Genomic DNA, 84,929 nt, shown 5'->3' with positions numbered 1-84,929 from the left:
TGATGCTGCCGCTGTCGCTGTCCTACGATCACCGCGTGATCAACGGTGCCGCAGCCGCGCGCTTCACCAAGCGCCTGTCCGACCTGCTGGCGGATATCCGCACCCTGCTGCTGTAAGCGCTGGCTAGCGGGCCGTCATGATCTGCCGGCCCGCCCCGCTCCTTAGAAAGGGAGGAGATAGCGCAAGGTCAGTTGATTACCCTCGGAGCGATTCCTTGCACCCTGCTCGACATAGTAATTGGCGAAAAAGGTCTGCTTGCCCTGGCGATACATCACACCAGGCCCCAATCCCAGCACGCGCTCCTTCGAGTCGGATTGCCGCCGCCCATCGATCCGGTCGGCACTGATCTGCTCGAGTTGGTAACCCGCCAACCCCAGCCGCCAGGCATCGTCAAGTGCATACGAGACCGAGAAATTGCTGTGGATCGCCTCCCCCGGCTGGATGCTGTCCGCTTGCAGTCGGGTCACCGGATCATCATTCCGACTGGACCAGGCATAGTGCAGGCGGCCGCTGACTTCGAGTCGATCGGTCAGCTCCCAGGTAAAGGCGTAGTGCGGGCTGACCACCCAGAGATTGCTGCCCACGTTGATGCTCGCATCACGGTCATAGTCCCCGGTCGGTGCGGTGATCACCAGATTCAGGCGCTGCCAGTAAGGTCGGCCAAGCAGCAAAACCGGCTCCCACTGCAGGAGCATGGGACTGAATATCAAATCGCCCTGGCGAGTTCGTGCACCATCCGGCCCGCCGTCGATGTCGAGATCGAGGCGCACCAGAGGTAGCAGTATCTCCGCTCCGTAGTGCACGCCCAGGATCTTGCTGGAACTGATGTAGGCGAAGTGCGGCAGCACGGTCGTGCTGCGCACCTGCTGGCGCCCCGGCACGGCGCTGCCACGGTGGTCGGTAGCATCGTCCGAGCGATAGTGCTGCACAGGCAACTCGAAGAGCATCCCGGGCCGTACGACGCCATCCATGAAACTCGTGTTGCCCAGCGGCAACGGGGGTAGGCTGACTTCGTCCGCGGCCGCACTTGCGCAACCCAGAGCGGTTGTCAGCGAAAGCAGCGCTGCAGGTATTACAGGTGGTCTCATCCGAATCTCCAATCATCCCGAACGCGCCAGGCGGCAGAAATCGGTAACCATAGATTTGCAACTTCCCCCCCACTAGACCTGCTAAATTGCCCGCACAGTTCTATTTGGTGAACGATCGTGGAAGACCTCAACGACCTCTACTACTTCGCCCAGGTAGTCGAACACGGCGGCTTTGCACCGGCCGGTCGTGCCTTGAACACCCCCAAGTCCAAGCTCAGCCGGCGGATCTCCACGCTGGAAGAGCGTCTGGGCGTGCGCCTGCTACAGCGCTCTACCCGGCATTTCTCCGTGACCGAAACGGGCCAGGAATATTACCGGCACTGCGTGGCTATGCTGGTGGAGGCCGAGGCAGCACGTCAGGTGATCGAACGGAACCGTGCCGAGCCTCAGGGCGTCGTCAGGATGAGTTGCCCCACGACCCTGCTCCACTATCGGATCGGCGACCTGGTCAGCCAGTTCATGGCCGAGAACCCGAAGGTCCAGGTGCATCTGGACGCGACCAACCGACGGGTCGATGTCATCGGCGAAGGACTGGATCTGGCATTGCGCGTGCGCTTTCCGCCCCTGGAAGACAGTGGCCTGGTCATGCGCACCCTGGCGGAGAGCCCGCAGCGCCTGGTGGCGAGTCCGGATTTCCTGAAAGGCCTCGACCTGCCGCTGGTGCCGGCCGATCTCAGCAAGCTGCCCAGCCTGGACTGGGGGCCGCCACGGGATCATCTGTGGCGCCTGGAAGGACCGAATGGCGCAAATGCCGAGGTGCGGCACACGCCCCGCTACATCACCGACGACATGACCGCATTGCGTCAAGCGGCGCTGCGTGGCGTAGGCATCGTGCAACTACCGCTGATGGTGGTCGATCAGGATCTGGAACAGGGGCGGCTGGTGGACATCATTCCGCAGTGGGTGCCCCGCAGCGGTATTGTCCATGTCGTCTTCCCGTCCCGCCGGGGCTTGCTGCCTTCGGTACGGAGGCTGATCGACTTCCTGGCAGAGCACATCAGGCAATAGCCCTCAGTGTTTGCCTCAGGGTTCCAGGCCATCGATGAAGATGGCGATGGCCTCGTCGATCAGCAACTGCCGTTCCGACCGCGATGGTGACTCGACCAACCCCAGCAGACATTGCAGCTGGAATTTCCCGGTCAGGGCATCGAGAAAGATCACGGCCCGCCGCTCGGCACTGCCAGGAGCCACCAGACCGGCGCTTTCGGCCCAGGTGAAGTACTCCGTGAGGCATCTGTAGGCGGTACCCGGGGCAGCCTCGAAGAACGACCTGGCCGCCTCGGGCGCGCGCGGAGCCTCAGCGACGATCAACCGGTGCAACGCAGTGGTGCGAGGCGCCAGCACCACATCGAGGAAGGTCTCGGCGATGGTCAGCAAGGCTTCGCGCAGGGGCTTGCGCTTGAGATCCATATGGGTGAGCGGGTTGACGATCTCTTCGCACAATCGCGCGATGATCGCCGCGAAAAGGCCGTCCTTCCCTCCGAAGTAGGCATAGAAAGTGCGTTTCGAACCGCCGATCCTCGCGATCAGGCCGTCCACACTCACGCCTGCGTAGCCATCCTCCAGGAACATCTCGGTGGCGACATCGAGAATGTGTTGCCGCTTGGCGGCCTGGCGGGGGCTTTCCAATTGGGTCATGGGCGTTTCCAAGGCTTCGGGGCGCAATAGCCTAACCCGCGACACCCAAGGCTTCCAGCGACAACCATCGACGAATAAGCATAAATATTCTCCTTCTTATTCCTCATGATTCTTGACTCCCCTCTTGACCAATTTGGGTTTCGAGATCAAATTTCGCTCAAAGGGTACGGTACCGTACCGTACCTTTCCGACTAACAAGAACAACAGAGGAACTCCCCATGCGTTTCACACAATTTCTGGAAGCGTCCCACAAGGGTATGGCTGTCGAGGTGTCCGGCAGGCTATACGGCCTCGCAGAACACGAGGAAGGTTTTCCCGGCACGTTGCACGACCTGCTCAAGGCCGGTCCGGACGCCCTCAGGGACGCCCACCGGCGCCTGAGCCAGGCCCGCGAGCTGGACCCGGCCGCCATTCGCTACCTGCCCCCCATCGAGCGTCCCGGAAAGATCGTCTGCGTAGGGCTCAACTACGCCGATCACACCAAGGAAAGCCCGTACGAACAGCCCACCTATCCCACCTTTTTCCCGCGCTTCTCCACCACCCTCGTTGGCCACGGTGAACCCATCATTCGCCCGCGTGTGTCCGAGCAGTTGGACTATGAAGGCGAGCTGGCAGTGATCATCGGTCGCGGCGGCCGCCATATCACCAAGGCCCGCGCGCTGGAGCACGTTGCTGGCTACTCGATCTTCAACGAAGCCTCGGTGCGCGATTACCAGTTCAAGTCGCCGCAATGGACCATCGGCAAGAACTTCGATGCCACGGGTGCCTTCGGCCCCACCTTCGTCTCCGCCGACGAATTGCCGCCGGGAGCACGCGGCCTCGGCCTGACCACCCGCCTGAACGGCAAGATCGAGCAGCAAGCCAACACCGCCGACCTGGTCTTCGATGTCGCCGAGTTGATCGCCACCCTCAGCGAAGCCGTGACCCTGGAGCCGGGTGACGTGATCGTTTCCGGCACCCCGGCCGGCATCGGCTGGGCCAGGCGCCCGATGCTGTTCATGAAGGCGGGCGACCTCTGCACCGTCGAGATCGAAGGCCTCGGCATGTTGAGCAATCCCATTGCCAATGAAGGCCCGCAGGCCTGACGACATGCCTCGCTGTTCGCCTGCGGAAGGCTGATTGCGAAAGCGCCTCCAGGGGCGCTGGCTGGTTCGACACACGCTGACTGCCAAAACCTTTCCGGGCTCTGCTCCAGGGCCCGTGGGCCCGGTCGTCCCCGAAAAAGCCAGCGCCCTTTCCTTCCCTACGAACGACAGATCAACGCATCCATTGCCGGATACCTGCCGCGGCGCCCGGCCAAGGAGTAGCAGCCATGCTGCGCATCAAAGACATCAACCACGTGATCTATCAGCACAAGGACCTCGACGCCATCGAGCATTTCCTGACCGACTTCGGCCTGGTCGTGGCTCATCGCACCGAGCAGCGCATCTACCTGCGCGGTACCGGCCCGCTGCCGTACCTGTACGTCGCCGAGCGGGCCGAATCGTCCGGGCTCAGCGCCATTGCCTTCGCCGTGGAAAGCCTGGACGACTTGCAGACCGCCGCGCGTTTTCCCGGGGCATCCGCCATCCGGCCCTTGGAGCATCCGGGCGGCGGGCACCGCGTGACGCTGCACGACCCGTCGGGGAGAAGGATTGACCTGGTGCACGGGATAGAAGCCGTCGGGGCGCTGCCCCAGCGCGCCGCCCTGACACTCAACTGCGCAGAGGAAAAGCGGCGCTTCGGCGACGTACAACGCCCTGGTAAAGGGCCGGCCCAAGTGATGCGCCTTGGCCATGTCGCCATCGGTGTGACCGACATGGTGAGGATGCTCCGGTGGTACCGGAGCGTGCTCGGCATGCTGCCATCGGACCTGATCGTCGAAGGGGACGACGGCAACTGCCCGGCCGCAGCATTCCTGCGGCTGAATCGCGGTGCGACATGGACCGACCACCACACGATCGCGCTGTTCCAGGCGGGCAAGGACGTCGTCCACCACGCGTCGTTCGAGGTGCAGGACTTCGACGCCCAGTGCCTCGGTCACCAATGGATGACCGAGCAGGGCTGGAGGCCGTTCTGGGGCGTCGGCCGGCATGTCCTCGGCAGCCAGATCTTCGACTACTGGAGAGACCCTTCGGGCAACCTGATCGAGCACTTCACCGACGGCGACCTGTTCAACAATGCCTCGCCGATGAACCACACCCAGGCTTGCGACTCCAGCCTCTATCAGTGGGGGCCGCCGATGTCCGTGGAGTACTTCCTCGGCGGCTGCAGCGAAAGCGAATCCATTGCCCCGCGCCCGGACTCCCTGCGCAAGCGCACCGCTCAGTAAATACGAGGACGAAGACATGAGTACCCAACGGCTTTCCGAGCAGGGACTGGACCTGCTGTTCCGCCAGGCACGCAGCCAGAACGGCTGGCGCGACCGGCCAGTGGACGACGAGACACTCGTGACGCTGTACGACCTCGTGCGCTGGGGGCCGACCAGCGTCAATAGCTGTCCGGCCCGGATCGTCTTCCTGCGCAGCACCGCCGCCAAGCAGCGTCTGCTGCCCGCGCTCAGTCCAGGCAACGTGGACAAGGTACTGGGGGCGCCGGTGACCGCCATCATCGGTTACGACGCGGCCTTCCACCATCAGTTGCCACGCCTGTTTCCGCACAACCCGGACGTCCGCGACTGGTTCGCACAACAGCCCGAGCTGATCGAACCCACGGCCCTGCGCAACAGTTCGCTGCAGGGCGGTTACTTCATCCTCGCCGCCCGCGCCCTGGGGCTGGATTGCGGTCCCATGTCCGGCTTCGACCATCGACAGGTCGACCGCGAATTCTTCGGCGATGACAGCTGCTTTCCCGGCATGCAGGTGAAAACGAACTTCCTCTGCAATCTGGGTTACGGCGATCCCGACAAGCTGTTCCCCCGCAGCCCGAGGCTCTCCTTCGAGGAATGCTGCAGCCTGCTGTGACGCGCTTCATCCGAACCACAACAACAATAACGAGGCAACACGATGCGCTACCCCACCCTGCTCTCCCGCCCCCTGCCGCGTGCGGCTCACCTTCGCCCCGCAAGACAACGCTGAAGGAGGCCCGACCATGAAAGCACTCTCGAAATGGCATGTACTGGCCGGCGGTTTCCTGGCCTACCTGTTCGACGCCATGGAAATCATCCTGCTGACCATCGCCCTGCCGGTCATCCGTCAGGACCTCGGGCTGACCATCGGCGAAGCCGGGATGCTGGCCTCGGCCACTCTGCTCGGCATCGGTTTCAGCAGCATCACCACCGGCTGGTATTCGGACAACTTCGGCAGGCGCAAGGCCCTGCTGGCGTCGCTGGTTTGCTTCGGCGCACTGACGATGCTGGTGGCAGTGACCCGAGACTGGTATCTGCTCCTGTTGCTGCGTTTTCTCTCCGGCCTCGGCCTGGGCGGCGTGTGGGGTATCGTCTCGGCCTATATCGCCGAGACCTGGCCCGCCCATCAGCGCGCTCGCGCCACCGGCTTCGTCCTCAGTTCCTTCCCCATCGGCGCCAGCATCGCCGCCCTCGCCGGCAAAGCCTTACTGCCCGATTGGGAACTGCTGTTCCTCGCAACCGGCGTCTCCACCCTTCTGCCCATCGCCTACGTCTGGCTGTTCATGCCCGAGTCCCGCGAATGGCAAGAGCAGAGAAAGCCGGACGTACTGGCCAGCAGCCCCGTCGCCAAGGTTTCCATCAGCGAAATCTTCTCGCCGGAACTGCGCAGGTTGACCCTGCTCGGCACCACTGCGGCGAGCTGTTCCGTCATCGGTTTCTGGGGCGCCAGTACCTGGCTACCCACCTTCCTGGTGCAGGAGCGTGGTCTCGACATCGCCAGGATGGCTGACTTCATGGCCATCCTGAACATCGGTGCCTTCATCGGCATCAACGCCTTCGGCGTCATCGCCGATCGCATCGGCAAGCGTGATGCAACCCTGCTGTCCCTGCTCGGCAGCGCGATCATGCTGGCCATCTATGCGTTGACCACCCGCAACGAATTGCTGTTCTGGCTCGGGCCGGTCTATGCGTTCTTCTACGCCTTTGCGAGCCTCTTCGCCTCCTACTTCAGTGCGCTCTATCCGGTGCGCGTGCGAACCATAGGCGCCGGATTCTGCTTCAACTTCGGGCGCGGGCTCGCCGCCTTCGCTCCCCTGCTGCTGAGCGGCATCGCGACAAGCCACAGCCTGTCGCTGGGACTGCTGGTGTGTGCCGGCTTCTTCGCCCTGGGCACCCTGACCATGTTCTTCATGCCCCACGCAGAGAAGCCCAGGGCCCACCTGGCACCCGATAACGCGACGAAAACACCCGCCATCTGACACCCCAGGTTTCACCCCCTCCCAGCTGGCACGCCCGACGTCGCCGGCAGGGCCCACTCATGCGGAGAAAAGCCATGACAACCCTGTTGCACCACTACATCGACGGCCAATTGGCCACGGGCAATAGTCAGCGATTCGCGGACGTACGCGACCCGGCCACGGGAGAAATCAGCGCCCGGGTTCCCCTGGCAGATGCCACCGAACTGCAGGCGGCGGTCGCGGCAGCCAAGGTGGCCTTTCCGGGCTGGTCGGCTACCCCGCCGCTGCGCCGCGCCCGAATCCTCAGCCGCTTCAAGGAGCTGCTGGAGCAGAACGGAGAAAGACTCGCGGAGATCATCACCGCAGAACACGGCAAGGTGCATTCCGACGCCATGGGCGAAGTGGTACGTGGCCTGGAAGTCGTGGAATTCGCTTGCGGCGGCCCCCACCTGCTCAAGGGTGAAGTCAGCGAAAACATCGGCAGCTCGATCGACTCCCACTCGCTACGCCAGCCGCTCGGGGTTGTCGCCGGGATTACGCCATTCAACTTCCCGGCCATGGTCGCCTTGTGGATGTTCCCGGTGGCCCTGGCCTGCGGCAATACCTTCGTGCTGAAGCCGTCCGAGCGCGATCCCTCCGCTGCGTTGTTCCTCGCCCAACTGCTGCAGGAAGCCGGACTGCCCGCCGGCGTGTTCAACGTCGTCAACGGTGACAAGGAAGTGGTGGACGCCATCCTCGCCCACACCGACATCCAGGCGGTGAGCTTCGTCGGATCGACGCCCATCGCCCGCCACATCTATGCCACCGGCGCGGCCAGCGGCAAACGCGTACAGGCTCTGGGGGGCGCCAAGAACCACATGGTAGTGATGCCCGATGCGGACCTCGACAAGACCGCCGACGCCCTCATGGGGGCCGCCTATGGCGCCGCCGGCGAGCGCTGCATGGCGATCTCCATCGCCGTGGCCGTTGGCGATGCCACTGCCGATGCGCTTATCGGGCGACTCGCTCCCCGGGTGAAGGCACTGCGGATCGGTCCCGGTACCGATCCCCAGGCGGAAATGGGGCCACTCATCACCCGTGAACACCGCGACCGCGTGCGCAGCTACGTCGACATCGGGGTCGAGGAAGGAGCGAGCCTGGTGGTCGATGGACGCGAATTCCGCATGCAACGACCAGGGTTCGAGAACGGCTTCTACCTGGGCGGCAGCCTGTTCGATCGGGTCACCCCCGAGATGCGCATCTACCAGGACGAGATCTTCGGCCCGGTGCTCGGCGTGGTGCGCGTGAAGAACTACAAGGAAGCGGTCGACCTGATCAACGCCCACCAGTACGCCAACGGTACCGCCATCTTCACCCGAGATGGCGATTCGGCACGCATGTTCGCCCACGAGATCCAGGTCGGCATGGTCGGCATCAACGTCCCCATTCCCGTGCCCATGGCCTTCCACAGCTTCGGAGGCTGGAAGAACTCGCTGTTCGGCGACCACCACATGCACGGCCCTGAAGGCGTGCGCTTCTACACCCGCCTGAAGACCGTCACTTCGCGCTGGATGAGCGGCATCCGCAACGGCGCCGACTTCGTCATGCCAACCATGAAGTAAGCAACCGGCAGCCACCCTGCCCCCTTGGCGCCCGGAAGGTCACTCCATCCGGGCACCAGCAAATTCGGAACCAGACCTCGATGAACGCACAACAACTACAAAAGAGCTTTTGCAAGGTACTGATCACTGGCGCGCTTGGCATGGCCACAGTCGCCCAGGCCATGGACTGGAGCGACACCTTCGTCGGCTTCCGCTACGGCGAGCACTTTACCGAACCGCCGGTGACGAAGAAGATCCAGAAGGAGATCTATCAGCTCGGCCATGCCAGCGGCTATTCCCATGGCCAGCACTTCTTCAATCTCGACATCCTCAAGTCCGACGGCAACGACCCGAAGAAGGACAGCGACTCGGGCGCCGTCGAGGCCTACCTCGCCTATCGCCACCAGCTATACCTGAGCAGGGTCTTCGACCGCTCCTTCGCCTTCGGCCCGGTCAAGGAAGTCGCCTTCAGCAGCGGATTCGAGCTGAACTACAAGAACACCGACTTCTCGACGCGCAAACGCCAACTGCTGCTAGGCCCGACACTGAAATTCGACGTGCCGGGCTACCTTGACCTGAGCCTCTTCTATTCAAGGGAATGGAATCACTGCGGGCTGCCCAGCTGCCAGACCGAGAACATCGAGTTCGATCCTTACTATGTGGTTCACCTGGCCTGGGGACTGCCATTCGAGATGCAGGACATACCGTTCAAGTTCCAGGGCTTCGCCAGCTACAAGACCGAAAAGGGTGAGGACTACTTCCGCCAGGACACGGGCGAGGAAAGCCTGATTCGCACCGCATTGATGGTCGATGTCGGCAAGCTGGCATTCGGCCAGAAGAACAAGTTTTGGGTCGGTCCCGGCTATGAATACTGGCGTCACAAGTACGGGGCGGTGAACAAACCGGGGGTCAACACCTACGCTCCGACATTACATGTCGAGTGGCACTTCTAAGGCGGACTTGTGCCGCTTGAGCAGAGCGATCTCGTGGGTCAGTTGTTCCTGGCGCGGTGCTGACGGCGAGGACGTGCTTTCTTGCGAACTGCTGACCAAACAGGCCGTCGGCCCAGTATCGGCCGTTCACCATCGGATGCCGGTCATCCTGGCGCCGGAGCAATTCGATCTCTGGCTATCTCCCGATACCAGAGCCAACCCGGTGAGTGGGGAGTTACGGAAGTGATTCCAAAAGATACGGAAATGATTGGTCGCCCATGGGAACAAGTTGGGAAAGCCCCAGAAACGCGAAAGCCCCGGAATCCGGGGCCTCTGGAAATCGAGAATGCGGAAATCTGTTTCCAGAGCTGAAAGCGACGAGAGAGAAAATCGACCCGAAAGACCCAATCCCGATTTTTCGGGAACCCATCTACCGCCTCACCGTGAATGTCGGCGGAGAAGAGAACACCAAGACGTTACGGCATACCTATGCCAACCGGTCGAGTGCGTTGTGGGCGGCCAGGGCGGGGCGGAAGAAGGTTCAGCGGGGGAGCGCGACGCTGAGCTTCACCCTGGCGCGGGGGCAGCCGGAGTTGAGCCCGGAGTGGCGTTACCGCGTAGAGGGAATCAAGGCGGACATCGGCGCCGTCGTGTGGCTGGGGGAACGGGCGACGCACCAGTTGCGTGATGCAGGCCTGACAACCGCCCTGGAGATGGAGCGCCGCCAGCAGAGCGAACCAAACCGGCCTGGCCAAAGTTGACAATTTAGCAACCACTCCCTAAGGTTGCTAAAACATCAACAAGGACGGACATGCACGTTTTCAAGAAAAAAGCCTTCATCGACGCATGTGAGCAGTACCCCGTGAAGGCGACGAGCATCATGGAAATCTACAAGGTCCTGGACAAGTCCATTGCCGTTTCCTCGCTGGAGCTCAAAGCGACCTTGTCATCGCTGGACAACTTCACTCACCGACGCGGCTGGTGGGTGATCGACATAGGCGGCAACGAACTGCGCCTGATCGCCGCGATCGATTTCGAGAAACAGCGGGTTTTCGTCAAACACATCTTCAGCCACGCCGAGTACGACAAGGCCAACAAGTGGTACCGAAACCCCAAGAACACAGGAGTCATGCCATGAGCGCCGTCGAAATCGACCACGCCCCGACTGCCGCCATCCACGAACTGGCAGAGCGCCTGAAGAAGTTTCAGCGCAGCCTCGAGCGTGCCGGCGGCACCATCATCCAGACCATCACCAGCGAAGCCGAGTACAACCGCGCCCTGGCCCTCCTGGACGAACTCACCGAAGAAGCCGAACAAACCCCGCAAGCTGAGCGCCTGGTGGATCAGCTCTGCCTGGCCATCAAGCGTTACGAAGACAGCGCGCCCCAGTTCGCCGAGTTCAACGCCGGCGTGGAGGCCATCACCGGCGTACAGATGCTGAAGTTCCTGATGGCGCAGAACCACCTCACCGGTTCTGACCTGCCAGAGATCGGCGACAAGACCGTGGTATCTCGTACCCTCAATGGCAAGCGCACCCTTAGCAGCACGGATATCCAGGCCCTGTCGCGGCGCTTCCATGTAGATCCCAGCGTGTTCTTTCCAGTGGCCTAGGCCCGTCAATGCTCGGCACCGGAACCGGCGCCGCGGGGCCTGTGCCAACATTTCAAGGAGCTCTGACGATGAAATGCCCGGTATGCGGCCGGCCGACCTGGTCCACGATGTTCGTGATGTGCCATACGCCTACAAGGGCGAGATAACCCCCATCCCCCAGGTAGAGGCAGATTGGTGCAACGTCTGCGGAGAGTCCCTCACTGGTCCATCGGAATCCAAGCGAGTCATGCTGGCCATGAACCTGGCCCGTCAGCAGAAAGATAGGTAATGCGCTAATTCGCGCTCGGCATCCGGCGCCCGCAGCGCCGGCCTGCGCGAAGGCATCGCCAAGAAGCGCGAACGCAGCTGGCACCAGACCACCCTCGGCAACATCCTCCGTACCCTCGCCCAGGAACACGACCTGGAGTCCGCCATCAGCCCCCAGTTCGGCCCCATCGAAATCCCGCACCTGGACCAGACCGACGAGAGCGACCTCAATGGGGGGATGACGACCGGGGTGGAGATGGAGGCAAAGACCCGGGGTGTGGAATGATTCTGGCGTGCGTTGGCACCCACCCGAAGACACCTTGGCCGCACTGTTTGACCTGCAGGCGCAGATGGAAGCTGATGCGGCGAAGCTGCTGCGCGACGCCCAATCCATCAAGACCGTGCTTAAACGGCAACCGCTGGACGCAGCGCTGCCGGACCTGCTGGCCGAGCTGCGCCGCACTTCCGACACCATCAAGACGACTGCAACGCGCTGCCGCAGCGCCCTGGTGGAGCACGCCGACGCCGAGCACGCCCAGGAAATGGCCAGCCGGCCGAAGTGGCGCGCCTCGAAACATGCCAGCCCTGGCCAGCGCGTGCGCCGTGGAATGCTGAAGCGCGGCTGCCTAGTTGGCGACTTCGACGCGCCAGGGTTCGGCCTATGAACATGCAGAAGCAACTGGCCAACACCATCGCCCTTGCGCGCCGGATTGAAGATGACTGGCGGCTGCCCGCTGATACGCGTATGCGCGGCGAGAACATCCGCAAGCTGTGCGAGTCGATGAAGGCAACAGCCTTCGCCCTGCGGGACTACGACCTGGACCCGTCCGAACCGATCCCGCCGAGGCCTGCCGAGTGATCACGAAGAAGCCGACCATGCTGGAGCGCTGCGGCGTCACCTGTAACGATGACGCCGCCCTGTGGGATGACCTGGTGCGCCAGCTGTTGGGACCTAAGCTTATAGGCTACGATCCTGAGCAGCGAAGAAATCAGGCACTTCAGCTAGCCGCCGCTGCCTTGAAAGCTGCTGAAGAGCAAAGGCAGAACTAGCTTCGGCCACTTCAATCTGAGCCCCGTTCGTCGGGGCTTTTGCCGTCAAGGAGAAACCAGAAAGATGGATCCGGAAGCGCTCTATCATCAACTCGGCCACCATATCGCGTCGATGCCAGACCTGAATGGTGACGGCTGGAATAGTCCAGAAGTTCAGCGGTGGCTTGGAAGGGCAGCTGCACTAATCGAGGCCGGCGGCGACATAGCCGATATCGCAGCCTTCAAGGTTGCATGCGGTGGTCTTGGGGGCGTGCTGCATAACGGGAACGTGCAAACGATTACCACCGTTATTTTCCGCGCCCTAGCAAGAGCTGAGCTAGCCGCGCCAGCCACCGCGCAAGGTTCATTTATTCCCGCTGGGGAACCATTTTCAGCCCTCGCAGCAGTCTCCAAGGTGCTGGGCGCCGCGACACGCTCGGTATTAATCGTGGACCCTTACGCAGATGCGAATCTGTTGACCGAATTCGCAGTGTTGGCTCCCGAGGGTGTAGGACTCTTAGTACTCGCCGATCAGGCTAGCCATAAGCCTGGATTGCGCTCGGCTGCAGCGGCTTGGATAGAGCAGCATGGGCCAAGTAGGCCATTGCAGGTGCGTCTGGCTCCGGTCAGAACTCTGCATGATCGCCTCATCATTGTGGATGAGCGCGAAGCTTGGACACTTGGTCAGTCATTCAATGCCCTAGCGACACGCGCACCAACTAGCTTGATACGCTCCAACCCCGAGACTGCGAGCTTGAAGGTTGAGGCGTACCGACAGATTTGGGATGCAGCTACTACGCTCACTTGAACAGCAACGCTTGGCGCCTTGTCGTTGCTAGGGATTCGAAGCATCAGACGGGCGGCATGTGAGGTGGCCTGTGAGGCAAGCCAAAAAACGCGAAAGCCCCGGATACCGAGGCTTTCAGCTATAAAGATGGCGGAGGCGGTGAGATTCGAACTCACGGAAGGGTCTCCCCTTCGGCGGTTTTCAAGACCGCTGCCTTAAACCACTCGGCCACACCTCCGCTTGCGCGGGGCGCCATAGTACCGGAACGCAACACGCTGTCAAACTCTTGCAATTGGCGTGTTCCGGCCCTCTGTTAATATCCGGAACTGACCAAGGTCACGGAAACCATTTTGGGAGTGTCGCGATGAACGAACAGAACTATGCCCTCAACCACACGCAGGCCGAGCAGCTGGAAGTCAGCCGCGTCCTGCGCAATACCTACGGGTTGCTGGCCCTGACCCTCGCGTTCAGCGGCTTGGTCGCCTATGTCGCCCAGCAGATGCGCGTGCCCTACCCCAGCATCTTCGTCGTACTGATCGGCTTCTACGGGCTGTTCTTCCTCACCGTGAAACTGCGTGATTCGGCCTGGGGCCTGGTATCCACCTTCGCGCTGACCGGTTTCATGGGCTACACCCTCGGCCCGATCCTCAACATGTACCTCGGCATGCCCAACGGCGGCGAGGTGGTCAGTTCGGCCTTCGCCATGACCGCCCTGGTGTTCTTCGGCCTATCCGCCTACGTGCTGACCACCCGCAAGGACATGAGCTTCCTCGGTGGCTTCATCACCGCGGGCTTCTTCGTACTGATCGGCGCCATGCTGGCCAGCTTGTTCTTCAACATCAGCGGCCTGCAGCTGGCGATCAGCGCCGGCTTCGTGGTGTTCTCCTCGGTCTGCATCCTCTACCAGACCAGCGCCATCATCCATGGCGGCGAACGCAACTACATCATGGCCACCATCAGCCTCTATGTGTCCATCTACAACCTGTTCATCAGCCTGCTGCAGCTGGTTGGTGTATTCAGCAGCGACGATTGATCGCCAACCGCCTCCTCGGACTAGCCCGCTTCGGCGGGCTTTTTTCTGTGCCGACGGACAAAAGAACCTGTCTGGCCTTATCATTCCAGCTGTTCTCCAGTTGCCCGAGCGACCATGAAATTCGCCATCGCCCTGTTCGCCCCGCCCCATGCGCCCTCCTCGCGGCGCGCCCTGCGCTTCGCCGAGGCCTGCCTGGCCGGCGGCCATGAAATAGTCCGCCTGTTCTTCTATCAGGACGGCGTGCACAGCGCTTCCGCCAATGTCGTGGCGCCCCAGGATGAACCGGACCTTTCTGCACAATGGAGTGCGTTCGTGCGCCAGCACCAGTTGGATGGCGTCGTCTGCATCGCGGCGGCACTGCGCCGCGGCGTGTTGAACGGGGAAGAAGTCCAGCGCTACCAGCGCCCCGCGGCCAACCTTGCCGAAGGCTGGGAGCTGTCCGGCCTGGGGCAACTGCATGAAGCGGCGCAGATAGCCGATCGCCTGGTCAGCTTCGGGGGCAACTGAGATGAAATCCATGCTGATCATCAGTCGCCAGCCCCCCTGGAGCGGTCCCGGCGCCCGCGAGGCGCTGGATATCGCCCTGGCCGGCGGCGCCTTCGATCTGCCCCTTGGCCTGCTGTTTCTCGATGACGGGGTGTTCCAGCTGGCGGCCGGCCAACAGCCGAAGACGCTCCAGCAGAAGGACCTGACCGCCAACCTCCAGGCCCTGCCCCTGTTCGGCGTGGAGTCGCTCTATGTCTCCGCGCGCAGCCTGCAGGAACGCGGACTGGACCCCAGCACCCTGAACCTTGCGGTGGAGGTGCTTGAAGACAGTGCCCTGACCGCCCTTATCGACCGTTACGACCAGGTGCTCACCCTCTGATGGCCACCCTGCATATCCTTTCCCACTCCCCCTTCGCCGACAGCCGCCTCGCCAGCTGCCTGCGCCTGCTGGGCAACGCGGACGGCCTGCTCCTCAGCGGCGACGCCGTCTATGCCTTGCAGCCCGGCAGTGTCGCGCGCAAAGCCCTGGAACTGATGCCCGACCCCATCGACCTCTACGCCTTGGCGGAAGACCTCGAAGCCCGGGCTCTCACCGACCTGCCGCCACGCGTGAAGAAACTGGACTATCCGGCCTTCGTCGAGCGCTGTTGCCACTTTGACAAGGTGAACAGCTGGCTATGAGCGAACTGCTGATCGATGGCCGCGCCATCCCCCTGGACAAGGAAGGCTACCTGCAGCATTTGAGCGACTGGAGCCCGGCCGTGGCCCATGCCCTGGCCCAGCGTGAAGAGCTGGAGCTGCAGCCGGACCACTGGGAGATACTCGAACTGCTGCGCGGTTTCTATGCCGAGTTCCAGCTCTCCCCGGCCAACCGGCCGCTGGTCAAGTACGTGGCGCAGAAGCTCGGCCCGGACAAAGGCAACAGCCTGCACCTCAACCGCCTGTTCAAGGGCGCCCCGGCCAAGCTTGCCGCCAAGCTCGCCGGCCTGCCGAAGCCGACCAATTGCCTATGAATCTCGTCACCCCAGCCGAACACCCCTTCGCCCAATTCGTCCGCATCCTGGGCAAGGGCAAACGCGGCGCACGCAACATGACCCGTGAGGAAGCCCGTGAAGCCATGGGCATGCTCCTCGATGGCGAGGTGGAAGACACCCAGCTCGGCGCCTTCCTCATGCTGCTGCGGCACAAGGAAGAAAACGCCGAGGAACTGGCCGGCTTCACCGAGGCCTTCCGCCAACGCAACCGGGCGCCGAAGATCGCCGTCGACCTGGACTGGCCGAGTTACGCCGGCAAGAAGCGCCACTTGCCCTGGTACCTGCTGGCCGCCAAGGCCATGGCCGACAGCGGCTTGCGCATCCTGCTGCACGGAGGTGGCGCCCACACGGCTGGGCGCCTGTATAGCGAACAACTGCTGGAGCTGCTGGACATCCCGCTCTGCCAGGACTGGGACCAGGTCACCATGGCTCTCGACGAGCGCCAACTGGCCTTCATCCCACTAGGCGCCTGGGCACCGCAACTGCAGAGGATGATCGACCTGCGTAATACCCTCGGCCTGCGCTCGCCCATCCATTCCCTGGCGCGCATCCTCAACCCGCTCGGTGCACGTTGCGGTCTGCAGAGCATCTTCCATCCCGGCTACCAGGCAGAGCATCGCGAAGCCAGTCGCCTGCTCGGCGACCACGCCATCGTGATCAAGGGCGAAGGTGGCGAGATCGAAGTCAACCCCGATGCCGCCTGCCATCTCTACGGCACCACCGATGGCGAAGCCTGGGACGAGGAATGGCCGGCGCTGTCCGCACTTCGCCATCTGAAGCCGGAAAGCCTGGATGCCGGCCAGTTGGTCGCCGTCTGGCGCGGGGAGAGCGAGGACGACTACGGCCTGCTGGCTGCCCATGCCACCATGGCCCTCGCCCTGCGGGGCCTCGGGATGGACCGTGACCAGGCGTTCGAAGAAGCCCGGCGCTTGTGGCTCGCGCGAAAAATATCGACCTGACCGATAGGTAGGACCACCAAATTACGCTTTTTCATCGATCAGCACCCGATAGACTGGTCTCCAACCCCAACTGCGGAGACTGACCATGGGCCTGCTGATCGATGGCAAGTGGCATGACAAGTGGTACGACACAGCCAAGGACGGGCGCTTCCAGCGCGAAAGCGCGCGGCGTCGCAACTGGATCACCGTCGACGGCGCGCCCGGACCATCGGGCCTGGGCGGTTTCCCCGCCGAAGCCGGCCGCTATCACCTCTATGTATCCCTGGCCTGCCCCTGGGCACACCGCACGCTGATCTTCCGCAAGCTCAAGGGTCTGGAATCCCTGATCGACGTCTCGGTGGTGAGCTGGCTGATGCTGGAACAGGGCTGGACCTTCGACCCGCGATACGGCTCCACCGGCGACAAGCTGGACGATCTCGACTACCTGCACCAGCGCTACGTCCGGGACACTCCGGACTACAGCGGCCGGGTGACGGTACCGCTGCTCTGGGACCGGAAGACCGGGCGAATCGTCAGCAATGAATCCTCCGAGATCATCCGGATGTTCAACAGCGCCTTCGACCACCTCACCGGCAATCACCTGGACTTCTATCCGGAGCCCCTGAGGGCGGAGATCGACGCGCTCAACGAGCGCATCTACCCGGCGATCAACAACGGTGTCTACCGTGCCGGTTTCGCCACCACCCAGGACGCCTACGAAGAAGCCTTCCACGCGCTGTTCGATGAACTCGATCACCTCGACGCCCTGCTGGAAACACGGCGCTACCTGACAGGCGAGCGCATCACCGAAGCGGACTGGCGGCTGTTCACCACCCTTATCCGCTTCGATGCCGTGTACCACGGCCACTTCAAGTGCAACCTGCGGCGCCTGGCGGACTATCCCAACCTTTCAGGCTGGCTGCGCGAGCTGTACCAGTGGCCGGGCGTAGCGGAGACGGTGGACTTCACCCACATCAAGCACCACTACTACGCCAGCCACCGAACCATCAACCCGACGGGAGTAGTACCGCTGGGCCCCGTGCAGGACTTCAGCCGCCCCCACGACCGCGGACATCTGAAAGCCTGGTCGGCGATACACGAGCCTCAGACGCTCGCCTGAGCGCCCTCGAACCAGGCCAGCTTGTCGCGCAGGGTCACCACTTCGCCGACTATCACCAGGGTCGGCGCATGGACCTCGTGCTCGGCCACCAGTTGCGGCAGATTGGCCAGGGTTCCGGTGAACACTCGCTGGCGGCTGGTAGTGCCTTGCTGGACCAGGGCCGCCGGCGTTCCGGCATCGCGGCCGTGCCTGATCAGCTGTTCGCAGATCACCGGCAAACCTACCAGGCCCATGTAGAACACCAGGGTCTGGCCCGGTGCGGTCAGGTCACCCCAGGGCAGATCGCAGCTGCCGTCCTTGAGGTGGCCGGTAACGAAGCGCACCGACTGTGCGTAGTCGCGGTGGGTCAGCGGAATGCCGGCATAGGCGGCACAACCCGAGGCGGCGGTGATGCCGGGCACCACCTGGAAGGGAATGCCATTGGCGGCCAGTTCCTCGATCTCCTCGCCGCCACGGCCGAAGATGAAGGGATCGCCCCCCTTCAGGCGCAGCACACGCTTGCCCAGCTTCGCCTGCTCGATCAGCAGGCGATTGATCTCGTCCTGGGGTACGGCGTGATCGGCACGACGCTTGCCGACGTAGATCCGCTCGGCGTCACGTCGGCACATTTCGATGATCGACGACGCCACCAGGCGATCGTAGAGCACCACATCGGCCTGTTGCATCAGGCGCAGGGCGCGGAAGGTCAGCAGGTCGGGATCGCCCGGCCCCGCGCCCACCAGGTAGACCTCGCCCAATGCCCTCGGCGCACCGCCGGCCACCCGCTCGGCCAGCAGGCGTTCGGCCTCGGCGCCCTGCCCGGCCAGCATGCGCTCGGCCACAGGTCCCTGGAAGACTTCCTCCCAGAACACCCGACGCTGTTGCACATCCGGGAACAGGGCCTTCACCTGGTCGCGGAATTTCTTCGCCAGGCCGGCGAGCTGGCCGTAGGCGGCGGGAATCCAGGTCTCGATCCTGGCGCGGATCAGGCGCGCCAGCACCGGTGCATCACCGGCGCTGGAAACGGCCACGATCAGCGGCGAGCGGTCGACTATGGCAGGGAAGATCACGCTGCAGAGCTTCGGCGCATCCACCACGTTGACCGGAATGCCACGCGCCTGGGCCTGGGCCGATACCTCGGCGTTAAGGGCCTGGTCATCGCTGGCGGCGATCACCAGCACGCAGGCATCCAGATCCGCATCCTGGTAACCCCGCTGCCGCGACTCGCCGCCGCTGTCCTCGACCATCTCCAGCAACTGCGTCCCGATCTCCGGCGCCACCACCCGCAGCCGCGCCCCGGCGTCAGCCAGCAGACGCGCCTTGCGCAGGGCCACCTCGCCCCCACCGACCACGAGCACCTGGCGCCCTTGAAGATTGTGGAACAGCGGGAGGAAATCCATAGCAGCGCCTTCTTGCAGTATCGATTGATGGTAAAGCTCTAACGGTCACCGCCCGCGCGCAGGCGGGCTGCGACGCGGGCGGTGAGACTTTCCATGCCCCGGCAGGGGAACGGCGATCAGCCGATGACTTCGATGCCGCCCATGTAGGGCTTGAGCACTTCGGGTACGCGGATGCTGCCATCGGCCTGCTGGTAATTCTCCAGCACCGCCACCAGGGTGCGGCCTACCGCCAGGCCGGAACCGTTCAGGGTGTGCACCAGCTCGGGCTTGCCGGTTTCCGGGTTGCGGTAGCGCGCCTGCATGCGGCGGGCCTGGAAGTCACCGCAGTTGGAGCAGGAGGAAATCTCGCGGTACTTGTCCTGGCTCGGCACCCAGACTTCCAGGTCGTAGGTCTTGGTGGCGGAAAAACCCATGTCGCCGGTGCACAGGGCCAGCACACGATAAGGCAGCTCCAGCAGTTGCAGCACGCGCTCGGCGTTTCCGGTCATGCTTTCCAGGGCCTCGAAGGACTTGGACGGCTCGACGATCTGCACCATCTCCACCTTGTCGAACTGGTGCTGGCGGATCATGCCGCGAGTGTCGCGGCCGGAGGCACCGGCCTCGCTGCGGAAGCAGGGGGTGTGGGCGACGAACTTCAGCGGCAGCTGCTTGGCCTCGAGGATCTCGCCGGACACGATATTGGTCAGAGACACCTCGGCAGTCGGGATCAGGTAGAAGTCGGCCTCGTTCTCGCGGGAGATCTTGAACAGGTCTTCCTCGAACTTCGGCAGCTGGCCGGTGCCCTGCAGGGCCGGAGCCTGCACCAGATACGGCGTGTAGGCCTCTTCGTAACCGTGGTCGGTAACGTGCAGGTTGATCATGAACTGTGCCAGGGCGCGATGCAGGCGGGCGATGGGGCCGCGCAGCAGGGCGAAACGGGCGCCGGACAGCTTGGCCGCGGTTTCGAAGTCCAGCCAGCCATGCTGCTCGCCAAGGGCCACATGGTCCTTGATCTCGAAGTCGAAGCTGCGCGGGGTGCCCCAGCGGCGCACTTCGACGTTGTGGTCTTCGTCATCGCCCAGCGGAACCGACTCGTGCGGCAGGTTGGGGATGTTCAACAGCAGGTTGTCCAGCTCGACCTGGATGCTTTCCAGCTCGCGCTTGCCCTCCTCCAGCTCGGAACCCATGCGGTCGACGTCGGCCAGCAGGGGGGCGATGTCCTCGCCGCGCTGCTTGGCCTGGCCGATGGCCTTGGAACGGGAGTTACGCTCGGCCTGCAGCTGTTCGGTGCGGGTCTGCACGGACTTGCGCTGGTTCTCCAGCGCCTCCAGGCGCGCTACGTCCAGTTCAAAGCCGCGGGTGGCGAGGCGTTCCGCGATTTCCCGGGTCTGGGTGCGGACCAGTTTGGCATCGAGCATGTCAGGTTCTCGTCTCTCAGATTTTCGTCAGTATCAGGCCGGCCCAGGTGGCGAGCAGGCCGCCCAGCACGCTCAGCGCCCCATAGCCCAGGGCCAGTGGCAGCTGGCCGCTTTCCAGCAGGCGCAGCGTGTCGAGGGAAAAGGATGAAAAAGTCGTCAGGCCGCCCAGGAATCCGACCATGAGGCCGGAACGGACTTCCACCGGTACCTCGGGGCGCAACAGGAACAGGCCGTAGAGGTAACCGATCAGCAGGCAACCGACGATATTGACCGCTAGGGTACCGGCGTAGAAGTAGCGTGGCCAGTGGCTGGCCACCAGATTTCCGGTGGCGAAGCGCAGCAGGGTACCCGCCACGCCGCCGGCGGAAACGGCGAGGATGAGTCCGATCACGGTTTTCTCCGTTGCCAGGAACTGTTGCGGTCGAGGTTCTTCAGGTGTTGCAGCTTGTCGCGGATCTTCAGTTCGAGACCTCTGGGCACCGGCTGGTAGTACTGGCGCGGCTCCAGCTGCTCGGGAAAGTAGTCCTCGCCCGCCGCATAGGCGTCCGGCTCGTCGTGGGCGTAGCGGTATTCCTCGCCATAGCCCAGCTGCTTCATCAGCTTGGTCGGCGCATTGCGCAGGTGCAGCGGGACTTCCAGGGAACCGTTGGCGGCGGCGTCCTGCATGGCGGCCTTGAACGCCATGTAGACGGCATTGCTCTTCGGTGCGCAGGCCAGGTAGGTGATGGCCTGGGCCACCGCCAGCTCGCCTTCCGGGCTGCCGAGGCGCTCCTGCACATCCCAGGCCGACAGGCACAGGCTGAGGGCCCGCGGGTCGGCATTGCCGATATCCTCGCTGGCCATGCGCACCACGCGGCGGGCGATATAGAGCGGATCGCAACCGCCATCCAGCATGCGCGCGTACCAGTAGAGCGCGGCGTCCGGGTCGGAGCCGCGCACCGATTTGTGCAGCGCGGAAATCTGGTCGTAGAAGGCCTCGCCGCCCTTGTCGAAGCGGCGGCGGCTGTCGCCCAGCAGGTTCTGCAGCAGCTCGGAGCCGATCTCGCCGCCGTCTTCGGCCAGGTCCGCGGCGTTCTCCAGCAGGTTGAGCAGACGCCGGCCATCGCCGTCGGCGGCGGCCATGAGGATGGCGAAGCTTTCGTCCGGCAGGCTCAGCCGACGCTTGCCCAGCCCCTTGTCCTCGTTCAGGGCACGGGCTACCAACTTGCGCAGGGCCGCTTCGTCCAGGCTTTTCAGCACATAGACGCGGGCGCGGGACAGCAGCGCGTTGTTGAGTTCGAAGGAGGGGTTCTCGGTGGTAGCGCCGATGAAGATCAGCGTGCCGTCTTCCACATAGGGCAGGAAGGCATCCTGCTGGGACTTGTTGAAGCGGTGAACTTCGTCGACGAAGAGGATGGTGCGCCGGCCATACTGGGCCGCCTGCTGCTTGGCCATTTCCACCGACTGGCGGATTTCCTTGACCCCGGAGAGCACGGCGGAAATGGTCTCGAAATGGGCATCGGTGACCTGGGCCAGCAACTTGGCCAGGGTGGTCTTGCCCACCCCGGGCGGCCCCCAGAAGATCATCGAGTGCAGTGCGCCCTGCTCCAGGGCTTCACGCAGCGGCTTGCCGGGCGCCAGCAGGTGCTCCTGGCCGACGTATTCGTCCAGGCTGGCGGCGCGCAGGCGTGCCGCCAGCGGCTGGGCGATGGGTTCGGAGCGGAACAGGTCCATGGGCGTTACGGCTTATTCCTGGATGACGTCGGCGCCTTCCGGGATCTTGAAGTTGAACTGCGCGGTGTCGATCGCCTGGTTCATCTTGACCCCGAGGAAGAGGATGTTGGTGCGCTGGCCGACACTGTCGATCAGCTGCATGTCGTTGATCACGCCATTGCGGAAAGACAGGCGCAGGGTATCGAACAGGGTGTCCTTGGCCTTGGGCTTGAGGATGAAGTCCACCACGTCGCCGCCTTCCTTGTGGGTGATCTCGAAGTTCTCGCTGATCTTCGAGACGTCGCCGGACAGCAGCAGCGCCGGGGTATGGGTCAGGCGCTGGTCCAGGGTCTGGATGGTCACCTGCTGCAGGTCCGGGTCGTAGAGCCAGACCTTGTCGCCATTGGAAACCAGCAGCTGCTCCATGGGCGCATCGGTGTGCCAACGGAACAATCCCGGGCGTTTCAGCGACAGCTCGCCAGAGGTTTCCTGCAGCTGGGTGCCAGAGCCATCCAGGGTCAATTGGGAAAAGCGGCCGGTAATGGTCTGGGCCTTGTTCAGCATTTCGGTCAGGCGGTTGATGGCCAGCTTGTCGTCGGCCTGGACCTGCATTGCAGCCAGGCCGAGTACGGCCACCATCAGCATGCGGATCAGTCGCATGGAAATCCTCTTCAAGAATCCGTTTCGGATCAGTCTCGCACCGGTGCCGGCGCGATCACCTCGCGCGACCCGTTGCCGTTCATGGGGCTCACCACCCCGGCCATTTCCATCGCCTCGATCATCCGTGCGGCACGGTTGTAGCCGATCTTCAGCTTGCGCTGCACGGCGGAGATCGAAGCGCGGCGGCTTTCGACGACGAAGCGCACGGCCTCGTCATAGAGCGGATCGTCTTCGCTGCCTTCGCCGCCGCCTTCACCACCCTCGCCACCGCCGGAGAAGCCACCGCCACCCTCTTCCACGCCGGCCAGGATGTCCTCGATATAGTCGGGGGCGCCGCGCAGCTTCCAGGCTTCCACCACGCGATGCACCTCATCGTCCGAGACGAAGGCGCCGTGGACGCGGATCGGCAGGCCGGTGCCGGGGGGCAGGTAGAGCATGTCACCGTGACCCAGCAGTTGCTCGGCGCCGCCCTGGTCGAGGATGGTGCGCGAGTCGATCTTGCTGGAAACCTGGAACGCCATGCGGGTCGGGATGTTGGCCTTGATCAGGCCGGTGATCACGTCCACCGAGGGGCGCTGGGTGGCGAGGATCAGGTGGATACCGGCGGCACGGGCCTTCTGCGCGATACGCGCGATCAGCTCTTCCACCTTCTTGCCGACGATCATCATCATGTCGGCGAATTCGTCGACCACCACCACGATGGTGGGCAGGGTCTTCAGCAGCGGCGCCTCGTCTTCCATGCTCTCGCGGCGGTAGAGCGGATCGGTCAGCGGAGTGCCCGCCTCCTCCGCGTCCTTCACCTTGCGGTTGAAACCCGCCAGGTTGCGCACGCCCATTGCGGCCATCAACTTGTAGCGCCGTTCCATCTCGGCGACGCTCCAGCGCAGGGCGTTGGCCGCCTCCTTCATGTCGGTGACCACCGGGCAGAGCAGGTGCGGGATGCCTTCGTAGATGGAAAGCTCCAGCATCTTCGGGTCGATCATGATCATCCGCGCCTGCTCCGGCGTGGACTTGAACAGGATCGACAGGATCATCGCGTTCACGCCCACCGATTTACCCGAGCCGGTGGTACCTGCCACCAGCAGGTGCGGCATCTTCGCCAGGTCGGTGATGATCGGCTTGCCGCCGATGTCATGGCCCAGGGCCAGGGTCACAGGCGACTTGGCCTCGTCGTATTCGGACGAGGACAGCACCTCGGAGAAGCGCACGATCTGGCGGTCCTCGTTGGGAATCTCGATGCCGACCGTGGTCTTGCCGGGGATGACTTCCACCACGCGCACGCTGATCACCGCCAGGGAGCGCGCCAGGTCCTTGGCCAGGTTGGAGATGCGGCTGACCTTCACGCCGGCGGCCGGCTGGATTTCGAAGCGGGTGATCACCGGCCCTGGATGGACCGATTCCACCAATACCTCGACGCCGAACTCCTTCAGCTTGATTTCCAGCAGGCGCGACATGGCCTCCAGGGACTCCGGAGAGAAACTCTTCTGCTTCTTCTCGGCCACATCGAGAATGGAAATCGGCGGCAGGGTGCCTTCGACCGCGGTGTCGATGAACAACGGAGCCTGCTTTTCCTTCTGCACGCGCTTGCTCGACTCGGCCGGCTTGGGCGGCGGCGGTGCTGCGATGACCGGCGCAGGACGCTTCTCGCGTTCGGTCATGTGCTTGGCGAGAGACTCCTCGCGCTCGATCAGACGCTCCTTGACCTTGGCCTGCTCGCGGCGATCGGGCACGACCGGCGCCGCCACCTCATTCACTCGCACGTCCACTTCTCGCAGTTTGGCCACCAGTTGCTTGCGCTCCAGGCGTGCGCTCCACCAGCGGTTCACCGCATTCTGGATGAGCTCGAAGAGGTCGAGGGTGATCTTGCCGGTCAGGTCCATGACCTTGAACCAGGACAGGTCGGTGAACACGGTCAGGCCGAAGAGGAAGAGCGCGAAGAACAGCAGCGTGCTGCCCTGGACGTTGAGCGCATTGACCGCCAGGTGGCTGAGGCTTTCGCCCAGGGCGCCGCCGGCCGAGGCCGGCAGGCCGGCATGGTCCTGGAAGTGGATATCGGCCAGCGCCGCACCGGACAGCACCAGGAACACCAGGCCGATCAGGCGCCAGGAGAACAGCCAACCGCTCCAGTCGATGGGCTCGTGGCGATGACGGAAGACCTGCAGGGTCTTGATCGCCAGCAGCAGCGGGAAGATGTAGGCGAAATAGCCCAGGGCCATGAACAGGATATCGGCGAACCAGGCACCCAGTCTGCCGGCGGAGTTCTGCACCTGCTCGACATTGCTGGTGTGGGTCCAGCCCGGATCGGAGGAATCGTAGGTGAGCAGCGCCATCCACAGGTAGAGGCAGACGGCGCCCAGCGCGATCAACGCACCTTCCTTGAGGCGATAATGCAATTGCTGGCGCCAGACAGGTGTCTGGGCTCTGGTCGTGGAATTCTTCAAAACGCGTCTTTTCCTGCGCCCGGGGCGCGTTCAAGAGTCGGTCGAGGGTGAAAAACCGCCAGGCAGTGTGCCATCACAGGTTCCAGCCCATTCTGAACGTTGCCCATTGTACGGATTTGACCGCGCGACGCCATGCGGGCAACGGATTGTCGCTCCAGCGTTTTGGCGACGTCTCGCGCTTCGGTGTAGCATAGCCGGCAACGATTTGCGTGATGCTCAATTGGAGCATGCATTCTCTTTCGTGACAAAGACTTATGGAGCCTTTTTATGAGCGAAGTCAAGCATTCCCGATTGATCATCCTGGGTTCCGGCCCCGCAGGTTACGCCGCCGCGGTGTACGCGGCCCGCGCCAACCTCAAGCCGACCGTCATCACCGGCATCCAGCCCGGCGGCCAGTTGACCACCACCACTGAAGTCGACAACTGGCCCGGCGACGTCGAAGGCCTCACCGGCCCGGTCCTGATGGAGCGCATGCAGAAGCACGCCGAGCGCTTCGATACCGAGATTGTCTACGACCACATCCACACCGCCGAGTTGCAGAAGCGCCCCTTCATCCTCAAGGGTGACAGCGGCACCTACAGCTGCGACGCACTGATCATCGCCACCGGCGCCTCCGCCCAGTACCTGGGCCTGCCGTCCGAGGAAGCCTTCGCCGGCAAGGGCGTTTCCGCCTGTGCCACCTGCGACGGTTTCTTCTATCGCAATCAGGTGGTCTGCGTGGTTGGCGGCGGCAATACCGCAGTCGAGGAGGCCCTCTACCTGGCCAATATCGCCAAGGAAGTCCACCTGATCCACCGCCGCGACAAGCTGCGCGCCGAGAAGATCCTCCAGGACAAGCTGTTCGAGAAGGCCGCCAACGGCAATATCCGCCTGCACTGGAACCACACCCTGGACGAAGTCCTCGGTGACAACAGTGGCGTGACCGGTGCACGCCTGGTGAACACCACCGACGGCAGCACCAAGGAACTGGCGCTGGCCGGCGTATTCATCGCCATCGGCCACAAGCCGAACACCGACCTGTTCCAGGGCCAGCTGGAAATGCGCAACGGCTACCTGCTGATCCAGGGCGGCTCGGAAGGCAATGCCACCGCCACCGCCATCGAGGGTGTTTTCGCCGCCGGCGATGTGGCCGACCACGTCTATCGCCAGGCCATCACCTCCGCGGGCGCCGGCTGCATGGCCGCGCTGGACGCCGAGAAGTTCCTCGACGACAACTGACAGGCAAGGCGGGTTTCGGCCCGCCCTCCCCTCCTCCATGCTCACCTGGCTCAAACGCGACTCCCTCGCCTTCCCCCCGTTAGGGCGCGCCCTGCGCGAACCCAACGGCCTGCTCGCCGCCGGCGGCGACCTTTCACCGGACCGCCTGATCCAGGCCTATCGCCACGGTTGCTTCCCCTGGTACCAGGAAGGCCAGCCGATCCTCTGGTGGTCCCCCGACCCGCGCACCGTTCTGCCTCCACAGGAAATCCACGTATCCCGCAGCCTGGCCAAGCTATTGCGCCAGGAACGCTTCAGCGTGACCTTCGACCGGGCCTTCCCGGCCGTCATCGAAGGATGCGCCGGCCCGCGCGGGTATACCGACGGCACCTGGATCACGACCGAAATGCAGGCGGCCTATATCGAACTGCATCGCCGCGGCGTCGCCCATTCGGTGGAGGTCTGGAAGGACGGCGAACTGGTCGGCGGCCTCTATGGACTGGCCATGGGCCAGCTCTTCTTTGGCGAATCCATGTTCAGCCGCGCCAACAACGCCTCCAAGGTCGGTTTCGCAACCCTGGCTCGACACCTGCATCAATGGGGTTTCGTCCTGATCGACTGCCAGATGCCCACCCTGCACCTGCAAAGCTTCGGCGCCCGCACCATCAGCCGGGAGAAGTTCTCCCGCTATCTGCAGCTCTACCTCGACCAGCCGAACAACGCCGACTGGATCGCCTAGGCGAGCCCCGCAGGCTGACATACACTTGCTGAAGGGTTCCTCCGGGGGTTGATCATGACCGAGCTGGCTCGCCTCAAGTTCTATGCCACTCAACCGCATCCATGCAGTTACCTGCCCGAGGAGCAGGCCACCACCCTGTTCCTCGACCCCAGCCAGCCGATGGACGTGGAGGTTTACGCCGAGCTCTCGGAAATGGGCTTCCGGCGAAGCGGCGATCACCTGTACCGCCCCCACTGCCAGCGATGCAACGCATGCGTACCCGCGCGCATTCCTGCCGACCAGTTCATTCCCAACCGCCAGCAGAAGCGCATCCTCAGGCGCAACGCCGACCTGAGCGTCACCGCGGTACACCCCTCGTTCACCGAGGAGTACTACGCACTGTACGTCCGCTACATCGAGCAGCGTCATTCCGATGGCGACATGTATCCACCCAGCCGGGACCAGTTCTCCACTTTCCTGGTGCGCGACCTGCCCTTCTCCCGCTTCTACGAATTCCGCCTCAACGGCGAGCTCAAGGCCGTGGCGGTCACCGATGTCCTGCCCAACGGCCTTTCCGCGGTCTACACCTTCTACGACCCGGACGAGGAGCGGCGCAGCCTCGGCCGTTACGCCATCCTCTGGCAGATCGGCGAAACCGCCCGCCTGGGCCTTCAGGCCGTCTATCTCGGCTACTGGATCAAGAACTGCCGGAAGATGAATTACAAGACCCAGTACCGGCCGATCGAGCTGTTCGTCAACCAGCGTTGGGTGACTCTCAGCTGAAGCCCTTGGCGAGCGGTGCAGTTTTCGGGCACAATGCACGCCGTTTTTGCCCACCGCCCCTGCGGCAGGGCTCATCTTTGAATACCGAGGGCTTTACTGCATGTCGAAAGAAGACAGCTTCGAAATGGAAGGCACTGTCATCGACACCCTGCCCAACACCATGTTCCGTGTGGAGTTGGAAAATGGGCACGTCGTCACCGCGCACATTTCCGGCAAGATGCGCAAGAACTACATCCGCATCCTCACCGGCGACAAGGTCCGCGTCGAGCTGACGCCGTACGACCTGAGCAAGGGCCGCATCACCTACCGCGCCCGCTGATCGTATAGCCAAGAAAAAGCCCGGCAATCGCCGGGCTTTTTCGTTTCCGACCCTCAGGCCATCTCCGCCGTGGTCTCGAACTCGAAGCTGAGCTCCTCATCCTTGACGTCCACGTGCACCACACCACCGTGCTCGGCCAGTTCACCGAACAGGATCTCCTCCGCCAGCGGCCGCTTGATCTTGTCCTGGATCAGCCGTGCCATGGGACGAGCCCCCATCTGCGCGTCATAACCGCGCTCGGCCAGCCAGCCACGAGCCTCGTCGCTGACCACCAGCTGCACACGCTTGTCTTCCAGCTGCGCCTGCAGTTCGGTGAGGAACTTGTCGACGACGCTCTTGATCACTTCGTGACTCAGGCGACCGAACTGGATGATGGTGTCCAGGCGGTTGCGAAACTCCGGCGTGAAGCTCTTGCGAATGACCTCCATGGCGTCCGAGGAGTGATCCTGGAGGGTGAAACCGATCGACGGACGCGCAGCAGTCTCAGCCCCCGCATTGGTGGTCATGATCAGGATCACGTTGCGGAAGTCCGCCTTGCGGCCGTTATTGTCGGTCAGGGTGCCGTGGTCCATCACCTGCAGCAGCAGGTTGAAGACTTCCGGATGGGCCTTCTCGATCTCATCCAGCAACAGGACGCAGTGCGGCATCTTGGTGATGGCCTCGGTCAGCAGGCCGCCCTGGTCGAAGCCGACATAGCCCGGAGGCGCACCAATCAGGCGCGAGACGGTATGCCGCTCCATGTACTCGGACATGTCGAAGCGCACCAGCTCGATACCCATGGCCTTGGCCAACTGGCGCGCCACCTCGGTCTTGCCGACACCGGTCGGACCCGCGAAGAGGAAGGAACCCACAGGCTTGTCCGGCGACTTCAGACCGGCGCGGGACAACTTGATCGCGGTCGACAGGGAATCGATCGCGGCGTCCTGGCCGAACACCGTCAGCTTCAGGTCGCGCTCCAGGTTACGCAGCAGCTCCTTGTCGGAACTGGTCACGTGCTTCGGCGGAATACGCGCGATCTTGGCGACTATGTCCTCGACCTGAGCCACCTCGATACGCTTGGCACGCTTTTCCTCCGGCTGCAGACGCTGGTACGCACCCGCCTCGTCGATCACGTCGATCGCCTTGTCGGGCATATGCCGGTCATTGATGTAGCGAGCCGCCAGCTCAGCCGCGGCACGCAACGCCTCGTCGCTGTACTCGATATGGTGATGCTGCTCGAAGCGCGCCTTGAGCCCCTTGAGGATGCCCACGGTGTCTTCCACCGAAGGCTCGGTGACGTCGACCTTCTGGAAGCGCCGCGCCAGGGCGCGATCCTTCTCGAAGATGCCGCGGAATTCCTGGAAGGTGGTGGAGCCGATGCAGCGGATCTCGCCGGACGACAGCAGCGGCTTGAGCAGGTTCGAGGCATCCATCACCCCGCCAGACGCCGCACCGGCGCCGATGATGGTGTGGATCTCGTCGATGAACAGGATGGCGTGCGGGCGCTTGCGCAGCTCGTTGAGCAACGCCTTGAAGCGCTTCTCGAAGTCGCCACGGTACTTGGTGCCCGCCAGCAGGGCGCCGAGATCCAGGGAATAGACCACGCTGTCGGCCAGCAGGTCAGGAACCTGGTTGTCGACTATGCGCTTGGCCAGACCCTCGGCGATGGCGGTCTTGCCGACGCCAGCCTCGCCCACCAGCAGCGGATTGTTCTTGCGGCGGCGGGCCAGGATCTGCGCGACGCGCTCCACTTCGGGCTCGCGGCCGACCAGCGGGTCGATGCGCCCCAGGCGGGCCAGTTCGTTCAGGTTGCTGGCGTAGGCGTCCAGGGGGTGGCCCGAGGCAGAGGCCTCGCCACCCTCCTCGTCCTGCATCTCCTGCTCGTGATCATGCTGCTCACCATGACCCGGCACCTTGGAAATGCCATGGGCGATGTAGTTGACCACGTCGATGCGCGCCACGCTCTGCTGCTTCAGCAGGAACACGGCCTGGCTTTCCTGCTCGCTGAAGATCGCTACCAGCACATTGGCACCGGTCACTTCACGCTTGCCGGAACTCTGCACATGGAACACCGCGCGCTGCAGGACACGCTGGAAGCCGAGCGTCGGCTGGGTTTCACGATCTTCGTCATGCTGCGGGATGAGCGGGGTGGTGGAGTCGATGAACTCCTGCAGGTCATGCCGCAGCTTGTCCATGTTCGCGCCACAGGCACGCAATACGGTGGCGGCAGCTTCGTTGTCCAGCAGGGCGAGCAGCAGGTGCTCGACCGTCATGAATTCGTGACGCTTGGCGCGGGCCTCCTTGAAAGCAAGATTGAGGGTGACTTCGAGCTCGCGGTTCAACATGGCTTCACCTCATACCCAAGCGGCGGCGTTAACCGTCCTTCTCGATTTCACAGAGCAGCGGATGCTGGCTCTCTCTCGCATATTGATTGACCTGCATGGCCTTGGTTTCGGCTATGTCGCGAGTGAACACGCCACAAACCGCCCGACCCTCCGTATGCACGGTCAGCATGATCTTGGTGGCGAGCTCCCGGTTCATACCGAAGAACGACTCGAGCACCTCGACCACGAAATCCATAGGGGTGTAGTCATCGTTAAACATCACCACCTTATACATAGGTGGCGCCTGCAAGGCCGGCTTGGCCTCCTGCACCGCCAGGCCGGTGGAGTCGTCCTCATGATGCTGCGGACCGTCCTGATTGAATGTTAGTCGAATCTGGCTGCTTGCATGCATGCTGGAAATAAAGGTCATGGATGAATGAAAAACGGCCTTTGGGAAGACTTTGATCCGTTTCTCAGGCGATGCGGGCATCGCCTTGACTAACGGCAAAACGGTGTTACAACCAGTGGATACCCGTCTTCGGGTATCAGGGGTTCCACGCGCGTGGCCAAGGTGGCCTTCAGGGCGTGGAGTCGAAGTGGATGATACTCCAGTGATGGAGTCCTTTGCAGAGGGATATCAGCATGCTTAGCGGTAAGGTCAAGTGGTTCAACAACGCCAAAGGCTATGGATTCATCCTTGCCGAAGGCCGAGATGAGGACCTGTTCGCCCACTACTCGGCCATCCAGATGGACGGCTACAAGACGCTAAAGGCTGGACAGCCGGTAAGCTTCGATATCATCCAGGGCCCGAAAGGGCTGCATGCCGTGAATATTCGCCCGGTCACGGCCACCACCGAAGCACCCGTCGCCATCAGCCAACCCCAGGGCAGCACAGTAGAAATTTGAGCCCTTGCAATATTTGGGCATGAAAAAGGCCGGTCAGATGACCGGCCTTTTTGTGTCTGCCTTCAGACTCACATGTGCGCGATGATGGCGTCACCGAACTCGGAGCAGGACAGCAGCTTGGCGCCGTCCATCAGGCGCTCGAAGTCGTAGGTCACGGTCTTCGCGGCGATGGCGCCGTTGGTGCCCTTGATGATCAGGTCGGCAGCTTCGGTCCAGCCCATATGGCGCAGCATCATCTCGGCGGAGAGGATGACCGAGCCCGGGTTCACCTTGTCCTGGCCGGCGTACTTCGGCGCGGTGCCATGGGTGGCTTCGAACATGGCGACGGTGTCGGACAGGTTGGCACCGGGGGCGATACCGATACCGCCAACCTCGGCCGCCAGGGCGTCGGAGAGGTAATCACCGTTGAGGTTCAGGGTGGCGATCACGTCGTACTCGGCCGGACGCAGCAGGATCTGCTGCAGCATGGCGTCGGCGATCACATCCTTGACCACGATGCTCTTGCCGGTCCGCGGGTTCTTGAACTGCATCCACGGGCCACCGTCCAGCAACTCGGCACCGAACTCGTCGCGGGCGACTTCGTAGCCCCACTCCTTGAAGGCACCTTCGGTGAACTTCATGATGTTGCCCTTGTGGACGATGGTCACGGAGCTGCGATCGTTGTCCACGGCGTACTGCAGGGCCTTGCGCACCAGGCGCTTGGTGCCGTCCTGGGAAACCGGCTTGATGCCGATGCCGCAGTTCTCGGTGAAGCGGATCTTCTTGACGCCCATTTCCTCGGTGAGGAACTTGATGATCTTCTCGGCCTCGGGGCTGCCGGCCTTCCACTCGACGCCGGCGTAGATGTCTTCGGAGTTCTCGCGGAAGATCACCATGTCCACGTCACCGGGCTTCTTCACCGGGCTCGGCACGCCTTCGAACCAGCGCACCGGGCGCTGGCAGACATAGAGGTCCAGCTCCTGGCGCAAGGCCACGTTCAGGGAACGGATACCGCCGCCGACCGGCGTGGTCAGGGGGCCCTTGATGGAGACGACGTAGTCGCGAACGGCTTCCAGGGTTTCTTTCGGCAGCCAGGTGTCCTGGTCATAGACCTGGGTGGCCTTCTCGCCGGCGTAGACCTCCATCCAGGAAATCTTGCGATCGCTGCCATAGGCCTTGGCGACCGCGGCATCCACCACCTTGATCATGACCGGACTGATGTCGACGCCGATGCCGTCGCCTTCGATGAAGGGGATGATCGGGTTGTTCGGTACCTTCAGGGACATATCTGCATTGACGGTGATTTTGTCACCGACTGCCGGCACCTGGATCTTTTGGTATCCCATGCTGAGCTCCGTGTTGTGGTTGAGAACGCTCTTGCAGCTCGTCAGCCTACTCCAGTTATTCGGTGATCGACCATATCTTCCTTAGTCGAAAACACAGGTCTGCGTCGCCCCACCCAAAGGAGTGGTATACTGCGCGCCGTGACTTGACAGTCATCGGGGTCGAGCAGTCTGGGACCAGACTCACTGTCCTCGCAGCGGCCGGGCCACCACCATGGTTCAGTCGTACAACGCTCTACTGGCGCTCCATTACCCCCGCGGCAATTCTCGGCTGAGCTCAACGTCGACATTGAGCGAATGCGTCTACCAGTGCGCTTCGAGAGTCTGTGCGCGCCCAGAAAAGAAGAGAGTTAAACGTTAATGTCCAACCGTCCGAAGATCACCTACACCTTCACCGACGAAGCCCCCGCGCTCGCCACCTACTCGCTCCTCCCCATCGTCAAAGCCTTCGCCGCCTCGGCGGGCATCGACGTCGAAACCCGCGACATCTCTCTTGCAGGACGCATCCTGGCCTCCTTCGCTGACAAGCTCGCAGCCGACAAACGCATCGAAGACGACCTGGCCTACCTGGCCAATCTGGCCACTTCGCCCGACGCCAACATTGTCAAGCTGCCGAACATCAGCGCCTCCGTGCCGCAGCTGAAAGGCGCCATCGCCGAACTCCAGGCCCTGGGCTACGACGTCCCGGACTTCCCGGAAGATCCGCAGACCGACGAAGAGAAAGACACCCGCGCCCGCTACGCCAAGGTCCTGGGCAGCGCCGTGAACCCGGTCCTGCGTGAAGGCAACTCCGACCGCCGCGCCCCGGCCGCCGTCAAGGCGTACGCCCGCAAGCACCCGCACTCCATGGGCAAGTGGAGCATGGCCTCCCGCTCCCACGCCGACTACATGCGCGGCGGCGACTTCTTCTCCAGCGAGCAGTCCATCACCATGGCCAAGGCCGGTGACGTGCGCATCGAGTTCGTCGGCAAGGACGGCAAGGTCGAGGTCAAGAAGCAGCTTTCCCTGCTGGACGGCGAAGTCCTGGACAGCATGTTCATGAGCTGCAACAAACTGCGCGCCTTCTTCGAGAAGACCCTGCAGGACTGCAAGGAAAGCGGCGTCATGTGGTCCCTGCACGTCAAGGCGACCATGATGAAGGTCTCCCACCCGATCGTCTTCGGCCACGCGGTCAGCGTTTACTACAAGGACGTGTTCGACAAGTACGGCGAACTGTTCAAGGAACTGGGCGTCAACCCGAACAACGGCATCAGCAGCGTCTACGACAAGATCAAGGTGCTGCCGGCGTCCCAGCAGGAAGAGATCCTCCACGACATCCACGAGGTGTACAGCCACCGCCCGGAAATGGCGATGGTCGACTCCGTGAAGGGCATCACCAACCTGCACATCCCGAGCGACGTGATCGTCGACGCCTCCATGCCGGCGATGATCCGCAACTCCGGCCAGATGTGGGGCAAGGACGGCAAGCAGAAGGACACCAAGGCGGTGATGCCGGAGAGCACCTACGCCCGCATCTACCAGGAGATGATCAACTTCTGCAAGACCAACGGCGCCTTCGACCCGACCACCATGGGCAGCGTGCCGAACGTCGGCCTGATGGCGCAAAAGGCCGAGGAATACGGCTCCCACGACAAGACCTTCGAAATGACCGCCGACGGCACCATGCGCGTGGTGGCCGCCGATGGCACCGTGCTGATGCAGCACGAAGTCGAAGCCGGCGACATCTGGCGCGCCTGCCAGACCAAGGACGCCCCGATCCGTGACTGGGTCAAGCTGGCCGTTACCCGCGCCCGCTTGTCCAACACCCCGGCCATCTTCTGGCTGGACCCGGAGCGCGCCCACGACCGCGAACTGCAGAAGAAGGTCGAACTGTACCTGCAGGACCACGACCTGACCGGCCTGGACATCAGCATCAAGGGCTACAACGAAGCCATCCGTACCAGCATGGAGCGCCAGATCCGTGGCCTGGACACCATCTCGGTGACCGGCAACGTCCTGCGCGACTACCTGACCGACCTGTTCCCCATCATGGAACTGGGCACCTCGGCCAAGATGCTCTCCATCGTTCCGCTGATGGCGGGCGGCGGCATGTACGAGACCGGCGCCGGCGGTTCGGCTCCGAAGCACGTGCAGCAGCTGGTTGAAGAGAACTACCTGCGTTGGGATTCCCTGGGCGAGTTCCTGGCCCTGGCCGTATCCCTGGAAGAAACCGGCATCAAGGCCGGCAACGCCAAGGCCAAGCTGCTGGGCAAGACCCTGGACGAAGCCACCGGCAAGCTGCTGGACAACAACAAGTCGCCGTCGCGCAAGGTTGGCGAAATCGACAACCGCGGCAGCCACTTCTACCTGGCGCTGTACTGGGCCCAGGCCCTGGCCGCCCAGGACGAAGACGCCGAACTGAAGGCCCACTTCGCTCCGCTGGCCAAGACCCTGACCGAGCAGGAAGCGACCATCGTCGCCGAACTGAACAGCGTCCAGGGCAAGGCCGCGGACATCGGCGGCTACTACCGCTCCAACCCCGAGCTGACCAGCCAGGTAATGCGCCCCAGCGCCACCCTGAACGCCGCCATCGACGGCCTGCTGGCCTGATCGGCGTAATGGACCAAGAAAACCCCGGGCTCGCCCGGGGTTTTCTTTTTTCGCCACCCACGCCTTAATGTCGCCCCTTTTCCGGAGCCTTCCCGATGACCTGGCAACCCCACATCACAGTCGCGACCGTAGTCGAAGACCAGGGCCGCTTCCTGCTGGTCGAAGAAGAAGCCGGTGGCCGCGCCGTGTTCAACCAGCCGGCCGGCCACCTCGAGGCCGACGAAACCCTGCTCCAGGCCGCCCTGCGCGAAACCCTCGAGGAAACCGGCTGGGAAGTCGAACTCACCGCCGTCACCGGCATCTACCTCTATACGGCGCCGAGCAACGGCGTGACCTACCAGCGCGTCTGCTTCGCCGCCCGCCCACTGCGCCACCATCCCGAGCGGCCACTGGACGACGGCATCATCGGTCCGCGCTGGCTGACCCGCGACGAACTGTTGGCCGAGAAGGACCGCTGGCGCAGCCACCTGGTCCTGCGCTGCATCGACGACTACCTGGCAGGCGAGCGCTTCCCCCTCAGCCTGATCCGCGTCGCCTGATCACCGCCCGGCCTGATAGAATTCCGCTTTTGCTTAACAGCCAGTGCAGATTCCCATGCGTGATCCAGCCAATACCCGCGTCATAGTCGGCATGTCCGGCGGCGTCGACTCCTCGGTTTCCGCCCTCCTGCTCCTCGAGCAGGGCTACCAGGTGGAAGGACTGTTCATGAAGAACTGGGACGAGGACGACGGCACCGAATACTGCACCGCCAAGGTGGACCTGGCCGATGCCCAGGCCGTCTGCGACCGCATCGGCATCAAGCTGCACACCGCCAACTTCGCCGCGGAGTACTGGGACCACGTGTTCGAGCACTTCCTCGCCGAATACAAGGCCGGCCGCACGCCGAACCCGGACATTCTCTGCAACCGCGAGATCAAGTTCAAAGCCTTCCTCGACTACGCCCTGTCCCTGGGCGCCGACCTGATCGCCACCGGCCACTACGTGCGCCGCCGCGACATCGAGGGCCGCACCGAGCTGCTCAAGGGCCTGGACCCGAACAAGGACCAGAGCTACTTCCTCCACGCCGTCGGCGGCGAGCAGATCGCCCGCACCCTGTTCCCGGTGGGCGAACTGGAGAAGCCGGAAGTACGCGCCATCGCCGAGAAACACGGCCTGGCCACCGCCCGCAAGAAGGACTCCACCGGCATCTGCTTCATCGGCGAACGCCGCTTCACCGACTTCCTCAAGCAGTACCTGCCCGCCCAGCCCGGCGATATCGAGACCACCGAAGGCGAAGTCATCGGCCGTCACCACGGCCTGATGTACCACACCATCGGCCAGCGCCAGGGCCTGGGCATCGGCGGCATGAAAGACGCGACCGACGACCCCTGGTACGTGCTGGCCAAGGACCTTGCGCGCAACGTGCTGATCGTCGGCCAGGGCAATGAGAACCCCTGGTTGTTCTCCCGCTCGCTGAAGGCCTCCGAGATCTATTGGGTCAACCCCATCGACCTCGCCCAGCCGCGCCGTCTCAAGGCCAAGGTGCGCTACCGCCAGAGCGACCAGCCCTGCATCCTGGAAAAGACCGCCGACGGCTATGTCGCGGTGTTCGACGAGGCGCAGCGCGCAGTCACGCCCGGCCAGTCCGTGGTGTTCTACGACGGCGAAATCTGCCTCGGCGGCGGCGTGATCGAAAGCGCCGAGCCCTGGGATGCCGGAGTGCAGCGCCCATGAACCAGACCCGCGAACAACTGGTCGCCCTCGGCGCCGTCTTCGAAGCCGCCGCCCTGGTGGACCGCATCGCCAAGACCGGGCAGATCAGCGAGCCGCCGCTGGGCTGCATGCTCGGCAGCCTGCTGGTGCGTGACCCGAAGGACACCCTGGAGGTCTACGGCGGCGACGACATCAATCTGCGCGACGGCTACAAGGCCCTGGCCAGCGCCCTGGAGCGCGAACCCTCCAGCCTGCAGCGCGAGCCCTTGCGCTACGCCCTCGCCCTGCTCACCCTGGAGCGCCAGCTGGCCAAGCGCGGCGATATGCTGGAGATCATCGGCACCCGCCTGGACCAGATCCAGCAGCAGGTGCAGCACTTCGGTCTGGTGCACGACAACGTCATCGCCGCCTGCGCCAGCCTCTACCAGGACACCCTCAGCACCTTCCGCCAGCGCATCCAGGTACACGGCGACATGCGCCACCTGCAGCAGTCGAGCAATGCCGCCAAGATCCGCGCCCTGCTCCTCACAGGCATCCGTGCCGCGCGCCTCTGGCGCCAGTTGGGCGGCAACCGCTGGCAGCTGCTGTTCAGCCGCCGCAAGCTGCTCAACGAACTCTACCCCCTCCTGCGCGGCTGACCCCATCGCGCCATGCGTCGAACGGCCATGGCGCGAAAGCGGCGAGCGAGACGAAATACGTGTATGATGTGCGCCCCTTTTCGTTGACCGATTGTCCGAGAACGCCCTCATGCAGCTTTCCTCGCTCACCGCGGTTTCCCCCGTAGACGGCCGCTACGCCGGCAAAACCAGCGCCCTGCGCCCGATCTTCAGCGAATACGGCCTGATCCGTTGCCGCGTCCAGGTAGAGGTCCGCTGGTTGCAGCGCCTTGCCGCCCACGCCGGCATCCCGGAAGTCGCGCCCTTCTCCGCCGAAGCCAATGCCCTGCTCGACAAGCTGGCCGAAGACTTCCAGCTGGAGCACGCCGAGCGCATCAAGGAAATCGAGCGCACCACCAACCACGACGTCAAGGCCGTGGAATACCTGCTCAAGGAGCAGGCCGCCAAGCTGCCGGAGCTGGCCAAGGTCAGCGAATTCATCCACTTCGCCTGCACCAGCGAGGACATCAACAACCTGTCCCACGCCCTGATGCTGCGCGAAGGCCGCGACCAGGTCGTGCTGCCGCTGATGCGCCAGCTGGCCGACGCGATCCGCGACCTGGCCGTGCGCTTCGCCGACGTGCCGATGCTGTCCCGCACCCACGGCCAGCCGGCCTCGCCCACCACCCTGGGCAAGGAAATGGCCAACGTGGTCTACCGCCTCGAGCGCCAGATCGCCCAGGTCGCGGCCGTACCGCTGCTGGGCAAGATCAACGGCGCCGTGGGCAACTACAACGCCCACCTGTCCGCCTACCCGGAAGTCGACTGGGAAGCCAACGCCCGCGAATTCATCGAAGGCGACCTGGGCCTGGCCTGGAACCCCTACACCACCCAGATCGAGCCGCACGACTACATCGCCGAGCTGTTCGACGCCATCGCCCGCTTCAACACCATCCTGATCGACTTCGACCGCGACGTCTGGGGCTACATCTCCCTCGGCTACTTCAAGCAGAAGACCATTGCCGGCGAGATCGGCTCGTCCACCATGCCGCACAAGGTCAACCCGATCGACTTCGAGAACTCCGAAGGCAACCTGGGTATCGCCAACGCGCTGTTCCAGCACCTGGCCAGCAAGCTGCCGATCTCCCGCTGGCAGCGCGACCTGACCGACTCCACCGTGCTGCGCAATCTGGGTGTCGGCTTCGCCCACAGCGTCATCGCCTACGAGGCAACCCTCAAGGGAATCAGTAAGTTGGAGCTGAATGCTCAGCGTATTGCTGAAGATCTGGACGCCTGCTGGGAAGTCCTTGCCGAGCCGATCCAGACCGTGATGCGCCGCTACGCGATCGAGAATCCGTACGAGAAGCTCAAGGAACTGACCCGCGGCAAAGGCATCAGCCCTGAAGCCCTGCAGACCTTCATCGATGGCCTGGACATCCCGGCCGAGGCCAAGGCCGAACTGCGCAAGCTCACCCCCGCCAGCTACATCGGTAATGCCGTAGCCCAGGCCAAGCGCATCTGACCGGTTTTGAACCAGTGCACGCCCGGCTGTGCCGGGCGTTTTTATTTCAAAGGCTTAGATATGAATCCTGATATTCCTCTTCAACTTCTGGGCGGCCTTACCGCGCGCGAATTCCTGCGTGATTACTGGCAGAAGAAGCCGCTCCTGATTCGCCAGGCCATCCCCGATTTCGAAAGCCCCATCTCGCCCGATGAGCTGGCGGGCCTGTCCCTGGAAGAGGAAGTCGAATCGCGCCTGGTGCTCGAACACGGCGAGCGCCCCTGGGAACTGCGTCGCGGCCCCTTCGCCGAAGACACCTACCAGAACCTGCCCGAGCGCGACTGGACCCTGCTGGTCCAGGCGGTCGACCAGTTCGTCCCGGAAGTCGCCGAACTGCTGGAGCAGTTCCGCTTCCTGCCCAGCTGGCGCATCGACGACGTGATGATCAGCTTCGCCGCGCCGGGCGGCGGCGTTGGCCCGCACTTCGACAACTACGACGTCTTCCTCCTGCAAGGCCATGGCCGCCGCCGCTGGAAGATCGGCCAGATGTGCGACGCCGAAAGCGCGCTCCTGCCCCACGCCGACCTGCGCATCCTCGCCGACTTCCAGCAGACCGACGAATGGGTCCTGGAGCCCGGCGACATGCTCTACCTGCCGCCGCGCCTGGCCCATTTCGGCATCGCCGAAGACGACTGCATGACCTACTCCGTCGGTTTCCGCGCCCCCAGCGCCGCCGAAGTGCTGACCCACTTCACCGATTTTCTCGCCCAGTTCCTGCCGGACGAGGAACGCTACAGCGACGCCGGCACCGCCCCGGCCAGCGATCCCCACGAGATCCAGCGCGACGCCCTGGACCGCCTCAAGGCGCTGCTCAATGAGCACATGAGCGATGAGCGCCTGCTGCTGACCTGGTTCGGCCAGTTCATGACCGAGCCGCGCTACCCCGAACTGGTAGCCGGCGCCGAGGTGGAAGAAGACGACTTCCTCGCCGCCATCGAGGACGGCGCCGTGCTGGTGCGCAACCCCAGCGCCCGCCTGGCCTGGTCCGAAGTGGATATCGGCCTGGTGCTCTTCGCCAGCGGCCAGAGCCGCCTGCTGCCGGGCGACCTGCGCGAGCTGCTGAAGCTGCTCTGCGCCGCCGACGCACTGCACCGGGAGAATCTCGGCCAATGGCTGGCCGATGACGAGGGGCGTAAGCTTCTCCTGGAACTGGTCAAGCAAGGGAGCCTGGAGTTTGCCGATGAGTGAGATACATGTCCGTATTGCCGACTGGCAGAAGGACAATGCCGACCTGCGACGTATCCGCGAAACCGTATTCATCGCCGAGCAGTCCGTCGCACCGGAATTGGAGTGGGACACCGAAGATGCGGACGCCGTGCACTTTCTCGCCTTCGAGCAGGACTATGCTATCGGCACCGCCCGCCTGCTGCCTGACGGCCACATCGGGCGCGTTTCGGTACTCAAGGACTGGCGTGGACTTAAGGTCGGCGACCGGCTTCTGCAGGCAGCCATCGCCGAAGCCGAGCGTCGTGGCCTGAAGCGTCAGATGCTTTCCGCCCAGGTCCATGCCACCGCGTTCTACGAGCGTCACGGCTTCAAGGTCGTCAGCAGCGAGTTCCTCGAGGCTGGCATCCCCCACGTGGACATGGTGCGCGAAAGCCAGTAGAGGCAGAGATGAACGAGAACGCCCCGGACCCCGCTGAGAACGACGTCGAACTGCCGGCAATCGAATTCCAGTCGCCGGGGCGCTTCAGCGTTCACAATCCCGGCCCCGCCCAGGGCGAAGCGCCTGGCTGGGAGCCGGCCCCCTTCATCCTGGGCAGCCACGATCACCTGGAGCGCTTCAGCACGCCGGAACAGGCCCGCGCCCACGCCCTGGCGCTGATGCAGCAGGCACGCCGCAGCCTGTGCCTGTACAGCCCCGACCTGGAGCCCTGGCTCTACCACAACAGCGCCATCCAGCAAGCCTGCACCCGGCTGCTGATCAGCGACCCGAAATGCCAGCTGCGCATCCTGGTGCGCGACCTGAGCCGTGCCGTGAAGGAAGGCCACCGCCTCTTCAACCTGAGCCGGCGCATTTCCAGCAATTTCCAGATCCGCCGGATCAACCCCGACCATCCCTCGGAAGACCTGGCCTATCTCATCGCCGACGACCGCGGCCTGCTGGTGCGCCCCGAACCCGACCAGTTCGCCGGCTACGCCCTGTACAACGACCCCGGAAGGACCCGGCTGCAGCAAACCCGCTTCGACCAGGCCTGGGACCTCAGCATCACCGACCCCGACCTGCGGAGCTTCCTGCTATGAGCCCACGCGCCCTGCTCGCCAGCTTCCTGCTGCTGCTCTGCGTACCCCTGCAAGCCGCCACGGAACTCATCCAGCTGCGCTATCGCAGCGCGGAAGAGCTGCTGCCCATGGCGCAGTCGGTGCTTGGCAACGCGGGGCGCGTCAGCGCCTATGGCAACCAGCTCATCGTCAACGCCGAACCGGCGAAGATCACCGAGTTGCGCAGCCTGCTCGACCAGCTCGACACCCGTCCGCGGCGGCTGCTGATCAGCGTCGACACCAGCGACAGCAATTTCCAGAGCGACCGCGGCTATGCGGTCAACGGTTCGGCCAGCGTCGGCGGCGTCGAAGTCGAGGCGGGCCGCGGCGAAGTGCGCGGCCGCGACCAGGTGCGCATCATCCGCCGCAGCACGGACAGCCGCGGCAGCGGCGTGCAGCAGGTGCAGACCACCGAGGGCTACCCGGCACTGATCCAGGTGGGTCAGAGCGTGCCCATCACCACTACCAGCAGCGGCCCCTACGGCGAGCTCTACAGCAACACCGAGTATCGCAACGTCACCCGCGGCTTCTATGTCACCGCCACCCTCAGCGGCGAACTGGTGCACGTCAGCATCGCCAGCAATCGCGACCGCCTGAACAGCGCCCGGCCCGGCGTGATCGACGTGCAGAGCACCGACACCAAGGTCAGTGGCCGCCTCGGCGAATGGATCACCATCGGCGCCGTGAACCAGGACAATCTGTCGGAGCAGAGCGGCTTCCTGCGCCACCGCACCACCCAGGGCCGTGAAGACATGACCCTGCGCCTCAAGGTCGACGCGGTCGACTGATCGCGTATTTTCTGACCAGCCGGTCTCCTCCTAAAGTCTTATGTAGTAGTCCAAAAAAAACACTACAAAACGTTTGACGAACACATGTTCGAAGAGCATGATGGCCTCGCTCCCGCTAGCCAGGGGCCCTGAAAAGGGCCTTCGGACCGCGCTCCCAGCCAACCAGCCGAGCCGATCCGTGTTGCGACAGCCCACAAGGCAGTGCGACGAGGTTGCGACTGGAACGAAGTTGTCCTGAGGGACGGGGAAGCGCCCGCAACAACCGCAAGATCGGAGGCAGTGCCCGGCGAATCGCCCATCGGTTACCACGAACCGGCAAGCGATCGAAGAGCGCAAAACCACCCGACGATCTCCGCGAGAGTCTGCAAATCGTCCCCCCTCTGCCCTTGGCTCCATCTCCTCCAGTCGACCCTTCGACGCGCTGCGGTGAGCAACCCGCAATAACCTTCAGAACGCAGGTTGTTGAGTGGGAAAGTCGGTGCTCAACCAATACACACTTTGAAGGATTGACCATGTCCGCTTATCAGAACGACATCAAGGCCATTGCCGCACTGAAAGAAGTGAACGGTAACAGCTGGAGCGCTATCAACCCCGAGTCGGTTGCCCGCATGCGCGCCCAGAACCGCTTCAAGACCGGTCTGGATATCGCCAAGTACACCGCGGCCATCATGCGCAAGGACATGGCCGAGTACGACGCCGACTCCTCCGTCTACACCCAGTCCCTGGGCTGCTGGCACGGCTTCATCGGTCAGCAGAAGCTGATCTCCATCAAGAAGCACCTGAAGACCACCAACAAGCGCTACCTCTACCTGTCCGGCTGGATGGTCGCTGCCCTGCGTTCCGACTTCGGCCCGCTGCCCGACCAGTCCATGCACGAGAAGACCGCCGTTTCCGGCCTGATCGAAGAGCTCTACACCTTCCTGCGCCAGGCCGACGCCCGTGAACTGGACCTGCTGTTCACCGCCCTGGACGCCGCCCGCGCCGCCGGCGACAAGGCCAAGGAAGCTGAAATCCAGGCTCAGGTCGACAACTACGAAACCCACGTAGTACCGATCATCGCCGACATCGACGCCGGTTTCGGCAACGCCGAAGCCACCTACCTGCTGGCCAAGAAGATGATCGAAGCCGGTGCCTGCTGCATCCAGATCGAGAACCAGGTATCCGACGAGAAGCAGTGCGGCCACCAGGACGGCAAAGTGACCGTTCCCCACGAAGACTTCCTCGCCAAGATCAACGCCGTTCGCTACGCCTTCCTCGAGCTGGGCGTTGACGATGGCGTGATCGTTGCCCGTACCGACTCCCTGGGCGCCGGCCTGACCAAGCAGATCGCCGTTACCCGCCAGCCGGGCGACCTGGGCGACCAGTACAACTCCTTCCTGGACTGCGAGGAAATCTCCGCCGCCGAACTGCAGAACGGCGACGTGGTGATCAACCGCGGCGGCAAGCTGCTGCGTCCCAAGCGCCTGGCTTCCAACCTGTTCCAGTTCCGCAAGGGCACCGGCGAAGACCGCTGCGTCCTGGACTGCATCACCTCGCTGCAGAACGGCGCCGACCTGCTGTGGATCGAGACCGAGAAACCCCACGTTGGCCAGATCAAGGGCATGGTTGACCGCATCCGCCAGGTCATCCCGAACGCCAAGCTGGTGTACAACAACAGCCCGTCCTTCAACTGGACCCTGAACTTCCGTCAGCAGGTGTTCGATGCGTTCGTCGCCGAAGGCAAGGACGTTTCCGCCTACGACCGCGCCAACCTGATGAGCGTGGAATACGACGAAACCGAACTGGCCCAGATCGCCGACGAGAAGATCCGCACCTTCCAGCGCGACGGCTCGGCCCAGGCCGGCATCTTCCACCACCTGATCACCCTGCCGACCTACCACACCGCCGCGCTGTCCACCGACAACCTGGCCAAAGGGTACTTCGCCGACCAGGGCATGCTGGCCTACGTGAAGGGCGTTCAGCGCCAGGAACTGCGCCAGGGCATCGCCTGCGTCAAGCACCAGAACATGGCGGGTTCCGACATCGGCGACAACCACAAGGAGTACTTCGCTGGCGAAGCCGCTCTGAAGGCCAGCGGCAAAGACAACACCATGAACCAGTTCCACTAAGAGGAACTGCCACCAGCCGACCACGCATCGGCCGGACATGGCGAGCCAGAGAACCCCGGTGCCTGCACCGGGGTTTTTCTTTGCGCGCCCTGTAGGCGCCTGATGGGTATCATCGAATTCAACCCATCCTACGCCCCTCCCCTCAGCGAGATGGAGCCGTGTAGGATGGGTTGAGCACAGCGATACCCATCGCTCCGACTTAGAATCACAAGGTAATCCCCTCCCGGAGAACCGGCCGTGCCAAGAACCCTGCTGCTGATCCTGCTGCTCATTTCCCCGACCCTGCGTGCCGGCGACCTCGAACTGCTGGTCGCCCAACCCGCCCTGGACGAGGTGCTCGGAGAACTGAAGAGCAGCCGACATCCGCACTTCGCCGTGGTCGACTACGGCCGCGCCTCCACACTGCCGCGCTTCTACCTCTTCGACAGCCGTAGCCACGCCTTGCTGGGCAGCTTCCGGGTCGCCCATGGCAAGGGCTCGGACCCGGACCATGACAGCCACGCCGACAACTTCTCCAACGCCTTCGGGAGCCGTGCCTCCTCCCTTGGCCTGTTCCGTACCTCCGAGGTGTTCGACAGCGAGGAGCCCGGTCACGGCCGCTCCATGCGCCTCGTCGGCCTCAGCCCGAGCAACAGCAATGCCGAGGAGCGCGCCATCGTCATCCATGCCAACGCCTACATGGAGGATGACTTCATCCGCCGCCACGGCGTACCCGGGCGCAGCTACGGTTGCCTGGTGCTGTCCAACGCCGACCGCAACCAGGTGATCCGGCAACTGCAAGGCGGCGCGCTGATCTTCGCCATCAGCCAGAAGGACCAGGCCCTTGCCAGCCAATGATTCACCGCCGGACGCGCGTCATTCCCCATGCAACAGCAACTACACGCCGTTGTCACGGTTCCGTCGCTTTCAATGGTTAGCGTCAGGGCTCCGTTGATTCGCCTGCGTGGAGACCCGCCTTGGACCAACACAACGACAATGCCGTGCTCTTTGGCAACGGCGACGAACTGCCCAGCAACACCACCAACAACCCGCATATCAACGACCTGGTCGGCGGCCTCAACCGCCGTCAGCTGCTGATCGGCGGCGCTGCCATGAGCACCCTCGCCTTCCTCGGTGCAGCCCTTCCCGGCGAGGCGCTGGCGGCTGATGCCGACGCCAAGGGCTTTTCCTTCAAGCCCCGCTCGCGCCTGCCCTTCGAAGCCATTCCCACCGGCCGCGCCGACACCATCACCGTCCCGCCGGGCTACAAGGCCACCCCCTTCATTCCCTGGGGCACCCCGATCACCGGGCGCTACCCGGCTTTCCTGGACGACGCCAGCAACAGCGCCCAGGACCAGGCCGAGCAGATCGGCATGCACCATGACGGCATGCACTACTTCCCCATCGATGCCCGTCGCGGTTCCGGCAAGAACTCCGAGCACGGCCTTCTGGTGCTCAACCATGAATACATCGACGCCCCGCTGCTGCATCCCAACGGCGCGACCCTGGTGGACGGCAAACGCGTCAGCGCCGAGGAAGTACGCAAGGAAATCAACGCCCACGGCGTATCGGTGGTGGAGATCCGCCGCAATGTAAGCGGCGAGTGGGAAGTGGTGCCGAGCCGCCGCAACCGCCGCATCACCGCCGCGACGCACATGGAAATCACCGGCCCGGCCCGCGGCCACAAGCTGCTGCAGACCCGCTACAGCCCACAAGGTACCGCCACCCGCGGCACCCAGAACAACTGCTCCAATGGCTTCACCCCCTGGGGCACCTACCTCACCTGCGAGGAGAACTGGGCCGGCTACTTCGCCACCCGCGATGCGGACCTGCCGCGCGAACTCAAGCGCTATGGCCTGCGCAACGCCAGCCGCTTCGGCTGGGAAACCCTCGCCGGCGACGAGTTCGAACGCTTCGATGCCACCCGCAAGGCCGCCGACGCCAAGGACGACTACCGCAACGAGCCCAACCACTTCGGCTGGATAGTCGAAATCGACCCCTTCGACCCGGACTCCACCCCGGTCAAGCACACCGCCCTCGGCCGCTTTGCCCACGAAGGCCTGATCTTCGCCCCGGTGAAACCGGGCCGCCCGGTGGTCTGCTATTCCGGCGATGACTCGCAGAACGAGTACATCTACAAGTACGTCAGCCGCGACAAGTACCGCCCCGGCCAGGCCAACGGCCGCCTGCTGGACGAAGGCACCCTCTACGTCGGGCGCTTCAATGCCGATGGCAGCGGCGACTGGCTGGCCCTGGACCTCGACGACAGAAACTTCCTCAAGGCCTGCCAGGCCGCAGGTGTCAGTTTCGCCGACCAGGGCGAGGTGCTGATCAATACCCGCCTGGCCGCCGACATCGTCGGCGCCACCCGTATGGACCGCCCTGAATGGGGCGCGGTGAACCCGGACAACGGCGAGGTCTACTTCACCCTCACCAACAACACCGCACGCACCACCGCCGACGCCGCCAACCCGCGCCCGGCCAACGCCTACGGCCACATCATCCGCTGGCGCGAAAACAGCCGCGACCATGCCGGCCAGCGTTTCGACTGGAACATCTTCCTGCTCGCCGGCCCGGAAGGCGACAGCCGCGCCCCCAACGGCCAGGCCCTCACCGCCCAGAACATCCTCGCCAGCCCCGACGGCCTCTGGTTCGACGACGAAGGCCGCCTCTGGATCCAGACCGACATGAGCGGCAACCAACTGAGCGCCGGCCCCTTCGGCAACAACCAGATGCTGGTGGCCGATCCGCGCAGCGGCGAGCTGAAGCGCTTCCTGGTCGGCCCGCTGGGCGCCGAGGTGACCGGCATCAGTGCAACGCCGGACTTCCGCACCCTGTTCGTCAACATCCAGCATCCGGGCGAAGGCTCCACGGGCACCAACCTGCTCAGCACCTGGCCGGATGGCCCGGGCAAGCGTCCGCGCTCCTCCACCGTGGTCATCACCCGCGAGGATGGCCGCCGGTTACTCTGATCCCCCCTCGAAACTTTCGGCCGGCCAGCGATGGCCGGCGTTTTTTTCACATCGGAAGAGCCCGAGCGGAAAAAAACAATAGGATTTGTCGCAAATATGAAAGTGATCCGGAGAGCAACTTAGGAGGATTAGGACGTATTTGTACAAGCAGTTTCTTAGTTCTACGGAGCAATTCCCGTGTAGTGACTAATTAACCGCCAGTCAAATGCTAATGACTCTCATTACACCACCAACAAGCACACCCAGTGCGACATAAGGCCGCAATCAGACCAAGGCCTAAGGAAATCCTGAAAGCCACGCGATACGCGGCCTGCAGAGGAGAGGGGCACCAAAAAACGGGCGCCTCGGGCAAATTTTTGGCCTGAAAAATTTACTTGCACACCCGCTCGGGCATAAAATTGTCGGAATCGATTGCCAGGGCATCATTTGATCCCTGCATTAAACCTTTTAACGCAAGTGAACGCCGTTCCTTGTCTTAAGGAGTTCCGGCATGTCGGAAGCTACTGCCATCATGTCCCACAACTGGGGTTTCGCTGTTTTCCTGCTGGGTGTCGTCGGCCTCTGCGCCTTCATGATCGGGGTCTCGAGCCTGCTCGGCAGCAAGGCCATCGGCCGCAGCAAGAACGAACCCTTCGAATCCGGCATGCTCCCCACCGGCACCGCCCGCCTGCGCCTTTCCGCCAAGTTCTATCTGGTCGCGATGCTCTTCGTGATCTTCGACGTCGAAGCCCTCTTTCTCTTCGCTTGGTCCGTTTCCGTCCGTGAAAGCGGTTGGGCCGGTTTTATCGAAGCAACCATTTTCATAGCAATTCTGTTGGCAGGTCTTGTCTACCTTTGGCGCATCGGGGCGCTCGATTGGGCTCCCGAAGGTCGTCGCAAGCGGCAGGCGAAGCTAAAACAATGAGGCTTTGGCAATGCAATACAAACTTACTCGGATCGATCCGGATGCGACTTACGAGCAGTATCCGATCGGCGAACGGGAGACCGTTTCCGACCCGCTGCTAGAAGATCAGGTGCACAAGAACATCTTCCTGGGCAAGCTCGAGGATGTTCTCAACGGCGCAGTCAACTGGGGTCGCAAGAACTCCCTGTGGCCGTACAACTTCGGCCTCTCCTGCTGCTACGTGGAGATGACCACCGCCTTCACCGCGCCGCACGACATCGCGCGCTTCGGTGCGGAGGTCATTCGTGCATCACCGCGCCAGGCGGACTTCATGGTCATCGCCGGCACCTGCTTCGTGAAGATGGCACCGGTCATCCAGCGCCTCTATGAGCAGATGCTCGAGCCCAAGTGGGTGATCTCCATGGGTTCCTGCGCGAACTCCGGCGGCATGTACGATATTTACTCGGTCGTTCAGGGCGTGGACAAGTTCCTCCCCGTGGACGTCTACATTCCCGGCTGCCCGCCCCGACCGGAGGCGTTCCTGCAAGGCCTGATGCTGCTGCAGGAATCCATCGGCCAGGAGCGCCGCCCGCTATCCTGGGTCGTGGGGGACCAAGGCATCTATCGTGCCGACATGCCCTCCGAGCGGGAAAAGCGCCGCGAACAGCGTATTCAGGTCACCAACCTGCGCAGCCCCGACGAAGTCTGAGCCTGTTCTTCCCCGGAAGACTTGAGGCTCATTCTTTACGTTGACGAATAGCGACCGAGACCATGACTGCAGACACCGTTCTGTCCATTCCGCCTTACAAGGCAGACGACCAAGACGTCGTCGTAGAACTGAATTCCCGCTTCGGCGCCGAAAGCTTCACCCTCCAGTCGACCCGCACCGGCATGCCGGTGATCTGGGTTGGCCGTGACAAGCTGATCGACGTCCTCAAATTCCTGCGCAACCTGCCGCGCCCCTACGTCATGCTGTACGACCTGCATGGCGTCGACGAGCGCCTGCGTACCCAGCGCCGCGGCCTGCCGGGCGCCGACTTCACGGTGTTCTACCACCTGATGTCGCTGGAACGTAATAGTGACGTGATGATCAAGGTCGCCTTGTCCGAGAGCGACCTCAACCTGCCCACCGCCACCGGCATCTGGCCCAACGCCAACTGGTACGAGCGGGAAGTCTGGGACATGTACGGCATCACCTTCGCCGGCCATCCGCACCTGTCGCGGATCATGATGCCCAACACCTGGGAAGGTCACCCGCTGCGCAAGGACTACCCGGCGCGCGCCACCGAATTCGACCCCTTCAGCCTGACCCAGGCCAAGCACCAGCTCGAAGAAGAAGCTGCGCGCTTCCGCCCGGAAGACTGGGGGATGAAACGCCACGGCGAGAACGAGGACTACATGTTCCTCAACCTCGGCCCGAACCACCCCTCCGCCCACGGTGCCTTCCGCATCATCCTGCAGCTGGACGGCGAAGAGATCGTCGACTGCGTGCCGGAAGTCGGTTACCACCACCGCGGCGCCGAGAAGATGGCCGAGCGTCAGTCCTGGCACAGCTTCATCCCCTACACCGACCGCATCGACTACCTCGGCGGGGTGATGAACAACCTGCCGTACGTCCTCGCGGTGGAGAAGCTCGCCGGCATCAAGGTGCCGCAGCGCGTCGACTTCATCCGCGTGATGATGGCCGAGTTCTTCCGGATCACCAGCCACCTGCTGTTCCTGGGTACCTACATCCAGGACGTGGGCGCCATGACCCCGGTGTTCTTCACCTTCACCGACCGCCAGCGTGCCTACAAGGTGATCGAGGCCGTCACCGGCTTCCGCCTGCACCCGGCCTGGTACCGCATCGGCGGCGTCGCCCACGACCTGCCGCGCGGCTGGGATGGCCTGGTCAAGGAATTCGTCGAATGGCTGCCCAAGCGCCTCGACGAGTACGAAAAGGCCGCCCTGAAGAACAGCATCCTGCGTGGCCGTACCATAGGCGTGGCGCAGTACAACACCAAGGAAGCCCTCGAGTGGGGGGTCACCGGTGCCGGCCTGCGTTCCACCGGCTGCGACTTCGACCTGCGCAAGGCGCGCCCCTACTCCGGCTACGAGAACTTCGAGTTCGAAGTGCCGCTGGCCCACAACGGCGATGCCTACGACCGCTGCATGGTCCGTGTTGAAGAGATGCGCCAGAGCATCCGCATCATCGACCAGTGCCTGAAGAACATGCCGGAAGGCCCGTACAAGGCGGACCACCCGCTGACCACGCCGCCGCCGAAAGAGCGCACGCTGCAGCACATCGAGACCCTGATCACCCACTTCCTGCAGGTTTCCTGGGGCCCGGTCATGCCGGCCAACGAAGCCTTCCAGATGATCGAGGCGACCAAGGGCATCAACAGCTACTACCTCACCAGCGACGGCAGCACCATGAGCTACCGCACCCGGATCCGGACGCCCAGCTTCCCCCACCTGCAGCAGATCCCTTCGGTGATCCGCGGCAGCATGGTGGCGGACCTGATCGCCTACCTGGGCAGTATCGACTTCGTAATGGCTGACGTGGACCGCTGATATGAGCACCCTTATCCAGACCGACCGTTTCGTCCTCAGCGAAACCGAGCGCTCGGCCATCGAGCACGAAATGCATCACTACGAGGACCCGCGCGCGGCGTCCATCGAAGCCCTGAAGATCGTCCAGAAGGAGCGCGGCTGGGTGCCTGACGGCGCCGCCGACGCCATCGGCGCGGTCCTCGGCATCCCCGCCAGCGACGTCGAGGGCGTGGCCACCTTCTACAGCCAGATCTTCCGCCAGCCGGTAGGCCGCCACGTGATCCGCGTGTGCGACAGCATGACCTGCTACGTCGGCGGCCATGAGTCCGTCGTCGCCGAAATGCAGAAGCAGCTCGGCATCGGCCTCGGCCAGACCACCACCGACAACCGCTTCACCCTGCTGCCGGTCTGCTGCCTGGGCAACTGCGACAAGGCCCCGGCGGTGATGATCGACGACGACACCTTCGGCGACGTCCAGCCTGACGGCGTTGCCAAGCTGCTGGAGGCCTATCAATGAAGACCCTTACCTCCATCGGCCCGGCCAACCGCATCAATCGCAGCGAAGAGACCCATCCGCTGACCTGGCGCCTGCGCGAAGACGCGCAGCCGGTATGGCTCGAGGAATACCAGCAGAAGAACGGCTACGCCGCCGCGCGCAAGGCCCTGACCGAAATGGCCCAGGCCGACATCGTGCAGCAGGTCAAGGACTCCGGCCTCAAGGGCCGCGGCGGTGCGGGCTTCCCCACCGGCGTGAAGTGGGGCCTGATGCCGGCCGACGAATCCATGAACATCCGCTACCTGCTGTGCAACGCGGACGAAATGGAACCCAACACCTGGAAGGACCGCATGCTGATGGAACAGCTGCCCCACCTGCTGGTGGAAGGCATGCTGATCAGCGCCCGCGCCCTCAAGGCCTACCGTGGCTACATCTTCCTGCGCGGCGAGTACGTCGACGCGGCGCGCAACCTCAACCGCGCCATCGACGAAGCCAAGGCCGCCGGCCTACTGGGCAAGAACATCCTCGGCAGCGGTTTCGACTTCGAACTCTTCGTGCACACCGGTGCCGGCCGCTACATCTGCGGTGAAGAGACCGCGCTGATCAACTCCCTGGAAGGCCGCCGCGCCAACCCGCGCTCCAAGCCGCCCTTCCCCGCCGCCGTCGGCGTCTGGGGCAAACCCACCTGCGTCAACAACGTCGAGACCCTGTGCAACGTGCCGGCGATCGTCGCCAACGGCGTGGACTGGTACAAGACCCTGGCCCGCCCGGGCAGCGAAGACATGGGCACCAAGCTCATGGGCTTCTCCGGCAAGGTGAAGAACCCCGGTCTCTGGGAACTGCCCTTCGGCGTCCCGGCCCGCGAGCTGTTCGAGGACTACGCTGGAGGGATGCGCGACGGCTTCAAGCTGAAGGCCTGGCAACCCGGCGGCGCCGGTACCGGCTTCCTGCTCCCCGAGCACCTGGACGCCCCCATGTACGCCGCCGGCATCGCCAAGGTGGGCACCCGCATGGGTACCGGCCTGGCGCTGGCCATCGACGACAGCATCAACATGGTCTCCCTGCTGCGCAACATGGAAGAGTTCTTCGCCCGCGAGTCCTGCGGCTGGTGCACTCCCTGCCGCGACGGCCTGCCCTGGAGCGTCAAGCTCCTGCGCGCCCTCGAGCGTGGCGAAGGCCAACCCGGCGACCTGGAGACCCTGGAGCAGCTCGTCAGCTTCCTCGGCCCGGGCAAGACCTTCTGCGCCCACGCACCGGGTGCCGTCGAGCCGCTGGGCAGTGCGATGAAGTATTTCCGTCCGGAGTTCGAGGCAGGCATCGCCCGCCAGATCCCGGCAGCGCGACCGATCCCGGTCGGCGCCTGAGAAGAAGATTCGCGTGGCGGCGGCCGCTGATCCGGCCCCGCGCGCACACTGATTCCATTAGCCAAAGCCCGGTCACACGGGCAGATGAAGACTGAACCATGGCCACTATCCACGTAGACGGCAAGACGCTCGAAGTCGATGGTGCAGACAACCTCCTGCAGGCCTGTCTGTCCCTCGGACTCGACATCCCCTACTTCTGCTGGCACCCGGCGCTCGGTAGCGTCGGCGCCTGCCGCCAGTGCGCGGTGAAGCAGTACACCGACGAAAACGACAAACGCGGTCGCCTGGTCATGTCCTGCATGACCCCCGCCACCGACAACACCTGGATTTCCATCGACGACGAAGAGGCCAAGCAGTTCCGCGCCAGCGTCGTCGAATGGCTGATGACCAACCACCCGCACGACTGCCCGGTGTGCGAGGAAGGCGGTCACTGCCACCTGCAGGACATGACGGTGATGACCGGCCACAACGCCCGTCGCTACCGCTTCACCAAGCGTACCCACCAGAACCAGGAACTCGGCCCGTTCATCGCCCACGAGATGAACCGCTGCATCGCCTGCTACCGCTGCGTACGCTACTACAAGGACTACGCCGGCGGCACCGACCTCGGCGTCTACGGCGCCCACGACAACGTCTATTTCGGCCGCGTCGAGGACGGTGTGCTGGAGAGCGAATTCTCCGGCAACCTGGTGGAGGTCTGCCCGACCGGTGTGTTCACCGACAAGACCCACTCCGAGCGCTACAACCGCAAGTGGGACATGCAGTTCGCCCCGAGCATCTGCCACGGCTGCTCCAGCGGCTGCAACATCAGCCCCGGCGAGCGCTATGGCGAGATCCGCCGCATCGAGAACCGCTTCAACGGCTCGGTGAACCAGTACTTCCTCTGCGACCGCGGCCGCTTCGGCTACGGCTACGTCAACCGCGAAGACCGTCCGCGCCAACCGCTGCTGGGCAACCAGAAGCTCGGCCTGGACGCCGCCCTGGACAAGGCCGCCGAACTGCTGAAAGGCAAGCGCGTGATCGGCATCGGCTCGCCACGTGCCAGCCTCGAAGGCAACTTCGCCCTGCGCGAACTGGTCGGCGCCGAGAACTACTACTCCGGCATCGCCGCCCAGGAACTCGCCAACCTGCGCCTGATCCGCGACATCCTGCAGAACGGCCCGCTGCCGGTGCCGACCCTGCGCGACGTCGAGAAGCACGACGCGATCTTCGTCCTCGGTGAGGACCTGACCCAGACCGCCGCCCGCATGGCCCTCGCCCTGCGCCAGGCGGTCAAGGGCAAGGCCACCGAAATCGCCGCCTCGATGAAGATCCAGGACTGGCACATGGCCGCCGTGCAGAACGTCGCCCAGGACGCCCTGAATCCGCTGTTCATCGCCAGCGTCGCCGCCACCCGCCTGGATGACGTCGCCGCCGAGAGCGTCCACGCCGCCCCGGCGGACCTCGCCCGCATCGGCTTCGCCGTGGCCCACGCCATCGACCCGAGCGCCCCGGCCGTAGAAGGCCTGGAAGCCGAGGCCGCCGAGCTGGTCAAGCGCATCGCCGATGCCCTGCTGGCCGCCAAGCGTCCGCTGGTGATCTCCGGCGCCTCCCTGGGCGAGAAAGCCCTGATCGAGGCCGCCGCCAACATCGCCAGCGCCCTGAAGAACCGCGAGAAGAACGGCTCCCTCAGCCTGGTGGTCCCGGAAGCCAACAGCATGGGCCTGGCCCTGTTCGGTGGCGAGTCCGTCGACGCCGCCCTGGACGCCCTGACCTCCGGCAAGGCCGACGCCGTGGTCGTTCTCGAGAACGACCTGTATCGCCGCGCCGATGCCGCCAAGGTGGACGCCGCACTGGCCGCCGCGAAAGTCGTGATCGTCGCCGACCACCAGCAGACCGCTACCGTCGAACACGCCCACCTGGTGCTGCCGGCCGCCAGCTTCGCCGAAGGCGACGGCACCCTGGTCAGCCTGGAAGGCCGCGCCCAGCGCTTCTTCCAGGTCTTCGAGCCGAGCTACTACGACGACCAGATCATCATCCGCGAAGGCTGGCGCTGGCTGCACGCGCTGCACAGCACCCTGCAGGGCAAGGCCGTGGACTGGACCCAGCTGGACCAGGTCACCACCGCCTGCGCCGAAAGCAGCCCGCTGCTGGCCGGCATCCGCGATGCCGCACCGACCGCCTCGTTCCGCATCAAGGGCCTGAAGCTCGCCCGCGAACCGCATCGCTACAGCGGCCGTACCGCCATGCGCGCCGATATCAGCGTGCACGAGCCGCGCCAGCCCCAGGACAAGGACTCGCCCTTCGCCTTCTCCATGGAAGGCTATGCCGGCAGCGTCGAACCTCGTCAGCAGATCCCCTTCGCGTGGTCCCCGGGCTGGAACTCGCCGCAGGCCTGGAACAAGTTCCAGGACGAAGTCGGCGGCCACCTGCGCGCCGGCGACCCGGGCGTGCGCCTGATCGAGGCCAAGGGCGCGGCTCTGCCCTGGTTCAGCGTCAATGCCGCCTTCAACCCGACCCAGGGCACCTGGCAGGCCGTGCCGCTGCACCACCTGTTCGGCAGCGAGGAGAACAGCTCCCGCGCCGCCCCGGTGCAGGAGCGCATCCCGCAGCCCTACGTGGCCATGGCCAAGGACGAAGCCGACCGCCTCGGCGTCAATGACGGCGCCCTGCTCGCCCTGACCATCAACGGCCAGACCCTGCGTCTGCCGCTGGCCGTCAAGGAAGAAATGGGCATCGGCCTGGTCGGCCTGCCCGCCGGCCTGCCGGGCATCCCGGCCGCCTTCGCCGGCGCCGTCGTCACCGCCGTACAGGAGTCCGCGCAATGAGCTGGCTGACGCCCGAACTGATCGACATCGTCGTCGCCGTCCTCAAGTCCATCGTCATCCTCCTGGCGGTGGTGGTGAGCGGCGCGCTGCTCTCCTGGGTGGAGCGCCGCCTGCTGGGCCTGTGGCAGGACCGTTACGGTCCGAACCGCGTGGGCCCCTTCGGCGCCTTCCAGCTGGGCGCGGACATGATCAAGATGTTCTTCAAGGAAGACTGGACCCCGCCGTTCGCCGACAAGCTGATCTTCACCCTGGCGCCCATCATCGCGATGAGCGCCCTGCTGGTGGCGTTCGCCGTGGTGCCGGTCACCCCCACCTGGGGCGTGGCCGACCTGAACATTGGCATCCTGTTCTTCTTCGCCATGGCCGGTATCGCGGTGTACGCGGTGCTCTTCGCCGGCTGGTCGAGCAACAACAAGTTCGCCCTGCTCGGCAGCCTGCGCGCCTCGGCCCAGACCATCTCCTACGAGGTGTTCCTGGCCCTGTCGCTGATGGGCATCGTGGCCCAGGTCGGTTCCTTCAACATGCGCGACATCGTTGAATACCAGGCGCAGAACCTGTGGTTCATCATTCCGCAGTTCTTCGGCTTCTGTACCTTCATCATCGCCGGCGTCGCCGTGACCCACCGTCACCCGTTCGACCAGCCGGAAGCGGAACAGGAACTGGCCGACGGCTACCACATCGAGTACGCCGGCATGAAATGGGGCATGTTCTTCGTGGGCGAGTACATCGGCATCGTGCTGATCTCCGCCCTGCTGGTGACCCTGTTCTTCGGCGGCTGGCACGGCCCGTTCGGCATCCTGCCGCAGATCCCCTTCATCTGGTTCGCGCTCAAGACCGGCTTCTTCATCATGCTGTTCATCCTGCTGCGCGCGTCCATCCCGCGCCCGCGCTATGACCAGGTGATGGCCTTCAGCTGGAAGGTGTGCCTGCCGCTGACCCTGATCAACCTGCTGGTGACCGGCGCCCTGGTGCTGGCCGCGGCCCAGTAAGGAGTAATGCCATGATCAAAGAAATCATCCATGTCGTGCATGGCACCTTCACCCAGCTGCGAAGCCTGGTGATGATCTTCGGCCATGCCTTCCGCAAGCGTGACACCCTGCAATACCCGGAAGAGCCCGTGTACCTGCCGCCGCGCTACCGCGGCCGCATCGTCCTCACCCGCGACCCCGACGGCGAGGAGCGCTGCGTAGCCTGCAACCTCTGCGCCGTGGCCTGCCCGGTCGGCTGCATCTCCCTGCAAAAGGCCGAGACCGAGGACGGCCGCTGGTACCCGGAATTCTTCCGCATCAACTTCTCCCGCTGCATCTTCTGCGGCCTGTGCGAGGAAGCCTGCCCCACCACCGCGATCCAGCTGACCCCGGATTTCGAGATGGGCGAGTTCAAGCGCCAGGACCTGGTGTACGAGAAGGAAGACCTGCTGATCTCCGGCCCCGGCAAGAACCCGGACTACAACTTCTATCGCGTGGCGGGCATGGCCATTGCCGGCAAGCCGAAAGGCGCCGCGCAGAACGAGGCCGAGCCGATCAACGTGAAGAGCCTGCTGCCCTAAGGAGACGCGCGTGGAATTCGCCTTCTATTTCGCCGCCGCCGTGGCGGTAGCCTCCACCGTGCTGGTGATCACCAACACCAACCCGGTGCATGCCCTGCTCAACCTCATCGTCTCGCTGCTGGCGGTGTCGATGTGCTTCTTCGCCCTGGGGGCGCCCTTTGCCGGCGCCCTCGAAATCATCGTCTACGCCGGCGCCATCATGGTGCTGTTCGTCTTCGTGGTGATGATGCTGAACCTCGGACCGGCCATCGCCGAGCAGGAGAAGAAGTGGCTCAAGCCGGGCATCTGGACCGGGCCGGCCATACTCTCCGCCGCGCTGCTGGCCGAGCTGCTCTACGTGCTGTTCGGCAACGCCAGCGGCGCCACCATCGGCCACACCACGGTGGACTCCAAGACGGTCGGCATCAGCCTCTTCGGCCCCTATCTGCTGGCCGTGGAACTGGCCTCCATGCTGCTGCTGGCAGCCCTGGTCGCCGCCTTCCACCTCGGCCGCCACGAAGCAAAGGAGTAACGCCATGACTGGCATCCCAATGGAACACGGCCTGGCGCTCTCCGGCGTACTGTTCTGCCTGGGCCTGATCGGCCTGATGGTGCGGCGCAACATCCTCTTCGTGCTGATGAGCCTGGAAGTGATGATGAACGCCGCCGCCCTGGCCTTCGTGGTCGCCGGCGCCCGCTGGGCCCAGCCTGACGGCCAGATCATGTTCATTCTGGTGATCAGCCTTGCAGCCGCCGAGGCCAGTATCGGCCTGGCGATCCTGCTGCAGCTGTACCGCCGCTTCCATACCCTCGATATCGACGCTGCCAGCGAGATGCGCGGATGAACCTTCTATTCCTCACTTGCCTGTTCCCCCTGCTCGGCTGGTTCATCCTGGCCTTCTCCCGCGGGCAGCTCTCCGAACGCGCCGCCGCCGTCATCGGCGTCGGCTCGGTGGGTCTGTCCGCCCTGGTTGCCGCCTGGATCATCTGGCAGTTCAACGTCGCGCCGCCGGCAGGTGGCGTCTACACCCAGACCCTGTGGCAGTGGATGAGCGTGGCGGGCTTCGCCCCCAGCTTCACCCTCTACCTGGACGGCCTGTCCCTGACCATGCTCGGCGTGGTCACCGGCGTCGGCTTCCTGATCCACCTGTTCGCCTCCTGGTACATGAGCGGCGTCGAGGGTTTCTCGCGCTTCTTCGCCTATACCAACCTGTTCATCGCCAGCATGCTGTTCCTGGTGCTGGGCGATAACCTGCTGTTCCTCTACTTCGGTTGGGAAGGCGTGGGCCTGTGCTCCTACCTGCTGATCGGCTTCTACTACAGCCACACGCCGAACGGCAACGCGGCGCTCAAGGCCTTCATCGTCACCCGCGTCGGCGACGTGTTCATGGCCATCGGCCTGTTCATCCTGTTCTTCCACCTGGGCACCCTGAACATCCAGGAGCTGATGAAGCTGGCCCCCGAGAAGTACGTGGCCGGTGATGCCTGGCTCTGGGTCGCCACCCTGATGCTGCTCGGCGGCGCCGTGGGCAAATCCGCCCAGCTGCCGCTGCAGACCTGGCTGGCAGACGCCATGGCCGGCCCGACCCCGGTCTCCGCGCTGATCCACGCCGCCACCATGGTGACCGCGGGCGTCTACCTGATCGCCCGTACCCACGGCCTGTTCCTGCTGACTCCGGAAATCCTCGAACTGGTCGGCATCGTCGGCGGCGTGACCCTGGTCCTGGCCGGCTTCGCCGCCCTGGTGCAGACCGACATCAAGCGCATCCTCGCCTACTCCACCATGAGCCAGATCGGCTACATGTTCCTCGCCCTGGGCGTTGGCGCATGGGACGCGGCGATCTTCCACCTGATGACCCACGCCTTCTTCAAGGCCCTGCTGTTCCTCGCCTCCGGTGCGGTGATCAACGCCCTGCACCACGAGCAGAACATCTTCAAGATGGGTGGCCTGTGGAAGAAGCTGCCTTTGCCCTACGCCTGCTTCATCGTCGGTGGTGCCGCCCTGGCCGCGCTGCCGCTGGTGACCGCCGGCTTCTACTCCAAGGACGAGATCCTCTGGGAAGCCTTCGCCAGCGGCCACAGCGCCCTGCTCTACGCGGGCCTGGGTGGTGCGTTCCTGACCTCGATCTACACCTTCCGCCTGATCTTCATCGCCTTCCACGGTGAAGCGAAGACCGAAGCACACCCGGGCCATGGCGTCGCCCACAGCCTGCCGCTGGTGGTCCTGCTGGTGCTCTCCACCTTCGTCGGCGCGCTGATCACCCCGCCGCTGGCCGGTGTGCTGCCGGAAAGCGTCGGCCATGCCGGCGGCGAGGCCAAGCACAGCCTGGAAATCGCCTCGGGCGCCATCGCCCTGGCGGGCATCCTGCTGGCCGCCATGCTCTTCCTCGGCAAGCGCCGCTTCGTCAGCGCCGTCGCCCAGAGCGCCCCGGGCCGCCTCCTCGGCGCCTGGTGGTTCGCCGCCTGGGGCTTCGACTGGCTCTACGACCTGCTGTTCGTCAAACCCTACCTGCTGGCCTGCCGCCTGCTCCGCCGCGATCCCATCGACGGCAGCATCGGTGTGATCCCGCGCGTGGTACGGGGCGGCAACAGTGCGCTCAGCCGCAGCCAGACCGGCCAGTTGCGCTGGTACGCCGTTTCCATAGTCGGCGGGGCCGTGCTCGTGCTCGGCGCCGTGCTGCTGACCTGAATCTACTTAAGGAATTGAGCCCGTCATGATTCTGCCCTGGCTAATCCTGATTCCCTTCATCGGCGGCCTGCTCTGCTGGCAGGGTGAGCGCTTCGGCACCACCCTGCCCCGCTGGATCGCCCTGCTGACCATGTCCCTGCTGTTCGTCCTCGGCCTCTGGCTGTGGGCGACCGGCGACTTCACCCTGGCCCCCGCACCCGGCACCGATCCGGTGTGGGCGGAAGAATTCAAGGTGCAGTGGATCGAGCGTTTCGGCATCACCATCCACCTGGCCCTGGACGGCGTCTCCATCCTGATGATCGTCCTCACCGGCCTGCTCGGTGTGCTGTCGGTGCTCTGCTCCTGGCGCGAGATCCAGAACCGCGTCGGCTTCTTCCACCTCAACCTGATGTGGATCCTCGGCGGCGTGGTCGGCGTATTCCTCGCCATCGACCTGTTCCTGTTCTTCTTCTTCTGGGAAATGATGCTGGTGCCGATGTACTTCCTCATCGCGCTCTGGGGTCATAGCGGCAGCAAGGGCAAGACCCGCATCAACGCCGCCACCAAGTTCTTCATCTACACCCAGTTCAGCGGCCTGATCATGCTGGTGGCCATCCTCGGCCTGGTGCTGGTGAACTACAGCAACACCGGCGTGCTCACCTTCAACTACGCCGACCTGTTGAAGGCCCAGCTCGCCCCGGGCACCGAGTACCTGCTGATGCTCGGTTTCTTCGCCGCCTTCGCGGTGAAGTTCCCGGTGGTGCCGGTGCACTCCTGGCTGCCCGACGCCCACGCCCAGGCCCCGACCGCGGGCTCCGTGGACCTCGCCGGCATCCTGCTGAAGACCGCCGCCTACGGCATGATCCGCTTCGCCCTGCCGCTGTTCCCCAACGCCTCGGCCGAGTTCGCCCCCATCGCCCACTGGCTCGGCGTGTTCGCCATCGTCTACGGCGCCCTGCTGTCCTTCGCCCAGACCGACATCAAGCGCCTGGTGGCCTACTCCAGCGTGTCCCACATGGGCTTCGTGCTGATCGCCATCTACTCCGGCAGCCAGATCGCCATGCAGGGCGCGGTGATCCAGATGATCGCCCACGGCCTCTCCGCCGCCGCACTCTTTATCCTGTGCGGCCAGCTCTATGAGCGCCTGCACACCCGCGACTTCCGCGAGATGGGCGGCATCTGGGGCCGCATGCCCTACCTGCCGGGGATCAGCCTGTTCTTCGCCACCGCCGCCCTGGGCCTGCCCGGCACCGGCAACTTCGTCGGCGAGTTCCTGATCCTGGTCGGCGCCTTCCAGCAAGTGCCCTGGGTCGCCGTGCTGGCCTCCACCGGCCTGGTGTTCGGCTCCGTCTACGCGCTGATCATGATCCACCGTGCCTACTTCGGCCCGTCCAGGGCCGAGGCCGTCTACGAAGGCCTGCGGACCCGCGAGCTGATCATGGTCCTGGGCCTGGCCGGGCTGCTGATCCTGCTCGGCATCTACCCGCAACCGGTGCTGGATACCTCCGCTGCGACCATGCATGGCGTGCACCAGTGGCTGGACTCCGCCGTCAATCAACTCGCTGCCCGGTAAGTAGGTTATGGAATTCACGACTCAACACCTGATCGCCCTGCTACCGCTGCTGGTCACCTGCGCCACCATTGTCGTGGTCATGCTGGCCATCGCCTGGAAGCGGCACCACTCCTGGACCTTCGGCCTCTCGGTCATAGGTCTGAACCTGGCCCTGGTTTCCATCCTCCCAGCCCTCAAGGTCGCCCCGCTGGAGGTGACCCCGCTGATGATGGTGGACAACTTCGGCGCCTATTACATGGCCCTGGTCCTGGCGGGCACGCTGGCCTGCGTCACCCTGATCCACGCCTACCTGGGCGGTGAATCGGGCAAGGGCTACCCGGGCAACCGCGAAGAAATGTACCTGCTGATCCTGCTGTCCGCCGCCGGCGGACTGGTGCTGGTCACCGCGCAGCACCTGGCCGGCCTGTTCATCGGCCTGGAACTGCTCTCGGTGCCGATCTACGGCCTGGTGGCGTACGCCTTCTTCAACAAGCGCTCCCTGGAAGCCGGCATCAAGTACATGGTGCTGTCCGCCGCCGGTTCCGCCTTCCTGCTGTTCGGCATGGCCCTGCTCTACGCCGAGGCCGGCAGCCTGAGCTTCAGCCAGCTGGCCGCCGCCGGTACCTCCGGCGTACTGTCGCAACTGGGCATCGGCATGATGCTGATCGGCCTGGCGTTCAAGCTGTCCCTGGTGCCCTTCCACCTCTGGACCCCGGACGTGTACGAAGGCGCCCCGGCGCCGGTGGCGGCCTTCCTGGCCACCGCCAGCAAGGTCGCCGTATTCGCCGTGCTGCTGCGTCTGTACCAGCTGTCCCCGGCCACCGCCGGCGGCTGGCTGAACGACCTGCTGACCGTGATCGCCATCGCCTCCATCCTCTTCGGCAACCTGCTGGCCCTGGTGCAGAACAACATCAAGCGTCTGCTCGGCTATTCCTCCATCGCCCACTTCGGCTACCTGCTGGTGGCGCTGATCGCGAGCAAGGGCCTGGCGGTGGAAGCCATCGGCGTCTACCTGGCCACCTACGTGCTGACCAGCCTCGGCGCCTTCGGCGTGGTGACCCTGATGTCCACCCCCTACAGCGGCCGTGACTGCGACGCCCTGTACGAGTACCGCGGCCTGTTCTGGCGCCGTCCGTACCTGACCGCCGTGCTCACCGTGATGATGCTGTCGCTGGCCGGCATCCCGCTCACCGCAGGCTTCATCGGCAAGTTCTTCGTCATCGCCGCCGGTGTCGAATCCGGCCTCTGGTGGCTGCTGGGCGCCCTGGTGCTGGGCAGCGCCATCGGTATCTTCTACTACCTGCGCGTCATGGTGACCCTGTTCCTGGTGGAACCGAACCTGCGCCGCCACGATGCCGAACTGCATTGGGCCCAGCGCGCCGGCGGCATCATGCTGCTGTTCGTCGCCCTGCTGGCCTTCTTCCTCGGTGTCTACCCGCAGCCGCTGCTGGACCTGGTCCAGCACTCCGGCCTGGTGGCAATCGCCAACTGAAGCGGAACCCGAGCAACGAAAAACCCGGCCAAGCGCCGGGTTTTTTGTGGGCGGGTGTTTTCCAAGGGCACGCCGGTGCCTCACGGCGGCAATTGCACCTTGCCGCGCATCTCGGTGAACAGGTCCCAGCTGGCCATGAAAAGCGCTGCGATCAGCGGACCGATGACGAAGCCGTTGAGGCCGAACAGCGCCAGTCCTACGCCTTTCCAGATTTCTCCCTCGATCACGAAAAACAGCGCTACCGGCCCCCAGATCATCCCGGCGCCCACCAGCGGCAACAAGGAGAGGAAGGCCATCATCACGCCCCAGAACACCGGACTGGGAATGCCCAGCCCCCAGAACACCACGCCGCCGAGCATCCCCTGGCAACCGGCGACCACCAGGTTGCCCTTCGCCGTGGCCCGCACCACCCGATCGCCGGCAGCACCGCCACCACCAGGCAGGTGGACAGGGTGATGACCGCCGACAGATTGCCGCGCCCGCCCAGGCGCAACGCCAGGTCCCGCTGCAATGGGCTGAAGATCACCGCCAGCACCACCGCCCAGAAGACGGCGCCGTAGAGCGGCAGCAGTATCCAGCCGAAGGCCAGGGATACCACCACCAGCAGCAGCAGCAGCAGCAGCAGCAGCAGCAGCAGGACCAGCGTGCGCGTTTCCAGTTGGCGCTGAGAAGCCATGGCGGGGCCGCGGGCTGTAGAGGACCTACAGGGTTAGTCCGCGGGGGGCTGGGGAAAGTGCGAAGTGTTTTCGGGACCCGCAGAAGCATGTAGGAGCGAGCTCTGCTCGCGAAGCTGTTGGCGAGCAGAGCTCGCTCCTGCAAAGGGAGCCGCCGATCAGATGCGGAACTGCCTCACCAGGGCACCCAGGCCGTCACCCAGACGCGACAGGTTGCGGGCGGTTTCGGCGCCTTGGCGGGTTTCCTGGGCCACGCTGTCCACCGCCACGGCGATCTGGTGCACGCTGCGGTTGATCTCCTCGGCCACGGCGGTCTGCTCCTCGGCGGCGCTGGCGATCTGCGCGTTCATGGCATTGATGGTGCCGATCAGTCCGGCGATGGCATCCAGCGAAGCACCGGCCTGGTTGGCCTGGGTGCTGGTGGTCTCGCCGGCATCGCTGGAGCGGCGCATGGCGGTGACCGCCTCCTGGGTGCCCTGCTGCAGCCGGTCGATCATGCCCTGGATTTCCTGGGTGCTCTGCTGGGTGCGGCTGGCCAGGGCACGCACCTCGTCCGCCACCACGGCGAAGCCGCGCCCGGCCTCGCCGGCACGGGCCGCCTCGATGGCGGCATTGAGCGCCAGCAGGTTGGTCTGCTCGGCAATGGAGCGGATCACGCCGAGAACGCTGACGATGGACTGCACGTCCTGCTGCAGGCTGTCCAGGGACAGACCGCTGCTGCGGATATCCCCCACCAGGGCGTGGATGCGGCTGATGCTGCCATCCACCACCAGCTTGGCCGCCTGCCCTTCCTGGTCGGTCTGCTGGGCGGCCTCGGCCGCGCCCTGGGCGCTCCGCGCCACTTCATGGGCGGCGGCGGACATCTCGTTGATGGCCGTGGCCACCTGGTCGGTCTCTTGGCGCTGGCGCTCCATGGCCTGCTCGGAACGCTGCGCCTGGGCCGCCACTTCACCCACCAGGCCGGTGAGCTGGCCGGTCATGTCGACGATCTGGCGCACCAGGCCGTGGATCTTCTCGACGAAGCGATTGAAGGAAGCGGCCAGCTCGCCGAGTTCGTCGTGGCTGTTGACCACCAGGCGGCGGGTCAGGTCGCCCTCCCCTGCGGCGATGTCGTCGAGGTTGGCCTTGATCCGCTGCAGCGGGCTCACCAGGGCATTGGCCAGCCCCAGGCCGATTGCGCCGAAGACCACCAGCAGCACGGCGGCGATCGCCAGTACGCTGGTGACTATGGTGCTGACGCGGGCATCGATTTCACCCTCCACCTTGGCGAGCTCGGCATCCACGCCATCCAGGTTCACCGCCGTGCCCAGGGCCATGTCCCACTTGGCCAGGTAGTAGCTGTAGGCGAGCTTGGGTACTTGCACACTCTCGTTGCCCGGCAACGACGAGCTGTACTCGACGTAATGGGAACCATCCCTGGCCACCGCCACCAGCCGGTCGTTCACCGCCACGCCGTTGGGGTCCTTGCGGCCGGTGAAGCTCTTGCCCACGTCCACCGCGCTGTCGCCGCGGAACAGGCGCACCACCTGGGAGTCGTAGCCGAAGAAATAGCCATCCTTGCCGTACTTGATCTTCGACAGGATGGCGATGGCCTGGTCGCGGCTGGCGGTGTCGCCGGGGGCGGCGGCGTCATGCAGCGCCTGGACCGAACCCAGGGCGATCTGCATGTAGCTCTGCAGTTGCTGGCGGCTTTCCTGGAGCAGGCGCTCGCGGGTGTTCTTCACCTCGTCCGCGGCCAGGCTGTGCAGCACCTGGGCGAGGGCGCCGGACAGCACCAGGGCGAAGAGGATCACCGGCACCAGGGCCAGCAGCAGGACTTTGGTCTTCAGGGTCAAACGCATCGAGCGCTCCTCGGAATGCTGGGCAGGGAAAGCCGGACGGGGTTGCCGTTGTATCGGCAACCCCGCCCGGAGCTTAAGTGACCCACTGGTCGAAATGATGAAGGCGCAGCCTGTGCCGACGCGACTCAGAGGACCATCGCCGCGACCCAGCCAAAGGCCAGCAGCGGCAGGTTGTAGTGCAGGAAGGTGGGCACTACGGTGTCCCAGATATGGTTGTGCTGGCCGTCCACATTCAGCCCCGCGGTCGGGCCCAGGGTGGAGTCGGAAGCCGGCGAGCCGGCATCGCCCAGGGCGCCGGCGGTGCCGACTATGCTGACGATGGCCAGCGGGCTGAAGCCCAGTTGTACGCACAGCGGCACGAAGATGGCGGCGATGATAGGCACGGTGGAGAAGGACGAACCGATGCCCATGGTCACCAGCAGGCCCACCAGCAGCATCAGCAGCGCGCCGAGGGCCTTGCTATGGCCGATCAGGCCGGCCGAGGCATCCACCAGGGTCGCCACCTGGCCGGTGGCGCGCATGACTTCGGCGAAGCCGGAGGCGGCGATCATGATGAAGCCGATCATGGCCATCATCTTCATGCCCTCGGTGAAAAGGTCGTCGGCCTCCCTCCAGCGCACCACGCCCGACAGCGAGAAGATCACGAAGCCCAGCAGCGCGCCGATGATCATCGAATCCAGCCACAGCTGCATCGCGAAGGCCACCAGAATGGCCACGCCGGCCACCCCCAGGCTCATCGGGTTGTAGGCCACGCTCACCTGCTCGGCCTGGGCGATGCGCTCCAGGTCATAGCTGCGTTTGCGGCGATAGCTGAAGAGCGCGACCAGCAGGCCGGACACCATGCCCAGGGCCGGTATCAACATGGCCTCGGTGACGTTCACGCCGGTAACGTCGACGCCACTTTTCACCACATTCGCCAGCAGGATCTCATTCAGGAAGATATTGCCGAAGCCCACCGGCAGGAACATGTAGGGCGTGATCAGGCCGAAGGTGATCACACAGGCGATCAACCGGCGATCGATGCACAGCCGCGTCAGTACATATAGAAGAGGCGGTACCAGCAAGGGGATGAAGGCGATGTGGATCGGCAGGATGTTCTGCGAGGAGATCGCCACGCACAGCAGCAGCGCGACCAGCAGCCATTTCAGCGCATTGCCGCCGTTGGCTTCCTGGCGCCCGACCAGGGCCAGGGCCTTGTCCGCCAGGGCGTGGGCCAGGCCGGAACGGGCGATGGCCACGGCGAACGCGCCCAGCAGCGCGTAGGACAGCGCAACGGTGGCGCCGCCGCCGAGTCCCTTGTTGAAGGCCGCCAGGGAACCCTCGATACCCAGGCCGCCGACCACTCCGCCCACCAGCGCACCGACGATCAGCGCCACCACCACATGCACCCGGCACAGGCTGAGGACCAGCATGATCCCCACCGCCGCCACTACCGCATTCATCGCTTCTCCTCTGGTTTCCAGACCACGCCAGCCGCGGGCTCGCCGCGAAAAAAAGCGCGCACTCTGCCGAAAGCCGGGGCCCCTGTCAAAAGCGTTCGGAATATTGACCAGACTGTGCACAATTCTTGCCTGCAAATTGCGCCCTCGTGCATTCCGCACGGCTTTTCGTCGCCGGCGCGTCAAGAAGTCGCCCCCAACGCCGACAACGAATGAAGTTCCGACGAGACAGAAGGAAGCCCTCCATGCCGTTCAATCGCTTGTCCATTCAGTGGAAGATCACCCTGCTGGCCGGCCTCTGCCTGTTGGCCATAGTGACCCTCCTGGTCGGATCGGCCCTCTATCAGTCCGCGCGCAGCGCCAGCCTGGTGAAGGCCGACAGCAGCCGCATGCTCGAGCAGAGCGCGCGCCTGCGCCTGCAGGCGCGTGCGGAACTGCAGGCGATCCGCATCCAGCGCTATTTCATGGACAACTACCAGTACGGCAAGGGCTTCTCACGCCAGGTCATGTTCCTCAAGGAACAGGCGGAAAAGCGCTTCCTCGACGCCTTCGACCTGCGCGAGGACCTGACCCGCCAGGTCCGCACCAGCCTGGAGGCCAATCCGGACATCCTCGGCCTCTACCTGGTCTTCGAACCCAACGCCCTGGATGGCAAGGACGAACTCTTCGAGGGCCAGCCCGAGCTCGGCAGCAACGACAAGGGCCGTTTTTCCCTCTACTGGGCGCAACCCACTCCCGGCAAGCTGGAGTCCGAGTCGATGAACGAGGAGATGCTCGCCGACAGCAGCGCCGGCCCCAGCGGCGCGCCCTACAACGCGTGGTACACCTGCCCGATGAAGACCGGCCAGGCCTGCGTGCTGGACCCCTACTTCGATAATGTCGGCGACCGCCAGGTACTGATGACCAGCATTGCCTTCCCGCTGCAGCTCAACGGCAAGACGGTGGGCGTCATGGGCCTGGATATCAGCCTGGAAAGCCTGCAACAGCTGAGCGTCGCCGGTAACCGCGAGCTGTACGACGGCAACGGCCATGTCAGCATCCTCAGCCCGGCCGGCCTGCTCGCCGGCCACAGCCGCGACGCCGGCCTGCTCAGCGCCAAGCTGGACAAGGCCTTTGGCGACAAGGCCGGCGAACTGGCCGGCAACCTCCAGGCCGGCAAGGCCGTGGAACTGGCGCACGAGGGCATGCTGCGGGTGATGCAGCCGTTCAAGCCGATTCCCACCGCGGCGCCCTGGAGCGTGCTGCTGGAAATGCCGGAGAAAGTCCTGCTCGCCCCGGCCCTGGAGCTGGACGCCAAGCTCGATTCGCAGAACCGGACCGCCAACCTGACCGGCCTGCTGATCGGCCTGGTCGCGGGCATCGCCGGCCTGCTGCTGGTGTGGCTCACCGCCCGTGGCGTGACCCGCCCCATCCTCGGCGTCGCCGGCATGCTCAAGGACATCGCCAGCGGTGAAGGCGACCTCACCCGCCGCCTGGATTACGCCCGCGCGGACGAGCTGGGTGAGCTGGCCGGCTGGTTCAACCGCTTCCTCGACAAGCTGCAGCCGGTCATCGCCGACGTGAAACGCTCGGTGCAGGACGCCCGCGGCACCGCCGACCAGTCCGCCGCCATCGCCAGCCAGACCAGCGCCGGCATGCAGCAGCAATACCGCGAAGTGGACCAGGTGGCCACCGCCTCCAACGAGATGAGCGCCACCGCCCAGGACGTCGCCCGCAGCGCCGCCCAGGCCGCCGAAGCCGCCCGTGGCGCCGACCACGCCACCCGCGAGGGCCTTGGCGTGATCGGCCGCACCACCAGCGCCATCGAGCAACTGGCCAGCGAGATGAGTGCCGCCATGGAAGAAGTGCAGGCCCTGGCCAGCAGCAGCGAGCAGATCGGCTCGGTGCTGGAAGTGATCCGCGCCATCGCCGAACAGACCAACCTGCTGGCGCTCAACGCCGCCATCGAGGCGGCCCGCGCCGGCGAGGCCGGGCGTGGCTTCGCCGTGGTGGCCGATGAAGTGCGCAACCTGGCCAAGCGCACCCAGGACTCGGTGGAGGAAATCCGCCAGGTGATCGAAGGCCTGCAGCACGGCACCCGCGAGGTGGTCGGCTCGATGCACAGCAGCCACCGCCAGGCCCAGGGCAGCGTGGAGCAGGTGGAGCAGGCGGTGGCTGCGCTGCAACGGATCGGCGACGCGGTGACGGTGATCACCGACATGAACCTGCAGATCGCCTCGGCGGCCGAAGAGCAGAGCGCGGTGGCCGAGGAGATCAACCGCAACGTGGCGGCGATCCGCGACGTCACCGAATCCCTCTCCGGCCAGGCCGAGGAATCGGCCCAGGTCAGCCAGGCCCTCAATCGCCTGGCCAACCACCAGCAGGGGTTGATGGACCAGTTCCGGGCGTAGCTGTGGGATTCGCGCAAGCGGGCTCGCGTGCTTTCCTGTAGGGGCGGATTCATTCGCCAAGGGCAGCGCAGCTGCCCCCTGGAATACCCGGGCGCGCCGTACTTCCCTCACCCCCGCCCTTGCCGAGCCGCAACCGCCCAGCTAGCCTGCCCGCGGTCTCAACAAGGAACCCCAAGATGCTGAACATCGTCCTGATCGCCGGCTCCAGCCGCGCCAACAGCCAATCGGGCAAGGTCGCCCGCTTCATCCGCCAGCGCCTGATCGACCTCGACAAAGCCAGTCCCAGCTCCTGCAGCATCATCGACCTCGGCCAGGGCCCGCTGCCCCTGTGGCCGGCCGAGGACACCGGCCCCTGGACCGACTACCAGCAGCAGCTGCGCGATGCCGATGCGGTGGTGGTGATCGCCCCCGAGTGGAACGGCATGGCCTGCCCGGCCATCAAGAACTTCTTCATCTACGCCAGCAAGGCCGAACTGGCCCACAAACCGGGCCTGCTGGTAGGCGTCTCCTCCGGCATCGGTGGCGGCTACCCCATCAGCGAACTGCGTGCCTCCAGCTACAAGAACTGCCGCCTCTGCTACCTGCCGGAGCACCTGATCGTCCGCGGCGTGGAGAAAGTGCTGAACGAAGTCGACCCGGTGAACGAAGACGACCAGCGCATCCGCGCCCGCATGGATTACGACCTGGATATCCTCGCCCGCTACGCCGAGGCCCTGAAGCCGGTGCGCGCGGCCATCGACATGAGCATCCCGGCGTTCGCCAACGGGATGTAACTAGCACGCTCCTGTAGGGGCGAATTCATTCGCCAAGGGCAGCGCAGCTGCCCCCTCGGTTTCCGAGGGCAATCCTTCGGACTGCTTGGCAAATGACTTCCCCTACAGCAACTGATGCTTGTGCAACAGCCGATAGAAAGTCGGTCGCGACACCCCCAGCACCTTGGCCGCATGGCTGAGGTTGCTGCTGTAGTGGGCCAGGGCATCGCAGAGTGCCTGGTACTCCGCCCGCCGCTTGTAATCCTCCAGCGTTCCCAGCGGGGTTCCGTCCGCCGGCACACTCTGCAATCCCAGGTCACTCGCCTCGATCTGCCCGCTTTCAGCCAGGGCGTAGCCACGCCTCACGCGGCTGGCCAGCTCGCGCACATTGCCGGGCCAGCGATGGCGGGCCATGGCCGCCAGGGCTTCCTCGCTGAAGTGGCTGGACCGGCGTCCGGCCTCCAGGCTGTAGAGGTCGGCGAAGTAGTTGGCCAGCAGGGCGATATCCCCCTGGCGCTTGCGCAGTGGCGTCATCACCAGCCGATACGGCTCCAGCCATTGCCGCAAGCCCGGGTCGAAACGCCCCTCTCCCACCAGCTCACTCAGATCTTCCCGGGTGGACGCCAGGATTCGCACATCCAGGGGCACCACTTCGCCGTCGGCGTGATGCAGCGCCTTGCTCCGCAGGCAGGCGAGCAGGCGTTGCTGGTGGACCAGGGGCAGTTCATGGATGGCGTCGAGGAACAGGGTGCCGCCATTGGCCGAGGCCAGTTTGCCCTGATGGCCGAACAATAGATTGCCGGTTTCCAGCTCCGGCAGGACGCCGCAGTTGAAACTTACGAAGGGCTCTCCCACCCGTCGCGACATCCGGTGCAGGGTGCGCGCCACCAGTTCCTTGCCGCTGCCGCTTTCGCCGCAGATCAGTACCGGCTTGTCGCTCGGTCCCAGGCGCATCAGTTGCTTGCGCAGGTCCCGCAGCGGCCGGCTCTGGCCAAGCAACTCATGCTGGTCGCCACGGCGGGTACCGATACCGCGCAGGCGGGCGATGCCAAAGGCACGGCCGAGCAGGCCCTGTAGACGAGGCAGGTCCACCGGCAGGGCAAGGGCATCGAAGAACCATTCGCCAATGAACTCATCGACACCGGAATGCGATTCCGCGAAAGGATCGATCAGGGCGATCCACTCGGTGCCGCTGCGGCTGATCAGGTGCTTCACCCCTTCCGGGTGTTCCAGGTGGTCGACGCGCAGGCGCAGCAGGCCGATGTCATAGCTCGCCGCCAGGGCCTGGTCCAGACTCTGACTGGAGACTGTCCAGCCGGCCTCCACCAAAAATGGCAGGAACTGCCGGCAATGGTCGCAAGGGTCGACCACCAGTAGACGTCGTGGTGCGGAGGAGATGAGTTCCAAGAAGTGCACTCCTTGACGTCAAAAATTTGATTTATCAATAAAAACAATGGGTTGAACCAGCTACCTGTAACGCTAGCAAGAACCTTGACGCGCCATGGAACGTTTCTCTATAGACCCGATTCCCATTCGGGATTAAATCGGGCGGCCAACCCCCGCAAGCGTCTCGACAGCCTTTCAATCCGGGCCAATACTCGTGCGATTCATTCCCTGCCTTGCGGGGCCTGCCATGAACCTCCTGTTGCGTCCCGCCACGCTCGACGATCTGTCGGCACTGGTGGACCTCGAAAACCGTAGTTTCGAGCCGCCCCGCCTCGGCCGGCAGCAGTTGCGCTGGATGCTGGTAGAAGCCAATGCCAGCCTGAAGGTCGCGGAGGGTGACGGCCAGATCCTCGGCTACACCCTGGCGCTGTTCCGCCAGGACAGCACCCTCGCCCGGCTGCATACCATCGCCACCGACCCGCGCGCCCGAGGCAACGGCATCGGCCAGCGCCTGCTGGAGGCGGCCGAGGCCAGCGCCCGCGAACACCAGTGCGCCTACCTGCGATTGGAGGTCTGTCCGGAAAACCGTCAGGCCGTGGCGCTGTTCGAGCGCAATGGCTACAGCAGCCTGGGCCTGTTGGCGGATTTCTTCCCCGATCACCGCGATGCCCTGCGCCTGGAAAAGCGCGTGGTCTGCCACCCGCAGGCGCTGCAACGGCACGTGCCCTACTACCATCAGACCACCGAGTTCACCTGCGGCCCGGCCTGCCTGCTGATGGCCATGGGCGCCCTGGATGGCTCCATTCCGGGCAACCACCAGGACGAACTGCGTCTCTGGCGCGAGGCCAGCAGCGTGCACATGCCCGGCGGGCATGGCGGTTGCGGCCCCCATGGACTGGCCCTGGCGGCCTGGCGACGGGGTTACCGGGTCAGGCTGCACCTGAGTCACCAGGGCCCCTTGTTCCTCGACGAGGTGCGCAACGCCGGCAAGCGCGAGGTGATCCTCCAGGCCCACGAGGACTTCTGCAGTGCGTTGCAGAGCACCGATATCGAACAGCACCTCAGCGACGAACTGGACGTGGCCCCGCTGCTGGAAGCCGGCGGCCAGCCGCTGGTGCTGGTGGACGGACATCGACGCAGTCGCAGCCGGGCGCCCCACTGGGTGCTGGTCACCGACTACGACCGCGCCTTCATCTACCTCCACGACCCGAATGCCGAACGCAGCCTGCAGAGACGGCCGCAGGACTGCCAGCACGTGCCCGTCACCCACCAGGAGTTCGAGCGCATCAGCCGTTTCGGCCGGGCCAAGCAGCGCGCCGCCGTGGTGCTCTATCCAAGGTCTTAGCGCATTTGCGTAATAGCACCTTGCCAATACCCCTGCCGCTTGGCATAAGCTAGGAAATTTCACCGAGCTACAAGGAAGTACCGATGCACGCCCTTCGTCGCATCCTATTACTGCTGCTGGTACTGATACTGGCAGGCCTGGCGCTGGTCCTTTACTACATCGCCAACCCCAACCTGCCGGCCTACCAGCCGCCGAGCCAGCTGCACTACCTCGACCAGTGGAGCGAGGCGGAGCGCCAGACCTACTACTACACACCCCAGGGCACTACCGTTAAGGGCCTGCGTTACGAGTGGTTCAGCGCCCTGGAATTGCCCTTCTCCGGCGATAAATTCGCCCGTCCCGAGTACCTGGCGCGTTTCGGCTTCCTGGTCGACCCGCAGCAGAAACCCACCCCACTGAACCCCGGCAACCTGCCGGTGGGCATGGCCCGCCACGCAGACGAGCGGACCGGCAGGCAGTACCTGGACATCAGCTGCGCCGCCTGCCACACCGGCGAGCTGCGCTACAACGGCCAGGCCGTGCGCATCGACGGCGGCGCCGCGCTGCACTCCCTGGCCTCCACCGTGCCCACCCTGCGCGGCGGCGGCTTCGGTCAGGCGCTGGGCATGAGCATGGCCTTCACCTATTACAATCCGCTCAAGTTCAGCCGCTTCGCCAAGGAGGTGCTGGGCGAGGACTACCCCCAAGGCAAGGAAGCGCTGCGCACCGAGTTCAAGCAGGTACTCGACCACCTGCTCGCCACCGCCTGGAACGACTTCCACCGCGGCCTCTACCCCACCGAGGAAGGCTTCGGCCGCACCGATGCCTTCGGCCGTATCGCCAACAGCGTGTATGGCGACGCCATCAGCCCAGACAACTACCGGGTCGCCGACGCGCCGGTGAGCTACCCGCAACTCTGGGATATCTGGAAGTTCGACTGGGTACAGTGGAACGGCTCGGCCATGCAACCCATGGCGCGCAATATCGGTGAAGCCCTCGGCGTGGGCGCCAGCCTGCACCTGTTCCAGCCGGACGGCGGCCCGGTGCCGGAGGCGGACCGCTACGCCTCCAGCGTGCGCGTGCGCGACCTCCATACCCTGGAAGAAACCCTGAAGCAGCTCACCCCGCCGGTTTGGCCGGAAGCGGTCTTCGGCAAGGTCGACCTGCCCCGGGCCAGCCAGGGCCGTGCGCTGTTCGTCGAGAACTGCGCCTACTGCCACGCCGCCAATGTGGTGCCGCCGGAACAGCGCATGGCCCCCGGCCGCGATCCGGAATGGCACATGCGCGTGGTACCGGTCGACATAGTCGGCACCGACTCCACCACCGCCGACAACATCGCCGACCACCGCTTCGACATCAGCAGGCTGGGCTGGACCCGCGAGCAACTGGCCAGGCTCGACGTCAAGCTGTTCGGCGCCAGCCTCGAGCAGGTGGACTTCAGGAGTATCTCCAGCGCCAAGGGACTGGCTTACGTCACGTCCTTCGTCGAAGAGCAGGCCTACAGGCAGGCCGGCATTTCCAGCGAAGAACGCGCGCGCATGGACGGCTTCGGCCTGCCCATCGGCGTACAGGAGAAACGCGGCTACAAGGCGCGCCCGCTGGAAGGTATCTGGGCCACCCCGCCTTTCCTGCACAACGGCTCGGTGCCGACCCTGTTCCAGCTGCTCTCCCCGGTCAGCGAGCGGGCCGGCCGGTTCCATGTCGGCAGCTTCGAGTACGACCCGAAGTTCGTCGGCTTCCAGACCGCGGAATTCCCCGGCAGCTTCCTGCTGGACACCAGTGTCAAGGGCAACGGCAACCGCGGCCATGAGTTCCGCGACGGCTGCCGCAAGGACGGCGTGATCGGCCGCTTCCTGTCCCCGGACGAACGCCTGGCGCTGATCGAATACCTCAAGGTGCTCGGCAACCCGGCGCTGGAAGGCCAGCTCACGCCGGTGGAACCCCGTCCCTGGACCCCAGGCCCTGCGTGCGAGGGCTGAGCCCTCGCCAATCCTGAAGCAGAAAAAGAAAAAAGGACTCAAGCCCCATGCTCAAGCGCTTCTGGCTCTGGCTCGGCCGACTGCTCGGCAAGCTCCTTCTCTTCGTGCTGGTGGTCGGCCTGGTGGGCTGGCTGGCTGGCGAGGCCTACTACGGCTGGAAGTTCTCCGGCCCGGTGCCCAGCGAGGAAGTCATCCCTGCCGACGAGGCCGCGCAGACCCGCGCCATCATCGACGACGCCATCCGCATCGTCGAACAGCACCGCGACAATACCCGCGTACTGCGCGACGCCCACGCCAAGGCCCACGGCTGCGTGAAGGCGGAAGTCAGCGTGCTGCCGGACCTCGACAGCGACCTGCGCGCCGGCGTTTTCGCCGAACCGGGCAAGACCTGGCACGCCGTGATGCGCCTGTCCAACGGTAACGCCTTTCCGCAGTTCGACCGCGTTCGCGATGCCCGTGGCATGGCCATCAAGCTGCTCGACGTGCCCGGCGAGAAGCTGATGAAGAGCCTGGCCCATGCCAATGAACAGGACTTCGTGATGTTCAACCATCCGGTGTTCTTCGTCCGTGACGTGGCCGAGTACCGGCAGAACTTCAACGCCCAGGCCAACGGCGAGAAGGTCGGCGCCTTCTTCCCCGGCTGGGACCCGCGCACCTGGGAAGTCCGCCATCTCGTTATCGCCCTGCAGACCCTGGCGCCCGCCCCGGACAGCCCGGTCGACGCCACCTACTACTCCATCGCGCCGTACAAGCTGGGCCAGGAGAACATCAAGTACCGGGTCATTCCCGACCCGCAGAACTGCCCGCCCTACCGGCTGCCGGAACAGAACACCGCGCTGCCCAACTTCCTGCGCAACGCCCTCTACCAGCAACTGTCCCTGGACCGCGTGCCGGCCTGCTTCGCCTTGCAGGTGCAGAAGCAGAACCCCACGCACTACATGCCCATCGAAGACACCAGCGTCGAGTGGGACGAATCCGTCTCGCCCTTCGTGACCGTCGCCAGGATCAAGGTGCCCGCCCAGGACTTCGACAGCCGCGAGCAGAACCTCGCCTGCGACAACCGCTCCTTCAACCCCTGGCACGGCCTGCCCGAGCACCGCCCCATCGGCGGCATCAACCGTTTGCGCAAGGCGGTGTACGAGGCGGTGAGCGCCTATCGGCACGAGCGCAACGACGCCCCCACCCATCAGCCCACCCCAGCCAGACCCCGCGCGGGTGCTAGCCTTTCCTCTTACCCACCGGGCGCTTAGTGTCCGCCCGGCGTAGTGCCTACGGGCCTCCATCGACCGCGGAATCCGCCCGAGGCCACAGACCGGCTGCCCGACCCGCCTTCACCCCGAAGCCTGCTACGGACAGCGAATGTCCACAGGTCACGGAGTCAAGGCCATGGCCCAATATCGCAGCGCCCTGCCCCAACTGGAGGGCGAACTGTTCCTTACCGATGGCGGCATCGAGACCACCCTGGTCTTTCACGAGGGCATCGCCCTCCCCGATTTCGCCGCCTTCGTACTGCTCAACTATCCCGATGGCCAGGAGGCCCTGCGCAAGTACTTTCGCGCCTACTGCGCCATCGCCAGCCATTACGGCACCGGGCTGGTCCTGGAAAGCCCCACCTGGCGCGCCAATCCCGACTGGGCCAATCACCTCGGCTTCACGCCCCAGGGACTGGCCGCGATCAACCGCCAGGCCATCGCCCTGCTGGAGGAGCTGCGCGCCGAAGTCGAAAGCGGCCGCACGCCGGTGGTGATCAGCGGCTGCATAGGTCCGCGCGGCGATGGCTACATAGCTGACGAAGCCATGGACCAGTTCCAGGCCCAGCAATACCACAGCGAGCAGATCGGCCTGTTCGCGGACACCGCCGCCGACCTGGTCACGGCCATCACCATGAACTACGTGGAGGAAGCACTGGGCGTCGTCCTCGCGGCCCGCGAAGCGCGCATGCCGGTGGTCATCTCCTTCACCGTGGAAACCGACGGCCGGCTTCCCACCGGGCAGGGATTGAAGGAAGCCATCGAGCAGGTGGACAACGCCACCGCCGCCTACCCCGCCTACTACATGATCAACTGTGCCCACCCGGACCACTTCGAAGACGTGCTGGTGCCCGACACGCGATGGGTTCAGCGGATTCGCGGTCTGCGCGCCAATGCCTCGCGCAAGAGCCACGCAGAACTGAACGAAGCCATCGCCCTGGACAGCGGCGACCCGGAGGAGCTCGGCGCCCAGTACGCCGCCCTGCGGCGACGCCTGCCGCACCTCAACGTGATGGGCGGGTGCTGCGGCACCGACCATCGCCATATCGAACAGATCGCCAGGGCGTGCAAGCCGCTGTTCCGCGCGGCGCTCTGACCACTGGCGGTTACGAACCCTGTAGGGGCGAATGAATTCGCCCCTACAGTCGCCTGCTGCTCCGCCCCCAAAAACCAACCAGACCTCTCAACTATGCTGTAAGTGAAAACGGCGTGGCGGGAGGCCTCCATGATCCGCTGGTTGCTAAGCAAGCTTCTGTGCCTGGCAATGCTATCGCCCGGCACCCTGGTGGCCGCCGGCAGTGTCTCCGTGCTGACGGTGGACGGCCCCATAGGCCCGGCCACCGCCGACTACCTCACCCGTGGCATCGAACGCGCGGAGCAGGACAAGGCACAGCTGGTGGTGATCCGCATCGACACCCCCGGCGGCCTCGACACTTCCATGCGCAGCATCATCAAGGCGATCCTCGCCAGCCCGGTGCCGGTGGCCAGCTTCGTCGCCCCCAGCGGCGCCCGCGCGGCCAGCGCCGGCACCTACATCCTCTACGCCAGTCACATCGCCGCCATGGCCCCGGGTACCAACCTGGGTGCCGCGACGCCGGTGCAGATCGGCGGCATGCCCGGCCAGCCGGAGGGCGGCAAGCCGGACGACGACAAGGACGGCAAGAAGGATGAGAAGGCCGGGCAGTCCAGCAACGAGGAAACCCTTACCCGCAAGCAGGTCAACGATGCCGCCGCCTACATCCGGGGCCTGGCGCAGATGCGCGGGCGCAATGCCGACTGGGCCGAGCGCGCGGTACGCGAGTCGGTCAGCCTTTCCGCCACCGATGCCGAGCACCTGAAGGTGGTGGACCTGCTGGCCCATGACGTCCACGACCTGCTGAAGAAACTGGACGGCAGGACACTGGAAATCGCCGGACAGAAACTCACCCTGGCCACCGCCGGCGCGCCGCTCGTGCAGCGTGAACCCGACTGGCGCGCGCAGATCCTCGCGGTGATCACCAACCCCAGCGTGGCACTGATCCTGATGATGATCGGGGTCTATGGACTGATCTTCGAATTCTCCAACCCCGGCAGCGGCGTCGGCGGCGTGATCGGGGGCATCTGCCTGATCCTCGCCCTCTACGCCCTGCAACTGCTGCCGGTGAACTTCGCCGGTATCGCCCTGATCCTGCTCGGCATCCTATTCATGGCCGCCGAGGCCTTCATGCCCAGCTTCGGCATCATCGGCTTTGGCGGCATCGCCGCCTTCGTGGTCGGCGCGGTGATCCTGATCGACACCGAAGTGCCCGGCTTCGGCATTCCCCTCTCGGTGATCATCACCGTGGCGCTGTCCAGTGCGCTGCTGATCTTCGCCATCCTCGCCATGGCCGTCCGCGCCCGCCGGCGTGCGCTGGTCAGCGGCGATGCCATGCTGGTGGGCAGCGAGGCGACGCTGCAGGACCTGGTCGCGGACGATCCGTACAGCGGCTGGGTGCAGTTGCAGGGCGAGCGCTGGAAGGTGCGCAGCGACGCCCCCCTGACGAGCGGCCAGCGGGTACGGGTGCTGGCGCGCAATGGACTGTTGCTGGACGTGACGACGGATGAACCCGCGCCCAAAGGAGACTGAACATGGCCTTTCCGCTCAGCTTTGCCACCCTCCTGTTCCTGCTGATCGTGCTGGCGGTTTCGGCCATCCGCATCTTCCGCGAATACGAGCGAGGCGTGGTGTTCCAGCTCGGACGCTTCTGGAAGGTCAAGGGGCCGGGGCTGGTGCTGATCATCCCCGCCATCCAACAGGTGGTGCGGGTCGACCTGCGCACCGTGGTGCTGGACGTACCCCCACAGGACGTGATCTCCCGCGACAACGTCTCGGTGAGGGTCAGCGCGGTGGTCTACTTCCGCGTCATCGATCCGCAGCGCGCCATCATCCAGGTGGAGAACTTCCTCATGGCCACCAGCCAACTGGCCCAGACCACCCTGCGCTCGGTGCTCGGCAAGCACGAACTGGACGAGATGCTGGCCGAGCGGGAACGGCTCAATGTCGATATCCAGCATGCCCTGGACTCCCAGACCGACGCCTGGGGCATCAAGGTGTCCAACGTCGAGATCAAGCACGTCGACATCAATGAATCCATGGTCCGTGCCATCGCCCGCCAGGCCGAGGCGGAACGGGAGCGGCGGGCCAAGGTCATCCACGCCGAAGGCGAGCTGCAGGCCTCGGAGAAACTGATGCAGGCCGCGGAAATGCTCAGCCGTCAGTCCGGCGCCATGCAGTTGCGCTACATGCAGACCCTGGGCTCCATCGCCAACGACAAGACCACCACCATCGTCTTTCCCCTGCCAGTGGACTTGCTCGGCGGCGTCCGCAAGGGCAAGCAAAAGGACCAGGAAGGCTGAATCCCGGAACGCGACCCCCTGTTTCCCCCGGCCTTTTCAGGGAGATTCCCTGAAAAGCCGCCACTATTCGGCGGGGGCGCGATGGCCGGGTTTCTACACTTGTTGAAAGGACACAAGAACCCTGGAGGTCGCCATGCGTATCGGAGTGCCGAAGGAGATCAAGAACCACGAGTACCGGGTCGGCCTGACACCGCAATCCGTGGCCGAGCTGACGCGCCTGGGGCATGAGGTCTGGGTGGAGACCCGGGCCGGCGGCGCCATCGGCTTCGCCGACGAGGACTACCAGGCCGCCGGTGCCCGGGTGGCGGCCAGCGCCGCGGAGGTCTTCGAGCAGGCCCAGCTGATCGTCAAGGTCAAGGAACCCCTGACCCAGGAACGTGCCCGCCTGCGCTCCGAGCAGACCCTGTTCACCTACCTCCACCTGGCCCCCGACCGGCCCCAGACCGAGGAGCTGATCGCCTCCGGCGCCACCTGCATCGCCTACGAAACCGTCACCGACAGCCACGGCCGCCTGCCGCTGCTGGCGCCCATGTCGGAAGTGGCCGGACGCATGTCGATCCAGGCGGGCGCCAGTTGCCTGGAAAAAGCCCGCGGCGGTCGTGGCGTGCTGCTGGGCGGCGTGCCCGGCGTGGCCCCCGGCAAGGTGGTGATCCTCGGTGGTGGCGTGGTGGGCACCCATGCCCTGGCCATGGCCGTGGGCCTGGGCGCCGATGTCACTGTGCTGGACAAGAGCGTGGACGCCCTGCGCCGCCTGGACTCGCTCTACGGCAACCGCATCACCACCCTCTACTCGACGCACGGTACGGTGCGCGAACAGGTGCTGGCGGCGGACCTGGTCATCGGTGGCGTGCTGATCCCCGGCGCGGCCGCACCCAAGCTGGTCACCGCTGAAATGGTGGCGCGGATGCAGGACGGCGCGGTGCTGGTGGACGTGGCCATCGACCAGGGCGGCTGCGCCGAAACCTCGCGCGCCACCACCCATGCCGAGCCCACCTACGTGGTGGACGAGGTGGTGCACTACTGCGTGGCCAACATGCCCGGGGCGGTGGCACGGACCTCCACCCTGGCACTGAACAACGCCACCCTGCCCTTCGTCATCGCCCTGGCGCAGAAGGGCACGCGCAAGGCCCTGGAAGACGACCTGCACCTGCGCCACGGCCTGAACGTGGCCAAGGGGCGCCTGACCAACGCCAGTGTCGCCGCTGCCCACCACCTGGACTTCGTGCACCTGGAGGAGATGCTCAAGCAGCTCTAGTTCAGGGGTCGTGCTAGGCCCCGGTGACCACGGCGCAGCAGGCGTCCTAGGCCCTCAACTGTGTCGTGGTCATTTTTATGCCCATGGCGGGAAGGTGCTTGCGTAGGGTGCGCCGTGCGCACCAGAGGTTCCGGTGCGCACAGCGCACGGTCATGTGGCCGTATTCCCCGCAGTTGCACGAGAGCACAAGGACAGCCCTCAGAGTGGAAACCCCGGTCTTTCTCCTGGTCCTGACCGCCGCGGCCCTGCATGCGGGCTGGAACGCCCTGCTGAAGATCGGCCTCGACCGATTCCTCAGCGCTTCCCTGATCCAGATCGCCGCCGGCGTGGTGGCCCTGGCCGGCCTGCCCTTGGTCGCCATGCCCAAGCCGCAAGCCTGGCCCTGGATCGGCCTCTCCGCCCTCTTCCACATCGGCTACAACAGCTACCTGGCCCGCGCCTACCAGCATGGCGACCTGGGCCAGGTCTACCCGCTGGCGCGCGGCTGCTCGCCGCTGCTGGTGGCGCTGCTGTCGATGGCCCTGCTCGGGGACCGGCTGAGTCCCGGCGAACTGGCGGGCTTGCTGGTGCTGGTGGGCGGAATCTGGCTGATGGCGGTTCGCGGCGGGCGTGGCGCCGCCGGCATCAACGCAGCGCTGGTGGGCTGTGCCCTGATGACGGCGCTGTTCATCGCCGGCTACACCCTGGCCGATGCCACAGGGGCTCGGCGCAATGGCGACGCACTGTCCTATTCGCTGTGGCTGTTCGTGGTGAATGCCCTGGTGATGGCCATGGTGATCGCCATCGCCCGCGGCCCGCGGACCTTCCTGCAACTGGGGCCGCACTGGCGCGGCGGCCTGGCGGGCGGGGCGATGTCCCTGGCGGCCTACAGCATCGCCATCTGGGCCATGACCCGGGCTCCGGTGGCGCTGGTTTCCGCACTGAGGGAAACCAGCGTGCTGTTCGCCCTGCTGATCGGCGCGCTACTGCTCAAGGAGCCACTGCCGCCGATCCGCCTGCTGGCCTGTGGGGTGATCGCAGCAGGCGTGGCGTTGCTCCGGCTGCTTTAGCCGCAGGTGAACTGCTTGACGACGTCGGTTTCGTCCACGTCGATATTCAGTCGGCGGGAGTTGTAGTCCATGGTGATCGGCTGGTGGGGACGCAGCACCCGGGCGGTCTCCGCACCGGACTGACGCTTGGCCTGCTCGACCAGGGCGACATTGGCGGTCTTGCCCACCAGGGAGGCTACCGCCGCGCTGTCGCAGGTACCGGACAGGGACGGTGCGGCGGCGCTGGCGCTTTGCTCGGCGGCCGGAGCTTCGGGCTTGTCGGCCGAGCTGCAGCCGGCCAGGAGCAGGCCGGCCAGGGCGAGACCGAGGGAAATCGGCTTGAAGTACATACAAGGGTCCTCTTCTGAAAAAACATCCTGGCGTGCGCCTGCAATGGGCCTACCATCGCGGCGGGGCTCCTGCCCGCGGGCGCACGGGGGGGTGCATTCTATCCTCCGGCTTTGACTCCGGTCAGTCAGGTGCGGCCTAATGCCCCGCTCCTGAAACTCGCCGAAACACTCCATGTCCCGCACCCCGAGCATCCGCCCCAGCACCCTCCACCTCCCCCAGGGCCAGTGGCGCACCGTACTGGATTGCCTCTGCGACCGCTTTCCCGCCATCTCCCGGGAAACCTGGCTGGAGCGCATGGCCGGTGGCAAGGTGACCGACGGGCAGGGCCAGCCGCTCGGGCCGGAGCATCCCTACCAGGTGGCGCTGCGGGTGCATTACTTCCGGGAGGTGAAAGGCGAAAGAGCCATTCCCTTCCAGGAACAGGTCCTCTACGTGGATGAGCACCTGGTGGTAGCCGACAAGCCCCACTTCCTGCCGGTGATGCCGGCGGGCGAGTATGTCGAGGAAACCCTGCAGGCGCGCCTGACCCGACGCCTGGGCAATCCGCACCTGGTGCCGCTGCACCGCATCGACCGCCACACCGCCGGCCTGGTGCTGTTCTCCGCCAACCCGGCCAGTCGCAACATCTACCATGCGCTGTTCCGCGACCGGGAGATCGACAAGCGCTACGAAGCCATAGCCCCGGCGCTACCTGGCCTCGTCTTCCCGCTGCTGCGGGAAACCCGCCTGGCCAAGGGCGAACCCTTCTTCCGCATGCAGGAAGTGCCCGGCGCGCCCAACACCCGCACCCGCCTGGAGGTGCTGGAGAAGAACGGCGACCTCTGGCGCTATGCCCTCACCCCCATCACTGGCAAGCAGCACCAGTTGCGGGTGCACCTGGCCGCTCTCGGCGCGCCCATCCGCAATGACGGCTTCTACCCGGAACTGACCGACAAGGGTGGGCCGGACGACTACCAGCGTCCCCTCAAGCTGCTGGCCCGCGACCTCGCCTTCGACGACCCCATCACCGGCGAACCGCGCCGCTTCGAGAGCCGCCTGCGCCTGGACTGGTGAGCCCTGGCAAGCGCTACAGCGCTCGACTAGAGATATGACACCCATAATATCGAACGCCGGCCTCAAGCAGGATCGCCCCGGCTGGAAGGCTGCGGGTTGTCCACTAGGCTTGAGCTTTCCCCTTTAGACTTTTCGACCGAGGTAGTTCCCATGAGCGCGTACGACGTGGTGGTGATAGGCAGTGGCCCAGGCGGCTACAACGCGGCGATCAAGGCCGGCCAGCTGGGGATGAAGGTGGCCTGCGTCGAGGGTCGTGAAACCCTGGGTGGCACCTGCCTGAACGTCGGTTGCATGCCGTCCAAGGCCCTGCTCCACGCATCCGAACTCTTCGAAGCGGCGGCGGGCAAGGAATTCGCCACCCTCGGCATCCAGGTCCGGCCCGAGCTCGACCTGGCGCAGATGATGACGCAGAAGGCCGAAAGCGTGGCGGCCCTGACCAAGGGCATCGAGTTCCTCTTCCGCAAGAACAAGGTGGAATGGGTCAAGGGCTGGGGCCGCATCGACGGCGCCGGCAAGGTGCTGGTGACCGCCGCCGATGGCCAGCAGCAAACCCTGGAAACCCGCAACATCGTCATCGCCACCGGCTCCGAGCCGACGCCGCTGCCCGGCGTGACCATCGACAACAAGCGCATTCTCGACTCCACCGGCGCGCTGTCCCTGCCGGAAGTTCCCAAGCACCTGGTGGTGATCGGCGCCGGAGTGATCGGCCTGGAACTGGGCTCGGTCTGGCGCCGCCTGGGTGCCCAGGTGACGGTGGTGGAATACCTGGGCCGCATCTGCCCCGGCCTGGACGATGAAACCGCCAAGACCCTGCAGCGCGCCCTGACCAAGCAGGGCATGAGCTTCAAGCTCAGCTCCAAGGTCACCAGCGCCGAGGCCGGCAAGAGCGGCGTGGAACTGTCCATCGAACCCGCCGCCGGCGGCCTGGCGGAAACCCTGAAGGCCGACTACGTGCTGGTGGCCATCGGTCGCCGCCCCTATACCGAGGGCCTCGGGCTGGAGAGCGTGGGCCTGGCCACCGACTCCCGCGGCATGCTCGCCAACGAGCGCCACCAGACGGGTGCGCCGGGGGTCTGGGTCATAGGCGATGTCACCTCCGGGCCGATGCTGGCGCACAAGGCCGAGGACGAGGCCATCGCCTGCATCGAGCGGATTGCCGGCCAGGCCGCCGAGGTGAACTACAACCTCATCCCCAATGTGATCTACACCCGCCCGGAAGTGGCCAGCGTGGGCAAGAGCGAGGAACAGCTGAAGGCCGAGGGCAGGCCCTACCGGGTCGGCAAGTTTCCCTTCACCGCCAACAGCCGGGCCAGGATCAACCACGAGACCGAAGGTTTCGTGAAGGTGCTGACCGATGAGCGCACCGACGAAGTACTAGGCGTGCACCTGATCGGCCCCTGCGTCAGCGAGATGATCGGTGAGTACTGCGTGGCCATGGAATTTTCCGCCTCGGCCGAAGACATCGCCCTGATCTGCCATCCCCACCCGACCCGCTCCGAGGCCCTGCGCCAGGCGGCCATGGATGTGCATGGCGGGGCGATGCAGGCCTGATCCCATCCCTGGAAGCCGCGCAGGGGCCCCTCACCGAGCTCAGGTCCATAGGATGGGTGGAGCGGAGTGAGCAGGGCCGGCCGGCGGGTCGGGGTGGTGAGGTGGCAGGGGGAGCTCTGGGTTGCCTGGCGGGATCTGCCGGCGTTCATGGCGGACAACGAAGAGATGCCGGTATGACTGCCAAGGCAACTGGTGCGGCGCCCGGACGCGAGGTGGCATACGACCCCGGATTGCCGAAGTGATCATGGAGAACATGGCGCTGCGGGATGGGTTGAAGCAGGAGGCCTGCCCCATCTCCTGGGCAGTGCGCGCCAGGAACAGCGAAAGCGGGAATGAAAAAAGGGGCTTTCGCCCCTTGTTTCAATGACATACAGAGCTCCGTGGAACTCTGTAGATCGATATTTGGAGCGGGAAACGAGACTCGAACTCGCGACCCCGACCTTGGCAAGGTCGTGCTCTACCAACTGAGCTATTCCCGCATGCAACTTT

At 64.7% G+C, this 84,929-nt stretch carries 82 protein-coding genes, 2 tRNA genes and 3 pseudogenes; 67 read left to right on the top strand and 20 right to left on the bottom strand.

The features are described 5' to 3' along the window. Positions 1-116: 2-oxo acid dehydrogenase subunit E2 (locus ACFPU0_RS03640; RefSeq protein WP_377691426.1), on the top strand; the 116-nt coding region annotated here is incomplete at its 5' end. A 45-nt stretch (positions 117-161) separates the two neighbouring features. Here the strand turns inward: ACFPU0_RS03640 and ACFPU0_RS03635 are convergent. Beyond that, a complete protein-coding gene (locus ACFPU0_RS03635) occupies positions 162-1,088 on the bottom strand; it encodes a SphA family protein (protein WP_377691420.1) in 927 nt (308 codons plus the stop codon). Between the two features lie 114 nt (positions 1,089-1,202). Between ACFPU0_RS03635 and ACFPU0_RS03630 the strand changes: the two genes are divergently transcribed. Next, positions 1,203-2,096 carry a LysR family transcriptional regulator gene (locus tag ACFPU0_RS03630; RefSeq protein ID WP_377691425.1) on the top strand — a complete coding sequence of 298 codons (894 nt, stop codon included), beginning with the start codon at positions 1,203-1,205 and terminating at the stop codon, positions 2,094-2,096. A gap of 15 nt (positions 2,097-2,111) precedes the next feature. Here ACFPU0_RS03630 and ACFPU0_RS03625 read toward each other — a convergent pair whose 3' ends face one another. After that, on the bottom strand, positions 2,112-2,753 hold the full coding sequence (locus ACFPU0_RS03625) for a TetR/AcrR family transcriptional regulator (RefSeq protein ID WP_377691419.1): 642 nt from the start codon (positions 2,751-2,753) through the stop codon (positions 2,112-2,114). A 191-nt stretch (positions 2,754-2,944) separates the two neighbouring features. Between ACFPU0_RS03625 and ACFPU0_RS03620 the strand changes: the two genes are divergently transcribed. The 15 genes from ACFPU0_RS03620 to ACFPU0_RS03550 all read left to right on the top strand — a co-directional run bounded on the left by ACFPU0_RS03620 (position 2,945) and on the right by ACFPU0_RS03550 (position 13,216). Continuing rightward, positions 2,945-3,811 (top strand): fumarylacetoacetate hydrolase family protein, encoded by an 867-nt coding sequence (locus tag ACFPU0_RS03620; RefSeq protein WP_377691418.1) that lies wholly within the window; start codon positions 2,945-2,947, stop codon positions 3,809-3,811. Positions 3,812-4,038: 227 nt separating this feature from the next. After that, positions 4,039-5,037, top strand: coding sequence for a 2,4,5-trihydroxytoluene oxygenase (locus tag ACFPU0_RS03615; protein WP_377691417.1), 999 nt, complete (start codon positions 4,039-4,041; stop codon positions 5,035-5,037). A 16-nt stretch (positions 5,038-5,053) separates the two neighbouring features. Then, entirely contained in the window at positions 5,054-5,668 is a 615-nt protein-coding gene (locus tag ACFPU0_RS03610) for a malonic semialdehyde reductase (RefSeq protein ID WP_377691416.1), read from the top strand. Positions 5,669-5,795: 127 nt separating this feature from the next. Beyond that, positions 5,796-7,031, top strand: coding sequence for an MFS transporter (locus ACFPU0_RS03605; RefSeq protein WP_377691415.1), 1,236 nt, complete (start codon positions 5,796-5,798; stop codon positions 7,029-7,031). Positions 7,032-7,105: 74 nt separating this feature from the next. Then, the gene (locus tag ACFPU0_RS03600) at positions 7,106-8,611 is read left to right on the top strand and encodes a CoA-acylating methylmalonate-semialdehyde dehydrogenase (protein WP_377691414.1); all 1,506 of its coding nucleotides are present in this window, start codon (positions 7,106-7,108) and stop codon (positions 8,609-8,611) included. Between the two features lie 140 nt (positions 8,612-8,751). Next, the gene (locus ACFPU0_RS03595; RefSeq protein WP_377691413.1) at positions 8,752-9,543 is read left to right on the top strand and encodes a hypothetical protein; all 792 of its coding nucleotides are present in this window, start codon (positions 8,752-8,754) and stop codon (positions 9,541-9,543) included. Beyond that, positions 9,524-9,769, top strand: a complete 246-nt coding sequence (locus ACFPU0_RS03590; RefSeq protein WP_377691412.1) for an SOS response-associated peptidase family protein — start codon at positions 9,524-9,526, stop codon at positions 9,767-9,769. Before ACFPU0_RS03595 ends, ACFPU0_RS03590 begins: the two co-directional genes overlap by 20 nt. A 31-nt stretch (positions 9,770-9,800) precedes the next feature. Next, positions 9,801-10,283 carry a hypothetical protein gene (locus tag ACFPU0_RS03585; protein WP_377691411.1) on the top strand — a complete coding sequence of 161 codons (483 nt, stop codon included), beginning with the start codon at positions 9,801-9,803 and terminating at the stop codon, positions 10,281-10,283. 50 nt (positions 10,284-10,333) lie between these two features. Then, positions 10,334-10,660 (top strand): type II toxin-antitoxin system HigB family toxin, encoded by a 327-nt coding sequence (locus tag ACFPU0_RS03580; protein ID WP_377691410.1) that lies wholly within the window; start codon positions 10,334-10,336, stop codon positions 10,658-10,660. Beyond that, positions 10,657-11,133 carry a helix-turn-helix domain-containing protein gene (locus tag ACFPU0_RS03575; RefSeq protein ID WP_377691409.1) on the top strand — a complete coding sequence of 159 codons (477 nt, stop codon included), beginning with the start codon at positions 10,657-10,659 and terminating at the stop codon, positions 11,131-11,133. Before ACFPU0_RS03580 ends, ACFPU0_RS03575 begins: the two co-directional genes overlap by 4 nt. Positions 11,134-11,206: 73 nt before the next feature. Beyond that, complete coding sequence (locus tag ACFPU0_RS03570; protein WP_377691408.1) at positions 11,207-11,401, top strand: type II toxin-antitoxin system MqsA family antitoxin; 195 nt, start codon at positions 11,207-11,209, stop codon at positions 11,399-11,401. A gap of 298 nt (positions 11,402-11,699) precedes the next feature. Continuing rightward, positions 11,700-12,044 carry a hypothetical protein gene (locus tag ACFPU0_RS03565; RefSeq protein ID WP_377691407.1) on the top strand — a complete coding sequence of 115 codons (345 nt, stop codon included), beginning with the start codon at positions 11,700-11,702 and terminating at the stop codon, positions 12,042-12,044. After that, the gene (locus ACFPU0_RS03560; protein WP_377691406.1) at positions 12,041-12,238 is read left to right on the top strand and encodes a hypothetical protein; all 198 of its coding nucleotides are present in this window, start codon (positions 12,041-12,043) and stop codon (positions 12,236-12,238) included. The genes ACFPU0_RS03565 and ACFPU0_RS03560 overlap by 4 nt, the downstream gene beginning before the upstream one ends. After that, positions 12,235-12,429 carry a hypothetical protein gene (locus tag ACFPU0_RS03555; protein ID WP_377691405.1) on the top strand — a complete coding sequence of 65 codons (195 nt, stop codon included), beginning with the start codon at positions 12,235-12,237 and terminating at the stop codon, positions 12,427-12,429. The genes ACFPU0_RS03560 and ACFPU0_RS03555 overlap by 4 nt, the downstream gene beginning before the upstream one ends. A gap of 64 nt (positions 12,430-12,493) precedes the next feature. Further along, complete coding sequence (locus ACFPU0_RS03550; protein WP_377691404.1) at positions 12,494-13,216, top strand: hypothetical protein; 723 nt, start codon at positions 12,494-12,496, stop codon at positions 13,214-13,216. A 127-nt stretch (positions 13,217-13,343) separates the two neighbouring features. Here the strand turns inward: ACFPU0_RS03550 and ACFPU0_RS03545 are convergent. After that, positions 13,344-13,433: transfer RNA gene (locus ACFPU0_RS03545), tRNA-Ser, on the bottom strand. A 126-nt stretch (positions 13,434-13,559) separates the two neighbouring features. Between ACFPU0_RS03545 and ACFPU0_RS03540 the strand changes: the two genes are divergently transcribed. The 7 genes from ACFPU0_RS03540 to ACFPU0_RS03510 all read left to right on the top strand — a co-directional run bounded on the left by ACFPU0_RS03540 (position 13,560) and on the right by ACFPU0_RS03510 (position 17,806). Continuing rightward, entirely contained in the window at positions 13,560-14,228 is a 669-nt protein-coding gene (locus ACFPU0_RS03540) for a Bax inhibitor-1/YccA family protein (protein WP_377691403.1), read from the top strand. 114 nt (positions 14,229-14,342) lie between these two features. Next, the gene (tusD, locus tag ACFPU0_RS03535; RefSeq protein WP_377691402.1) at positions 14,343-14,735 is read left to right on the top strand and encodes a sulfurtransferase complex subunit TusD; all 393 of its coding nucleotides are present in this window, start codon (positions 14,343-14,345) and stop codon (positions 14,733-14,735) included. Position 14,736: 1 nt separating this feature from the next. Continuing rightward, entirely contained in the window at positions 14,737-15,093 is a 357-nt protein-coding gene (gene tusC / locus ACFPU0_RS03530) for a sulfurtransferase complex subunit TusC (RefSeq protein ID WP_377691401.1), read from the top strand. Continuing rightward, positions 15,093-15,395 (top strand): sulfurtransferase complex subunit TusB, encoded by a 303-nt coding sequence (tusB, locus tag ACFPU0_RS03525; RefSeq protein WP_377691400.1) that lies wholly within the window; start codon positions 15,093-15,095, stop codon positions 15,393-15,395. Before tusC ends, tusB begins: the two co-directional genes overlap by 1 nt. Next, positions 15,392-15,727 (top strand): TusE/DsrC/DsvC family sulfur relay protein, encoded by a 336-nt coding sequence (locus tag ACFPU0_RS03520; RefSeq protein ID WP_377691399.1) that lies wholly within the window; start codon positions 15,392-15,394, stop codon positions 15,725-15,727. The genes tusB and ACFPU0_RS03520 overlap by 4 nt, the downstream gene beginning before the upstream one ends. Next, entirely contained in the window at positions 15,724-16,707 is a 984-nt protein-coding gene (locus ACFPU0_RS03515; protein WP_377691398.1) for a glycosyl transferase family protein, read from the top strand. The genes ACFPU0_RS03520 and ACFPU0_RS03515 overlap by 4 nt, the downstream gene beginning before the upstream one ends. Positions 16,708-16,792: 85 nt before the next feature. Further along, positions 16,793-17,806 (top strand): glutathione S-transferase family protein, encoded by a 1,014-nt coding sequence (locus tag ACFPU0_RS03510; RefSeq protein ID WP_377691397.1) that lies wholly within the window; start codon positions 16,793-16,795, stop codon positions 17,804-17,806. On the opposite strand, the gene cysG is transcribed toward ACFPU0_RS03510, so the two are convergent. The 7 genes from cysG to ACFPU0_RS03475 form a co-directional block, all read right to left on the bottom strand. After that, positions 17,791-19,185, bottom strand: coding sequence for a siroheme synthase CysG (gene cysG, locus ACFPU0_RS03505; protein WP_377691396.1), 1,395 nt, complete (start codon positions 19,183-19,185; stop codon positions 17,791-17,793). The genes ACFPU0_RS03510 and cysG overlap by 16 nt on opposite strands. 116 nt (positions 19,186-19,301) lie before the next feature. Next, positions 19,302-20,582, bottom strand: coding sequence for a serine--tRNA ligase (gene serS, locus ACFPU0_RS03500; RefSeq protein WP_377691395.1), 1,281 nt, complete (start codon positions 20,580-20,582; stop codon positions 19,302-19,304). 16 nt (positions 20,583-20,598) lie between these two features. Beyond that, a complete protein-coding gene (crcB, locus tag ACFPU0_RS03495; protein ID WP_377691394.1) occupies positions 20,599-20,973 on the bottom strand; it encodes a fluoride efflux transporter CrcB in 375 nt (124 codons plus the stop codon). Then, positions 20,970-22,295 carry a replication-associated recombination protein A gene (locus ACFPU0_RS03490; RefSeq protein ID WP_377691393.1) on the bottom strand — a complete coding sequence of 442 codons (1,326 nt, stop codon included), beginning with the start codon at positions 22,293-22,295 and terminating at the stop codon, positions 20,970-20,972. The genes crcB and ACFPU0_RS03490 overlap by 4 nt, the downstream gene beginning before the upstream one ends. A 12-nt stretch (positions 22,296-22,307) precedes the next feature. Beyond that, positions 22,308-22,934: an outer membrane lipoprotein chaperone LolA gene (gene lolA / locus ACFPU0_RS03485; RefSeq protein ID WP_377691392.1), complete on the bottom strand. Its 627-nt coding sequence runs from the start codon at positions 22,932-22,934 to the stop codon at positions 22,308-22,310. Between the two features lie 29 nt (positions 22,935-22,963). After that, on the bottom strand, positions 22,964-25,375 hold the full coding sequence (ftsK, locus tag ACFPU0_RS03480; RefSeq protein WP_377691391.1) for a DNA translocase FtsK: 2,412 nt from the start codon (positions 25,373-25,375) through the stop codon (positions 22,964-22,966). Positions 25,376-25,448: 73 nt separating this feature from the next. Continuing rightward, entirely contained in the window at positions 25,449-25,604 is a 156-nt protein-coding gene (locus ACFPU0_RS03475; RefSeq protein ID WP_377691390.1) for a hypothetical protein, read from the bottom strand. Between the two features lie 38 nt (positions 25,605-25,642). On the opposite strand from ACFPU0_RS03475, the gene trxB reads away from it, so the two are divergent. From trxB to infA, 4 genes are all read left to right on the top strand, one after another. Beyond that, entirely contained in the window at positions 25,643-26,593 is a 951-nt protein-coding gene (gene trxB, locus ACFPU0_RS03470) for a thioredoxin-disulfide reductase (protein ID WP_377691389.1), read from the top strand. Positions 26,594-26,630: 37 nt separating this feature from the next. Further along, entirely contained in the window at positions 26,631-27,311 is a 681-nt protein-coding gene (gene aat, locus ACFPU0_RS03465; protein ID WP_377691388.1) for a leucyl/phenylalanyl-tRNA--protein transferase, read from the top strand. A gap of 54 nt (positions 27,312-27,365) precedes the next feature. Next, the gene (locus ACFPU0_RS03460; RefSeq protein WP_377691387.1) at positions 27,366-28,073 is read left to right on the top strand and encodes an arginyltransferase; all 708 of its coding nucleotides are present in this window, start codon (positions 27,366-27,368) and stop codon (positions 28,071-28,073) included. A 100-nt stretch (positions 28,074-28,173) separates the two neighbouring features. Next, positions 28,174-28,392, top strand: coding sequence for a translation initiation factor IF-1 (gene infA, locus ACFPU0_RS03455; protein ID WP_016492441.1), 219 nt, complete (start codon positions 28,174-28,176; stop codon positions 28,390-28,392). Between the two features lie 53 nt (positions 28,393-28,445). Here infA and clpA read toward each other — a convergent pair whose 3' ends face one another. Together clpA and clpS are read right to left on the bottom strand one after the other, a co-directional pair. Then, positions 28,446-30,716, bottom strand: a complete 2,271-nt coding sequence (gene clpA, locus ACFPU0_RS03450; RefSeq protein WP_377691386.1) for an ATP-dependent Clp protease ATP-binding subunit ClpA — start codon at positions 30,714-30,716, stop codon at positions 28,446-28,448. A gap of 28 nt (positions 30,717-30,744) precedes the next feature. Beyond that, positions 30,745-31,107, bottom strand: coding sequence for an ATP-dependent Clp protease adapter ClpS (gene clpS / locus ACFPU0_RS03445; protein ID WP_377691424.1), 363 nt, complete (start codon positions 31,105-31,107; stop codon positions 30,745-30,747). A 230-nt stretch (positions 31,108-31,337) separates the two neighbouring features. Between clpS and cspD the strand changes: the two genes are divergently transcribed. After that, positions 31,338-31,601, top strand: a complete 264-nt coding sequence (cspD, locus tag ACFPU0_RS03440) for a cold shock domain-containing protein CspD (RefSeq protein WP_377691385.1) — start codon at positions 31,338-31,340, stop codon at positions 31,599-31,601. Positions 31,602-31,669: 68 nt separating this feature from the next. Here cspD and icd read toward each other — a convergent pair whose 3' ends face one another. Beyond that, a complete protein-coding gene (icd, locus tag ACFPU0_RS03435; protein WP_377691384.1) occupies positions 31,670-32,926 on the bottom strand; it encodes an NADP-dependent isocitrate dehydrogenase in 1,257 nt (418 codons plus the stop codon). Between the two features lie 357 nt (positions 32,927-33,283). Between icd and ACFPU0_RS03430 the strand changes: the two genes are divergently transcribed. The 25 genes from ACFPU0_RS03430 to nuoN all read left to right on the top strand — a co-directional run bounded on the left by ACFPU0_RS03430 (position 33,284) and on the right by nuoN (position 62,792). After that, on the top strand, positions 33,284-35,512 hold the full coding sequence (locus ACFPU0_RS03430; protein WP_377691383.1) for an NADP-dependent isocitrate dehydrogenase: 2,229 nt from the start codon (positions 33,284-33,286) through the stop codon (positions 35,510-35,512). Positions 35,513-35,607: 95 nt separating this feature from the next. Further along, positions 35,608-36,051, top strand: a complete 444-nt coding sequence (locus ACFPU0_RS03425) for an NUDIX hydrolase (RefSeq protein ID WP_377691382.1) — start codon at positions 35,608-35,610, stop codon at positions 36,049-36,051. A gap of 55 nt (positions 36,052-36,106) precedes the next feature. After that, complete coding sequence (mnmA, locus tag ACFPU0_RS03420) at positions 36,107-37,225, top strand: tRNA 2-thiouridine(34) synthase MnmA (protein WP_377691381.1); 1,119 nt, start codon at positions 36,107-36,109, stop codon at positions 37,223-37,225. Next, positions 37,222-37,842 carry a high frequency lysogenization protein HflD gene (gene hflD / locus ACFPU0_RS03415; protein WP_377691380.1) on the top strand — a complete coding sequence of 207 codons (621 nt, stop codon included), beginning with the start codon at positions 37,222-37,224 and terminating at the stop codon, positions 37,840-37,842. Before mnmA ends, hflD begins: the two co-directional genes overlap by 4 nt. A gap of 109 nt (positions 37,843-37,951) precedes the next feature. Continuing rightward, positions 37,952-39,322, top strand: coding sequence for an adenylosuccinate lyase (purB, locus tag ACFPU0_RS03410; RefSeq protein ID WP_377691379.1), 1,371 nt, complete (start codon positions 37,952-37,954; stop codon positions 39,320-39,322). Positions 39,323-39,382: 60 nt separating this feature from the next. Beyond that, positions 39,383-40,549, top strand: a complete 1,167-nt coding sequence (locus ACFPU0_RS03405) for a JmjC domain-containing protein (protein ID WP_377691378.1) — start codon at positions 39,383-39,385, stop codon at positions 40,547-40,549. After that, on the top strand, positions 40,542-40,967 hold the full coding sequence (locus ACFPU0_RS03400) for a GNAT family N-acetyltransferase (protein WP_377691377.1): 426 nt from the start codon (positions 40,542-40,544) through the stop codon (positions 40,965-40,967). The genes ACFPU0_RS03405 and ACFPU0_RS03400 overlap by 8 nt, the downstream gene beginning before the upstream one ends. 8 nt (positions 40,968-40,975) lie before the next feature. Beyond that, complete coding sequence (locus ACFPU0_RS03395; protein ID WP_377691376.1) at positions 40,976-41,605, top strand: histone acetyltransferase HPA2; 630 nt, start codon at positions 40,976-40,978, stop codon at positions 41,603-41,605. Then, positions 41,602-42,411, top strand: a complete 810-nt coding sequence (locus ACFPU0_RS03390) for a secretin N-terminal domain-containing protein (protein ID WP_377691375.1) — start codon at positions 41,602-41,604, stop codon at positions 42,409-42,411. The genes ACFPU0_RS03395 and ACFPU0_RS03390 overlap by 4 nt, the downstream gene beginning before the upstream one ends. Before the next feature lie 512 nt (positions 42,412-42,923). Next, positions 42,924-44,519: an isocitrate lyase gene (locus ACFPU0_RS03385; protein ID WP_377691374.1), complete on the top strand. Its 1,596-nt coding sequence runs from the start codon at positions 42,924-42,926 to the stop codon at positions 44,517-44,519. A 237-nt stretch (positions 44,520-44,756) separates the two neighbouring features. Then, positions 44,757-45,356, top strand: coding sequence for a murein L,D-transpeptidase catalytic domain-containing protein (locus tag ACFPU0_RS03380; RefSeq protein ID WP_377691373.1), 600 nt, complete (start codon positions 44,757-44,759; stop codon positions 45,354-45,356). 119 nt (positions 45,357-45,475) lie between these two features. Beyond that, positions 45,476-47,470 (top strand): PhoX family protein, encoded by a 1,995-nt coding sequence (locus ACFPU0_RS03375; protein ID WP_377691372.1) that lies wholly within the window; start codon positions 45,476-45,478, stop codon positions 47,468-47,470. A 490-nt stretch (positions 47,471-47,960) separates the two neighbouring features. Then, positions 47,961-48,374 (top strand): NADH-quinone oxidoreductase subunit A, encoded by a 414-nt coding sequence (locus ACFPU0_RS03370; protein ID WP_377691371.1) that lies wholly within the window; start codon positions 47,961-47,963, stop codon positions 48,372-48,374. A gap of 10 nt (positions 48,375-48,384) precedes the next feature. Then, positions 48,385-49,062, top strand: a complete 678-nt coding sequence (locus ACFPU0_RS03365) for a NuoB/complex I 20 kDa subunit family protein (protein WP_377691370.1) — start codon at positions 48,385-48,387, stop codon at positions 49,060-49,062. A 62-nt stretch (positions 49,063-49,124) separates the two neighbouring features. Next, the gene (gene nuoC, locus ACFPU0_RS03360) at positions 49,125-50,906 is read left to right on the top strand and encodes an NADH-quinone oxidoreductase subunit C/D (RefSeq protein ID WP_377691369.1); all 1,782 of its coding nucleotides are present in this window, start codon (positions 49,125-49,127) and stop codon (positions 50,904-50,906) included. 1 nt (position 50,907) lies between these two features. Next, the gene (gene nuoE / locus ACFPU0_RS03355; RefSeq protein ID WP_377691368.1) at positions 50,908-51,402 is read left to right on the top strand and encodes an NADH-quinone oxidoreductase subunit NuoE; all 495 of its coding nucleotides are present in this window, start codon (positions 50,908-50,910) and stop codon (positions 51,400-51,402) included. After that, entirely contained in the window at positions 51,399-52,745 is a 1,347-nt protein-coding gene (nuoF, locus tag ACFPU0_RS03350; RefSeq protein WP_377691367.1) for an NADH-quinone oxidoreductase subunit NuoF, read from the top strand. Before nuoE ends, nuoF begins: the two co-directional genes overlap by 4 nt. 98 nt (positions 52,746-52,843) lie before the next feature. Beyond that, a complete protein-coding gene (nuoG, locus tag ACFPU0_RS03345; protein ID WP_377691366.1) occupies positions 52,844-55,552 on the top strand; it encodes an NADH-quinone oxidoreductase subunit NuoG in 2,709 nt (902 codons plus the stop codon). Next, complete coding sequence (gene nuoH / locus ACFPU0_RS03340; protein WP_377691365.1) at positions 55,549-56,541, top strand: NADH-quinone oxidoreductase subunit NuoH; 993 nt, start codon at positions 55,549-55,551, stop codon at positions 56,539-56,541. Before nuoG ends, nuoH begins: the two co-directional genes overlap by 4 nt. 11 nt (positions 56,542-56,552) lie before the next feature. Then, positions 56,553-57,101 (top strand): NADH-quinone oxidoreductase subunit NuoI, encoded by a 549-nt coding sequence (nuoI, locus tag ACFPU0_RS03335; protein WP_028628751.1) that lies wholly within the window; start codon positions 56,553-56,555, stop codon positions 57,099-57,101. A 10-nt stretch (positions 57,102-57,111) separates the two neighbouring features. Further along, positions 57,112-57,612, top strand: coding sequence for an NADH-quinone oxidoreductase subunit J (gene nuoJ / locus ACFPU0_RS03330; protein ID WP_377691364.1), 501 nt, complete (start codon positions 57,112-57,114; stop codon positions 57,610-57,612). 4 nt (positions 57,613-57,616) lie between these two features. Then, positions 57,617-57,925, top strand: coding sequence for an NADH-quinone oxidoreductase subunit NuoK (gene nuoK, locus ACFPU0_RS03325; RefSeq protein WP_271407713.1), 309 nt, complete (start codon positions 57,617-57,619; stop codon positions 57,923-57,925). After that, positions 57,922-59,769 carry an NADH-quinone oxidoreductase subunit L gene (nuoL, locus tag ACFPU0_RS03320; RefSeq protein WP_377691363.1) on the top strand — a complete coding sequence of 616 codons (1,848 nt, stop codon included), beginning with the start codon at positions 57,922-57,924 and terminating at the stop codon, positions 59,767-59,769. The genes nuoK and nuoL overlap by 4 nt, the downstream gene beginning before the upstream one ends. A gap of 25 nt (positions 59,770-59,794) precedes the next feature. Next, positions 59,795-61,321, top strand: a complete 1,527-nt coding sequence (gene nuoM / locus ACFPU0_RS03315; protein WP_377691362.1) for an NADH-quinone oxidoreductase subunit M — start codon at positions 59,795-59,797, stop codon at positions 61,319-61,321. A gap of 7 nt (positions 61,322-61,328) precedes the next feature. Beyond that, a complete protein-coding gene (gene nuoN / locus ACFPU0_RS03310; RefSeq protein WP_377691361.1) occupies positions 61,329-62,792 on the top strand; it encodes an NADH-quinone oxidoreductase subunit NuoN in 1,464 nt (487 codons plus the stop codon). An 80-nt stretch (positions 62,793-62,872) separates the two neighbouring features. Here nuoN and ACFPU0_RS03305 read toward each other — a convergent pair. The 4 genes and pseudogenes from ACFPU0_RS03305 to ACFPU0_RS03290 all read right to left on the bottom strand — a co-directional run bounded on the left by ACFPU0_RS03305 (position 62,873) and on the right by ACFPU0_RS03290 (position 66,749). Next, positions 62,873-63,468: pseudogene (locus tag ACFPU0_RS03305) on the bottom strand (AI-2E family transporter). Positions 63,469-63,624: 156 nt separating this feature from the next. Further along, complete coding sequence (locus ACFPU0_RS03300) at positions 63,625-64,728, bottom strand: methyl-accepting chemotaxis protein (RefSeq protein ID WP_377691423.1); 1,104 nt, start codon at positions 64,726-64,728, stop codon at positions 63,625-63,627. A gap of 57 nt (positions 64,729-64,785) precedes the next feature. Then, positions 64,786-65,133, bottom strand: a pseudogene (locus ACFPU0_RS03295) (cache domain-containing protein); the annotation flags it as partial. A gap of 299 nt (positions 65,134-65,432) precedes the next feature. Beyond that, a complete protein-coding gene (locus ACFPU0_RS03290) occupies positions 65,433-66,749 on the bottom strand; it encodes a Na+/H+ antiporter family protein (RefSeq protein ID WP_377691360.1) in 1,317 nt (438 codons plus the stop codon). Positions 66,750-66,958: 209 nt separating this feature from the next. Here ACFPU0_RS03290 and ACFPU0_RS03285 point away from each other — a divergent pair. The 3 genes and pseudogenes from ACFPU0_RS03285 to ACFPU0_RS03275 form a co-directional block, all read left to right on the top strand. Beyond that, positions 66,959-68,278: pseudogene (locus ACFPU0_RS03285) on the top strand (HAMP domain-containing protein); the annotation flags it as partial. A gap of 102 nt (positions 68,279-68,380) precedes the next feature. Next, positions 68,381-69,136: a methyl-accepting chemotaxis protein gene (locus tag ACFPU0_RS03280; protein WP_377691422.1), complete on the top strand. Its 756-nt coding sequence runs from the start codon at positions 68,381-68,383 to the stop codon at positions 69,134-69,136. Positions 69,137-69,312: 176 nt separating this feature from the next. Then, positions 69,313-69,909 (top strand): NADPH-dependent FMN reductase, encoded by a 597-nt coding sequence (locus tag ACFPU0_RS03275; protein ID WP_377691359.1) that lies wholly within the window; start codon positions 69,313-69,315, stop codon positions 69,907-69,909. 102 nt (positions 69,910-70,011) lie between these two features. Here the strand turns inward: ACFPU0_RS03275 and ACFPU0_RS03270 are convergent, their stop codons facing one another. Next, complete coding sequence (locus ACFPU0_RS03270) at positions 70,012-71,286, bottom strand: sigma-54-dependent transcriptional regulator (RefSeq protein ID WP_377691421.1); 1,275 nt, start codon at positions 71,284-71,286, stop codon at positions 70,012-70,014. Between the two features lie 235 nt (positions 71,287-71,521). Between ACFPU0_RS03270 and ACFPU0_RS03265 the strand changes: the two genes are divergently transcribed. The 8 genes from ACFPU0_RS03265 (at position 71,522) to ACFPU0_RS03230 (ending at position 81,506) form a co-directional block, all read left to right on the top strand. Continuing rightward, a complete protein-coding gene (locus ACFPU0_RS03265) occupies positions 71,522-72,619 on the top strand; it encodes a peptidase C39 family protein (RefSeq protein ID WP_377691358.1) in 1,098 nt (365 codons plus the stop codon). Between the two features lie 83 nt (positions 72,620-72,702). Then, positions 72,703-74,577: a di-heme-cytochrome C peroxidase gene (locus ACFPU0_RS03260; RefSeq protein ID WP_377691357.1), complete on the top strand. Its 1,875-nt coding sequence runs from the start codon at positions 72,703-72,705 to the stop codon at positions 74,575-74,577. A 47-nt stretch (positions 74,578-74,624) separates the two neighbouring features. Beyond that, complete coding sequence (locus tag ACFPU0_RS03255) at positions 74,625-75,827, top strand: catalase family protein (RefSeq protein ID WP_377691356.1); 1,203 nt, start codon at positions 74,625-74,627, stop codon at positions 75,825-75,827. A 136-nt stretch (positions 75,828-75,963) separates the two neighbouring features. Then, on the top strand, positions 75,964-76,923 hold the full coding sequence (locus tag ACFPU0_RS03250; RefSeq protein ID WP_377691355.1) for a homocysteine S-methyltransferase family protein: 960 nt from the start codon (positions 75,964-75,966) through the stop codon (positions 76,921-76,923). Between the two features lie 129 nt (positions 76,924-77,052). Then, positions 77,053-78,432, top strand: a complete 1,380-nt coding sequence (locus ACFPU0_RS03245) for an NfeD family protein (protein WP_377691354.1) — start codon at positions 77,053-77,055, stop codon at positions 78,430-78,432. A 2-nt stretch (positions 78,433-78,434) separates the two neighbouring features. Continuing rightward, positions 78,435-79,202 (top strand): slipin family protein, encoded by a 768-nt coding sequence (locus ACFPU0_RS03240; RefSeq protein ID WP_377691353.1) that lies wholly within the window; start codon positions 78,435-78,437, stop codon positions 79,200-79,202. 133 nt (positions 79,203-79,335) lie between these two features. Beyond that, complete coding sequence (gene ald / locus ACFPU0_RS03235) at positions 79,336-80,457, top strand: alanine dehydrogenase (RefSeq protein ID WP_377691352.1); 1,122 nt, start codon at positions 79,336-79,338, stop codon at positions 80,455-80,457. A 203-nt stretch (positions 80,458-80,660) separates the two neighbouring features. Beyond that, positions 80,661-81,506 (top strand): EamA family transporter, encoded by an 846-nt coding sequence (locus ACFPU0_RS03230; RefSeq protein ID WP_377691351.1) that lies wholly within the window; start codon positions 80,661-80,663, stop codon positions 81,504-81,506. Here ACFPU0_RS03230 and ACFPU0_RS03225 read toward each other — a convergent pair. After that, complete coding sequence (locus tag ACFPU0_RS03225) at positions 81,503-81,835, bottom strand: I78 family peptidase inhibitor (RefSeq protein WP_377691350.1); 333 nt, start codon at positions 81,833-81,835, stop codon at positions 81,503-81,505. The genes ACFPU0_RS03230 and ACFPU0_RS03225 overlap by 4 nt on opposite strands. 172 nt (positions 81,836-82,007) lie before the next feature. Here ACFPU0_RS03225 and ACFPU0_RS03220 point away from each other — a divergent pair, with 172 nt between their 5' ends. Both ACFPU0_RS03220 and lpdA read left to right on the top strand, forming a co-directional pair. Next, the gene (locus ACFPU0_RS03220) at positions 82,008-82,889 is read left to right on the top strand and encodes a pseudouridine synthase (protein WP_377691349.1); all 882 of its coding nucleotides are present in this window, start codon (positions 82,008-82,010) and stop codon (positions 82,887-82,889) included. Between the two features lie 150 nt (positions 82,890-83,039). After that, positions 83,040-84,440: a dihydrolipoyl dehydrogenase gene (gene lpdA, locus ACFPU0_RS03215; RefSeq protein WP_377691348.1), complete on the top strand. Its 1,401-nt coding sequence runs from the start codon at positions 83,040-83,042 to the stop codon at positions 84,438-84,440. Between the two features lie 403 nt (positions 84,441-84,843). On the opposite strand, the gene ACFPU0_RS03210 is transcribed toward lpdA, so the two are convergent. Beyond that, positions 84,844-84,919: transfer RNA gene (locus ACFPU0_RS03210), tRNA-Gly, on the bottom strand. Positions 84,920-84,929: the final 10 nt, after the last annotated feature.

It is taken from the genome of Pseudomonas sp. GCM10022186, assembly GCF_042656385.1.
In the GTDB taxonomy this organism is placed as follows: Bacteria; Pseudomonadota; Gammaproteobacteria; order Pseudomonadales; family Pseudomonadaceae; genus Metapseudomonas.
The sequence above is the reverse complement of the archived record's forward strand: the minus strand, read 5'-3'. Positions and strand labels throughout refer to the sequence as shown.

Excerpts from the sequence above, each read along its gene's own strand:
- nuoC (WP_377691369.1), top strand. The coding sequence starts at position 49,125 with ATGACTGCAGACACCGTTCTGTCCATTCCGCCTTACAAGGCAGACGAC.
- tusD (WP_377691402.1), top strand. The coding sequence starts at position 14,343 with ATGAAATTCGCCATCGCCCTGTTCGCCCCGCCCCATGCGCCCTCCTCG.
- icd (WP_377691384.1), bottom strand. The coding sequence starts at position 32,926 with ATGGGATACCAAAAGATCCAGGTGCCGGCAGTCGGTGACAAAATCACC.
- tusB (WP_377691400.1), top strand. The coding sequence starts at position 15,093 with ATGGCCACCCTGCATATCCTTTCCCACTCCCCCTTCGCCGACAGCCGC.
- ACFPU0_RS03460 (WP_377691387.1), top strand. The coding sequence starts at position 27,366 with ATGACCGAGCTGGCTCGCCTCAAGTTCTATGCCACTCAACCGCATCCA.
- ACFPU0_RS03585 (WP_377691411.1), top strand. The coding sequence starts at position 9,801 with ATGGGAACAAGTTGGGAAAGCCCCAGAAACGCGAAAGCCCCGGAATCC.
- nuoM (WP_377691362.1), top strand. The coding sequence starts at position 59,795 with ATGATTCTGCCCTGGCTAATCCTGATTCCCTTCATCGGCGGCCTGCTC.
- ACFPU0_RS03400 (WP_377691377.1), top strand. The coding sequence starts at position 40,542 with ATGAGTGAGATACATGTCCGTATTGCCGACTGGCAGAAGGACAATGCC.
- ACFPU0_RS03240 (WP_377691353.1), top strand. The coding sequence starts at position 78,435 with ATGGCCTTTCCGCTCAGCTTTGCCACCCTCCTGTTCCTGCTGATCGTG.
- serS (WP_377691395.1), bottom strand. The coding sequence starts at position 20,582 with ATGCTCGATGCCAAACTGGTCCGCACCCAGACCCGGGAAATCGCGGAA.
- ACFPU0_RS03615 (WP_377691417.1), top strand. The coding sequence starts at position 4,039 with ATGCTGCGCATCAAAGACATCAACCACGTGATCTATCAGCACAAGGAC.
- nuoI (WP_028628751.1), top strand. The coding sequence starts at position 56,553 with ATGATCAAAGAAATCATCCATGTCGTGCATGGCACCTTCACCCAGCTG.
- ACFPU0_RS03550 (WP_377691404.1), top strand. The coding sequence starts at position 12,494 with ATGGATCCGGAAGCGCTCTATCATCAACTCGGCCACCATATCGCGTCG.
- ACFPU0_RS03560 (WP_377691406.1), top strand. The coding sequence starts at position 12,041 with ATGAACATGCAGAAGCAACTGGCCAACACCATCGCCCTTGCGCGCCGG.
- ACFPU0_RS03265 (WP_377691358.1), top strand. The coding sequence starts at position 71,522 with ATGAACCTCCTGTTGCGTCCCGCCACGCTCGACGATCTGTCGGCACTG.
- ACFPU0_RS03430 (WP_377691383.1), top strand. The coding sequence starts at position 33,284 with ATGTCCAACCGTCCGAAGATCACCTACACCTTCACCGACGAAGCCCCC.
- ACFPU0_RS03520 (WP_377691399.1), top strand. The coding sequence starts at position 15,392 with ATGAGCGAACTGCTGATCGATGGCCGCGCCATCCCCCTGGACAAGGAA.
- ACFPU0_RS03575 (WP_377691409.1), top strand. The coding sequence starts at position 10,657 with ATGAGCGCCGTCGAAATCGACCACGCCCCGACTGCCGCCATCCACGAA.
- ACFPU0_RS03510 (WP_377691397.1), top strand. The coding sequence starts at position 16,793 with ATGGGCCTGCTGATCGATGGCAAGTGGCATGACAAGTGGTACGACACA.
- ACFPU0_RS03620 (WP_377691418.1), top strand. The coding sequence starts at position 2,945 with ATGCGTTTCACACAATTTCTGGAAGCGTCCCACAAGGGTATGGCTGTC.
- ACFPU0_RS03515 (WP_377691398.1), top strand. The coding sequence starts at position 15,724 with ATGAATCTCGTCACCCCAGCCGAACACCCCTTCGCCCAATTCGTCCGC.
- nuoE (WP_377691368.1), top strand. The coding sequence starts at position 50,908 with ATGAGCACCCTTATCCAGACCGACCGTTTCGTCCTCAGCGAAACCGAG.
- nuoL (WP_377691363.1), top strand. The coding sequence starts at position 57,922 with ATGAACCTTCTATTCCTCACTTGCCTGTTCCCCCTGCTCGGCTGGTTC.
- mnmA (WP_377691381.1), top strand. The coding sequence starts at position 36,107 with ATGCGTGATCCAGCCAATACCCGCGTCATAGTCGGCATGTCCGGCGGC.
- ACFPU0_RS03220 (WP_377691349.1), top strand. The coding sequence starts at position 82,008 with ATGTCCCGCACCCCGAGCATCCGCCCCAGCACCCTCCACCTCCCCCAG.
- ACFPU0_RS03600 (WP_377691414.1), top strand. The coding sequence starts at position 7,106 with ATGACAACCCTGTTGCACCACTACATCGACGGCCAATTGGCCACGGGC.
- purB (WP_377691379.1), top strand. The coding sequence starts at position 37,952 with ATGCAGCTTTCCTCGCTCACCGCGGTTTCCCCCGTAGACGGCCGCTAC.
- cspD (WP_377691385.1), top strand. The coding sequence starts at position 31,338 with ATGCTTAGCGGTAAGGTCAAGTGGTTCAACAACGCCAAAGGCTATGGA.
- ACFPU0_RS03255 (WP_377691356.1), top strand. The coding sequence starts at position 74,625 with ATGCTCAAGCGCTTCTGGCTCTGGCTCGGCCGACTGCTCGGCAAGCTC.
- ald (WP_377691352.1), top strand. The coding sequence starts at position 79,336 with ATGCGTATCGGAGTGCCGAAGGAGATCAAGAACCACGAGTACCGGGTC.
- ACFPU0_RS03260 (WP_377691357.1), top strand. The coding sequence starts at position 72,703 with ATGCACGCCCTTCGTCGCATCCTATTACTGCTGCTGGTACTGATACTG.
- lolA (WP_377691392.1), bottom strand. The coding sequence starts at position 22,934 with ATGCGACTGATCCGCATGCTGATGGTGGCCGTACTCGGCCTGGCTGCA.
- ACFPU0_RS03605 (WP_377691415.1), top strand. The coding sequence starts at position 5,796 with ATGAAAGCACTCTCGAAATGGCATGTACTGGCCGGCGGTTTCCTGGCC.
- infA (WP_016492441.1), top strand. The coding sequence starts at position 28,174 with ATGTCGAAAGAAGACAGCTTCGAAATGGAAGGCACTGTCATCGACACC.
- hflD (WP_377691380.1), top strand. The coding sequence starts at position 37,222 with ATGAACCAGACCCGCGAACAACTGGTCGCCCTCGGCGCCGTCTTCGAA.
- ACFPU0_RS03275 (WP_377691359.1), top strand. The coding sequence starts at position 69,313 with ATGCTGAACATCGTCCTGATCGCCGGCTCCAGCCGCGCCAACAGCCAA.
- clpA (WP_377691386.1), bottom strand. The coding sequence starts at position 30,716 with ATGTTGAACCGCGAGCTCGAAGTCACCCTCAATCTTGCTTTCAAGGAG.
- ACFPU0_RS03580 (WP_377691410.1), top strand. The coding sequence starts at position 10,334 with ATGCACGTTTTCAAGAAAAAAGCCTTCATCGACGCATGTGAGCAGTAC.
- ACFPU0_RS03280 (WP_377691422.1), top strand. The coding sequence starts at position 68,381 with ATGCAGCAGCAATACCGCGAAGTGGACCAGGTGGCCACCGCCTCCAAC.
- ACFPU0_RS03490 (WP_377691393.1), bottom strand. The coding sequence starts at position 22,295 with ATGGACCTGTTCCGCTCCGAACCCATCGCCCAGCCGCTGGCGGCACGC.
- ACFPU0_RS03425 (WP_377691382.1), top strand. The coding sequence starts at position 35,608 with ATGACCTGGCAACCCCACATCACAGTCGCGACCGTAGTCGAAGACCAG.
- nuoN (WP_377691361.1), top strand. The coding sequence starts at position 61,329 with ATGGAATTCACGACTCAACACCTGATCGCCCTGCTACCGCTGCTGGTC.
- cysG (WP_377691396.1), bottom strand. The coding sequence starts at position 19,185 with ATGGATTTCCTCCCGCTGTTCCACAATCTTCAAGGGCGCCAGGTGCTC.
- aat (WP_377691388.1), top strand. The coding sequence starts at position 26,631 with ATGCTCACCTGGCTCAAACGCGACTCCCTCGCCTTCCCCCCGTTAGGG.
- ACFPU0_RS03250 (WP_377691355.1), top strand. The coding sequence starts at position 75,964 with ATGGCCCAATATCGCAGCGCCCTGCCCCAACTGGAGGGCGAACTGTTC.
- ACFPU0_RS03635 (WP_377691420.1), bottom strand. The coding sequence starts at position 1,088 with ATGAGACCACCTGTAATACCTGCAGCGCTGCTTTCGCTGACAACCGCT.
- nuoK (WP_271407713.1), top strand. The coding sequence starts at position 57,617 with ATGACTGGCATCCCAATGGAACACGGCCTGGCGCTCTCCGGCGTACTG.
- ACFPU0_RS03290 (WP_377691360.1), bottom strand. The coding sequence starts at position 66,749 with ATGAATGCGGTAGTGGCGGCGGTGGGGATCATGCTGGTCCTCAGCCTG.
- ACFPU0_RS03225 (WP_377691350.1), bottom strand. The coding sequence starts at position 81,835 with ATGTACTTCAAGCCGATTTCCCTCGGTCTCGCCCTGGCCGGCCTGCTC.
- ACFPU0_RS03610 (WP_377691416.1), top strand. The coding sequence starts at position 5,054 with ATGAGTACCCAACGGCTTTCCGAGCAGGGACTGGACCTGCTGTTCCGC.
- ACFPU0_RS03475 (WP_377691390.1), bottom strand. The coding sequence starts at position 25,604 with ATGCTCCAATTGAGCATCACGCAAATCGTTGCCGGCTATGCTACACCG.
- ACFPU0_RS03365 (WP_377691370.1), top strand. The coding sequence starts at position 48,385 with ATGCAATACAAACTTACTCGGATCGATCCGGATGCGACTTACGAGCAG.
- ACFPU0_RS03595 (WP_377691413.1), top strand. The coding sequence starts at position 8,752 with ATGGCCACAGTCGCCCAGGCCATGGACTGGAGCGACACCTTCGTCGGC.
- nuoG (WP_377691366.1), top strand. The coding sequence starts at position 52,844 with ATGGCCACTATCCACGTAGACGGCAAGACGCTCGAAGTCGATGGTGCA.
- ACFPU0_RS03395 (WP_377691376.1), top strand. The coding sequence starts at position 40,976 with ATGAACGAGAACGCCCCGGACCCCGCTGAGAACGACGTCGAACTGCCG.
- ACFPU0_RS03540 (WP_377691403.1), top strand. The coding sequence starts at position 13,560 with ATGAACGAACAGAACTATGCCCTCAACCACACGCAGGCCGAGCAGCTG.
- lpdA (WP_377691348.1), top strand. The coding sequence starts at position 83,040 with ATGAGCGCGTACGACGTGGTGGTGATAGGCAGTGGCCCAGGCGGCTAC.
- ACFPU0_RS03590 (WP_377691412.1), top strand. The coding sequence starts at position 9,524 with ATGTCGAGTGGCACTTCTAAGGCGGACTTGTGCCGCTTGAGCAGAGCG.
- clpS (WP_377691424.1), bottom strand. The coding sequence starts at position 31,107 with ATGCATGCAAGCAGCCAGATTCGACTAACATTCAATCAGGACGGTCCG.
- nuoF (WP_377691367.1), top strand. The coding sequence starts at position 51,399 with ATGAAGACCCTTACCTCCATCGGCCCGGCCAACCGCATCAATCGCAGC.
- ACFPU0_RS03405 (WP_377691378.1), top strand. The coding sequence starts at position 39,383 with ATGAATCCTGATATTCCTCTTCAACTTCTGGGCGGCCTTACCGCGCGC.
- ACFPU0_RS03390 (WP_377691375.1), top strand. The coding sequence starts at position 41,602 with ATGAGCCCACGCGCCCTGCTCGCCAGCTTCCTGCTGCTGCTCTGCGTA.
- ACFPU0_RS03385 (WP_377691374.1), top strand. The coding sequence starts at position 42,924 with ATGTCCGCTTATCAGAACGACATCAAGGCCATTGCCGCACTGAAAGAA.
- trxB (WP_377691389.1), top strand. The coding sequence starts at position 25,643 with ATGAGCGAAGTCAAGCATTCCCGATTGATCATCCTGGGTTCCGGCCCC.
- tusC (WP_377691401.1), top strand. The coding sequence starts at position 14,737 with ATGAAATCCATGCTGATCATCAGTCGCCAGCCCCCCTGGAGCGGTCCC.
- ACFPU0_RS03570 (WP_377691408.1), top strand. The coding sequence starts at position 11,207 with ATGCCCGGTATGCGGCCGGCCGACCTGGTCCACGATGTTCGTGATGTG.
- ACFPU0_RS03370 (WP_377691371.1), top strand. The coding sequence starts at position 47,961 with ATGTCGGAAGCTACTGCCATCATGTCCCACAACTGGGGTTTCGCTGTT.
- ACFPU0_RS03245 (WP_377691354.1), top strand. The coding sequence starts at position 77,053 with ATGATCCGCTGGTTGCTAAGCAAGCTTCTGTGCCTGGCAATGCTATCG.
- nuoH (WP_377691365.1), top strand. The coding sequence starts at position 55,549 with ATGAGCTGGCTGACGCCCGAACTGATCGACATCGTCGTCGCCGTCCTC.